We start from the raw sequence: 107444 nt of genomic DNA on the forward strand, positions 1-107444 counted from the left end.
GCTTCTCCTTCTGGCCTTTCTGCTCCCGGCCGTGCCCTTGGCGGCGCAGACGAGCCAGGCGGCGCCGAGCCTGGCCTGCCGCCGGCAATGCGAGGCGCAGACGCCGGATCGGGCGACCAATCCGCGCGCGCTGCAGGTCTGCCTGCTGCGCTGCAGCGCCGGGGAAGCGCATCTGGCGCGGCAGCGCCGCGCCGGCACGCCGGAAGCCACCGGCCAGGGCAGCGCGCCCCGGGGCCAGGGCGCCGCCGCCGGGCGTCGCGGGCGGGCGGTGGTGGCCTATGCTGGTGCGTTGCCGCATCCGGGGCTCGCCGTCTCCCGCTACGTGGAACGCCAGGCGGCGCACCGGGCGGCGGAGACGGAATGCTTCCGCCGCAACGGCAACCGCCCCTGCCGCCTGCTGGTGGAGACGGAGGAGCGCTGCGTGGCGGTGGCGCGCGCGATCCGGCCGCTCGGGCTGGTGCTCACCCAGGATCCGGCCAGCTACAGCGTCGTCTACTATGCGGTCGGCACCGGCAGCAGCGCCACGGCGGCGCAGCAGGCGGCGATGCGGGACTGCAACGGCCGCATCGCGCCGGGCCTGCACTGCCGGATGGCGACCAGCCGCTGCGGCTGAGCGACTTCACGGGATTTCGGGTGGAAAGACGTGCTGCCCATCCGCGCCCAGCGGCAGCGGAATCGCCGCCAGGATGGCGGCCAGCGGTAGCGTTGCATACAGATGCGGGAACAGCCCCGGGCGGCGCCCGCCGGCCGCCGGTTCCCAGCGCAGCGACTCGCCCAGCCGCGCCGCATCCACCGCCAGCAGCCAGAGGTCGGTGACGGCGGCGCGGTGCTTTGCCGCGCTGGCCCGCAGCTGGGCCGCGGTGGAGAAGTGCAGGAAGCCGTCGCGCGCATCATCGGCGCTGCCGGCGTAGTGGCCGGCGGCCTCCGCGGCCCGCCAATCGGCTTCCCGCACCATGGTGTAGATGCGGCCTTCCATGCGGCGCCCCTTCCCCTGCACGCCGCAGATCAGCCGAGCAGCCGGTAGAACACAACCCCGCCGAGTTCCACCGTCGGCACCCGGCCCAAGGCCCAGCGCGGCAGGATCTCCGCCGGGTGATAGTGGGTGGCGCCCCGGGTCGGATCCGGCAGCGCGCCGGCCAGGGCGCGGGCGGCGATGCGGCGGCAGATGGCCAGCGCCGGGTCATCGGCCCGCATCGCCTCGCGCAGGGCCGCGCGGCGGGCCGGCAGCCAGCAGGGGAACTGGAAGGGCGCGCGGCACACCGCCGCCACGCCCTGCCCCAGATGCTGCGGCCCGCCTGGCGCGGCGGCCAGGCGCACCCGGTTCATCACCACCGCGGCGATGCCCTCGGTCGCCCGCACCGGCCGCCCGGCGGCCTCACCCCACAGCGTCAGCTCCAGCACGCTGGCGGCCAGGGGTCGGGCCAGGGGACGGTCCTGGGCGGCGCTCATCGCCCGGCCTCGGCATCGGCACGGGGGGAGAAGCCCATGGTGCGGTTGGCCACCGGATGGCCGGCAATGGCACTGGCGGTGGTGGCGGCGCGGCTGACCTCGTCCAGCTTCTCCTCGATCCGCAGCAATTGCAGGGAGAGCCGGGAATCGAGGTCGCGGATCAGCGACAGCGGCACATAGGTGCGTGCCACCTCCAGCTTGAAATCCACCAGCTCGTCGCGCGCCGGGCGCGTCGGCGCGGGTGCAGGCGCGGCGGGCGGGGCCTCGGGCCGGGCCTCCGGCCGCGCCTGCAACTCGCGCCGCAGCATGTGCATCATCCACAGCATGAGCGCGGCGAGCGGCGCATCCGCCAGGGCGGCCATCAACTGTGGCGGGATCTCGGGGATCATCGCGTGGGGACTCCTTGAAGGGGCAAGGCGGCGGGGCCACCCTGGGGACGCCGCGGAGGAAGCTGCCGTGGCGCCGAGGAGCGACGCCGCCGGACGATGTGGAATCAGCCCTATCTCGAGACCTGCTGCCGTTCGGCGCTGCACCGGCTGACGCTGGTGGGCCAGGCCGGGCGCCCCGACGGGCTGAAGGACGGGCCCTGCCTGCGCCGGCTGCAGGGCATGGGGCTGGCGCGGCAGCGCCCGGATGGGCGCTTCGAGGCCACGGCGGAGGGCTGGGACCGGCACGCGACGGAAATCGCGCCCAAGCGCGAGCGGGCCTGACGGCCGACCAGGCGGGGCCAGCCCCCCTCAGCCGCCGCGCCAGGGCAGCGTGGTGCGCCGGGCGGGCGGCGCGCCGGGCAGGCGCACCGGCTCGGCCAGCAGGCAGCCGGCCACCGCATCCAGCGCGTCATCGTGCTGGCCCGGCGCATCGGGGCGCCATTCCGCCATTTCCTGCGCGAAGCGGGTGCGGAAGACGCCCTCATGCGCCAGCAGCCTGCGCCCGGCCAGCACCGGGTCCAGCGCCGCCAGGATGCGCTCGGCCTTGGCGCGGCGGCTGGTGGCTTCCACCACCGCGCAGGGCGAGCCAAGCCGCTGCATCTCCCGCCGCAGCAGCCCGGGCAGGAAGCGGCCGATGCCATTGGTCTCCACCCGCAGCACCGGCAGCAGCAATTCATGCGCGATGGCCGCCACCGCGCGGCATTGCTGCGTCGCCGGATCCTCCGTCGCCTCCGGGTCGTGCAGCAGATAGGCCAGGCGGTGCAGGTAGTGCCGGCCTTCGGCATCGGCATAGGTCGCCGCCAGCACGCTGGCATCGCCGATGCCGGGCCGCCCATAGGCCGGGTCCCACCAGCCGCCACCCGAGACCATGGGGCGGCCCATCAGCGTCAGCAGGCCGCGGCCATTCGCCTCCCGGTAGTCGGTGTCCTCCGCATAGCGGGTGATCAGCGCGGGATCGAGCCGCGCCGCCTCCTCCGCCACCGGTTCCAGCAGCATCTGCCGGCGGAAGGCCAGCGGCCCGACGCGGCTGCGCAGCGCGGCGACGGAGGCCTCCGTGAACCGCTCGGGCCAGGCGCTGCGGCCCGCGGCATCCAGCAGCGGCAGCACCAGGCGCCGATAGCCGGCCAGGAAGGCCTGCGGCCTCTCGGCATAGAGGCTGTCCGCGCAATGCGGCGTGCCGACGAAGATCATGCGCCCGCCGGGCACCAGCACGAACTCGGTCTCCGTCAGCCGCTCCCGCAGTTCGGCCCGCTGAAGCGGCGAGCCGCAATTGCCCGCCACCTCCACATCGTCGCAGATGATGAGGTCGGCACGGGCGCCGGTGATGTTGCCGCCGATGCCGGCCGCCAGCATGGAGGCATCGCGCAGCACCGCCTGGCGCGCCACGGTGAAGCGGTCGGACGCCCAGGACCCTTCGCCATGGTCCGGCAGCAGCGCCCCGCACAGCGGGTGCCGGCCGAGGATGCGCCGCACGGTCGCCACCATGCGGGTGGCCAGCGCATGATCGGCGGCCACCACCAGGATGCGCGTCTCCGGCGCGCGATACAGCTGCCAGGCGCAGTAAAGCCCCACCAGCGTGGATTTGCCGCAACCACGGAAGGCCATCAGCAGCAGCCGCAAATCGCCCGCCGCGCCACGATCCGCCAGCCAGCGCAGCATCCGCCGATGCACGGCCGGCGTGCCCATGCCGGAGAGGCGATTCCAGATCCAGGCGAACTCCAGCAACTCGGCCGGCGCCGCCGTCATGCCTCCTCCTCCCGCGCCATCTGGGCGCGCGCCATGGCCAGAAGCTGCGCGTCGTCCGGCGCCGCCTCCTCCGGCTGGCCGGCGAAGTGGCCGGTCATGGCGGCAAGCTCCGCCATATGCGCGAGCGCCGCGCGCGCCGCCGCCTGGTGCGCGGCAAAGGCCTTCGGATCCGGCGGCACCTCGCCCCGCGGCCAGGAGGCGACGAATTCCGCATAATCGCCGGCCACGCGCTGCATCGCCGCCGCCAGCGTCTCCCGCGGCAGGGGGGAGGCCGGGGGCGCCTTCTCCCGGCGCGGTCGCTTCATGCCTTCACCACGCGCACGCGCACCGTGCCGGGGTTGAGGTCCACCGCCGCGCCGCTGCGGTTCCAGGCGGTGACGGTGACCAGATCCTGCGCACCGATCTGTGCGAGGAACACGACGCCAGAGGTGGCCAGCGAATAGGCGGCCTGCGCGAAATCCCCCGGCCTGGCGCCGGGCACCGGGACATTCGCCTGCACGCTGGCCCCGGCGGCGATGGAGGCCGGGTCCCAGGCCTGTTCCGCCTGGAAGCTGCGCACGCCGATCGGCAGGTCCGGCAGCCCGTACATCACCGCCGGCGCGTGCCGGGGGTCGCAGTTCAGCCGCAGGGCGCGCAGTTCGTAGTCCGCGGAGATCCGCGCCACGCCGATCACCGCCGTGGCGATGGCGGGCGAGAGATGCACCGCCTGCAGCCGCGACAGGCCTGCATCCGTCATGTCCGCCGCCCCCTGCCACCAGCGCGCGGTCGCGTTCCACACCATGGACTGGCCGGAGGCGAGGACCAGCTGGCCGAGGCTGTCGGTCAGCAGGTTGTTCTCGCCATCGAAGGCCATCACGATCAGCCGCGGCGCGTCGGCATCGACGCTGAGCGCGAAGTCCCGGCAGCCCCGCGCATCCACCACGAAGCCCAGCGCGCGGCCGCCGGTCAGCATCACGCCGCGATTGGTCAGGGTGAACTGGTCGAGCGCCGGGAAGACGTAGTCCTGCAGCGTGGCCGGGCTGCCCGACACGTTGGAGGACAGGCAGGCCAGCGTCTCGAACCCCGTCTCGGTCGCGTTCCAGCGGATGGCGGCGGCGCGCAGGCTCGGCACGCTCGCCAGTTCGCGCGTCGCTTCCCGGTGCGGCGCCGCCTGGTGCAGCGTGCGCACCAGCCCGCCCATGCGGGTGGCGCCGGGCACATGCTCGATTTCCACCGCATAGCCCTGGCTGGCCCAGGCCACCTCATAGACATGGTCCTGCGCGCCGCCCGTGTGGCGTGCCACGAAGGGGCTGCACCCTTCCATGCGCAGGCCACGGGCGATGATGGCGCGACTGCTCACCTCGCACAGGAAAGGGATGCCGGCGATCGGCCGGTCCTCCGCGTTCAGCTCGAAATTCGGGCCGTCGAACAGATGGCGGTTATGCGCGACATAGGCGCCGGGCGCTGCGGACAGGCGGATGCCGAAGCGGTCCTTGTCCGTGTTGACCGTGGAGCCGACGGCGAAGTGTCCGCCATGGTAGCGGATGGAGGTGTTCCAGGCTTCCGCCGTTGCGGTGTGCACATCGAGGCCGATGCGGTTGTTGACGATGCGGCCGAGCACCATCGTGCAATCCTCGAAGCCGCGCCCATCGCCCAGCGTGCGGATACCGATGGTGAAGCCCTCCACCCGCCGCACCTCGATCAGCGAGGCGTCGTGGTTGCGCAGCAGGATGCCGATCTCCGCCTCATCCGCCCAGTCGCCGACGCTGGCGCGCACCACGGAAAGCCCGGCGTGGCGCTTCGACGCATTGCGCGCCGCGCCGCCATCGCCGATGGTCAGGGCCGGCTGCGCCGGGCTGCCGGCATAGACGATGGTGCCGCGCATGGTCAGCCCCGCGGCCGCCCCCGGCAGCGTCAGCGGCTGCGTGGTGCGGAAGCTGCCCTCGCCGATCAGCAGCGCCTTGCCGGAAGCGCCGGCCGCGTTCATCGCCGCCTGCAGCGCGGGCCCGTCATCCGTCGCGCCATCGCCGGTGGCGCCGAAGTCGCGCGCGCTGAGCTGCTCGGCCAGCTTGTCCTCCACCGTATGCGGCACGGCGCCCGGGAAGGGCGCGCTGATCAGCCCGGAATCGCGCGGCAGCACCACCAGGTCCCCGCTGCCGTCGAAGCCCAGCATGCGGTTCGCCCGCGCGCCGCGCAGCGGCAGCACGAAGCTGCCACCGACCTCCGCCGGGTCCTGCCGCAGGGCGGAGGACAATTCCTCCCGCTGTTCCTGCAGCGCGGCGATGATCCGGTCCAGCTCGTCATTCAGGGTGCGGGCGCGCAGGATGCCGTTGTCCTGAAAATCGGTGTTGCGCTCCACGCGGATGCGCCGGCGCAGCGTCACCGTCGCGCCCGTGGCGGGCGCGGTGGCCAGGGTGACGCTGCCGCCCTCGCTGGCGCCGGCGCCGGAGACGCTGAAGCCACCGGCCAGCGTCACACCGTCCAGGCGCACCTCCATCTCCTCCGCCTGGAAGATCGGGAAGGGGTAGGTGAAGGCAACGCGGCTGCCGTCGCCCAGATACTGGACGCGCGGCGCGACGTCGCCGATGCGGATATGCTCGGCCATCATGGGCTCCGATGCTGTGGGATGCGGGGCGTCAATCGAGCAGGTTGCGCAGCGAAGTGCCGAAGCTGCTGCCGGCCCGCAGCCAGCTGGTCAGCGATCCGTCGCCGTTCAGCAGGCTGCGCCGGCCGGCGGACAGGCGCGCGGCGACGATCTGGTCGCTCTCCGCCTGCGCCGCCGCGGCATCGCGCTCCAGCCCCGCGGTCAGGGCCGCGGCGGAGCCCTGGTCCGGGGAGACGCCGCCAGCGGCGAGCCGCGCGCGGGTGGAAGCCAGGGTGCCGGCCAGGCGCTGTTCCCGCTGCCGGGCATCGGCGGCCTGCTGCAGGCGCGCCTGCTCGATCCGCGCCGCCTCCTGCTGCCGCGCCGCCTCGGCCTGCGCCTTGGCCGTGGCGGATTGCCGCTGCGCCTGCTGCACGGTGCCGAGGATGGACGCGCCGGCGCCGATGGCGGTCGCGATGGGGGCGAGTTGGGCCATCAGCTCGTGATCCTCATGTCGGTGGTGACGGAAAGCAGCGTCAGCGGCAGCGGAGTCTCGCCCTCGATGCGCCACAGCGGCGCCATCGCGTCGCGCCGCCAGCCCAGCGCGCGCAGCGCGACATCGCCGGTGAAGGGCGCGGGCGCCGTATCCAGCAGCGGCGTGTCCAGGCGGCGGAACGGCACCGGCTGCACGCCGCGGCCGAGATCCACCTCCAGCGCCGGCGTCGCCAGCAGGCGGAAGGTGGCGGAGACCAGGCGCAGCGGCGCGGCGGCGGACCCGCTGGCATGGCCCAGCGCCTGCGGCAGCGGCTCGATCACATGCCGGAAGGGCAGGCCCGCCAGCACCGTGGTGGCGGGCGGGTCCAGCAGGATGCGTCCCTCCGCCACCACCAGCGCGGCGCGCGGCGCGCCATCGGCCAGCACGCCCACCGCCTGGCCTTCCAGATGCCCGAGCCCGCTCCATGCATCCTGCGGCGCCGCGGCGCTGCCGGGCAGCGCCGCATCCAGCCCCGCCGCCGCGTCGAAGCGTTCCAGCCGCTGCGTGCCGAAGCGTTCCACCACGGCGTAGACGCGGCCCTCGGTTTCCGCAACGGCGCGGAAGGCGCCCGCGGTTTCCTGCCGCGTCCAGGCAGTGACCTGCTCGGCGCGGTACAGCGTGAGGGTGGCGATGCTGCCATCCTCCATCACCACATGCAGCAGCCGCGCGGTCTGGTCATAGGCCATGGAGACCGGCCCCTGCACCAGGTGCCGCGCCACCAGCGCCAGGTCGTTCGCCTGGTAGGCGGCGGCGACGTCGGTGTAGGCGAATTCATGCACCCCGCGGCCGGACCGCGCGACAAACAGCGTCGCGCCATCCACATCCACCGGCGGCACCTGGCGGTCCACCGCCGTGCCGATGCGCGTCTGCCGGTTGAGCTGGATGGAGGAGGGCGTCAGCGGGTCGCCCGTCACCATCCATTCGGCGCCGGAGGTGAACACCTGCAGGTGCCGGCCGGAAAACACGCCGCGGATCGCGTTCACCTGGTCGGAGACCAGCGCGAAGGCGATCGCCTCGTCATCCAGCCCGGTGCCGGTATCGAAATCGCCGAGATCGCCGGTGCGCGACAGCCACAGCTGGTTCGGCGCATCGCGCGATCCGCCCAGCACCAGGCGGTCCTGGTGGAAACAGGCGCAGACCGGCCAGCCGCGCACGCCGGTGAAGGCCGTCTCCTGCCAGTCCTGCGTCGCCAGCGTGTCCTCCAGCGGGTCCTCCACCTGCGCCGTCGCATTCTGCGGCCCCTCGACGGACAGGATCACCACGCGCCTTCCCTTCAGCCGGAAGCGCGTGGTGATGTGGCCAGGGTGGAAGACGGGGGCGGAACACGTCAGCGCCACGATGCCGGTGGTGGCGGATCCCGCCATCGCCACGTCGCGGGTGAAGCCGTGGAAGGCTTCGCGCGTGAAGACGAAGGGCGTGATGGTCCAGGCCACATGGCTGCTGCGCGTCAGCCGCTGCGGCGGCATCTCCGGATGGAACAGCAGCAGCGTGTCGGCGCTCTGCGTGAAGGCCAGCTGCGGCAACATGGCGGTGGACCAGGGCGCCGGCAGGCTCGCCACCTCCGCCTCCGCCAGGAACACCTGCAGCCGGCCCTCGGTCAGCACCAGCAGGTAGGTCTGCTCCGTGTTGAACTCGAAGGGGATCAGCCGCGCCGGGCCGGGCAGCACCGCCACATGCACCAGGCCCGGGCGCCGCGCGACGCCGCCCGTGGGCTGGATGACGACATTGCGCAGCCGCCGCGCGCCATTCTCGAAGGCGCGCAGATCGGCGCGGCCGAACAGCTCCGGCGCCAATTCGCCGGCGGTGAAGGAGGATTTGACGCGGCGCGTCGCGATCGTCATGCGCGTGGCCCCCTCAGCCGCGGATCGAAACGAGCGGAAAATCCTCGATGCCGCGCGGCGTGTCCTGCTGGCTGTCGATCAGCCTGGCCTGGCGCAGCTCCGTCTCCGCCAGGCGGAACAGCATCTCGGCGCGGCTCGCGCTTTCGGTCAGCGGCAGGCAGAACTCCGCCGCCAGCCGCGCCACCAGGGCCTGGGCAAAGAAGGGCGGGAAGCTGCCTTCCTCCGGGCGGAAGATGTAGGTCAGCGTGACGGACAGCGCGTCCGCCTCCAGCCGGTCCTCGTGCAGCCGATAGGGCAGGCCGCGGCTGCGCCCGGCGGTGCCGGCGGAGATCGCGCGCAGGAAGCCGGTGGGCAGCTGGAAGGCGTGCGACAGATCGGCCACCGGCACCGCCGCCAGCCGCGGCAGGCTGGCCTGGCCGGTGGCGAAGGACCAGGGATGCGCCGACAGCAGCGTGTCGCGCACCGGGGCATAGAGGTTCGCCGCCACCTCCGCCTCCGCGGTGCCTTCATCGAGCGAGGCGACGGGCTGCGCGCCAAGGCGCAGCAGGGCGCGTGAGCACAGCGCGAGCGCAGTCAGGGCCATGGGGGCGTCCGATCTGGTTGGGGGGCAGGAGAAAATGGGGGGTAGCGGGCCCCCCTCACCCAACCCTCTCCCCTCAAAGGGGGAGAGGGCTTTTCGAGTCCGCTATTCCGCCGCGCGCATCCGCGACTATTCCGCCGCGCGCATCCGCGACTATTCCGCCGCGCGCATCCGCACGACCCCGAAATCATCCACCAGCACGGCGCCCTGGCTCATCATGTTGGCGACGAAATGCGCGGCGCGGTCGCCATGCCAGGTGATGTCGGTCTCCACCTCGGCGGCAGCCGCATGGCCGATGGCGGTGCGGTGGTAGAAGTAGCAGTAGCGCAGCCCACCCGAGAGCGTCAGGCCGGAATGCGGCACCCACATCGCGCCCAGCCAGCGCTTCGCCTGGCTGCCCTTCCACGGCAGCGCCTCCTCGCCGACATATTCCGAGGAGGCGAACTCCTCGATCTCCAGCAGCTGCGACCACTGCTTCCAGCCGACCACGGCATAGCGGCCGCCATCATCCGGCACTTCCGCCGCGCCCATCATCTCGAAGGCCAGCAGCACCTTCGCCTTGGTCAGCCCGTCGGCATCCGTGGTGCCGGCCGCCGTGCCCACGGCTTCCTGCGTCGCGGAATCCAGCGCGGCGATGATCAGCTCGTCGGTCTTGCGGCCCAGCGCATAGGCGCCGGCATTGGCGACCACGGTGCGCTCATCGATGTTGGTCTTCAGCTCGTCCAGCCGGTCGATCCAGTCGCCGGCATAATAGTCCTGCAGCACGCATTCGACCTGCGCATGCTCCAGGTTCATCACCGGCACGGAGCCGTGGCGCGTCTTCGCCGCGGCGATGCCCTTGCCGACCTTCGGGAAGAAGGTGGAGCTGCCGGTCACGCCGGATTTGGAGCGGATGGTGGGGCGCAGCTTGCTGCCCTGGCGCTGATAGGCCTCATGCACCTCGGCCTGGAACTGCCGCGTGAAGACGGCGTCGATCTGGGTGGAGACGGACATCGTGGGTCCTTTGCAGGAATGGGTTCGGGGAAGGCGCCGCGCCCGGTTCTCCCTTGCGGGCCGGGGTGTGGCGCGGGCGCGCGGGCCCTGCGGGCAGGGTTGGTCCGCGCGGCATGCAGGCGGGGCGGAGGGGACAGGCCCGCAGCATCCGACCCGCGGTTCAGCGGGGGCGCGCGCTCAGCCGCCGACCAGCCGCCGGAAGCCCTCCGTCACGCGCTTGACGAATTCCGGCTCCCGCGCCCGCCAGTAGCGCGGGTCGCGCATCATCCGGCGCAGCTCGGCCTCATCCGGCGCGCTCTCGGTCGTGGCCTCGCGGGCGAGAGTGGGCTCGCGCCCCTCCATCATCCGGTGCAGCGCCAGCACGCCCTCGGCGGTGGAGGACAGCGCGGCGAACACCGCCTCCGGCAGATGCGCCCGGCCCCAGGCGGAGAGCTGGGCCGCGATGCGGCGGAAGCGCTCCTCGCCGCCGAAATGCGCGCGCAGCTTCTCCACCTGCCGCCCGGCCTCGAATTCCGCCGCCGCCTCGGCGATCAGCGGCAGCAGGCGCTCGGCCGCCAGGTCATACACCAGCTGCACCTGGCGGGGGTTGAAGCCGGCCTCGTGCAGCCGCTGGTTCACCGCCGCATCCGGCGTCAGCAGCTCGTTCGGCGGCGTCACCTGGTAGCCATCGGGGCTGTCGGGGATGCCCAGCGCCCGGCGCCAGCGCAGCCGTTCCTCCTCCGGCGCGTCATCCGCCGGCGGGCCGATGCGCTGCGAGAGGCGGCGCTCCAGCTCCAGGTAGGATTTCAGCAGGGCGTCGACGCGCAGCGCGCCCTTCGCCTCGTCCCAGAATTTCGCCGGGACCTCGGGCGGTCGCGTGGTGCCGAAGGCGGCTCCCGCCGCCGGGCCTGCGGTTTCGGTCGCGGCGTCGAGCAGGTTCTCGGACATGCCGGAGCTCACTCCTTGTTCGGGTTGGTGGTGTCCGCCGGGCGGATGATCTCGGCCGGCGCGCCCAGCGTGCGGGCCAGCCAGCGGGCGGCGGCCGGCGCGTCCAGCACCGCCTTGGCCTCCGCCCCCAGCCCGGCGGCGGCCTGCAGGAACAGCAGCGTGTCGGCGGCGTCCGCCCGCGCCTGCACCCGCGCCAGTGGCGAGGCGTAGACCAGCCGCGCCTCCTCGCCGCCCGCCAGCAGCGCGGGCACTTCGCCGCGCCGGCGCAGGATGGCCAGGCAGCGCGCCACCAGCGGCCCCAGCAGCTCCGCCTGAAGCCGGCCATAGATGGCGCCCAGCAGGCGGACGGAGATGGCGCTGCGCGCCGTCACCTCGGTGGCCGTCATCCCCACCTTGTCGGAAGCGGCGATGCGGTCGGCCAGCAGCGCGCCGCGGATGCGCGCCCGCAGATCCTGCAGCACGATCTGCGAGACATCGAAATTGCCCGGCGCGGCCAGCGGCGTCAGCCCCGCGGAGCCCTGCGCCTTCGGGATGATCGCGCCCGGCACCAGGCGCACCGTCGCCGGGTTCAGCACGCCGTCATCCTCCGCCTGCCAGATGCCGGTGGCGGCGATGGAGGCGTTCTTCAGGATCAGCTCCACCACCTTGTTGGCGGTGCGGATGTCCGGCAGCGCCTTGGCCACCGGGCCGCGGCCATAGGTCTCGCCGGGCACCTTCAGCCAGCGGAAGGCGATGAAGGGGTTCTCCGCGAAGCGCCCTTCCGCCAGCAGCGCCGGCGGGGCCTCCCCGCTGTCCAGCACCACGGCGTGGCGGTGGCCGGCGCGGGCATCCGGCCACACCGCCTCCACCACCCGCAGCGGCGCCGAGGTTTCCTCCGGCCGCGGCGGCGCCAGCGGCGCGGCGGGCCAGCGCGCCAGGATCTCGGCCGGCGTCAGCCGCAGCACGCGGTACACCGTGTCCAGCCGGCCGGAGGCACCTTCCTCCAGCACCGCCTCGCGCAGCGGCACGGCGGCGAAGCGCAGCGCGCTGGCCTCCCCCGGGGGCGCTTCCTCGGCCAGCAGCACGGCGGTGCCGGTGACCACCAGCTCGAGGAAGGCCTGGTGCAGTTCCAGCGCGAAGTTGGACCGGTCCAGATGGCCCTGCAGCGTCTCCGCCGCCGCCTCCAGCAGCCTGGCCGCCGCCTGGGCATCGGCGCCATCGGCCACGCGCCGCGCCGGCGCCAGGCCGAACCAGCGCGACCAGGGCGGCGCAAGCTCGGCCAGCAGCGAGGCGGCAAGCTGTTCCGCCGCATCCGCCGCGGTGGCGTCGAACAGCGGCGCGGCATGGGGTGCCGGCAGGGCGTGGTCGTAGCAATCCTGCCAGATGCCCTCCAGCGGGCGGCGGCGGGCGCTGGCGCGGGCCTGGCCGGCCAGGATCTGTTCCGGTGTCATCATCGCCCTCACTCGCCCAGCAGGGTCTTGCGCGCGGCGAAGGCTGGCGCCGGGTCCAGCACGCCGCGGGCGGAGGTGGCGATGGTGCCGGCCAGGCCGCGGCGGGCGCGCTCCAGCGCCCGCTGCCGTGCCTGGCGGGCGGCGTCCTCCGCGCTGGCCGCGCTGGCCGCTTCTTGCTCGGCCACCGCCTGGTTGGCCGCTTCGGTGGCGGCGGCGGTGTCCTGGACGGACACGACCGGCTTCGGCGCCTGGAACAGGCCACCCATGCGCGCTTCCTTCGCCTGGAAAGGGGGAACCCGCCGCCGCCACGAAAAAGACCCGCCCGGCGGGGGCCGGACGGGTCGAGTTTTCAGGGGAACGGGAGAGGAGGTTGCCGCCGGGCGCAGATCGCCCCGTGGCAAGGGCTTGATAGACGGCCGCGGCAAGGCCGTCAATATTTATTCCTATTTTTACTGATTATTTTCCTCGATCTGGCCGCCCAGCGCCTGAAACAGCTGCCACGGCGTCCAGGCGGCCGGCGCGGCGGTGCCCAGCAGCGCCCGGCACAGCCCGACGCAGGTCAGCGGCACCAACACCGGCCAGCGCCGCGGCGCGGGCCCCATGGCAGGTCCCTCGGGCCGGAACGGCCCGAGTACCCGCAGCCCGGCCCGGCGATAGAAATCCGGCAGGTCGAAGCCCGCCTCCACCGGCAGCCGCGCCACCAGCAGCCGGCCCGACAGCGGCTCCACCACCGTCCAGCCGGCCTCGTCCGACAGTGCCGCGAAGCAGTGGCGGAAGCCGGGACGCAGCAGGTGCAGCCAAGGCTGGTCGGCGACGCCGCCGAAGGCGATCCACAGCGCCTGGCCCTGTTCCTCCGCCACGCGCCGCTGCGACAGCCGGCGGATGGACAGCGAGTCGATGGCGCCGGTCATGCCGCGCGCCCCCGGAACGCCACCACCTCGCCCAGCGACAGGCCGCGCGGCGGCCCGGCGACGATGCCCTTGCTGCGCAGCGGGAAGTCCAGCCGCTCCATCGCCTCCCGCCACAGCCGCCAGTCGCCGGCTTCCTGCGGCACGCGCGGGCTCGGCTGGTCCTGCCGCTCGCCCCAGATGCGCAGGATGCGGGCATGCGCCAGGTCGATCCGGCGCTGGCGGTACAGCCGGTCGAGGCACTTCACCACGTCATCCGGCTCGCAGGGGCGGGCGACGAGGCCGCGCCCGGCGCCGAGGCGCGCGCCATCGCGCCGCGCCACCAGCGCGGCCATGGTCCAGAGCCAGGCATCCTCGGCGCAGGCGAAGGGTTGCGCGCGATCCAGGCTGGCCAGGACGGGCGCGCGGCAGGGGGCAAGGGACATCAGCGGGGGGTCCTTCCACTCGGTTCCTGAACAAAACAGGAACAAAACCCTCTTACGCTGTTCCACTCACGGTTTCAAGGATATCGTTCCTATTGCATCGCGACTCGAAACCTAGGATGTCCCACCCAGGCCGCGCCACCCTCCCCGCGCCGCGCGCCCCGAGACGAGGAATCCCTTGGCCATGCGGCACGAGGACATCTGGCGGGCGATCGACGCGCTCGCCGCCGAGCACGGGCTCTCCGCCTCCGGCCTCGCCCGCCGGGCCGGGCTGGACGCCACCGCCTTCAACCCGTCCAAGCGCACGGGCGTGGATGGCCGCGCCCGCTGGCCCTCCACCGAGAGCGTCGCCAAGGTGCTGTCGGCCACCGGCACGGGGTTCGAGGCCTTCGCCTCCCTCGTCACCGGCGCCCCCGCGCTCTCCCGCGGCCGCAACGCCATCGCCCGGCGCATCCCGCTGATCGGCCTGGCCCAGGCCGGCGGCGAGGGGTTCTTCGACGATGGCGGCTACCCGGTCGGCGGCGGCTGGGACGAGATCTCGGTGCCGGACGTGCCGGACCCGAACGCCTATGCGCTGGAGATCAGCGGCGACAGCATGGAGCCGGTGTTCCGCGACGGCGACGTCGTCATCGTCTCGCCCGGCGCCCCGGTCCGCCGCGGCGACCGCGTGGTGGTGCGCACCCGCCAGGGCGAGGTGATGGCCAAGGAATTGCTGCGCCAATCCGCCCGAAGGGTGGAGTTGGCCAGCCTGAACCCGGAACACCCGAACTACAGCTTCGACCTGGCCGAGCTCGCCTGGATGCACCGCATCATCTGGGCCACGCAGTAGCCAAACAGTAGCCGCGCGCCCAGGCCGGGTCAGTATTCCGCGTAGATCTCCAGGATGTTGTCCTCCGGGTCGCGGAAGAACAGCGTGCGGTGGCGCCAGGACGGAAGGTCCGTCGGTGCGCGCAGGATCGGCACGCCCCTGGCCACCAGCGCCGCATGGCAGGTCTCGATCAGCGGCGGCGCCACCCGGAAGGCAAGCTGCACGGCGGCCGCGCCCGGCACCGCCGCGCCGTCGTCGCAGACGCTCCAGACGCCCCGCGGGCGCAGCGACAACAGTCCGGCGCCGATGCGGAAGCTGACCCAGCCGGGGCGGTCCTCCTCGACGGCAAAGCCCATCACGTCCCGATAGAAGGCCCGCGTCTCCGCCATCCGGCGGCACAGCAGCACGGTGTGGTCGAGGTTGCGGATGCCGCCGAGGCTCACGCCCTCATCGCCCCGGCAGCAGGGGTGCCAGCGTCGCCAAATCCTTCTCCGCCCGGCAGGCCAGGAAGCGCAGCCCGTCGCCCGGCGCCGGCGCGCCGATCGGAAAGGCGGTCAGCCCGATATCGCCATACACCCGCAGCAGCTCCGGCCCGACGCGCCAGAAGGCCGGATCCACCCCGGCCCGCTCGCAGATGTCGCGGAAGCGCCAGATGGCGGAGATGCGGTCCCGCTCCTCTCCGGCCGGGTCGCCCAGCGCCATCCAGATGCCGTTGCGCCGCACGAAGGCGAAGCCGGCCCGCCCGCCATCGCCGAAGATGGCGCCATCCGCCAGTTCCGGCGCCTCCGCCCCCAGCGCCTTCAGCCGCGCCCGCACCTCCGGCCCCCATTCCTCCGGCCGCAGCCGCGCCGGGCGCAGCAGCCGCGCCATGGCGACCAGCAGCAGCACCCCGGCCAGGCCGACCGAAAACCGCAGGCTGTCCGGCGCCAGGGAGGAGGCAACCACGCCCCACCAGCTGTCCCCCGCCACCTTCCCGCCATAGGAGACCAGCGCCAGCATCAGCGCGCAAAGCCCGACGACGACCAGCGGCAGCAGCGTGGTGCCGGCCAGCGGCTCCGTCATCAGCCGCGCGGTGCGGTAGAAGGCCCGGCGCATGGCCGCCAGCAGCCCCGCCACCAGCAGGAAGGCGCCCCACAGCCACCAGCCATCGGCCCGCAGCCAGCAGATCAGCGCCCCGGTCAGCAGCAGCGCCAGCGCCATCGCCCAGGCCAGCGTCAGCCGCCGCAGCAGCCCGTAGCCCATCACCAGCAGCAGCGACCCGATGATCGAGGCCGCGAAATGGGACGCCACCGCCGCCTCATACCCCGCCCAGGCGGCCACCGCCGTGTCGCGCGCCGGCAAGGCGCCGACGAAGATCAGCAGCGCCCCGCCGAGACCCACCAGGCCGGCGATCGCCGGCACTTCCAGCGCATCCGCCACCCGCTGTTCGGCCGCGAAGCGCACCAGCGCCTGCCGGCGCTGCGCCACCTCGAAGCCGGCGAACAGGATGCCCGCCAGGAACAGCGGCACGATGTAGTAGTACAGGCGGAACAGCAGCAGCGCCCCCACCACCTGCGCCGGCGTCAGCCAGGGCTGCAGCCCGATCAGGATGGCGCTGTCGAACACGCCGATGCCGCCCGGCAGGCTGGCGGCGATCCCGGCGGTATAGGCGGCGACATAGATGCCCAGGAAGCGCAGGAAGGTCAGGCCCTCGGCTTCCGGCAGCAGGGCGTAGAAGATCATCGCCGTCACCGCCACGTCCACGCTGGCCAGCGCCGTCTGCGCCAGCGCCATGCGGAAGCCGGGCAAATCGATCCGGTAGCCGAAGAGGGTCACATGCGACCGCAGCCGGGACATGGTGACATAGGCGATCACCGCCGCCCACATCAGCAGGCCGATCCCGTTCATCACCCAGTGCGGCACATGATGGCCGAGGCCCGGCACCACCTCCGGCTCGATCACCAGCACCAGCCCGCCAAGGGCGAAGCCGCCCAGGCCGAAGGTCAGGCTGGTGAAGGCCACCACCTTGGCGATGGCCAGCGGCGGCAGCCCCCAGGCGGCATAGAAGCGGTAGCGCACCGCGGCGCCGGACACCGCGGCGAAGCCCAGATTATGCGCCAGCGTATAGGCGCAGAAGGAGGCCAGCGAGGTCCGCGTGTAGCTGACCGGGTAGCCGGCATAGACGCTGCCCAGCCGGTCGTAGATGGTCAGCACCGCGTAGGCCAGCAGGGTCCAGCCCACCGCGATCCACAGCGTCAGCGGCGGAATCGCTGCCAGGGATTCGCGGATATCCGCCACCGAGAGGCTGCGGAATTCCTTCTGCACCACCCAGATGGCAGTCGCCAGCAGCAGCAGGCCGAACACCGGCATGCCATGCCGTCGGACCAGGCCCAGCAGCCGCTTCATCGGCCGGCGCTCACGCCGCCGCGGCGCCGGGCTCCGGGCGCTCCAGCGCCGTCTCGATCAGCCCGATGGTGCCGGCGATGCCGTACAGCGCGACGAAGCCGCCGAAGCGTGGGCCTTCCGGCTGGCCCAGCAGCACCTGATACAGCGCGTTGAACCAGGCGCGGGAGACGCCGGGCCGGCCGTCCTTCGTCATCTCGATGAAGGGCTCGCGCCGCCCGGCATCATAGACCAGGTCCTGGATCGCCCGGGCCTGCTCGTCCGGCGGCAGCGCCTCCAGCTCCGGCTGCGCGGCGCGGAGCGCGGCGGCCAGGGCTTCGAAGGCCGGGCGCTCGGCCGCCGTCGCGGCGCGGTGCTGCTTGGTCGGCGCCACGCGGTCCCGGTAATAGGCCACGGCGTGTTCCACCAGGCGGGCCAACAGCGGGTGGGTCTCGCCGCTGGCCTCCGGGGCATAGCGGCGGAGAAAACCCCACAGCATCTCCGGCGCATCGGCGTTGATCACGCTGGCCAGGTTCATCAGCATGGTGAAGGAAACCGGCGTGCCGGGATCATTCGTCGGCCCGCCCAGGATGTGCCAGGCCGGGTTGTCCGGCCCCGGCGCCGCGCGCAGCCGGTCCAGGTTCTGGCCGTATTCATCGACGGCGCGCGGAATCACGTCGAAATGCAGCCGCTTGGCCCGCCCCGGCTGGTTGTACATGAACTGCGCCAGCGATTCCGGCGGGGCATAGTGCAGCCATTCGTCGATGGTCAGCCCGTTGCCCTTGGACTTGCTGATCTTGCCGCCATCCTCGTCCAGGAACAGCTCATAGGTGAAGCCGATCGGCGGCTGCCCGCCCAGCACCTTGCAGATGGCGCCCGAGAGCTTGACGCTGTCGATCAAGTCCTTGCCGGACATCTCGTAATCCACGCCGAGGGCAAACCAGCGCAGCGCCCAGTCGGCCTTCCACTGCGCCTTGCAATGCCCGCCGGTGATGCGGGTGCCGTGGCGTTCCCCGGTCTCGGGATCGACCCAGACCAGCAGGTCCTCCGCCGGCCGCACCTCTTCCATCGGCACCTGCATCACCACGCCGGTCTTCGGGTGGATCGGCAGGAAGGGGGAATAGGTGGCGCGGCGTTCCGGGCCGAGCGTCGGCAGGATCACCGCCCGCACCTCCTCATGCCGTTCCGCCATGCGCAGCAGCGCCGCATCGAATCGCCCCGAACGATAGTAGTCGGAGGATGAGGCGAATTCGTAGTCGAAGCCGAAACGGTCCAGGAAGGCGCGCAGCCGGGCGTTGTTGTGGTGCCCGAAGCTCTCATGCGTGCCGAAGGGGTCCGGGATGGCGGTGACCGGCCGGCCCAGATGCTGCGCCAGCATCGCCCTGTTCGGCACATTGTCCGGCACCTTGCGCAGCCCGTCCATGTCGTCGCTGAAGGCCACCAGGCGGGTGTCCAGCCCGGTCAGCTTCTCGAAGGCGCGGCGCACCCAGGTGGTGCGCGCCACCTCCCCGAAGGTGCCGATATGCGGCAGGCCGGAGGGGCCGTAGCCGGTCTCGAACAGCGCCTGGGTCTTGCCCGCGGCTTTCACCCGCGCCTCGACCTTGCGCGCTTCCTCGAAGGGCCAGGCCTTGGCGGCGGCGAAATCGGCGGACATGGCGGATCGGCACCTCATGCAGGTCGCGGTCGGGCCTTATAGGTGGGCCACGCGATCCAGGCGAGGCCGCAGCTTGCGCCGGCACCCTTCTGCGGCGCCAGCCTGCCGCGGCGATGGTTATTGTTTCGCTAACCAATGCCCGGCATACCGGACCGATCACGAACCGGGGAACACCCATGCCCGTCTGCGCCTGCTGCCCGCCTACCCGGCCCGCCGGCCGCCGCGCGCTGCTTGCCGGCCTGGCCTGCATCGGCCTCACCGCCGCCCTGCCCCCAGGCGCGCGCGCGGCCAGCGGCCTGCCGCCGACCACGCTGAACCCGGACCAGGCGCTGGCCCGGCTGATGGAGGGCAATCGCCGCTTCCTGGCCGCCGCCCCGCCGACCGGCCCGGGCAATCTGGAACGCCGCGCCGTCCTCGCCACCGGCCAGGCGCCCTTCGCCGCCGTGCTCGGCTGCGCCGACAGCCGCGCCGCGCCGGAGACGTTGTTCCAGGCCGGTCTCGGCGACCTCTTCGTCGCCCGCAACGCCGGCAATCTGGCGGATGTCGGGGCCATCGGCAGCCTCGAATACGCCGTGGCCAATCTCGGCGTGCCGCTGATCATGGTGCTGGGGCATGAGCATTGCGGCGCCGCCGGGGCCGCGGTCGCCATGGCGCAGCAGAACCTGGCGCTGCCGGCGCATCTGCGCGACATGCTGTTGCCCATGCTGCCCGCCGCCCTCGCCGCCCTGCGCGGCGGCGGCGATGCGGTGGAGGGCACGGTGCGCACCAATGTGGCGCTGAACGTCGCCCGGCTGCTGACCGAGAGCCCGGTGCTGGCCGGCGCCGCCTCGGCCGGGCGGCTGAAGGTGGTCGGCGCCTATTATGACCTGGACACGCAGCAGGTCGCCCTCATCCCGTGATTGGCGGCCCGCCCGCCTTGCGCTAAGCCACCCGCCTGGATTTCCTGGACAGGAGCAGCGTGCGATGCGTGTGGGTGTGATCGGCGCCACCGGGGCGGTGGGGCGGGAGCTGGTGGAGGTCCTCGGGCGGCGTCGCTTCCCGGTGACGAAACTCCGCCTCTTCGCCTCCGGCCGCAGTGCCGGCACGCGGGTCGAAACGCCCTTCGGCCCGGTGGTGATCGAGGAATTCAGCCAGGACCGCGCCCGCGACCTGGACCTCGCCTTGCTCGCCGTCTCCGGCGACTTCGCCAAGGCGCATGCGCCGGGCCTGGTCGCCGCCGGCGTCACCGTGGTGGACAATTCCTCCGCCTTCCGGCTGGAAGACGCCGTGCCGCTGGTGGTGCCGGAGGTGAATGCCGCCGCGCTGGGCGAGGCGAAGCTGATCGCCAACCCGAACTGCACCACGGCCATCCTGGTGGTGGCGCTGGCGCCGCTGCACGCCGCCTTCGGCCTGAAGCGCGTCATCGTCTCCACCTACCAGGCGGCGTCGGGCGCCGGCGCCGAGGGCATGACGGAGCTGGAGCGGGAGACGCGGCGCGTGCTGGTGGAAGGCGAGCCCGCCCGCAACGAGGTCTTCGCCCATCCGCTGGCCTTCAACGTCATCCCGCACATCGATACCTTCCAGCCCAACGCCTACACGCGGGAGGAGATGAAGGTGACATGGGAGACCCGGAAGATCATGGGCCTGCCCGATCTCCCCATCTCCTGCACCGCGGTGCGCATCCCGACCATGCGCGTGCATGCGGAAAGCGTGACGATCGAGACGCTGCGCCCGGTGACGGCGGAAGCCGCCCGCGCCGTGCTGCGGGCGGCGGCGGGCGTCCGGGTGGTGGATGAGCCGGCACGGAACCTCTACCCCATGCCGCTGACCGCGACCGGCCAGGACGATGTCGAGGCCGGGCGCATCCGCGCCAACCCGGTCTTCGGCGACCACGGGCTCGACCTGTTCCTCTGCGGCGACCAGTTGCTCAAGGGCGCCGCGCTGAACGCCGTGCAGATCGCGGAACGCCTGCCGGCCCTGCAAGTCCCGGCCTGATCCAGGCGCAGCCTTTCGCCCGACGGGGGGAGAGGTGGGGGGCGCGGCCAGGCCGCCGCACCCCTCCCCCCGCCGGCCTCGGCGCCCCCACCGGACGGTAATTCGCATCTCCCAGCCCTTTTCCCTCTTTGTTCCCTGGCCGGCGCCCGCCACATTGGCGGCATGAGCCTGCCGCGCCCCGAACTCCGGCAGCCCCGCCTGCTGCTGCCGGACAGCCCCGCGCTGGTCGCCGGCTTCGGCCGCGGCACGCTGCTGACCCCGGAGGGGGAGCTGTTCTCCGGCCCTGCCATCGAGATCGGCCGCCGCCTGCGCGACCTGCCGCCGCCGATGCTGGTGCATGGCCCGGCCAGCGCGAAGCGGCTCGGCCTGGCTCCCTTTCCGGCCTGCGACCTGCTGGAGCTGTTTGCCTTCTGCCTGCCCGCCCGCCCCGCCGCGCCCACCCCGCGCGGCCTCGCCATGGCGCTGGAGCGCGACCCGCCGGCCGAGGAGGAAGCCCTGGCGGCCCTGCTGCCGGAGCTGGCGACGGATCTGCTGCGCCACCTGGCCGCCGGCCGCAACACGCCGCTGAACCGGGACGCCGCCGCCCTGGCCGCGAGGCTCGGCGCGGAGACCGGCTGGCCATGGGCGGACAGCGTGCTCGCCGCCCTCGGCCAGCCCCAGGCCCGGCCCTCGCTGGACCCGCTGAAGGTGTGGCGCCGCCTGCCGGATTGGGAGGAAGCCGCGCCACCGCCGCCGCCCACCAGCCACGCCGTCTCGCCCACCGAATCGCGCCAGGCGCTGGCCCGCATCCTGGGCGAGGGCGCGGAGCAGCGGCCGCAGCAATCGGACTACGCCTCCGCCGCCGCCGGCGCTTTCCAGCCGCGGGAGACCCCGGGCGCGCCCAACCTGGTGCTGGCGGAAGCGGGCACCGGCACCGGCAAGACGCTGGGCTATGTCGCGCCCGCCAGCCTCTGGGCCACGCGCAACGGCGCGCCGGTGTGGATCTCCACCTTCACCCGCAACCTGCAGCGCCAGATCGACCAGGAGACTGCGCGGCTCTACCCGGACCCGGCCGACCGCCGCCGCCATGTCGTGGTCCGCAAGGGGCGGGAGAACTACCTGTGCCTGCTGAACATGGAGGAAGCGGTGGGTGCCGCCGCCATGGCCGGCCAGGCCCTGCCCCTGGCGCTGATCGCCCGCTGGGCGCTGGCAACGCGGGACGGCGACCTGCAGGGCGGCGACTTCCCCGGCTGGCTGGCGGAGCTGTTCGGCCCGCACAGCATCTGGCCGCTGGCCGACCGCCGCGGCGAATGCATCCACTCCGCTTGCGGCCACTACAAGCAGTGCTTCGTCGAACATTCCATCCGCCGCGCCCGGACCGCGACGCTGGTGGTCGCGAACCATGCGCTGGTGATGATCCAGGCGGCACTCGGCGGCGGCGAAGATGGCCGCCCCCTGCGCCTGGTCTTCGACGAGGGCCACCACCTGTTCGACGCGGCGGATGCCGCCTTCTCCGCCGACCTCACCGGGGCGGAGACGGCGGAGCTGCGCCGCTGGCTGCTGGGCGCGGAAGGCGGCCGGTCCCGCGCCCGCGGCCTGGCCCGGCGGCTGGAGGAGCTGATCGGCGACCGCCCGGACCTGCTGCTGCCGCTGGAGGAGGCGCTGCAGGCCGCCCGCGCCCTGCCCGGCCCCGGCTGGCCCAGCCGCCTGGCGGAAGACCGCGGGGAGGAAGCGCGCGGCACCGCTGAGGCCTTCCTGCAGGCCATCCGCCGCCAGGTCCTGGCCCGGGCGCGGGACGAGGAATCCGGCTACGGCCTGGAATGCGACCTCCATCCGCTGGCCGAACCGGTGCATCAGGCGGCGGAGGCCCTCGCCACCGGCCTCACCCGCCTGCGCACGCCGCTCCAGGCCCTGCACGACCGGCTGGCGGCACGGCTGGAGGATGAGGCGGAGGAGCTGGAACTCGGCGACCGCATCCGCATCGAGGCCGCCTGCCGCGGCCTGGAACGCCGGGCCCTGATGCCGCTGGCGGCCTGGGTCGCCATGCTTGGCAGCCTCGCCGCCCCGCCCCGCGCCCCCGGCACCCGGCCGGACTATGTGGACTGGTTCGCGCTGGACCGGCGGGAGGGGCGGGAGGTCGATTGCGGCATGCACCGCCACCACCTGGACCCGACCCAGCCCTTCGCCATGGCGGTCGCCGCCCCGGCGCATGGCCTGCTCATCACCTCCGCCACGCTGCGCGACCACACCACCCACATGGCGGAGGAAGACCCGGAAGCCGCCTGGCGCGCCGCGGAAGCCCGCACCGGCGCCGCCCACCTGCCCACCCCGGCCATCCGCGCCGCCGTCGCCTCCCCCTTCGACTACGCCACCCGCACCCGCGCTTTGGTGGTGGAGGATGTGAACAAGGCCGATCCCGGCCAGGTGGCCAGCGCCTACCGCGCCCTGTTCGCCGCTTCCGGCGGCGGCGCGCTCGGCCTGTTCACCGCGGTGCGCCGGCTGCGCGACGTGCAGGCCCGCATCGCCCAGCCGCTGGCCGAACGCGGCATCCCGCTCTACGCCCAGCATGTGGACGCGATGGACAATGCCACGCTGGTGGACGTGTTCCGGGCCGAGGAAGCCGCCTGCCTGCTCGGCACCGATGCGATGCGGGACGGCGTGGACGTGCCCGGCCGGTCGCTGCGCCTGCTGGTCTTCGACCGCGTGCCCTGGCCCCGCCCCTCCATCCTGCACCGCGAACGCCGCACGCATCTCTCGGAAGGTCAGCCGAAATCCTATGACGACGCCATCGCCCGCCACCGGCTGCGCCAGGCCTTCGGCCGGCTGATCCGGCGCGGCGACGACAAGGGCGTCTTCGTGCTGCTCGACCGCTCCTGCCCCACACGGCTGCTGGCCGGGCTGCCGCCAGGGGTGGTGGTGCAGCGGATGGGGCTGCGCGACGCGGTGGCCGAAACCCGCGACTTCCTGGCGGAGGACTAAGCAGATGGACATGCGCCCGACCCTCGATGCGCCGGATGACGATCCCTATCTGTGGCTGGAAGCGGTGGAGGACCCGCGCGCCCTGGAATGGGTCGCGGCGCAGAATGCCCGCACCCGCGGCCGCCACGCCGATGCGCGCTACGAGGCCGATCGCGACGCGCTGCGCCAGGCGCTGGACCGCCCCGGCCGCCTGCCGCACGTCACCCGCCGCGGCCCGCACCTGTTCAACTACTGGCAGGACGCCGCCAACCCCCGCGGCCTGTGGCGCCGCACCACGATGGAAAGCTTCCGCCGGGACGAGCCGGCGTGGGAGATCCTGCTGGACCTGGACGCGCTGGCCGCCAGGGAATCCGCGGACTGGGTCTGGAAGGGCGCCACCACCCTGCCCGGCACCCATGACCGCGCCCTGCTGCGCCTGTCGCGCGGCGGCGGGGATGCCGTGGTGCTGCGGGAATTCGACCTCGCCACCCTCGCCTTCCCGGCGGACGGCTTCCACCTGCCGGAAGCCAAGTCCAGCGCCGCCTGGCTGGACCGCGACACGCTGCTGCTGTCCTCCGCCCTGCTTGGTGCCACCTCCTCCGGCTATGCCAGCACGGTGCGGGTCTGGCGGCGCGGTACGGATCCGCAGGCTGCCCCGGTGATCTTCCAGGTGCCGGAGGCCAGCATGGCCGCCGGCGCCGGGGTGGACCGCGAAGGCGGCAAGGAGGTCGTGGTGTTCCACGACCAGATCGGCTTCTACGATGCGCGGCTGCACCTGGGCGACCGCACCGGGCCGCAGCAGGAAATCCCGCTGCCCACCGATGCCCTCTATGCCTGGCAGCGCGGCCATATCGCGGTGAAGCCGCGCACGCCCTGGACCACGTCCGGCACCACCCATGCCCCGGACACGCTGCTCGGCCTGTCCTTCGATTCGGTGCTGCGGCGCGACCCGCGGCCGGCGGTGCTGTTCACCCCCGCCCCGCGCCGCGCCCTGCAGGGCTTCACCTGGTGCAACGGCACGCTGGTGCTGAGCATCCTCGACAATCTCGAACCGCAGTTTTCCCTGATGACCCCGGGCAAGCCCCTGGGCGCACCCTGGCAGCGCCAGGAGGTGCCGGGCCTGCCGCGCATCGGCGTGGTGGACCTCTGGCCGCTGGATGCCGAGGCCGAGGAATCCGACGGCACGCTGCTGGTGATGGCGCAGGACCCGGTGACGCCGCCGCGGCTGCTGCTGACCGCCACCACCCCCGCCACGCCGGCCTTGCTGAAGGCGTCCTCCCCCAGCTTCGACGCCACCGGCCTGGTGGTGACGCGGCATGAGGCCGTGTCCAGCGATGGGGAACGCATCCCCTATGTCCAGGTTGGCCCGAAGGACGAAACCGGCCGCGCGCCGGTGCACCTGTCCGCCTATGGCGGCTTCCAGGTCTCCCGCCTGCCGAACTATGCCGCGACCGCCGGTCTGCTCTGGCTGGCCAAGGGTGGCACCACCGTGCTCGGCCAGATCCGCGGCGGCGGGGAATTCGGCACCGCCTGGCACGAGGCCGGGCGCCTGGCCAATAAGGTGAAGAGCCACGACGATTTTGCCGCCATCGCCGCCGACCTCGTCGCGCGCGGCGTCACGGTGCCGGGCCGCATCGCGGCGGAGGGGGGATCGAATGGCGGGCTGCTGATCGCCAACATGCTGACGCGCTACCCGGAACGCTTCGGCGCGCTGTTCTGCACCATCCCGCTGATCGACATGCGCCGCTACACGAAGCTGCTGGCCGGCGCCTCCTGGATGGCCGAGTACGGCGACCCCGACAAGGCCGAGGACTGGGCCTTCATCCGCCATTTCTCCGCCTATCACGCGGCCGAGCCCGGCCGGCCCTACCCGCCGATCCTGCTGGCCACCACCCGGCGCGACGACCGGGTGCATCCCGGCCACGCCCGCAAGATGGCGGCGAAGCTGCAGGCGCTGGGCTATGATGCGCTGCTGCTGGAACCGGAGGCCGGCGGCCATGGCTACGGCAAGGACAATGCCGAGGTCGCAAGCTTCGCCGCCCTCGGTGCCGCCTTCCTGCGGCGGGCCATCGGCTGGGATGTGTAGCGTGCCGCACTTGACCCGCCCGCCCTCAGGCGCGACCAGTGCACCGAAGATCGGAGAGCCGTCATGCCCACCCGCGCCGCCGAACCCCCTGCCGCGACCTTCACCGCCCAGGAAGCCCTGGTCTGCGCCATGGTTCTGATGTCGGTGGCCGATGGCCCGATGTCCGATTCCGAACTCGCCATGATGTCCCGCATGGTGCAGGACCTGCCGGTCTTCGCCGATTTCCACAGCCAGGATATCGAGACGGTGACGGACACCGTGGCCACCCTGCTCGGCCGGACGGATGGCCTGGACCGCGCCATGATCATGCTGCGGGACACGCTGCCGATGCGACTGCGGGAGACCGCCTACCTGCTGGCCTGCGAGGTCTGCGCCGCCGATGGCGACGCGACGCAGGAGGAATTGCGCTTCCTGCAGGATCTGCGCATCGGCCTTGACATCGACCGCCTGATCGCCGGCGCCATCGAGCGCGCGGCCAAGGCGCGCTTCCAGGTCATCTGACCCGCCGGCGCCATGGCTGCGGCGCGTCCGGCCGCGGGCGCTCAGCCGAGCAGCGCGCCGTCCCGCGCCACCACTCTGCCATGGCTCACCACCAGCCGCCGCGGCGGCTGGGCCACCACCGCCTCCGCCACCGTCTCCGCCGCCACCAGCACCAGATCGGCGCGATCGCCCACCGCCAGCCCGTGTCCGCTGAAGCCGCAGGCCGCCGCCGCCCAGCCGGTGACGCAATCCAGCGCCCAGGCGATCTCGTCATCGCGCCGGAATTCGTTCTTCAGCCCGATCAGCATGGCGCGCTGCAGCATGTCTGGCGTGTTGTAGGGCGTCCAGGTATCGCGGATCCCGTCATTGCCGCCGAAGATCCGCCCGCCCGCCGCCCGCATCGCCCGCACCGATGGCACGGGGCGCGACGGCGGGGCGGTGGTGGCCACCGCGATCCCCGCCTCGGCCAGCGCCGCATACAGCGCCGGCGCGCGCGCCACCTCGCCCAGGCAGAAGCCGTGGCTGACCACGACGCGCCCCTGCATCCCCAGCGCCTTCGTCCGCTCCACCGTCAACTCCAGCGCGAAGGCGCCAAGCTCCCCCGGCTCGTGCAGGTGGATGTCGAGCGGCTTGCCGTGCTTCTCCGAAAGCCCGAACACCGCGTCCAGATGCCCCTTCGGGTCACGGTCGATGCCGGAGGGGTCCAGCCCGCCGACGATATCCGCGCCGTTGCGCAGCGCCTGTTCCAGCAGCGCCAGCGTGCCCGGCCGCACCAGCAGGCCGGATTGCGGGAAGGCCACCACCTGGATGTCCAGGGTGCCGCGCAGCGTCTCCCGCAGCGCCACCAGGGCATCCGCATGGGCGGTGCCGATTTCCGTATCCACATCGGCGAAGCTGCGGATGCGCGTGGTGCCGCGGGCCAGGAAATCCCGCGCCAGGCGGGCGGATTGCCCGGCCGCGTCGAAGCCGCCGCGGCGGCTGGCGCGCTCGCCCTCGATGCGGTCGATCAGAAGCGGCCCGACCTCGCTCCGCCACCAACCCATCCCCCACAGGGTCTTGTCCAGATGGGTGTGGCCCTCCACCAGCCCGGGCAGCAGCAGCAGCCCGGCCGCATCCTCCTCCCCCGCCCCCGGTGGCGCTTCCAGCCCCGGGCCGATGGCGGCGATGCGCGTCGCCGCCATCAGGATGTCGGTGGCGGCACCGCCCAGGGGGCGGCAGTTGCGCAGCAGCAGCGGGGCGGCCATGGCGGTGTATCCCTCGGGGTTCCCCGCCATTCCGGCCGATCACACGGCCGCCGGCAAGCCCCGGCGCATCAAGCCAGCACCCAGTCCTGGAACAGATCCAGGTCGATATTGCCGCCGCAGAGGATGGTGGCCACCCGCCTCCCGGCCATCCGGTCTCTCTCCCGCAGCAGGGCCGCCAGCGGCGCCGCGCCGGCGCCTTCCGCCAGGTTGTGCGTATCCTGCCAATAGGCGCGGATCGCGGCGGCGACCTCCTCATCCGTCACGGTGACGATGCGCGCCGCCCCCTTGGCGATGATCGCCAGCGCCGCCGGGTCGGGCACCCGCGTCGCCATGCCATCCGCCTTCGTCTCCGCCCGCGCCGTCTCCACCACCCGGCCCGCGGCCAGGCTGCGGGCGTAGGAATCGGCCCCCGTGCTCTGCACGCCGATGATCTCGGTCCGCAGCCCCAGCAGGTCCCGCGCCATGATGCAGCCGCAGATGCCGGAACCCAGGCCGATCGGCACATACAGCGCATCCAGCAGCGGTGCGCCGCGGAACAGTTCCAGCGCATAGGTGCCGACGCCGCGCACCAGGTCGGGCGCGAAGGAAGGCGCGAATTCCAGCCCCTCCGCCGCCGCCCGCGCCATGGCGTGCGCCCGCGCCGCGTCGAAATCCGCGCCATGCTCCACCAGCCGCGCGCCCTGGGCGCGCATGGCGGCGTTCTTCTCCCGCGAATTGCCCTCCGGCACCACGATCGTCACCCTCACGCCCAGGCGCTGCCCGGCGAAGGCCAGCGACTGGCCATGGTTGCCGCGGGTGGCGGAGATGATGCCCGGCACCTGCGGCCGTTCGCGCTTCAGCCGCTCCATGAACACCAGCCCGCCGCGCACCTTGAAGGCGCCGGTCGGCGTGTGGTTCTCGTGCTTCACCCAGACTTCCGCCCCGGTGCGCTGCGCCAGCAGTGGCCAGGCCAGTTGCGGGGTGGGCGGAAAGACGGCGTGGACCAGCCTCGCGGCCGCCTCCAACGCGGGCAGATCGAACACTTCGGGCATCTCCTCGTCAGGCCAGGGCGGGAAACCTCGGCCGCCGGCAGCGTTCCGTATCGGTCGAGCGAACACAATGGAGGATCCCGCCATGGCCATCACCGTCGATAGCGGCCAGTGGACCGGCGAAAGCGATGCGGGCAGCGCGGTGCCCGTGGTCTGGGGCGAATTCGCCGACGAGGCCGCGCGTGACCGGGCGCGGGAGGAACTGGGTGCGAAGCTGCAGGCGGAAACCTCGCCCGCGCCGACCGACCGGGACCGCCCGCTGGACCAGCCCGACGAGGACCCGGAAGGCGCCGACATCCGCAACCAGCGCCAGTTGCATGTCGGCATCGCCATGGCGGCGACGGCGATGGGCGCGGCGGGGCTGGTGATCGCCAGCGGTGGCACCGTGCTGCCGGCCATCGCCGCCGCGACCGCGGCCGGCGCCGGCACCGGGCTGGCGGGGGAAGCGGTGGCCGCCGGGGTCACGCCGGATGCGGCGCAAGCCCGCACACCGCCCTCGGACGGACCGCTGATCGGCCTGCGGGCGCCGGATGCCGCCATGCGGCAGCGGGCGGAACGGGTGCTGCGCGAACTGGGCGCGCAGCGCATCCTGGTGCAGGAGGGCTGACGGGACCCGTCGGGCGGTGTCCCATCGAAGGATGTGAGGAAGGCGGTCCGGCCGATGCCGGCCGCCCATCAGGCCGTCACATCGGCCGCAGATTGGTCGCGGCCGCCTTGCCGCGCTCCATCGCCACCTCGTAGGACACCTTCTGGCCCTCGTTGAGGCCCTGCAGCCCGGCCTTCTGCACGGCAGTGATGTGCACGAACACATCCTTGCCGCCATCCTGCGGAACGATGAAGCCGAAGCCCTTCGTCGCGTTGAACCACTTCACGGTACCCGTCGCCATGCGAACCAGGCTCCTTCCAGTCGAAGCGCGCCCGGACGCCGATCGCCCGGGCGGGGCGCCATGCGGCGGCGGAACCTGGTGGCTGGCCCGGGGCGTGGTCCGGGAGGCACGGCAAGCCGAGACGCAATGACACGGTCATCCTGCGCGGCGCCGTCTTGCAGTGTCAAAGGAAGCAGGACACTGGTCACGGCGTTGTCAGATTTGTGTCTTGGTGCAAAAAAAAGAGGCGGACCCGCGGGCCCGCCTCTTCCTTCGGCGATTGCCTGATCCGTGGGATGGCCGGTCTCCCGGCCACCCCGAGCGGGATCAGAAATCCATGTCGCCGCCCATGCCGCCCATGCCGCCGCCGCCGCCGCCGCCGGCCGGGGCCGACTTCGCCGGGCGCTCGGCCACCATGGCTTCGGTGGTGATCAGCAGGGAGGCGACGGACGCCGCATCCTGCAGCGCCGTGCGCACGACCTTGGTCGGGTCGATGATGCCGGCGTCCACCAGGTCCTTGTACTCGTCCTTCTGGGCGTCGTAGCCGTAGGTGTAGGTGTCGGTGCGCAGCACCTCGCCGGCCACCACAGCGCCGTCCTTGCCGGCGTTCTCGGCGATCTGCTTCAGCGGCGCCTGGATCGCGCGGCGCACGATCTCGATGCCGACCTGCTCGTCGCTGTTCGCGCCCTTCAGGGTGTGCAGGTTGGTGGAAGCGCGCAGCAGCGCGGTGCCACCGCCGGGGACGATGCCTTCCTGGACGGCGGCGCGGGTCGCATGCAGCGCGTCGTCGACGCGGTCCTTGCGCTCCTTCACCTCGACCTCGGTCGAGCCGCCGACGCGGATGACGGCGACGCCACCGGCCAGCTTCGCCAGGCGCTCCTGCAGCTTCTCGCGGTCGTAGTCCGAGGTGGTCTCCTCGATCTGCGCCTTGATCTGCTCGCAGCGGCCCTGGATCTCCGACTTCTCGCCGGCGCCGTCGACGATCGTGGTGTTCTCCTTCTCGATCTTCACCAGCTTGGCGCGGCCCAGCATCTGCAGGGTCACGTTCTCCAGCTTGATGCCGAGATCCTCGGAGATCACCTGGCCACCGGTCAGGATCGCGATGTCTTCCAGCATCGCCTTGCGGCGATCACCGAAGCCCGGCGCCTTGACGGCGGCGATCTTCAGGCCACCACGCAGCTTGTTCACCACCAGGGTGGCCAGCGCCTCGCCCTCGACGTCCTCGGCCACGATCACCAGCGGGCGGCCGGACTGCACGACGGCTTCGAGCAGCGGCAGCATCGGCTGCAGCTGGGACAGCTTCTTCTCGAAGATGAGGAGGTAGGGGTTCTCCATCTCCGCGATCATCTTCTCCGCATTCGTGATGAAGTACGGGGAGACGTAGCCGCGGTCGAACTGCATGCCCTCGACGACATCGAGCTCGGTCTGGATGGACTTGGCTTCCTCGACGGTGATGACACCCTCGTTGCCGACCTTCTCCATCGCCTTGGCGATCATCTCGCCGATCTCGGACTCGCCGTTGGCAGACAGCGTGCCGACCTGCGCCACTTCGGCGGAGGTGGTGATCTTCTTCGTCTTCGCTTCCAGCTCGGCGACGATCTGCGTCACGGCCTTGTCGATGCCGCGCTTCAGGTCCATCGGGTTCATGCCGGCGGCAACCGCCTTGGCACCCTCGCGGACGATCGCCTGCGCCAGAACGGTCGCGGTCGTCGTGCCGTCACCGGCGGTGTCGTTGGTCTTCGAGGCCACTTCGCGCACCATCTGCGCGCCCATGTTCTCGAACTTGTCGGCCAGCTCGATCTCCTTGGCGACGGTCACGCCGTCCTTGGTGATCCGCGGCGCGCCGAAGCTCTTGTCGATGACGACGTTGCGGCCCTTCGGGCCCAGCGTCACCTTCACGGCGTCGGCCAGAATGTCCACGCCACGAATCATCTTCTCGCGCGCAGAGGCGCCGAACTTCACGTCCTTGGCAGCCATGTGTCTAAATCCCTATCGATCCGTTGAGGAAACCAGGCGAAGCAGCGGCCGACCGGCCGGCAGGTGGGGCCGGGCGCCGGAGGCGCCCAGGCCCGCCGCCGTGATCAGGCCGCCTTCGCCACGGAAGGGGCGTCGAGGATGCCCATGATGTCGGACTCCTTCATGATGAGGAGCTCCTCGCCATCGAGCTTCACTTCGGTGCCCGACCACTTGCCGAACAGGATGCGGTCGCCGGCCTTGACGTCGAGCGCGCGGAGCTCGCCCTTGTCGTTCAGGGTGCCGGAGCCGACGGCGATCACTTCGCCTTCCTGCGGCTTTTCCTTGGCGGTGTCGGGGATGATGATGCCGCCCTTGCTCTTTTCCTCAGCCGTGACACGGCGGACGAGAACGCGGTCATGCAGCGGTCGAAAGCTCATTGAGCCTCTCCTGTCGCTTCCAGTGAATGGCAAGCTCTTCCGGAGATCTTCCGGCCAACGAACCCGAGCCTGGCGCCCGTTGGCACTCCCCCCAGAGGAGTGCCAACGATGTAGTCCAGCCGATCGCCCGCGTCAAGTATCGGCAGCACTCTCGGAGTGCGAGTGCTAACACCTTGATCGCATTCATTTTTTTCTTGCAGGCCATGGCTCACCCCATGGCATGCTCGTCGACCCGGGCCAAACCGGCCCGGGTTGCGCGACACGGCCCGACGGCGTTCCGACCGCCGGGCCTGAAAGGAGCACGATGGAACTCACCGGCCTCGAACGCTTCGCCCGCCCCGGCCTCGCCGGCGCCGCCACCCCGCCGGACTGGCGCCTGACCACCGCCGAGATCCTCTACCACATGCCGGACCATCCGGGCCTGTTGCAGACCTTCATCTGGCAGAAGCACGACCTGGCCCCCTCCTTCCCCGCGCTCAGCCGCTTCCTGGCCTTCTGGCAGCGCGAGATCGAGGGGCCGCTGCATTCCGTCCGTGTCGCCTCCGCCGCGCTGATCCGCCCGGCGGAGCTGCGCTATGCGGGGGGCCAGTTCGTCCTGCACTGAAAGGCCGGGCCGGGGCCGCGACCGCCGGCAGGGACTTGGCCAGGTCCGCTTCCGACCTGCCGGCCAGGCCCTCGCCGAGCACCGCCCCTGCTGCAGCGCCGTCGTCAAACAGCCATCAGGCCCGCCGCCCCGCCGGCCGCAGCCCGTGGTCGGTGGCCGAAAGGGCGGCCACCATCGCCCGGCGCACCGGCGCCAGCGCCGCCCCGGCGCCGATCAGCGCCGCCCGCGCCAGCCGCGCCGGCGCCCGGTCGTCCGAATACAGCCGCGCCACGGCGTTGGTGGCCAGGAACAGCGGCAGCGTCGCCGCCCGATGCGCCGCGGCATACCGGAACAGCGCCGTCGCATCCCCCGGCTCCTGCCCCTCCCGGATCGCGCCGGCCAGCCTGGCGGCGCCGGACAGGCCGAAGTTGAAGCCATGCGCCGTCACCGGGTGCATGCCCACCGCCGCATCCCCCAGCAGCGCGAAGCCCCGCCCGACGAAGCGATGCGCATAGGCCGCCACCAGCGGATAGGCGTGCCGCGAGCCGGCCAGCGCCATGGCGCCGAGCCGCCCGGCATAGCGCCGCGTCACCTCGGCGCCGAAGGCCGTCGCCCCCAGCGCCATGGCCGCCGCCGCCTCCCCCGGCCTCAACGTCAGCACGACGGAGGACATCCTGCCGTTCAGCGGCAGCATGGCGATGGTCTGGCCATGGCCGAACCACTCTGTTGCCACGCCTTCATGGGGTGCCTCATGCGTCACCCGGGCGACGATCATGGTGCGCTCGAAATCCAGCATTGCGGCGCCGATCCCGGCCAGGCGCCGCGCCGCGGAGAACCGCGAATCCGCCGCCACCACCAGCCGCGCCGCCAGGCGCTCGCCGCCCTCCAGCGTCAGCGTCGCGCCGCGCGCCGCCAGCGCCAGTCCCTCAACCGCCCGCCCGGCCAGCAGCCGCGCCGGGGTCGCCGCCGCGGCCTCGAACAGCGCGCGGCGGATCGCCTGGTTGGGCACCAGCCGGGCCAGTGGCTCGCCGCCCTGCGCCGGCGCCAGATCCAGCGCCAAGGGCGTGGTGCCATTGATGACCCGCGCCGCGCGCAGCGGCGCCGTCTCCGCCACGGGAATCCGCGCCCAGGCGCCGAGTGCCGCCAGGATCGCCTGCGAGCGGCGGGTCAGCGCGATCTCCCGCCCATCGAAGGCCGGCGCGGCGAGCGCGGCTTCCGGCGCGCGTTCCAGCAGGGTGACGCGCAGCCCGCCGTCGGCGAGCGCGCAGGCCAGCGCCAGGCCCGCCGGCCCGGCCCCGATGATGGCGACATCCGTGTCCATGGCCCGCATCCCTCCAGCCGTCCTTGTCCGGCGATGCCGCGTCCCGGTCCTTGATCCGCCGCAACCGAGAAGGTGGTTGCGCGCTCCGGCCGCGTCACCCCTCGCCGCCCAGCGCCCGCCCGGCGCGGTGCCGGCGCAGCAGCAGCAGCCCGATCAGGATGGAGAGCCCGAACAGCCCGATGCCCAGCGCCAACTGCCAGGCGCCCTCCACCCTGATGCCCTTGCCCAGCAGGGCGAAGACCACGGTCTGCGGCAGGTAGCCCAGCGCGGAGGCGGCCAGGAAAGGCCCCGCCGCCAGCCCGGCCATGCCGCCCAGCAGGTTCAGCGCCAGGTTGTTGCCCACCGGCAGCAGCCGCAGCGCAAGCGTGGCGGCGAAGGGGTCGGCGCGCAGCACGTCGCGCAGCGGCCGCAGCCGGTGGCCGAAGCGGCCCTGCATCCGGCGCTCCGCCCAAGGCCGCCCCAGCAGCCGCGCCCAGAAGAAGCTGGTGGCGCAGCCCAGAAGCTGCGCGACCAGGCCCAGCGCACTGCCCAGCACGGTGCCGAAGGCATAGCCGCCGAGAAAGGCAACGCTCTGCCGTGGCACGCCGGCGGCGGTCAGCGCCGCGCCCATCAGCACGAAGACCAGCTCGCCCCAAAGCCCCTCGTCGCGGATGCTGCGGTCCACCCAGCCGGTGCCGGGCACGCCGCCCATCTGCCGCAGCAGGGCGCCGGCCGCCAGCAGGCCGGCGGCCAGCAGCAGCAGCTTCGCCAGGGACCGCCAGCGTTCCGGCAGGCGCTGCATCAGGGGTGCGGCACCGGGCCATCCGCCGGCACCGGCACGCGCTCCGCCACCGGCCGCTTCCAGCGGCGCTGCAGCCAGATCACGCCCAGCAGGTCGGCGATGCTGACCGCGAGACGGTCCAGCGTGCCGTAGTTGGACTGCCCGCGCAGCCGCGGCCGGTGGTTCACCGGCTCGCTCACCACCCGCCCGCCGGCGCGCAGCACCAGCGCCGGCAGGTAGCGGTGCATGTGGTCGAAGCGCGGCAGGTCCAGGAACAGGGCGCGCGGGAACACCTTCAGCCCGCAGCCGGTATCGGGCGTTGCATCGCCCAGCAGCCGGGCGCGCACCGCATTGGCCATCCGGCTGGTCACCCGCTTCACGCCGCTGTCGCGCCGCTTCGTCCGGTGGCCCGCCACCAGGATATCGCCGGAAGCCTCCGCCCGGGCCCGCGCCCAGAGAGTCGGAATATCCGCCGGGTCGTTCTGCCCGTCCCCGTCCAGGGTCGCGATCCAGGCCGCCCGCGCCGCCATCACGCCGCTGACCACGCCGGCCGACTGGCCGCAGGAAACCCGGTGCCGCAGCACCACGACGGGATGCCGCGCGGCCGCCTCCACCAGGCGCTGCGCCGTGTCGTCGGTGGATCCGTCATCGACGCAGACCACCTCATGCGCCGTGCCGGCCATCGCCGCGGCGATCTCGGCGATCAGCGGCAGGACGTTCGGCCCCTCGTTCCGCATCGGGATGACGATGGAGATCAGCGGCGCGGCGGCGGGATCGGCGCCATCGGGCCGGTCCGGCCTCGGGGACAGGTCGGGGGCCATGGCCGGGCGGGGTAGCAGGGGGCGCAGCGGGCGGCAAGCAGCCCGCCGGGCATCCCCGCCATGGAGCGGCGGATGCTGCGCAATCGCGCAGGCGCCCCTATGGTAGTGTCATGCCCTTCGACCCGCCCGCCCCGCTCCCCGCCGCAACCCGCCACGCCCAGGCGCGGGCCGTCGCCACCTGGCTGCTCTTCGTTGCCGGCCTGGTCTGGATCATGGTGGCGATCGGCGGCGCCACACGGCTGACCGGCTCCGGCCTGTCCATCATGGAATGGGCGCCGCTCTCCGGAACCCTGCCGCCGCTGAGCGAGGCGGAATGGCAGCGCCTGTACGACCTGTACCGGACCATCCCGCAATACGCGCTGGTCAACCAGGGCTTCGGGCTGGAGGGTTTCAAGGAGATCTTCTGGCTGGAGTGGATCCACCGCTTCTGGGGCCGGCTGATCGGGCTGGCCTATGCCGCCGGCCTCGCCTGGTTCTGGCTGCGCGGCCGCATCCCGCCGGGCAGCAAGCCGCGCCTTCTGGGGCTGCTGGCGCTGGGCGGGCTGCAGGGCGCGATCGGCTGGTACATGGTGGCCTCCGGATTCGAGGCGGACCGCACTGCCGTCTCTCCCTACCGGCTGGTGATCCATCTGGGTCTGGCGCTGGCGATCTTCGCCGCCCTGGTCTGGACCGCGCTCGGCCTGCTGCGGCCGGCAGGCACGGCGCCGGCGGCGGCGCGGCCGGTGCGGCGGATGCTGCTTGTCGCCGCCTGGGCGCTGGTGGGCGCCCTGCTGGCCGGCGGCTTCGTCGCCGGCATCCGCGCCGGCCTCTCCTTCAACACCTTCCCGCTGATGGATGGCCAGCTGGTGCCGGATGGCTACTGGCTGCTGTCGCCGGCCTGGACCAATCTGACCAGCAACGTCGCCGCGGTGCAGTTCAACCACCGCCTGCTGGCGACGCTGACGCTGCTGTGTGCCGCCGGGGCGGTCTGGGCGGCGCTGCGCCGCCTGCCGGCGGGCGGCGCGCGGGGTGCCGTGCTGGGCTTCGGCGCCGCGGTTGCCCTGCAATACACGCTGGGCGTGGTGACGCTGCTGCATGTGGTGCCGGTCTCGCTCGGCACGCTGCACCAGGCGGTGGCGGTGCTGGTGCTGGGCACCGCGCTGGTGGCGCTGCACGCGCTGCGCCCCGCCGCGCCCCCGTCCCCGTGAGCGCGGACGCCGAGCTTCCGCCGCCGCCCTCGCTGGCGGCCATCTGCGCCGCCCTTCCGGTGGCGGTCGCGGTCTACAATTCGGCCCACCGCCTGGTGCTGGCCAATGACGGTGCCCTTGCCTGGCATGGCCTGGACCCTGCCCGCGCCCAGCCCGGCATGGCCTTCGGGGAAATCGTCCGGCTGCTGGCCTGGGCCGGCGCCTATGGGCGGGGAGAGCCGGAGAACCTCGTGCGCAGCGTGCTGGCGATCGACCGCAGCCGCCCGCACAGCCGCTTGGTCCGCAGCAGCGACGACCGCATCTTCGCCGTCGAGAGCCGGCCTCTGCCGGCGGGCGGCTTCCTGACCTGCACCGCCGATGTCAGCGCCATGGCCAGGGCCGAGGCCGATTCGGCCGCCCGCGCGCGGCTTCTGGAAGCGGTGCTCAGCCGGCTCCAGGCCGGGGTCGCGCTGTTCGACGCGGACCTTCTGCTGAGCCTTTCCAACCCCTCCTATGAGGGGCTGATCGGCCTGCCGGCCGGCACCATCCGCCCCGGCATGGCGCATGGCGAGATCCTGGCCCTGCTGGAGCAGCGCGGCGAGATGGACGCCGCGGAGCGCGCCGAAACCGCGGAACGCGTGCAGGAGGGCCGCTTCCAGCCCGGCACCCGCCAGCGCCTGCGCCCCACCGGGGAAGTGCTGCGCGTCGGCAGCCAGCGCCTGCCGCAGGGCGGCTTCATGATCGAGGTGGACGACGTCACCCCGCTGAAACGGGCGGAGGACGAGGCCCGCCGCCGCGCCGCCCTGCTTGACGGGGTGCTGGACGCGCTGCCGCATGGCGTCTGCGTCTACGGGCCGGACCGCCGCGTGGTGCGCTTCAACAGCGCCTATGGCCGCATCATGGCGGGCTCCCCCATCGTGGTGGGGGACCTGCTGGACGACATGGTGGCACGGCGCGAAGCGGAAGGGGAATTCACCGCCGCCGAGGCCGCGCTGGTCCGCCGCCGCCCGGCGGAACCCCCGGGCCAGGGCCTGTTGCGCCATGTCCGCCCGAACGGCACGGCGGTGGAAAGCCGCGTCGCGCCGCTGCCCGATGGCGGCCATATCAGCGTGCTGACCGACGTCACCGCCCTGCACCGCGCCGAATCGGAGGCCAGCCGCCGCGCCGCCATGCTGGAGGCGATGCAGAGCTCGATCCGCCAGGGCATCGTCATGTACGGCCCGGACCGCCGGCTGATCACCACCAACAGCCGCACCGCGCCGATGATCGGCCTGCCGGCGGATTTCCTGCAGCCCGGCCGGCTGGTGGATGAGGTGCTGGACGAACAGGTGCGCCGCGGCGAGATCTCGGCCGAGGCCGGGGCCCGCGCCAAGGCGAACGACCGCAGCCGCTCCTACCGCTACCACCGCAGCACGCGCGATGGCCGGGTGATCGAGGCCGCCTCCGACCCCACCGCCGATGGCGGCTTTGTCATGACCTTCAGCGACGTGACGGAGGACTACCGCATCCGCGCCGAGCTGGAACGTGCCCGCATCGCGGCGGAAGCCGCCTCCGAGGCCAAGTCCCGCTTCCTGGCGACGATGAGCCACGAGCTGCGCACGCCGCTGAACGCGGTGATCGGCTTCAGCGACGCGCTGGCGCAGGAGCGCGACCGCAAGCGGCTGGAGGATTTCGCCCGATCGATCAACGAGGCCGGGCGCCACCTGCTGCTGCTGATCGACGACATCCTGGACGTCGCCCGCAGCCAGACCGGGGCGCTCGAGATCGCCGAGCACCCGGTGGGCGTTGGGCCGCTGCTGGAGGAGGCCGGCGCCGCCATCGCGCAGGATGCCGGCAAGGCCGGCCTTACCCTGGTGCTGGACGTGCCGGACGGCCTGCCGGCGCTCCGCGGCGATGCCAGGCGTCTGCACCAGCTGCTGCTGAGCCTGCTGTCCAACGCCGTGAAGTTCACCCCGCCCGGCGGCTGCATCACCCTCTCCGCCGGCGTGACCGACACCGGGCTCGCGATCCGCGTCGCCGATACCGGCATCGGCATCGCCCCGGAGGACCGGGAAAGGGTGTTCGAGCCCTTCACCCAGGTGGACAATTCCCTGGCCCGCCGCTTTCACGGCTCCGGCCTCGGCCTCTACATGGCCCGCACCCTGGCCGAGGCGCTGGGCGGGTCGGTGGCGCTGGAGGCACCGCCCGGCCCCGGCACCCTCGCCGTGCTCCGCTTCCCTCCCGCCCGCCTGCTCACCGCCCCATATGCCGGGGCGGAACACCATGTGAAGGACCCACCGTGACCGATGCCCTGGCTGCCACCGACGCGCTGTTCTTCGCCCGGCTGGACCGCGACGCCGCCGAACGGCTGACGCGCGCGGCGACCGCGGGGGCGGAGGATGGCGAGCTGTTCCTGGAACACCGGGAAAGCGAGGCGATCAGCCTGGAGGATGGCCGCATCCGCTCCGCCAGCTTCGACGTCACCAGCGGCTTCGGCCTGCGCAGCGTGGCCGGGGAGGCCGCCGGCTACGCCCATGCCGCGGAGCTGTCGGAAGCCGCCCTGGCGCGGGCGGCAGAGACGGTGAAGGCGGTGGCCGCCGGCCATTCCGGCACGCTGGATGTCGGCCCGCGCGCCACCAACACCCGGCTCTATTCCGACCTCAACCCGCTCTCCGCCATGGAGTTCGCGGCCAAGACCGCGATGCTGGCGGAGATCGACGCCTATGCCCGCGCCCGGGACCCGCGGGTGCGCCAGGTGATGGCCTCCATCTTCGGGGAATGGCAGGCGGTGCAGATCCTGCGCCCGGATGGGTCACGGGTTGCCGATCTGCGCCCGCTGGTGCGGCTGAACGTCGCCGTGGTGGTGGAAAGCGACGGGCGGAAGGAGACCGGCAGCACCGGCACCGGCGGCCGCTTCGCCTATGAGCGGGTGCTGAACCAGGCCACCTGGAAATCGGCGGTGGAGGAAGCCCTGCGCCAGGCGCTGCTGAACCTCGACAGCGTCCCGGCCCCGGCCGGGGAGATGGAGGTGGTGCTGGGCCCGGGATGGCCCGGCATCCTGCTGCACGAAGCGATCGGCCATGGGTTGGAAGGCGATTTCAACCGCAAGAAGACCAGCGCCTTCGCGGGCCTGCTCGGCCAGCGCATCGCCTCCCCCGGCGTCACCGTGGTGGATGACGGCACGATGCCGGACCGCCGCGGGTCGCTGAGCGTGGATGACGAGGGCACGCCCTCGGGCCGCACCACGCTGATCGAGGACGGGATCCTGGTGGGCTTTCTCCAGGACCGGCAGAATGCGCGGCTGATGGGCGTGGCGCCGACCGGCAATGGGCGGCGGCAGTCCCACGCCCATATCCCGATGCCGCGCATGACCAATACGGTGATGCTGGGCGGCGACCGCGACCCGGGCGAGATCCTGGCCAGCGTGAAGCGCGGCATCTACGCGGTGAATTTCGGCGGCGGCCAGGTGGACATCACCTCCGGCAAATTCGTCTTCTCCGCCAGCGAGGCGTATCTGATCGAGGATGGCAAGATCGGCGCGCCGGTGAAGGGCGCGACGCTGATCGGCAACGGGCCGGATGCGCTGACCAAGGTGGCGATGGTGGGCAATGACATGGCGCTGGATGCCGGCATCGGCACCTGCGGCAAGCAGGGCCAGGGCGTGCCGGTGGGCGTCGGCCAGCCGACGCTGAAGATGACCGGGCTGACCATCGGCGGCACCGCCGTGGGGTAACGGCGGCGACGCTCAGCCGGCCGGGCGTCGCGCCAGGGCCAGGCCGAGGCCAAGCGCGACCATGGCACCGCCCGAGCCCAGCCGCAGGCGCCGGATCAGCCCCGGGCGCGCCGCCGCGCCATCCCGGATGCGGCTGGCCGCGAAGGCCACCACGATATCGGCCAGCGTGTTCAGCGCAACCGAGATGAAGCCAAGGGCGACGAACGGCCAGGCGACAGGGCCCGCGGCCGGATCCAGGAACTGCGGCACGAAGGCCAGGAAGAAGGCCGCCGTCTTCGGGTTCAGCGCCTCCACCAGCACGCCCTCCCGGAACGCCCGCCCGGACCCGATCGGTGGCTGTGCCAGGCCCGCGCCGAGGTCCGGCGCCCGATCCCGGCGTGCCGCCTGGAGGGTGCGGAAGCCCAGCCAGACCAGATAGGCGGCCCCGGCCAGCTTGAGGATGGTGAACAGCTCCGCGCTCGCCAGCAGGACGGCCGAAACGCCCAGGCTGCCCGCCAGCACATGCACCATGCCGCCCAGGCCGGTTCCAAAGCTGGAAGCCACGCCTTCCGCCCGCCCACCGGCCAAGCTGCGCGCCGCCACGTAGAAGAGGCCGGGGCCGGGTGTGACCGCGAGCAGCAGGGCGGCAGCGAAATACAAGGCGAGCTGGGTCAGGTCGGGCATGGCTCAGGCTCTACGGCATGGCGCCGGACGCGCCCAGCCCCACCACGGCGCCGTCAGTCCAGCTCGATCCCGAAGGCCCGGCGCAGCCCCGCCTCCCCCGCCCGCGTCACCAGCACGGCGCGCGATTGCGGCACCCGCTTCACCCAGCCGAGTTCGAAGCAGCGCGCACACAGCGCCGCCCCCAGCCCGCCGGCCAGGTGATGGCGCCGCTCGCTCCAGTCCAGGCAGGGCCGGCAGAAGGCGCGGCGTGACCCAACCGCTTGCGACGTGATGCCGAGCCCGGCCAGGAAATCCTCCCCCGCCGGCGTCACCGCGCCGCCATCCGTCGCCAGTTCCACCTGCCCCCGCGCCGCCATGGCGTCGGCGATCGCCACGCCAAGCTGGCCGGCCAGGTGGTCGTAGCAGGTGCGCGCGCGTCGCATTGCTGCATCTGCCGGGCCGGTGCGGCGCGGCCGCGCCGGCGGTGGCGCGGCGCCGGCCACCATCATGATCGCCTCCAGCATCCGCGCCACCGCGGGGCTGGCCAGCCGGTGGTAGCGGTGGCGCCCCTGGCGCTCCATCGCCAGCAGCCCGGCAGCCGCCAGCCGGGCCAGATGCCCGCTGGCGGTCTGCGCGGTGATGCCGGCCGCGCCCGCCAACTCCCCCGCTGTCAGCGCGCGGCCATCCATCAGGGCGTTCAGCATGCAGGCGCGGGCGGGGTCGCCCACCAGGGCGGCGGTCTCGGCCATGGCGGCGTTGCTGGACATGGCAGGGCTCCCGATCACGGCGGCAGATCATGGGCCGGTGCTGCGCGCCATGCTTCGGCCCGGACCGAAGCATGGCCGCCCGCGGCCACCGCCGCCAGCACGTCCTGGCGGCTCCGGTGCCGTTCGAAGCAGCCGGCAGGCCAGGCCGGCGGCGGCGAGAGGCCGCGCCCGGATCGGGGCGAGGGCGGGCAGGTGCGGCGGTTCCGGCCGGGTCCCCGCCAGGCTGAAGCCGCGGCCGCGCCGCATGCTTCGGCCGGCGCCGCACCATGCCCCTGGCCCGCCACCGCAGGCTGGGGGCAGCCGGAGAATGTCCCATGTCGCTGCCCCTGACCGCCCCGCCGCCTGCCGCCCCGCCAGCCTCGCCCTTCCGCGGCTGGCGCGTTGCCTGGGCGGCCTTCGCGGTGGCCGTGCTGGGCTGGGGCATCGGCTTCTACGGCCCGCCGGTCTTCCTGCTGGCGGTGCAGCGGGCGCGCGGCTGGCCGGTGCCGCTCATCGCCACCGCCATCACCTGCCATTTCCTGGCCAGCGCCGCCGTGGTCGCCTGGCTGCCGGCGCTGCACCGGCGCCTTGGCCTCGCCGGCGCCACGCGGCTTGGCGGGGTGCTGGCGGGGCTCGGCGTGGTCGCCTGGGCACTGGCCGGCGAGCCCTGGCAGCTTCATGCGGCCACCATGATCAGCGGCGCCGGCTGGGCGATGACCGGCGGGGCGGCGATCAATGCCATGGTCGCGCCCTGGTTCATCCGCCGCCGGCCCGCGGCCCTGAGCCTGGCCTATAACGGCGCCTCGGTTGGCGGGGCCCTGTTCTCGCCGCTCTGGGTGGCGCTGATCGAAGGCCTCGGCTTCGCCCAGGCGGCGCTGCTGCTGGGCGCGGCGATGGCCTGCCTGCTCTGGTGGCTGTCCGGCCGGTATCTCGCGGGCGGCCCCGAAGCCTGGGGGCAAAGTCCGGATGGTCTCGCCGCGCCGCCGCCCGGCCCTGCGCCGAGGCCCGCGCCCACCCTGCCCGGCAGCCGTCTCTGGCGCGACCGCGGCTTCGTGACCCTTGCGCTCGCCACGGCGCTGTCGCTGTTCGCGCAGATCGGGCTGATCGTGCACCTGTTCTCGCTGATCGCCGGGCCGCTCGGCGCGCAGGGGGCCGGCTTCGCCGCCGGGCTGGCGACGGCCTGCGCCATCCTCGGCCGCAGCCTGGTGGGCGCCCTGCTGCCGGAGGCGGCGGATCGCCGCCGGGTCGCCGCCGCCAACTTTGCCCTCCAGGCCGCCGGGTCGCTGCTGCTGCTCGCCTCCGGCGGGGTGCAGGTGCCGCTGCTGCTGGCCGGGCTGGTGCTGTTCGGGCTGGGACTTGGCAATGTCACCTCCCTGCCGCCGATGATCGTGCAGCGGGATTTCGCGGCCGGCGACACGGCCCGCGCCGTGGCGCTGGTCACCGCCTGCGGCCAGGCCGCCTATGCCTTCGCGCCGGCCGGCTTCGCCCTGCTGCGCGACGATGCCGGCTCGGCCTCCCTGTTCCTCGCCGCGGCGGCGTTGCAGGTTGCGGCCGCGCTGGCCGTGCTGGCGGGGCGCCGGCGGTGATCAGGCCGCCACCTGCCGTTCCAGCACCGCCCGCCACTGCGCCGCATCGCCATCATGGTCGCTGGCATCCGGCTCCAGGATCGCCAGCGGAAAGCCGGCCAGGCGCGCATCCGGCGTGAGGCGGTCGGCATAGGCGACGAACAGCAGGCTGTTGCCGTCCGGCCCGAACACCGATGCCACCGCCGCCGCCACGTCCCGCATCCGCTGGGCGGTCAGGCGGAAATCCAGGGTTTGCGGCGCGCCGTCGCGCACCCGGTCCAGGTTGTTCTGGGTGTTGGAGAGGATGAACACCCGCCGCTCCAGCGCCCGCAGCGCCAGCATCCGCGCCCAGCGCCGCTGCAGGCGGCCGGCCAGCGCCGTGAAATCCGCCGCCTCCTCCACCGGGTCGTGCCACAGCCAAACGCCCTGCCGCGCCCAGAAGGGCCGCTTCGCCGGCACCAGCTCCGCCAGCGTCGGCGGCACCCGCACCGGGCCGCGCAGCCAGCGCGCCACCGCCCCCGGCGGGGCCAGGCACCAGTCGAAGGGCAGCGTCCGCAACTGCATGGTCGGGTCCAGCCGCGCCCGCAGCAGCGTCACGTTCAGGCTGACATGCCGCGCCGTCTGGCAGGAGGTACCGAGGCTGACCACCGCCGCCCGTTCGCCGATCAGGGACATGCCGCTCCATCCGCCACCAAGGCTTTTCTTTTCCGCCGAACGGCGGGACAAGGGAAGCGGGGGCAAGACCCCTGGGGAGACAAGGCAGATGACACCGCGCGGCCGCCACTTCTTCGCCAATCCGGGTCCCACCAACATCCCGGACAGCATCCTGCAGGCGGTCAGCCACCACACGGTGGATTTCAACGCCCCCGATTTCCTCGCCGTCTACGATGCCTGCCTGGAAGGGCTGAAGCGCGTGCTGCGCACCAACCAGCACCTGTTCATGTACACCGGCACCGGCCATGCGGCGTGGGAGGCCACGCTGGTCAACCTGCTCTCGCCCGGCGACCGCATCCTGGTGATCGAGACCGGCCATTTCTCCGAGCATTGGGGCAAGATGGCCGCCGACCTCGGCATCGAGGTCCAGACCCTGGCCGCCGATTGGCGCCGCGGCGTGGATTATCCCGATCTCGCCGCGGCGCTGGCAGCCGATAGGGGGCACGCCATCAAGGCGGTGTGTGCCGTGCACAACGAAACCTCCACCGGCATGACGCTGGACCTGCCGCGCCTCCGCGCCACGCTGGACGAAGCCAAGCATCCGGCGCTGCTGCTGGCCGACATCATCTCCTCGCTCGGCTCCATCGAATTCTGCTTCGACGATTGGGGCATCGATGCCGCGGTGGGCGGCAGCCAGAAGGGGCTGATGCTGCCGGTCGGCTTCGCCTTCACCGGCGTCTCGGAGAAGGCGATGGCAGCCCACAAGGCCTCCACCTTCCCCAAGCACTATTTCAACTGGACCACGATGCTGACACGGCGCCACCGCAGCTTCATCGGCACCGTGCCCATCGCCCTGTTCTACGGCCTGCGGGAAGCGCTGCGCCTGATCGAGCAGGAGGAGGGGCTGGACAATGTGCTGGCCCGCCATACCCGCCTGGCGGAAGCCACCCGCCGCTGCGTGCGCCACTGGGCCGGCAACAACGGCCCGCAGCTGTTCTGCCTTTCGCCCGAGCGCGTCTCCGATTCCGTCACCTCGGTCCTGATGCCGGAAGGCCATGATGCGGAGGCGCTGCGCCGACGCGTCGGCAGCATGAACGTGGCGCTCGGCACCGGCCTGTCCCGCCTCAACGGCAAGGTCTTCCGCATCGGCCATCTGGGCGACCTGAACGAGCCGATGCTGCTGGGCACCCTGGCGGCGACCGAGATCGGGCTGCGCCTGCAAGGGGTGCCGCACAGCCCCGGCGGGGTGGATGCGGCCATGGCGCATCTGGCGGAGACGGCGGCCTGATCCGCCCCGCCACGCGCGGGGAGGCACCAGCGCTGGCCGCGCTGGTGGTGCGCGCCTATGCGCCCTGGAAGGCGCTGACCGGCGCGCCGCCCCTGCCGATGCAGGACGACTACGCCGCCCGCTGCGCCGCCGGCCAGGCTTTCGTGCTGATCGCGGACCGCGCCTTGGCCGGCCTCATCGTGCTGGAGGATTTCCCTGACCACCTCTGGATCGACAATGTCGCGGTCGATCCGGCGCGCGCGGGCAAGGGCCTGGGCCGCACCCTGATGGGCTTTGCCGAGGCCGAGGCGCGCCGTCGCTTCCTGCCGGAACTCCGCCTGCTGACCAACGCGCTGATGGCCCGCAACATCGCCCTCTACGCCCGGCTCGGCTTCACCGAGACGGCGCGGCGGGTCGAGAAGGGCCGTGCCCGGGTCTATATGGCGAGGGCGCTCTCCGGCTGAATCGCCACCCCCAGGCTTTCCAGGTCGCGCCAGTAATCCGGGTAGGTCTTGGCGACGCAGCCCGGCTCCAGGATGGTCACGCCCGGCACCACCAGCCCGGCGAGCGCCATGCTCATCGCGATGCGGTGGTCGCCATAGGTCTCGATCCGCGCCGGCCGGAAGGACTCGCGCGGTTGCGGCGTCACCACCAGGTCGTCGCCCTCCTCCCGCGCCAGGCCGGGGGCCAGGCGCGCCAGTTCGGTGGCCATCGCCGCCACCCGGTCGCATTCCTTCACGCGAAGGTTGGCGATGCCGGTGAAGCGCACCGGCGTGGCGTTGAAGGCCGCCAGCGCCGCCAGCGTCGGCACCGCATCCTGCATCTGCGACCCCTCGATCACGGCCGGCAGGTGCGGGAACAGCCGGATCAGCGCCTGGGCCTGCGCATCCGGCTGGGTGAAGTCCTGCGTGCCGAGGTCGATCGCCCCGCCCGTCAGCACCTCTGCCGCCCAGAGATAGGTCGCGGCGGAGGCATCGGGCTCCACATGCAGGTCGGCGGCGCGGTAGCCGCCCGGCTGCACCACCCAGGCAGCGCTGCCCTCCTGCGCCACCGTCGCACCAAACCGACGCATGGCGGCGACCGTCAGGTCGATATAGCCGCGCGCGCCGATCGCATCGCCGGCGAGCGAAACCCGCACCGGCTTCGCGCCGCAAGCCGCCAGCATCAGCAGGGCGGAGACGTACTGGCTGGACAGGCCGGCATCCACCGTCACCGCCTCCCCCGCAAAGCCGCCGCTTCCCTGCACCGTCACCGGCGGGCAGCCCGTGGGGGCGGAGGCCTCGACGCCGAGCGCCCCCAGCGCGGTGACCAGCGGCGCGATCGGGCGCTTCTGCATATGCGCATCGCCGGTCAGCACCACCGGGCCATCGGCCAGCGCCGCCGCGGCGGTCAGGAAGCGCGTCGCGGTGCCGGCATTGCCGAGGAACAGTGGCCCTGGTGGCGCCCGCAGCGCCCCGGTGCCGGTGACCACGAAGCCGGTCGCATCCGGCTCCGCCACCGTCACGCCCATCGCCCGCAGGGCGTCCGCCATGTGCCGCGTGTCGTCGCTTTTCAGCGCCCCGGTGATGCGGCTTTCGCCGCGCGCGAGCGCCGCCAGCAGCAGCGCCCGGTTGGTGATGGATTTGGAGCCCGGTGGCGCCACCCGCCCCACCAGCCGCCGCCCCGGCGGCGTGATGGTCAGCGCCATCATGCCTCCGCCTCGGCGAAGATGCGGCGCACATCGCCCGCCCAGCTGGTCTCGTAGCGCTGCAGCCAGCGTTCCGCCTGGGTCAGGCCGCTTTCCGCGATCTCCTCCAGCGGCGCCAGATAGACCTCCTCCCCTAGCCCGCGGGCGCGCAGGCCCTGGCGCGATATGGCGATGGCGTCGCGGGCGATGTCCTGCAGCCGGCGGCCCTCGATGGTGGCGGCCAGCGCCTGCGCCGGCACCGCGTTGCGCAGCGCCCGCATCGACTCCACCGACCAGCCGCGGATCAGCGCCGCGGCCGCCTTCTGCGCCGCGTCGTCATACAGCAGCCCGGTCCAGAAGGCCGGCTTGGCCATCAGCATGGCCGGGCTGCCGGCATCCGCGCCGCGCATCTCCAGGAAGCGCTTCAGCCGCACATCGGTGAAGACGGTGGTCACGTGGTCCGCCCAGTCGCCCATCGTCGCCTCATGGCCCGCCAGCTTCGCCGCCCGCCCTTCGACGAAGGCGCGGAAGGGCACGCCGGCAGCGTCGATGTACCGGCCTTCGCGCATGATGAAGTACATCGGCACGTCCAGCACGAACTCGGCGAAGCGGGCAAAGCCGAAGCCTTCCTCGAAGGCCACGGGCGGGATGCCGGTGCGGTCCGGGTCGGTGTCCGTCCAGACCCGCCCGCGGAGCGTCAGGAAGCCGGAGGGCTTGCCCTCCCGGAACGGGGAATTGGCGAACAGCGCGGTGGCCAGCGGCTGCAGCGCCAGGCTGACGCGCAGCTTTTCCACCATGTCGGCCTCGTCGCCGAAATCGAGGTTCACCTGCACGGTGCAGGTGCGCAGCATCATGTCCAGCCCCATGCCGCCGACCTGCGGCATGTAGCGCCGCATGATGGCGTAGCGCCCCTTCGGCATCCAGGGCATGTCCTCCCGCGTCGCCATCGGGTGGAAGCCCAGCGGCGCGAAGCCCAGGCCGAGCGGCCCGCCCACCGCATGCACCCGGCGCAAATGCTCGGCCAGTTCCACCCGGGTCTCGTGCAGGTCGGCCATCGGCGCCCCGGACAGTTCGAACTGCCCGCCCGGCTCCAGGCTGACCGACCCGCCATCCCGCTTCAGGCCGATGACATGGCCGGAGTCGAGGATCGGCGCCCAGCCCTCGGCCTGCAGCCCTTTCAGCATCGCCCGGATGCCGCCCGGCTCATAGGGCGGCGGGGCGAAGCCCGCCCGCGCAAAGCCGAACTTCTCGTGCTCCGTGCCGATCCGCCAGGCGGCCTTCGGCTTGCTGCCGGCGGCGAACCATTCGGAAAGCTGGCGCGTGGAGGTGATCGGCGTCAGATCGGCCTCGCCCGGATTCGACATAGGTCAGCGTTCTCTTCCTGGCGTTCGGCCGGGGCGGCTGCCCAGGCTGATCAGGCCCAATCGCCCACGAGCGCCTGCAGCGCCGCAAGCCCGGCCACGGCCGCGGTCTCGGCCCGGAGGATCCGGGGCCCGAGGGCAGCCGGCACTACAAAGGGCCGCCGGCGCAGGTCGTCAAGCTCCGCCGCCGTGAAGCCGCCTTCCGGCCCCACCAGCAGGGCGATCGGCGCGCCCGGCCTCAGGGCCGCGGCGCGGGGCGGCTCCGCCACCGTGCGCTCCATCGCCACCACCAGCGGCGTCGCGTCCCAGGCCGCCAGCACCCGGTGCAGGGGCAGCGCCTCCGCCACCGCGGGCGCGCCAAGCCGCTCGCATTGCTCGGCCGCGCCGCGGGCGATGGCGGCCAGCCGCGCCGCATTGGCGCGGTCCGCGACGCTGCGCTGGGTCAGCACCGGCTGGATCAGGGTGGCGCCCAGCTCCGTCGCCTTCTCGGCCACCCAGTCCATCGCGTCCCGCTTCAGCGCCGCGACCAGCAGCCGGCAATCGGGCTCCGCCGCCGCAGGGCGGACCTGCCCGCCCACCGCGAATCGGGCGCGATCCTTGCGGATCGAATCGATGGTCGCCGACCATTCCCCGTCGCGCGGGTTGAACAGCCGGACGGTATCGCCCGGGCCGCGGCGCAGCACGGTGCCCAGATGATGCGCCTGGCCGGGCGCGGCCTCCACCAGGGTGCCTTCGGCCAGGGCTGCGTCGTGGTAGAGCCGAGGGATGGACATGCACATTCTCCGCGGACAGGTATAGGCGCATGAACGGCTGGACCGATATCCGCGCCTCCGGCTGGGTGGCCCGCCTGCCACCCTTCTGGCGCCCCTATGCGCTGCTCGGCCGGTTCGATCGGCCGATCGGCGCCTGGCTGCTGCTGCTGCCGGGCTTCTGGGCCTTTGCGCTGGCCGCGCCGCAGGGGGCGGAGGGGCTGCGGCTGGCGCTGCTGTTCACCCTCGGCGCCTTCGCCATGCGGGCGGCCGGCTGCGTGGTGAACGACCTCTGGGACCGCGACCTGGACCGGCAGGTGGAACGCACCCGGGGCCGGCCGCTGGCCGCCGGCACCGTCACGCCCCTGCAGGCGCTGGTCTTCCTGGCGGCGCTGTGCGTGGCGGGGCTGCTGGTGCTGGTGCAACTGCCGCCCACGGCGATCCTGGTCGGGCTCGGCTCCCTGCTGCTGATCGCGCTGTATCCGCTGGCCAAGCGGGTGACGGACTGGCCGCAGGCGGTGCTTGGCCTGGTGTTCTCCTGGGCCGCGCCCACCGGCTACGCGGCGGCGACCGGCGGGCTCGGCTGGCCGGCGCTGGCGCTGTGGGCCGCCGGCTTCTTCTGGATCTTCGGCTATGACACGATCTACGCGCACCAGGACCGCAAGGATGATGCGCAGGTCGGCATCCGCAGCACGGCGCTGCGGCTTGGCGCGGGCACGGCGCGCTTCCTGGCCTTCTGCTACGGGGTCATGATGGCGCTGCTGGTCGCCGCCGGATGGATGGCCGGCCTTTCCTGGCTCTACCTGCCGGCATTGCTGCCGGCGGCCGCCCTGCTGGCCCGCCAGGTGCTGACCCTGGACATCGACGACCCGGCGCGCTGCGAGATGCTGTTCCGCTCGAACCGCGAGGTCGGCTTCGCCATCGCGCTCGCCTTCCTGGCCGGCCGGCTGTGAGCGACGCCGAGGCCTTCATCCGCGCCCACACCGCCATCGCCCGCCCCGCCCTGGTGCCCGAGATCGCGCTGCACCTGGCCACGGAAATCACCCCGATCTGGCAGGCCACCGAGGCCTGGCTGGCGCAGGAAGGCATCGAGCCGCCCTTCTGGGCCTTCGCCTGGCCCGGCGGCCAGGCCCTGGCGCGGACGGTGCTGGACACGCCGGCGCTGGCGGCAGGAAAGCGCGTGCTGGATTTCGCGGCCGGCTGCGGCATCGGCGCCATCGCCGCCGCCCTGGCCGGGGCCGCGGCGGTGGAGGCGGCGGAAATCGACGACATGGCGCTCGCCGCCACCCGGCTCAACGCGGCGCTGAACGGCGTGGCGGTGGCAACCCCGCCCGGCGACGTGGTCGGCAGCGCCTGCCGCTGGGACCTGATCCTGGCCGGCGACGTCTGCTACGAGGCGCCGATGACCGCGCATATCCTGCCCTGGCTGCGCGCCATGGCCGGCGCCGGCGCCGAGGTGTGGATCGCCGATCCCGGCCGCGCCTACCTGCCGGTGGCCGGCATGACCCTGCTCTCCCGCCACCGCGTGCCGACGACGCGGGAGCTGGAGGACCGCGAGGAACGCCAGGTGACCATCCACCGCCTGCTGCCCTGAGGCAGACCGCGCGCTTCGCGCGCCAAAACCCCCGCGCGCTTCGCGCTCAAGCCTCCGCGCGCATCGCGCTCAAGCCTCCGCGCGCTTCGCGCTCAAGCCTCCGCGCGCTTCGCGCTCAAGCCTCCGCGCGCTTCGCGCTCAAGCCTCCGCGCGCTTCGCGCTCAAGCCTCCGCGCGCTTCGCGCGACGCCGCTTCGGCGTCTCCTCCAGCGAAGACCCCGCCTCCGCCACCGCCTCATGCCCCTCCAGCGCCGAGAGGAAGCGGCGGCACCAGGCGGCGGCGGTGTTGGCGCGCACCGTCGCCCACATGCGGCTCCAGCGGTCCAGCCGCTCATCCGCCGGCATGTCCATGGCGACGTCCAGCGCCTCCGCGATGTCGTCGGGGTCGAGCGGGTTGACCACCAGCGCACCATCCAGCTCCACCGCCGCGCCGGCGAAGCGCGACAGCACCAGCACGCCGGGGTCCACCGGGTCCTGCGCCGCGACGAATTCCTTGGCCACCAGGTTCATGCCGTCGCGCAGCGGGGTCACCAGCCCGATCCGCGCCACCCGCATGAAGCCCGCGATGGTCGGGCGGGCGACGGCACGGGTGATGTAGCGGATCGGCGCCCAGTCGGGCTCCGCCATCTGGCCATTGATCCGGCCCACCCCCTCATCCAGTTCGCGCCGGAGGGTGCGATACTGCGCCACGTCGCCGCGGCTGACCGGGGCGACCTGCAGGAAGGTGATCTTGCCGCGGTGCCGTGGAAAGCGCTCCAGCATGGCGCCGAACCCGGCGATGCGCTGCGGCAGCCCTTTGGTGTAGTCCAGCCGGTCCACGCCGATGGCCAGCGACCGCCCGGCCAGCGAATCACGCAGCCGGACCACATCCTTGCTGCCGACGCGACGCGCCGCCAGGCTGGCGAAGCCGGCGGCGTCGATGCCGATGGCGAAGGCGCCGACGCGCATCGCCGCCTCCCCCATCCCGCCGGCGATCAGCGCGCCGCGCAGGTTTTCGGCATCGTCCTCCGTCTGCACCCCGATGGCATCCATCGAGGCCAGGCCCTCCAGCAGCTGGGCCGCGTGCGGCAGGCCGTTGAAGACGGAGCGCGGCGGGAAGGGCACGTGCAGGAAGAAGCCGATGCGCTGCCGGCAGCCCAGCCGCCGCAGCTCCGCCGCCATCAGGAACAGGTGGAAGTCGTGGATCCAGATCGTGTCGTCCGGCCGCAGCAGCGGCGCCAGCGCCGCGGCGAAGGCGGCGTTGGTGCGGGTGTAGCCGCCATAGTCGCGCCGGTCGAAGCGGGCGATGCCCAGGCGGTAGTGCAGCACCGGCCACAGCGCGGCGTTGGAGAAGCCCTGGTAGTAGTGGCGGTAATCGTCATGGCCCAGGTCGATGGTGGCATAGGTGGTGCTGCCGTGGCGGACCTGCGCGGCTTCCGTGCCGGTCTCTTCCGCGGTCTTGCCGGACCAGCCGAACCACAGCGAATCGCGCTTCGCCAGCGCATCCTTCATGGCAACCGCCAGGCCGCCGGCCGTGGCCCCGCCCTCGCGCGGGTCCGGCACGCGGTTGGCGACGACGACAAGCCGGCTCATGCCGCGCGCCCCTGCGCGTAGCGCGCCTCCAGCGCCGCCAGCCAGGCGCGGAAATCGCCCGGCGTGCCGAAGGCATCCTGCAGCCGCAGGCCGATGCCCCCGGCCTCGCGCGCCGCCTGCATCCCGGCCTCGTCCGTCACATCGTCGCCGACGAAGACCGGCACGCGGCCGGCGAAGGGCGGGTGGGCCATCAGGCTGGTGACGGCGGTGGCCTTGGAAACGCCACGCGGCGTCACCTCCCACGCCATGCGGGCGGGCAGCAGCGCGAAATGCTCCGGTGCTTCCGCGACGAGGGATTCCAGGAGGTCACGGAACACCGCCCCGGCTTCCGGTGCCTGGCGGTAGTGCAGCACGAAGCCATGCGCCTTGTCCTCAATGAAGGCGGAGGGGAAGGCCTCGGTCAGCGCCTGGGTGCGGGCCCGCCAGGCCGCGGGCGGCGAGGCCAGGGCCGGGCTTTCCACCGCGCCATCCGGCCGGCGGCGCAGCGCCGCGCCATGGTTGCCGGCCTTGGCCACCGGCCCGGGCAGGAAATGGTCCAGCTCCGCCAGCGGGCGGCCGGAGACGATGGCCAGCGCCCCGTCCAGGTGGCGGGACAGCCGCTCCAGCAGCGGCGGAAGGTCGGGGGGCACGCGGACGGCGTCGGGTCGTTCCGCGATCTCGACGAGCGTGCCGTCGAAGTCGAGAAAAAGCGCCGCGTTGTCCGGCGCGGTGGGAAAATCCTGCATGACCCAGCCTAACACGATGCAAGCGTATCGGTTGCCCCTTGGTCACGCGATCGTGAGCCGTCGGGCGGGATCACCCGGAAGCCGTGCTGCACCGGCGGCCGTGCTAGGTCTGCATCCCCATGCCGGAGGAAACACGCCATGCCCGACCAGAACCAGCCGCCCCGCACCACGGTCAGCCGCGCCGCGGAGGCGACCTATGAAACCGGGCTGCGCGCCTTCTTCGCCTATCGTGACCTGGGCGTGCGCGCGGCCACCGGCGGGGCCTTCGGCGCGCATGTGATCCGCGCCGTGCCCGGCACCGGGGCGGCGCCGCAATGGCACACGCATGACCTCGGCTTCCAGCTGGTCTACGTCCTGCGCGGCTGGGTGACCTTCACCTATGAGGACATCGGCGAGGTCACCTTCCGGCCCGGCGATTCGGTGCTGCAGCCGCCCGGCATCCGCCATGTGGAGGTGGCGCATGCCGAGGATCTGGAACTGCTGGAGATCACCAGCCCGGCGGACTTCGCCACCCGCACCGTCCCCGCGCCGGACGGTTCCCCCTGAGGCGGACTTCCGCTATCATCGGCCCCGCGCGGGCGTGGTGGAACTGGTAGACGCGCCGGACTCAAAATCCGGTTCCGAGAGGAGTGTCGGTTCGATTCCGACCGCCCGCACCAAGCCCCCTGCGTCCCCGCCAGCGATTGAGGCACGGGTTCAGGTCCTACCTACCCCGTTCGTCCATGGTCTCCGAGGGGGCCAGGCGCGCCCGCCCTCAGCCCTGGACGATGATCTCGGCGCGGAGGGCGCCGCTCGGGTCCCGGTGCCGCGACCGGAAGGCCTCGACGACGCGGCCGCCGCGCTGACGGTGGGCCCGCCGCCCTTCGAAACGCCCGGCTTCGAGGTTTCCACGAGGTGGAACCGTCGCGACGATCGGGCCTCCCCGAATCCCTGGCTGCGCAGGCGCCAGCGCCTTCGCAAGCCTTGCAGCGTCGCAGGGCCGCTCGGGCCCTGCGTTGGAGGGGGGCGGGCAGCGGCCCATGGCTCGACAGGTCCCGGCGCCTCGCCCTACCCTCGCCCCGGCCTGATCTCCGGAACGCCGCTCGTGACCGAAACGCCGCAAGCCGGCCCCGCCACCCCGCCACCGCGCGAAGCCATCCTGCCCGGCGTCCGTCTGTGCTACCGCGACAGCGGCGGCACCGGCGCGCCGATCGTCCTGCTGCACGCCAATACCGGCACCAGCGCCAGCTGGGACCCCCAATTCGCCGCCTTCGCCGCCGCCGGCCACCGCGTGCTGGCCTTCGACCGGCGCGGCTGGGGCGCCAGCCTGGCGGACCCCGCCACCGGCCCGCAGCCCGCCAGCGTGGCGCAGGATCTGGACGCGCTGGCCGGCCATCTCGACCTGCCGCGCTTTCACCTGCTGGGCGTTGCCGGCGGCGGCTTCTGCGCGCTGGACTACGCCGCCTGGCGCCAGGACCGCCTGCTGAGCCTGACCATCGCCGCCAGCAACGGATCCTTCGCGGAGCCGGAGATGCAGCAGCTCAGCGCCAACATCCAGTTCGAGGGCTTCCGCGCCCTGCCGGAAAGCTTCCGCGAGATCGGCCCCTCCTTCCGCGCCCTGTATCCGGACCGGGTGCGGGCATGGGAGCATGCGCAGGAACAGGCGCGGCAGAAGGACACGCCGAACCAGCCGCCGCTGCGCACGCCCAACACCTTCGCCAAGGTCGCCGCCATCCGCCTGCCCGTGCTGGCCATCACCGCCAGCGCCGACCTCTATGCGCCGCCGGTGCTGATGGCCCGCTGGCTGCGCCACCTGCCGCAGGCGCAACTCGTGGCGATCGCCGATGCCGGGCATTCCGTGCCGATGGAACAGCCGGAAGCCTTCAACGACGCGGTGCTGGGCTTCATCGGGCGGCTCTGAGGCCGCTTCGGCGCAGGAGATCCGGCGGCCCGACGCCCCCCCCGGCCGGCACCGCGCGGGCTCGGCACCCATGGCGGGCCTTGCTGCGATGGGCGCCAGCGTCGCCGAGCGGACCTCCTCCTTCGCAAGGCGGGCCAGCGCCACGCCGCGCGGCAGGCCGGGCGCTCACCGGCCGCCGGGCGGGGGCGCCCCCGTCACGGCGGCAGCGGGCACGGCCGGCGTGCCGGCCTCGGCCGCGAGGCCGCCGCCGGGCCGGAGGCCAGAGTAATAGGCGGCGACGGCGTCGATTTCCCGTTCCGTCATGCCGGCGGCGATGCGCGCCATCACATCCAGCGGGTCGCCGCCGCGCGCGCCCTGCTTCCACAGCCGCAATTGCAGCGCCAGATAGGGCGCATACTGCCCGGCCAGCGCCGGGATGCTCGGCGCCTGGCCCTCGCCCACGGCGCCGTGGCAGTTGGTGCAGGCGGAGACGCCCCGCGCCGGCACGCCCACCGCCGCGAGGCTGCCGCCGATCTGCCGCATGGTGACCCCCGCCTCCACCGGTGCCGCCGCCGACACCAGGGGCCGGGAGGCGTACCAGGCGGCCACGTCCTGCATCTGCCGGTCGGTCAGCGCGCGGGCGATCGGCGTCATCGCCGCATTGGGCCGGCGGCCGGCGGAATAATCCTGCAGCGTCTTGTAGAGATACCAGGCTGGCTGCCCAGCCAGGTTCGGAAAGGCGCCGCTGCCGCCGCCATGCCCGTCCAGCCCATGGCAGGTGACGCAGGCGCGGGCGTGCAGCGCATCATTGCCCTGCGCCACGTCGAGCCCGGCCAGGGGATCGCCGGCCGGCGTCGCCGCCTGCCGCGGCGCGGGCCAGAGCGGGCTCATGCCGTAGAAGGCGCCGCCCTGGTTCGCCCCCTGGTTCGTCCCTTGGGCCAGCACGCCGCCGGCCAGCAGCAGCGCGCCGAGCAATGGCCAGCGCATCCTCATGGCAGCACCCCCCTTGCGCGCTGCACCGGCCCGGCGGGCACGGCCGCGAAGTAGCGCGCCACCGCCGCGATGTCCTGCTCCGTCAGCCGCCGGGCGATGATCGCCATGGTCATCCGCGGCGCCGTCGAGGGCCGCTCGCCGGTCTTCCAGGCGCGCAGCGTGGCGGCCAGATAGGCTTCCGGCTGGCCGGCCAGGCGCGGATAGGTCGGCGGCACGCCGATGCCGCCCGGCCCGTGGCAGTTCTGGCAGGCCTGGATGCCGCGCTCCGCCGAGCCGATGGCCGACAGCACGCCGCCGAGTTGCAGCAGCGCCGCGTCGCCCTGCGGCCGCGCCCGGCCGCCCGGCAGCGGCTGCGCGGCGTAGTAGACCGCCACGTCCCGCCGCTGCTCCGGCGTCATCGCCGCGGCGATCGGCTGCATGATCGGGTTGGCCCGCGCGCCGGAGGCATAGGCTTCCAGCTGCGCCAGCAGGTATTCCGCGCTCTGCCCCGCCAGGGCGGGGAAGGCGGCGGCGTGCTCGGCGGCGCCGTCGAAGCCGTGGCAGCGGAAGCAGGCGCCCTGCTGCCCCTGCCCGCCCGCCCCGGCGGCCACGGCGCGCCCGGATTCGACCTGCCGCCGGTCGGGATCCACCCCCAGAAGCTGCGCCGCCGCGACGGCGGAAGTGACGCACAGCGCCAGGGCGAAGGCCAGGAACCGCCTCATGCCTGCACCAGCGGCCGCGGGTCGGCCAGGTAGTCCTCCCGGATCGCGCGCGCCGCCCACAGCGCCAGCGCGCCCACGGTGCCGGTCGGGTTGAAGCCCGGATTGTGCGGGTAGACGCAGGCACCCATCACGAACAGGTTGTGCGCGTCCCAATGCTGCAGGTAGCGGTTCACCACGCTCTCCCGCGGGTTCGCGCCCATGATGGCGCCGCCGGTGTTGTGCGTGGTCTGGTAGGGGACGATGGAGTAATGGCCGGTGCGGCGGCTGGCCTCGACCCGCCCGCCCATGGCGCGGCCGATCTCCAGCGCCCGGTCGGTCAGGTAGTCCGCCATCAGCCGGTCATTGGCCGGGAAGTCGAAGGTCATGCGCAGCAGCGGCTGGCCCAGCCCGTCGCGATAGGTCGGGTCCAGGTCCAGGTAGTTGTAGCGGTGCGGCATGGAGGAGCCATGCACCGAGATGCCGAGGGTGCTGTTGTAGTGCTGCCGCACCGCCTGCTTCCAGGCCCCGCCCCAGCGCGGCGTGTCCGACGGCACCGGGTGATACTCGATCGGCCGCCCGCCGGTCTGCAGCCCGCCGAGATAGGCGCCGCCGATGAAGCCCAGGCCCGAATGGTCGAAGACATCGCCCTGCCAGTCATTCACCGCCATGCCGAGCGCGCCCGCGCCCATATAGGGGTTGATGTTCTTCTGCCCGTCGAGGAACACGCTGACGCCGGCCATGGTCTGGTAGGTGTAGTTCTTCCCCACCACCCCCTCGCCGCTCGCCGGGTCGTAGGGCTGGCCGATGCCGGACAGCAGCAGCAGCCGCACATTGTGGTAGGAGAAGGCGCACAGCGCGACGATGCCCGCCGGCTGCTCCACCTCCTGCCCCATGGCGTCGATATAGGTCACGCCGGTGGCCCGCTTCGCGGTGCTGTCGTAGTTCACCCGCGTCACCGTGCTGCGCGTGCGCAGCTCGAAATTCTCGCGCCCCATCAGCACCGGCAGCACGCAGACCTGCGGGCTGGACTTGGCGAAGTGCTCGCAGCCGAAGCGCTCGCAGAAGCCGCAGGCGTTGCAGGGCTGCAGGTGGCAGCCATAGCTGTTGGTGTAGGGGCGGGAGAGATTGGCCGAGGGCAGCGGGAAGGGATGCGCGCCCACCTGCTCCGCCGCCTGCGCGAACAACGTCGGGCCGAGCGGCATGGGCATGGGCGGCAGCGGGTATTCACTGGACCGGGGCGCCTCGAAGGGATCGCCGCCGGGCTGGATCACGCCGCGCAGGTTGCCGGCCTTGCCGCCGATGCCGCAGATCTTCTCGAAGCGGTCGTAGTAGGGCTCCAGCTCGTCGTAGCTGAGGCCCCAATCCTGGATCGTCAGCCCCTCCTGGATGATGTCGCGGCCATAGCGTTGTTCGGTGTGCGTGCGCAGGTTGAAGTCGCTGGCGTGGAAGCGCCAGGTCTGGCCGTTCCAGTGCACGCCCGCGCCGCCCAGCCCGGCGCCGGGCAGGAAGGACCCCAGCTGGCGGATCGGCAGCGCCGTCTGCCCGGTGAAGTTGCGGAAGGTCAGCGTCTCCGTCGCCGGGTCCAGCATCAGCCCGTGCCGCACCGCGTAGCGCAGCTCGTCATGCATGGTCGGCGTCTGGAAGTCCGGCACCGTCTGCCGCGGCACGCCGCGTTCCAGCCCGACCACGCGGAGCCCCGCATCGGTCAGTTCCTTGGCCAGCAGCGCGCCGGTCCAGCCCATGCCGACCAGCACCACATCCACCTCGGGAAGGCGTCTTGCCATGGCCTGGTTCCTCAGCGCTGCGGGGTGGGCGCGCGGTGGTGCGCGGCGTGTTCCTGCATCGCCTCGGCGATGCCGCGCGGCGCGCGGGTGAAGCGCAGGTCGTGGCGCTCCAGCAGGTCGACATAGCCGGCATAGGGGCCGGGGAAGCCCACCATGCGCCAGCCGACGAAATCGCGGTTGCCGCCATACATCGGGTCGGAGAGGAAGCCCTCCACCGTATTGGCCAGCAGCGTCTCGAAGAAGACGGCGGACGACACCTGCTCGAAGCCGGCCTCGCCGGTCTCCGCCCTGGAAAGCGCCTCGTCCTGCAGCGCGCCGGGCAGCGCCTCGAAGCCGCTGCCATAGCCCTGGCGGACCCAGGCGGCGAAGGCCGGCAACGCCAGGCGGTACAGCTCCGCCGGCGTGAAGGGCAGCTGGTAGCCCTGCTCCGGCGTGCCCTGCTGGAACGGCCCCAGGCGGTACAGGCGGTTGCCATGTCCCCAGGCGCCGGCAAGCTGGCCGTCGAGGTATTCCGGCACGCCGGCACCGGCCGCGCCGGTGAACTCGGCATCGGCCGGGATCAGACGGTCCACCATGGCGGTCACCAGCCGGGCCTCGGCCTCGTTGAAGAAGCGCCAGACGCGCGGCGGCGCCTGGGCCGCCTGGCCCTGCGCGTGGCCGGGCATCCCCTGGCCATGGGCGGCCAGCGGCAGGCTGGCTGCGGCGGTGCCACCGGCGGCCAGCAGGTCACGGCGGGTCAGGTCGGCGGTCATGGCTGGGCTTCCTCCGGCATACCGCTTTTCAGGCGACACTCGCGGACCAGGGCCGGGTCCACGGCGTTGCAGACGGGCGCCAGCACGCGGACGCGCCAGCTCGCCCCTTCCGGCACCTGCGTCCCCCCTTCGGTCGGCGGACCGCTGCTGCCGGTGGTCACGGAACTCGTCGTCAGCACGCCGACCGGCGCGGCCCGGTCCACCGCGTTGCTGGCGGCGGAGGTGGCGGTGGTGGCGTCGTTGCCCTGGCCCAGCGCGAGCGCCGGCAGCAGGAACGCCAGGCCGATCGCCCCGATCCATCCATGCCGCATCACCGCCGCCTCCTTCCCGCCCTCATCAGCCGAGACTAGGCACCGGCGGCGGCAGGCCGCAGGCCCGGGGTGCTACCTAGGGAACCGATGCGAAGGCGCTGCTTCCGGCATTCTCTCGCAGCACCCGGCCGGGCCGAAGCGCAACCGCCGGTGCAACCGGCGCGGCTTCGCGCGGTTCTTCCCCGGCGGATGTGATCGCGCGGGGTGGACGGCATGGCGGGTCGGGACAGGGCGGCAGGACCGAATGCTGCACCGGGCCGGCCCATCGCCTGGCATCTCGGCCTGCTCTGCGGCGCCCTGCTGCTGCCGATGCTGGCGCTGGAGGCCTATCTGCTGCTCCGCATCGCCGGGGCGGAGCGTGCCGGCCGCCAGGACGCCGCCCGCGACGCCGCCCGCCACCTTGCCACCTCGCTGGATCACGGCCTGACCACCCTGCAGGCGGTGGCGGAGGTGCTGGCCAGCTCCGACCACCTGCTGTCCGGCGATCTGGCGGCGTTCCGCGAGCGGCTGCGCCGCCTGCCGGGCGTCGCCGGCGCCGTGCTGCTGCTGCGCCAGGGTGCCGCCGCCCAGGCCCTGGCCGGCACCCTGCCCCCTGGCGCGGCACGTGATCCGCAGGCCGAGGCCACCGCCCGCGCCACCGGCCGCCCGCAGGTGACCGGGCTGCTGGAGACGCCAGGCGGGGCGCCCGCCTTCGCCATCCTGGCGCCGGTGCCGGGCCGGCCGGACCAGCTGCTCAGCCTGCGCCTGGGCCTGGCCGACCTGGCCGGGCTGCTGCAGGACGAGGCGCTGCCGGCGGGCATGGTCGCCACCCTCACCGACCGCAGCGGCCGCATCCTGGCCCGCAGCCGCGACGCCGCGCGCTTTGTCGGCCTGCTGCGCCCGAACGCCGCGGAAGGCCCGCCGCCCGGCCTCGGCTGGCGCCGCAGCCTGGATGGCGACGGGGTGGAGGTGCTGGTCGCCCACGCCGAGGCCGCGGTGTCCGGCTGGACCGCCTGGGTGTTCCTGCCGCGCGCCGCCTTCGCCGCGCCGCTGCGCCAGCGCCTGTGGATGGCGGCGGGCATCGCCGTGCTGCTCGCCGGCCTCGCCGCCGCCCTGGCACTGGCCTTCGCCCGGCGCATCGTCCGCCCGATGCATGCCCTGGCCGCCGCCGCCAGCCTGCCGGGGCAGGACATGCCCCCGCTCGCCAGCCAGGTGCGGGAGGTGGCGGCGGTGGCCGACGCCCTGGCCACGGCCCGGCGCGACGCCGCCGCCCGGCTGCGGGAAAGCGAGGAGATGCTGGCCGCGCTGGACCTGGCGCAGGTGCAGGTGGTGACGCCGGAGGGGCGGATCCTGCTCTGGACCACCGGCATGCAGCATCTGTTCGGCTGGACCCCGGCGCAGGCCACCGGCCGCCTGACGCAGGCGCTTCTGGACAGCGCGTTTCCCGAGCCGATGCCACAGATCCAGGCCCGGCTGCTGGCCACCGGCGGCTGGCAGGGCGAGATCCGCCAGCGGCACCGGGATGGCCGGCAGCTGCTGGTGGCCAGCCACTGGTCGCTGCGGCTCGGCCCCGGCGGCGTGCCGGTCGCGGTGGTCCAGGCCAGCACCGACATCACCGCCCTGCGCGAGGCGGAAAACCGCCTGCGCGACACCCAGGCGGAGCTGCGCCATGTCGCCCGCCTGGCCGATATGAGCGCCCTTGCCACCACGCTGACGCATGAGATCAGCCAGCCGCTGACTGCCAGCGTCAGCTTCACCGAAGCCGCGCTGCGCCTGCTGGCGGCCGAGACGCCGGCGGCCGGCGACCTGGCCGCGGCCCGCGCGGCGATGCGCGAGGCCGCCGACCAGGGCGTGCATGCCGGCGCCATCCTCCGCCGCCTGCGCGACTTCATCGGCGGCAGCGAGGGCGAACGCGAGGCCGCCGACCTGAACGCCCTGGTCGGGGACGCGGCCAGCCTGGCCCTGGGCGGGGCCCGGCAGCACGGCATCACGCTGCGGCTGGAACCCGCGCCGCGGGCGCTGCCGGCGCTGGTGGACCCGGTGCAGATCCGCCAGGTGGTGGTGAACCTGGTCCGCAATGCCATCGAGGCGACGGAGCACCAGCCGCAGCGGGAGGTCGTGCTGCGCCTGCACGGCGCCGCGGACCAGCCGGGCCCGCATCTGGTGGAGGTGGCGGACAGCGGCCCCGGCCTGGCGCCGGAGATCGGCACCCGGCTGTTCCAGCCCTTCGTCACCACCAAGCGCGACGGCATGGGCGTCGGCCTCGCGATTTCCCGCGCCATCGTGGAGGAACATGGCGGCCGTCTCGGCTGCCGACCGAACCCGGGCGGCGGAACGGTGTTCCACTTCACGATCCCGGCGCTGCAGGCGCCACCGCATGCAGGGGAGGAGACACGCGATGCCGCCTGATGGCGCCTTCGGCTACGTGGTGGACGACGAGGCGGCGGTGCGCCGCTCCCTCGCGCTGCTGCTCGGCGCCGCCGGCTACGCGGTCGAGACCTTCGCCGGTGGCGAGGATTTCCTGCGCCGGGCGACGCCCGACCTGCCCTTCGGGTGTGTCGTTCTGGATGTGCGGATGCCCAATACCGACGGCATCGCGGTGCTGCGGGAGATGTCCTCCCGCGGCCTGCGCCACCCGATCGTCGTCATCACCGCGCATGGCGACGTGCCCCTGGCCGTGCGCATGATGAAGGCCGGCGCCTGCGACATGCTGCAGAAGCCCTTCGCCGGCGAAGCGCTGCTGGATGCCGCCGCCGCCGCGCTGGCCCGGCGCGACGAGGCCGAGGCGGCGCAGGCCGCGCAGCGCCGCCTGGCGCGGCTGTCACCGCGGGAGACGGAGGTGCTGCAGGGCATGGTGGCCGGGCATCAGAACAAGGTGATCGCGCAGCGCCTGGGCATCAGCCCCCGCACGGTGGAGATCCACCGCGCCAACCTGATGACGAAGCTGGAGGCGCGCAGCCTGTCGGAGGCGGTGCGCATGGCGATGACCGTGGGCGGCGCCACGCTGCACAGGCTGGGCAGCGCGCCGCCTCCCCCGCCCGCCGGCGCGCCGATCCATCCGATCCGCCGCCCGGGCTGAACCTCCCGGGCCCACCCCCTGGCCGAACCCCGTCACAGGCTGCCGAAGCGGCCCGCCTGGTAGTCGCGGATGGCCGCCAGGATCTCCTCCCGCGTGTTCATCACGAAGGGGCCATGCGACACCACCGGCTCGCCGAACGGCATGGCGTGGCCGAACAGCGCCAGCCCGCCTTCGGGCGCCGCCAGCGACACCGCATCGCCATCGCCCAGCCGCGCCAGGTGCCATTCCGGCAGCGCCTGCCCGCCAACCTGCAGCGCACCACGCACGGCGTAGAGGAAGACATTGGCGCCCGGCGGCACCGGCAGGCGCAGCGCCCCGCCCGGCGCGAAGCGCAGCACCGCCATGAAGATGCCGCTGGGCGAGGCCACCGGCCCCGCCTGCCCGTCCAGTTCGCCGGCCACCAGCTCCACCCTCACCCGCCCCTCATCGCGGTTCAGGGTCGGCAGATCCGCCTGCTGCAGCCCGGTGTAGCGCGGCGGCGTCATCTTCAGCCGGGCCGGCAGGTTCACCCAGAGTTGCAGGATCTCCAGCGCGCCGCCCTGGCGCTTGAACGCCTCGGGCGAGACCTCGGCATGCACCAGGCCGGCGCCGGCGGTCATCCACTGCACGCCGCCGGCGCGGATGATGCTTTCATGCCCGCCACTGTCCAGATGCGCCAATTCGCCTTCCAGGATGAAGGTCACCGTCTCGAACCCCCGGTGCGGATGCGGGCCGAAGGGCAGGCCATGGTTGCCGGGCGGGTAGCTCTGCGGGCCGTGATGGTTGAGGAACAGGAAGGGGTCCACCTGGTCCAGCCCCGGGCCGGGCAGCGGCCGGCGCGTGGTCAGGTCGCCGATATCGTCGCGCAGCGCCTGGTGCAGCGACAGGATGGCGCGGTCGGTCATGCAGGCATCTCCCAGCGGCAGGGCGCCGATATGGCGCGGATGGGCGCCGGCTTGAAGCCCGGGCCGGGTGGCGCAAAAGGTCATAAGTCTGGCTGAAGAGGGATGGCGCCACCCCCCGCCCCGCCTGTAGCCTGCGCCCGCCAGACGCAGGACGCCCCGCACCGATGGACCAGGACACCGCTTTCGCCTTCGTGGATGGCGCGACGCTCGACACCGCCACCGCCTACCGGCTGCTGGTCGGCTGCGTGGTGCCGCGGCCGATCGCCTGGATCACCAGCATCGATGCCGCGGGCCGGGTCAACGCCGCGCCCTTCAGCAGCTACAACTACGTTGCCACCAGCCCGCCGATGCTGGCCATCAACATCGCCACCCGCGCCGGCACCGACGGCCAGGTGAAGGACACCGCGCGCAACATCCGCGACAGCGGCGAATTCGTGGTCAATGTCGCCACCGAGGCGACGATGGAGGCGATGCACCAATCGGCCCAGGACTTCCCGCCGGAGGTGAGCGAGGCGGAGGCGCTGGGCCTCGCCCTGCTGCCCAGCCGCCTGGTGCGCCCGCCGCGCATCGCCGCCGCGCCGGTGCAGATGGAATGCCGGCTGGACCGGATCGTGCCGCTCGGCCGCGGCATCAACACGCTCTACATCGGGGAGGTGGTGGCCTTTCACCTGCGCGGCGATGTGTATGACGGCACCCGCGTGGACAGCGCCGCCCTGCGCCCCGTGGCGCGCCTCGGCGGCCCCTTCTACGCCACGCTGGGCGAGATCATCGAGCGCCCGATGCTGCAGCGGCCGCCGGGCGGTGAGGGCTGGGTGAAGCCGGGCGGCTGAAGCCCGCGGGCTGAGGCCGCGCCTCAGCGCGCTTCCTGCAGCGCGGCTTCCATCGCCGCGAAGTTGGGCATGAGGCCGGAGGGCATGGTCTTGCGCCCCACCTCCACCGCCACCTGCGGTGCGTTGCCGTGCAGATGCGCCACCAGCACGGCGCGGATCACTTCCAGGAAGCGCGCCTCCTCCTCCACCACGCCCTTCAGCCGCACCGCCAGCGGCCCCACCATGCCATAGGCCAGCAGCACGCCGAGGAAGGTGCCGACCAGGGCGCTGCCGATCATCGCGCCCAGCACGGTGGGCGGCTTGTCGATCGATCCCATGGTCTTGATGACGCCGAGCACGGCGGCGACGATGCCCAGCGCCGGCAGCGCATCCGCCACGTTCTGCAGCGCATGCGCCGCGTGCAGCTCCTCGTTCCGCACCTTCTTCAGCTCGGCGGCCATGATGTCCTCGATCTGGTGCGGATCGTCGGCATTCATGCCGACCATGCGCAGGTAGTCGCAGATCAGGTGCACCGCGTGGTGGTCCTTCGCGATGCGCGGATAGGCGGCGAAGATCGGGCTTTCCTCCGGCTTCTCGATATGCGGCTCCAGCCCCGCCGCGCCCTTCTGCTGCGCCACGCGCAGCAGCCGGTGCAGCAGCGCGCCGAGGTCGAGATAGTCCTGCGTCTTGTAGCGTCCGCCCTTGATCGCCTTGCCGATGGCCGCCAGCGTGTGCTTCACGTCCGACATCGAGTTCGACATCAGGAAGGTGCCGACCGCGGCGCCGCCGATGATCAGCATCTCGAAGGGCAGGGCATGCAGGATCGGCCCCATATGGCCGCCTGCCACCATGTAGCCGCCGAAGACGCAGGCCAGCATGAAGACGAAGCCGCCGATGACGGTCATGGCGCGGAGCCTCCAGGCACGGGGATCAGCATCAGCACGGCAACCCGCCGGTTGCCGGCATCCAGCGGATTGCCCGGCACCAGCAGGTCGCGGTCGGCGCGGCCGGAGACGCCGACCATCCGCCGCTCCGCCACCCCGCCTTCCACCAGCAGCCGTCGCGTCGCATTGGCGCGTTCCGCCGAGAGGTCCCAGTTGGACCGGTCGCCGCCACCGCGGAAGGGCGAGGCATCGGTGTGGCCGGTGATCTCGACGGGATGCGGCAGGCCGGCGAGCACGCCGGCGACGCGCGCCAGCAGCGCCCGGCCGCGCTCGTTCGGCGCCGCCTGGCCGGTCTGGAACACCGGCCGGCCCTCGGCATCCACCAGCTGGATGCGCAGGCCCTCCGGCACCTCCTCCACCATCAGCTGCCGGCCGAGTTCCGCCAGCGCGGCGTCGCTGCGGATCGCCTGGCGGATCTGCTCCGCCGCCTGGGCCAGTTCCTGGCGGCGCGCCGCCTCCGCCTGCTGCTGGGCCTCATCCACCTCGCCGGGCGGGGATGGCGGCGCGCGGCGGAAGCGCGGGCGGGCAGGCTCCGCCGGCGCCTGCTCCTCCTGCTCCTCATCCGCATCCGGCCCCGGCGGCGCCTGGCGCAGCTGCGGCACCATCGGCTGGTCGGCGACGAGCTGCCCGGCACTGTTCAGGCTGCTGCCGCCGAAGGGCTGGCCGGAGCCACTGGGCCCGCGGGCCAGGATGTTGGGCTGTGCGAAATAGTCGGCGATGCCGCTGCGCTGGGTCTCCGTGGTCGCATTCACCAGCCACATCAGCAGGAAGAAGGCCATCATCGCGGTGACGAAGTCGGCATAGGCGATCTTCCAGGCCCCGCCGTGATGGCCGTGCTCCTCCTCCGCCATCACCTTCTTGACGATGATCGGCGCGTTGGCGCCGGCCTTGCCCTTGCTGGCCATTGTCCGGACGTTCCGCGCCGCGGCTCAGGCGCCGGCCAGGTCGAGGCCGGCATCGCCCGGGCCATGCGAGGCGGCATGGCGGGCGCGCGCGGCAAAGACCGCCGCCGGCCCCGGATCCTCCGCCATATAGCCCAGGCCCCATACGGTGCGGACGATCTCCGCCGCGCCGGCGGCGGCCAGCTTGCGGCGCAGCTTGCAGATGAAGACGTCGATGATGCGCTGGTCCGGCCCCTCCGCCTCGCCGTAGAGGCGGTTCATGAAGCGCTCCTTGCTCAGCAGCGCGCTGCGCCGTGACAGCAGCGCCTCCAGCACCTCGAACTCCCGCGTCGTCACCGCCACCGGGCGACCATCGACGGCGACCGATTGCCGGGCGCGGTCCAGCGCCACATTGCCGCAGACCAGCGGCGCGCCGGCATGGCCGGCGATTCGCCGCACCATGGCATGCAGCCGCGCCAGGATCACCGCCGGGATGGCCGGCGCGGCCACCACCTCGTCGGCGCCCTGCTCGAAGGCCTCGTCGGCATCCTGGCGCGGCGCCAGCAGCAGCACGGGCACGCCGAGACCCTGGCGGCGGATGTCGCGCAGCGCCGCCATCGCCCCATCCGGCGCCGCGCCGCCGGCCAGGACGATGGCATCGAAGGGCCCGCGCCGCAGGGCGGCGGGCGCCACCTGTTCCAGCCAGCCGTGGCTCTCCACCAGCCGCGATTCGCCCGCGAGCTGCCCCGCCAGCACGGCGCGCTCGGCGCCCTCGGCGCCGAGCAGGATGCGCAGCGGCCGCGCGACGCCATCCGGCGCGGCGGTGGCGCCTGCCTGGCCGGGTTCCGGCAGGATGCGTGCCATGCGCGTCACGCCGCGCCGCGCGCTTCGCGCTTGGCGAGTTCCACGCGCAGGCGGAGCGCGATGGGGGCGCAGAACCGCGCGCCTTCGCCGCCGTCGCGCGCCTCAAGCTCCGCCTCCGCCGCCAGATCCGCCATGCGCTCCAGCGGAATCGCGGCAAGGCCCAGCAGGCCGCGCTGCAGGTCGCGCAGCATCTCCAGCCCCTGCGCGGCCACGTCGCGTGGCGGGCGGCGGCGGCGCGGCGGCGGGTCCTGCCCGGCCTGGCCCTGGATGGCGAGCAACGCGCCGCTGCCGATCACGCCGCCGGCGGCGGCGGCGCCACGCGCCTCGGCGCCGTCCGACAGCAGCGCGGCGAAGTCGCCACGCGCCGGGCCCCGCGCGGCAAGGCCATGCAGCGGGACGGTGCGGGTGGGGGCGGCGATGCGCAGCATGTCAGGGGCACCTCGCTGTGTGTCACGGGCAGCGTTTTCCGAGGCGAGGGTTGCCGCGCTGTGAACGGCGGGCGCGGCGCTCGCACCAGGCGTCGCGGCCGATGGCACGGCGCTTGCGAAGCACGCGGCATGTGCACGATCATCCGACTGGCCCTGCTTTTCCTGCTGCTGCCGATCGCATCCCTGCAGGCGCAGACAGCCTTGTGTCGCGCCGCGATCGCGGCGGCGGAGGCCGCGCAGGGCATCCCCGACCGCCTTCTGCTCGGCATCGGGCGGGTCGAAAGCGGAAGGCGCGACCCGGAAACCGGCGGCTTCGATCCTTGGCCCTGGACAATTAATGCCGAGGGGCGGGGCAGTTATTACCCATCCCGTGAGGCCGCCATCGCCGCGGTGCAGGCGCTGCGCGACGCTGGCGTGCAGTCGATAGATGTGGGCTGCATGCAGGTCAACCTGCGCCATCACCCGGACGCCTTCGCCAATCTGGAGGAGGCCTTCGATCCGATGGCCAATGCCCGCTACGCCGCGCGCTTCCTGCGCGCCCTGCAGGCCCGCGCCGGGGATTGGATGACCGCCGCCGGCCACTATCATTCGCAGACGCCGGCACGGGCGGAAGCCTATCGTGCGCGGCTGGCCCAGGTGCTGGAACGCGAGCGCCGCGCGCCGACGGCGGCGCCGCCGCTGTCATCGCCGCAGGCCGCCGCGCTGCTGTTCGCCGCGCCTGCCACGGCCGGCGCCCTCGCCGCCTATCGCCAGGCGCCGATCCCGCTGGTGGGCCGCACGACCCGCCCCGCAACACGGGCCGAGCTGGCTCAAGCGGCGCGGGGCTTGGCGATGCCCGCGGCGCGGGCGGGGGCGCCGACGGCAGCGCGCCTCGTCACGGCGCGCGCCCCGCATGTGCCCGACAGCGTCGGCCCCGCCGGGATCGGCAACCGGCGGCTGTTCTGAAGCGGCGGCGGCGCCCCGCCGCCTGGCCTCAGCGCGCAAGAAGGTTTCGAGACCGCGCCTTGATGCCGGTTGATGGCGTTCGGGCTTCGTCCGCGCCGGTGGCGCTTCCGGGCATCAATGCACGAGCGCTCAGCGCAGGAACTTGGTCAGCGAAAGGTCGCCCAGCATGGCCAGCACGCGGTAGCTGGCCTCCAGCTGCGCCTGCGTGCCCTGCAGCCGCGTGATCGTCTCGGCCAGGTCCACATCCTCCAGGCCGGAGACCTGCTGCTCGATCTGCTGCCCCACCTCCTCGTGGTGCCGTCGCGATTCAGCCAGGCGCTTCTCCGTCGTGCCCAGCGCGCCGGCTTCCTCCGTCACCCCGGCGAGGCCGGCGCGCAGCGCGCCGATGGCGCCCTGCACCACCTGTGTGAAGTCGTCGCGATTCGCCGCCTGCTCCGGCCCCAGATTGGCGAGCACGGACAGGCCATACAGCAGGTCGCGCGACCACGACCCGGTGCTGTCCGGATCGGTCGAGGCATAGGCGGCCGCGTTGCGGTTGGCATAGAGGCCGATCTCGACGGTCACGCCGGCCTCCACCGGAACGGACCGTCGCGGGTCGTCCACCGTCCCCGCCGCCGCCGCGGTGGCATAGTCCGAAAACGGGGTGACGCCCGGCTCGTTGCTCGCGCCGATCTGCTTCACCGATTCGCGCACCGCGGCGCCGTCGCCTTCGCCCATGCCGGCCAGCGCCGCGCGGATCTGCTCGAACATGCCGCTTTCGGTGATGTCGCCGGGCAGCGGCGCATTCGTCAGGTCGGCGCCGCCGAACAGCGCCTCGCCCCCGAAGCGGTCGTTCAGCAGGCCGGCCACTTCCTGCAGCGCGGTGCGCGCGGATTGCGCCAGCAGCGTCGCATCCGCCGCGTTCACACCGAGCAGCCCGTTGGCGCTGCCGGAGAAGTCGGTGGCGATCGTCGTCAGGCGCTTCAGCGTCACCTGCGTCGCCGCGGCACGCGACTCGCCGGTCTCGATGGTGCGCGCCATCACGTCGCGGCGTGCGAGTTCCGCACGCAGGTCGACGGCGCGCCGCGCGGCGGCGCCAAGCCCGGCATAGCTGTCGGCGCGCTGGCCGCCGGCGGCCTGGCGCATCTGCTCGTTCAGCTTCGCGCGCAGCGTGCCCGACATGCTGGCGGCGCGGTCCATGGCCGGAAACCCGCTTACGTCCATCGCAGGCTACTCCTCACCGCACCGCCGCCAGCAGGGCATCCCACATGCTCTGCACCACCGACATGATGCGTGCATTCGCCGCATAGGCGTTCTGCAGCGTCACCATCCCGGCCATCTCCTGGTCCACATCGACGCCCTGCCGCGCCTGCACCAGGCTGGCGAGCTGCGTCGCATTGCCGGCGGAGGCCGTCGCCGCCGTCGCTGCCGCCCCGGCTTCCGCGGCGTGGGAGGCGGTGACCGCCGCGGCGTAATCGGCCAGCCGCCGCGGCGGCGCGAAGTCGGAGCTGAGATCGCCGCCGGGGCCAAGCCCGCTGCCGGGGATGGCCGCATGCGCCGTGCCGGCGGCGCGCTCGTCGCCGAAGGCGAAGTTCAGCACGCGGTCCAGCAGCGCGGTGTAGCCGCTCTGCCCGTCCGGGTTGGGCGGGAAGGCCGGCGTGCCCGGCGTGCCGTCGCGCAGCGTCGCCGGCTCCGACTGCACCTGGGGGGAGACGGTGATGCGCAGCGCGAAGCCGGGTGCGGCGGCGCTGCCGGTGGCCGGCGGTGCGCCGCCGCCCGGCTCGGTGAACAGCGTCAGGCCCTGTTCACTGAGGCGGCCGGCCAGGGTGGTGGCCAGCGTGTCCAGCTCCGCGCCCATGCCGGCCAGGATCTCGTCGCGCAGCACCATCCCCTCGCCGATGCGCCCGCCGCGCGGCACGTCGCTCAGCGCCACGCCGTTCAGCGTCAGCCCGGGCAGCGTGCCGGCGGGGGCGCCGTGATAGGCGCCGGGCGCGGTCAGCGCATCTTCCAGGCCCAGCGGGCTGCCCTCCGGGTCCAGCGGCAGGATGGCGCCGCCGCGCAGCACCAGCGTCAGCCCGCCATCGCCATTCTGCACCGGCGTGATGTCCAGCAGTTCCGAAAGCCGGCCCAGCGCGGCGTCGCGCTGGTCCAGCGTATCGGCGCCGTTGCGCCCGGCGGCACGTTCCGCCTTCACCCGCGCATCCAGCCGGGCGATGTCGCGCAGCAGGCCGTTGGCGGCGTCCACATCCGTGCGCAGCCCGTCCTGCACCGTCTGCCGGCTGCGCGCCACGGCGCCGGCGACCTCGCCCAGACGGTCCACCAGCGTGCCGGCACTGCGCAGCGTCTCGGCCTGCGCCGCGCTGTCGTCCGGGCCCGCGCGCAGCTGGGTGAACTCGTCGCGCAGCGCACCCACCAGCCCGCCCAGGCTGCTGCCGTCGGAAGGGTTGCCCTGCAGCTGCGCCAGCGGTGCCAGCGTGTCGCTGCGCAGCTGTGCCGCCGCCGCCTCCCCGCGCGCCGCACGCGCCTCCGCCTGCAGGCCGAGATCGACATCGCGCTGGATCTCCAGCGTGCGCACGCCGGCCGCCGCGGATTGCTGTCCCGCCGCGGTCTTGCGCGTGTAGCCCTCCACCCCCGCATTGGCGACGTTCTGCGACGTCACCTCGATCTGCCGCGTGGTGTGGCGCAGCCCGCTCGTCGCGCGCGCCAGGGCCGCGTCCAGGCTCATGCGGCCTCGCGCCGCCGCACCATGGCCGGAAAACCCCGCCGGCCGGCCGGCAGGGCCAGCCCGCCGGCCGCCTCGATCGTGGCGTCGGGCGCGCGCAGATCGGCCCGGGGGCTAGAGCGAAAAGGCGAAGGCGTCATAAGGCACCCCCCTTTCGCGCATCATCTGCGCGAACAGCCGGCTGCCGGCCTCGAGCCCGGCGCGGTGATCGGCATGGCGCCGTTCCTCCTCCACCAGGCGGCGGTAGACCGGCTCGATCCGCGCCACCTGCGCCGCATCCGGCTTGCGTCGGTTGGAGTGGTAGCCCACCAGACGCCCGGCGCCGTCACGGCTCAGCGTCACATGCGCGAAGACCCAGTAGTGGTCGCCATTGCTCGCCAGGTTGCAGACATAGCCGAAGAACTCGCCGTCCCTGCCGATGGTCTCCCACATCAGGCGGAAGACGCTGCGCGGCATGGCGGGGTGGCGGATCAGGCTGTGCGGCTCGCCCAGCGCCTCGCGCAGGCTGAGATGCGAGACGCGCAGGAACACCTCGTTCGCATAGGTGATGCGGCCGGTCGGATCGGTCTTGGTGACGATGAACTCGTCGTCGCGCAGCGGGCTTTCGCGGCCGGTCGGATCGGGTCTCTTGCTCGTCGCCACGCGGGGGTCCTCCGGCGCCCGGCCGGCGGCGCCATGCCAGGCCGGGCAACAAGACCGCGAGGCTGTGACCAGGAGATTAACCGCGCGGCACGCCGTCAAGCATTCCTGCAGCGGTGGCCGGACGGAAGCGCAGGGTGAAGACCGCGCCCTCCGGCCCGTTCGCCGCGGCGATCCCGCCGCCGAAGCTGCGCATCGTCGCATGGCACAGCGAAAGCCCGAGCCCGGTGCCGCGATCCGGCGGCTTGGTGGTGAAGAAGGGCTCGAACAGCCTCTCGAGATGCGGCTCCGGGATGCCGCCGCCGGTGTCGGACACCGTCATCACCACCGCCTCCTCCTGCATCCGGGCGGCGATGGTGATGCGGCCGGTGGCGCCCTCGGCCGGGGCCGTCTCACGGATGGCGTCGCGCGCATTCACCAGCAGGTTGACGATCGCCTGTTCCAGCGGCACCAGCCGCGCCATCACCGGCGGCAGGCGGGGGACGAGTTCCACCAGCAGCACGATGCCGGCCGAAGCCAGCGCGCCATGCGCCAGCACCGTCGCCCCCTCGATCGCCGCGGCCAGGTCCACCGGCTCCGGCTCGCCCTCATCCGGCCGCCCGAACAGCCGCAGGTGGTCGACGATCTCCCGCGCCCGCTTGGCCTGGCTGCCGATGCGCGCCAGCCGCTCGCTGACGCTCGGCAGCGCCTCCGCGCCGCGGCCGCGCAGCGCGCGCATGGCATTGTCGGCAGCCAGCGACATCACCGCCAGCGGCTGGTTCAGCTCATGCGCCAGGCCGGTCGCCATCTCGCCCAGCGTGGTCAGGCGGCCGGCGGATTGCAGCCGCGCCTGCATCTGCCGTTGCTCCGTGATGTCGGCCATGTAGCCGATGATCTCCACCCCGCCATCCGGCAGGCGGTCGACCACGCGCATCGAATCGCGCACCCAGATCCAGCCGCCATCGGCGCGGCGCAGGCGGAACTCGCGATTCGCTTCGCCGGAAGCGGCCACGCTGCGGAAGAAGGCGGGCTGGCCGGCATGCTCCTCCGCCTCCAGCAGCGCGGCGCGGTCCGGCATGCCGAGCAGCGTCTCCGCCGGCCAGCCGATCACGCGCATCGCGCTGTCGCTGGCGTGGCGCAGCAGGAAGCGGCCGGCGGCGTCGATCTCACCGCCGTAGATCAGCGCCGGCAGGCCGGCGATGCGCCGCGCATAGGCCGCCTTGGCGGCCTCCGCCAGGCCGCGCTCGGCTTCCGCCCGCGCCGCGGCACGTCGCGTGGCCTCCTGCGTGCGCAGCTGCGCGCCGGCGTTGTTGATTGCCTCCGCCGCCTGCTGGAAGGCGCCCTGCAGGCCGCGCAGCAGCACGGTGCGGTGGAAGCGCCCATCGGCCGCGGCGGCGGAGGCCCCGCCCGCTTCGCGCACGAAGGCGTCCGTCACGTCCAGCAGCGCGTTCACCGCGCGGTGCAGGTCGCCCACCGCGCCCGGTTCCGGCAGGTGGACGATGCGGCGTTCGAGGTCGCCGGAGGCCGCTGCGCGCGCCACCGCGGCCATGCCGCGCAGGGCCCGCTTGCCGGCCCGCAGGCCGCTGGCGGCCAGCAGCAGGGCGGCGAGGCAGGCCGCCAGCAACAGGCCGGGGAGGACCGGCGCGAGGCCCGGCTGCAGCAGCGCCACCAGGGCCAGCAGCGCCGCACCGGAGCCCAGGGCCAGCAGCGGGCCGACATCGGCCAGCGAGGGTCCGTCCCTGCGGCAGGGCAGGCCGGCCGGCGCCGGCAGGGCCCGCTGAAGCAGGCCCCACGACCAGACCCGAGGTCGGCCCTGCGGCCTGTCCCGCTTCCGGAGGGACGGGCGGCGCGGCACTTCGGGCACCTCCCCTGCGTCGCGGGCCAGAGGCCGTCGCCCGGCGGCGGCGAGGGCCATGCCCCCGGGCGGGCCGGAGGGGGGCTGGCCCGTCATCGCCGCGCGGTGCCGCGCATCATGCCGGGGAATGTCCGCACCCGGCGTTTGCTCCAGCCGCGCCTGCCATCCTCAGCTTCCCTTCGCCAGCACCGCCCGGATCCGCCCGCCGCGGCCGAGGGGCTGCATGGCGCGACTTTGTCGCTCGCCACTGAACGGGGCGGCCCGGCGCGACCTCGCCCTCATGCGCCGCAGGCAGGCGCGTGCGGCGGGGCACCGGGCATTTCCGCCCGCGCCATGCGGGCCAGCATCACCAGCGCCGCCGCGTAATAATCCGGCGCCTGCTGCAGCGCCGGCCATGCCGACGCGGCGCCGCCGGTCGCCGCCTGGCTCAGCGCGGCGATCGCGCGCACCCCGGCATGGCCGGCATAGGGCGAGAGCGCGCCGCTGCGCAGATCGGCCCAGGCCGGCAGGCTCTCCGGCCGCGCCTGCGCCCAGAACCGCGCCGCCGCCACCAGGCCCGGCGCCTCGTTCTGCCCGGCCCAGGCCAGGAACAGCGGCACGCGGATCGCGTCCCAGGAGAAGCGCGCCGGCCAGCCGGTGGCGGGGCTCAGCCGGCCGGTCGCGGCATCCACCATCAGCCAGTCCGGCGGCAGGCCCCAGCGGCCGAAGCGCGCCTGCGCCAGCAGGGCGCGGCCATCCGCCTCGACCGCCGCCAATGCGCCGGCGCCGGCCAGCGGCGCCAGGGCGCGCAGCGCCGGCAGGTTGTAGTAGGAGAGGTTAACCACGCAGCCCTGCGCCCGGGTGAACCCTGCCGCGCCCGGCAGCAGCAGGATGCGGTCCGCCACGGTGCGGGTGCACAGCGCCAGGATGTCCGCGACGATGCCGGAAGCCAGGCGGCGCCAGGCCGGCACCTCCCACCGCGCCGCCGCGCGCTGCAACGCCCAGGCGATGGCCAGGTCGCCATCGGTGGCGTTGTTGAGGTCGGAAACCGGGTTGCTGTCATAGGGCGCCCAGCGCCAGGCGGCGAGCCGGTCCGAAGGCCGCGCCAGGGCGGAGATCGTCCAATGCAGCATGCGCTCGAAGCTGTCGCGGTCCCCGGCCCATTCGGCCAGCAGCATTCCGAAGCCCTGGCCCTCGGAATGCGAGACATTGGCATTGCCGGTATCCACCACCCGCCCATCCGCCGCCAGGAAGCGCTGGCGGAACACCGCCCATTCCGCCCGGTCCGCCGCACTGCCCGAGGAAGCCCGGGGCGCCAGGGCCGGCAGCGCCGGCATCGGCGTGGCCTGCGGCGCCTGCGCCAGGCGCGGGCCGAGCATCGTGCCGGCGACCCCAAGGCCCAGCAGCGCCGCCAGCACGCCACGACGGCCTTGCGGGTAGGGTGATTGGAGCGGAATGGGCAGACCGGCGGGACGCAGCACCTGGAACCTCGATACGATCGGCGGCCCGCCGCAACAGGGCGGGCACGGGGCCGATCATCGGCCAGGCGGCAGGGCAAAGCCTGTCGGGTTAGGTCAGGAAGGATCGTCCAGCGCCGACATCGCCTGACCTTTGCCGGCACCGCCGGCAGGGCGTGCCGGCGCGCGGCCGTGGGGCATCCCAGCCTGGCGGGATCGCTGCGCGGCGGCGCCGGCCGGGCTTCGCCGGCGCCGGCCTGCGCGCCAGGCGCTCAGGCGGCTTCGGCCCAGACCTTGGCCGGCACCGTCAGGCGGCTGGGGCGGCGCAGCTTGCCGTCGGCGAAGCGGGCGCGTGCCGCCTCGATCGCCGCCGGCGGCGGCTCCTCCGCCATGTAGCCGCGGCCCCAGGCCGTGCGGATGAATTCCGCCGCGCCGGCGGCGGCCAGCTTACGGCGCACCTTGCAGATGAAGACATCGAGCGTCCGGCTGTCCGGCCCCTCCTCCGTGCCATACAGGCGCGACAGGAAATCCGCCTTCGTCACCAGGTTGCCGCGACGCAGGAACAGCATCTCCATCACGTCGTATTCGCGGCGGGTGATCCGCAACTCGCGCCCATCGACCGTGATCACCATCCGGGCCTGGTTCAGGGTGACGTTGCCGATGCTGATCCAGGCGCTCAGATGCCCCAGCATCCGGCGCTGCAGGGACCGCAGCCGCACCACCAGGGACATCATGGGCATCGGCGCCAGCAGCACGTCGTCGGCGCCGGCATCCAGGCCCTCGGCCTCCTGCTCCGGCGTCGCGGCGCCCACCAGCATGACCAGCGGGATGCCAAGGCGCTGCCGCGCCAGGTTGCGCAGCGCGCACAGCACATGCGGCGCCAGGCTGGCGGATTCGATCAGCACGGCATCGAAGGGGCCGGATTGGCGAGCGGTTTCGCAGGGGTCCTCGTCCAGGCCGACCAGATCCGCCATCAGGCCTTCATGCGCCAGGGAGCTGCGGAGCCGCTGGCCGGAAAGGGGGTTGGAGGCCACGACCAGAATGCGCATCGGTAGGTTCCTTGCGATTTTCGCTGGGCAACGGACGGAGGGGGGAGGTTTTGTCCGTGGCACTGTCTCTGCATTCACATCTTCGTTAAGAAGGTGCGGCGGCTCCAGTCAGCAATCGTAAGGGTTGATCCGACTTTGTCGCGCCACAACCATGACGAAAGTCCAGATTTCGCGACTTGGTCCGCAGGTTGTGCGCCGCACGAGGATTCACCCGCTTCGGTGGGCGCTCAGGCCGCCTCGACGGCGCTTTCGGCCATGTCAAGTGCGGCCGTGGCCTGACGAAAGGTCAGGGTGAAGACGGCGCCCTCCGGATCATTCGCGGCGCTGATGCCGCCACCGAAGGACTTCATCGTCGCATGGCACAGCGACAGGCCGAGCCCGGTGCCCTGGCCCGGCGGCTTGGTGGTGAAGAAGGGCTCGAACAGCCGTTCCATGACCTCGGGCGAGATCCCGCCGCCGGTGTCGGAGACGGCGACCCTGACCATGCCCGGACAGGCCGGACCCGCCGCCGCCCGGATGACGACGAGGGAGGGCGCCGCGCCCTCGGCATGATGGCTGCGGATGGCGTCGCGCGCGTTCAGCAGCAGGTTCACCAGCGCCTGCTCCAGCGGGATCAGCCGGGCGATCACCGGCGGCAGGTCCTCCGGCAGGTCCACCCGCAGCGCCACGCCGGCTTCGCGCAGCGCGCCCGCCGCCAGCACCCGCGCCCCCTCCACCGCGCTGGCGAGGGAGACAGCCTCCGCCTCGCCCTCGTCCTGCCGACCGAAGACCCGCAGGTGGTCGACGATCGCCCGCGCCCGCTGCGCCTGAACGCCGATCCGCGCCAGCCTTTCCTCCACCGCCGGCAGCGCCGCCGCGCCGTTGCGGCGCAGCGCCCGGGTGGCGTTGTCGGCGGCCAGCGACATCACCGCCAGCGGCTGGTTCAACTCGTGCGCCAGGCCGGTCGCCATCTCGCCCAGCGTGGTCAGCCGGCCGGTGGATTGCAGGCCGGCGCGGATCCGCCGTTCCTCGGTGATGTCGGCCATGTAGCCGATCACCTCCGCCGTCCCGTCCGGGGCCCGATCCACCACGCGCAGCGAATCGCGCACCCAGATCCAGCTTCCATCCTGGCGCCGCAGGCGCTGTTCGCTGAGCGCCTGGCCGGAGCGGGCGACCTCGGCGTAGAGGTCCCGGCGCGTCGGCCCTCCATCCGGGTCGAACAGCAGCTGGCGGTCGGCCATGGTGAGCACCTGCCCGGCCCTCCAGCCGATCACCCGCTCGGCGCTGTCGCTCACATGGGTCAGGTCCAGATGCCCGTCGGGGCCGATGCGGCCGCCATAGATCATCGCCGGCAGGCCATCGATGCGCCGCACATAGGCGGCCTGCGCGGCGGCGGACAGGCGGCGCTCCGTCTCCGCCCGCTCCGCATCGCGCCTCGCCTCGCCGCGCGCGCGGCTGGCGTGCCCCAGCGCCACCAGCAGCACGGCGATCAGCCCGGCGCCGCCGGCCGCCAGCCGCACCAGCAGGGCGAGGCGCGCGAAGGCCGCCTCCGCCGCGCTCTGGTCCAGCACATAGGTGACCAGGAAGGGCGTGTCCGCGCTGCGCCGCCAGCCGATCACGGCCGGCGCCCGGCCAGGACCGGCCGGGCGGAAGAAGGTGCCGCGGCCGGGCCCGTCCGGCAGCGCCAGGCGCGGATCCTCCGGCGCCAGGCGCGTGCCGATGCCGCTCCCGGCCTCGTCGCTGCTGGCCACCCCCACCGCGCCCCGCAGCACCTGCACCTGGTCCTCGGCGCGGAAGCGGATCTCGTTCAGTTCCTCCGAGAGGTTCAGCAGGTCCATCGAGACGACGACGACGCCATCGAAGGCCGGCCCGCTCTTCAACGGCCGGGTGAACTGCACGGTCCAGCGGTTGCTGGCCCGGCCCAGTACCGGGACACTGGCGAACAGCGCGTCCAGCCCCTCGGCATGGACGCGGAAATGCTCGCGATCCGCCAGCAGCAGGCGCCTGGAGAAGCCGGGAACGCTGGACCAGGTCAGCCAGCCCGCGCGGTCGATCACCGCGACCTGGATGAAGCCGAACTGCCCTTCATTGGCGGTGCGCGCCAGCTCCGCCTCGATCGCCTGCTGGCCGAGATGATCGGCCTGGGCCATCAGGTCGTGCCGGGTCTGGGTCAGCCGGTGCAGCACGTCCACCGCTTCCAGCCGCCGCAGCACGATCTGATGGGCGATCGTCGCCGCGGCATCGGCCTCGCCGGCCGCGCGCCCGGCACGGTCCGCCGCCAGCCGGGCGAGCAGCGTCTCGCTGCCCAGCAGTGCCGCGGCGGCCAGCAACAGCGCGGCGAGCCAGGCGAACCAGCCGCGCGTCGCCAGCCGCAGCCGCGCCTGGGCCCGTGCCCGCGGCGCCGCGCCGCCGGGCTCGCGCAACCCGGCCCCAGGCGCCCCGTCCTGGCAGGCAAGCGGCAGCATCTCGGATCTGGAAGGCAAGGCCGGCTCCGTGGGGGTGGTCGCCGGCCCGCCGGATTGGCTGCGGTCGACCTGGCTTCAGGCTATCAGGCCAACGGCCGCGGAAAGTCTGTATTTTTGTCAGGCATTGTCGGGCATCGCCGGTGCGGCGCGGCGTGGCGTTCCGCCGCCGGGGCATGTCAGCCGCGCGGAAATCCGGCGAAGCTGTAGCCCTGGCCGCGGACCGCCAGCACGACCCGGTCGCCGCCCGGCCCCATCTTGCGGCGCAGCTGCAGCACCAGATTGTCCAGCGCCCGGTCCTCGGCCCGCCAGGGCCGACGCAGCACGCGCTGGGTCAGCGTCTCCCGGTCCACCGGCACGCCGGGGGTCTCCGCCAGAAGCGCCAGCAGGTCGAATTCCGCCCCCGTCAGTGGCACCGGGCTACCATCGGCGCGCCGCAGCGCACGCTCCATCGGCAGCAGGCGCCAGCCCGCCGCGCCGGGCAGGGCATCGCCCTGCGGCAGCGCCTGGGCTGCCGTCTGCGCCGGGGCCGGGGCCGGGGCCGGGGCTGCGGCGGCCGGCCGTGCCGCCTGGCCGCGGCGCAGATGCGCCCGGATCCGCGCCACCAGTTCCCGCCCCGAAATCGGCTTCAGGAGGAAATCATCGGCGCCGATCTCCAGCGCCACGATGCGGTCGGTCTCCGCCCGGTTGCCGGTCAGCACCAGGACGGTGGCGCTGGTCAGGGCGCGCAGCGCGCCGATCCGCGGCAGCGTGTCGACATGCCCCAGCCGCTGGTCGAGCACGACGAGATCGGGCGGCGCCGCCTCCACCGCCGCCACCGCCGCCTCCCAGCTCGCCGCGATGCCGGGCCGCATGCCGTAGTCGGACAGGGTTTGCGCCATCTCCTCCGCCAGCGCGGCGTCATCCTCGACGATCAGGATACGCGGTGGCAGCGCTGAGGCCCCTGCCATGATGTCTGCATCGCCCGGACTCGCCACGATCCGCTCCCGCCCCGGCCAGAATCGGGCCGCCAGCGTGGCTTGATCCCGCAGCGGCGCGGACACCGCAACCGCCCGGAAGAAAATCAGACATTTCTGGACAGTGTCTGGCTGCCGCGCGGCGCCATAGTCCCGCCGGCGTCGTCTGCCCCCCGGCAGCGCGGCGCAGCGGCACGGTGCCATCCGGCCAGGACGGCCGCTGGGTGCCGCGCGCGGCGACGGATACCCTGCCCGATGGACACCCCCCGCCCCGTTCCCGTCATCATCGTCGACGACGAACCCGACCTCGCCCTCGAGATCGCCGAGGGGCTGGAGGCGGAGGGCTTCGCCACGACGATCGCCGAGTCGGCGCAGGATGCGATCCGTCGGCTCCTGGCGGCGCCGCAGGGCGGCGTGGTGGTGACGGATCTGCGCATGCCCGGGATGGGCGGGCTGCAACTGATCCGGCTGCTGCGCCAACCCCCCTTCACCGAGGCCCTGGTGCAGATCGTGGCGATGAGCGGCCATGCCGGCCCGGCCGACCAGCAGGCGGCGCGGGATGCCGGCGCCGGTGCCGTGCTGCTGAAGCCCTTCGCCTGGGAGGATCTCGTCGCCGCCACAACGCGGGCCCGGGACGCCCTCCTCGCCGGCCGCGGCTGACGCGCCGGCCGATCGGCGGCGTGATTAAGACCGTAGCATCGATTCTGACGAGGATGCGGGCTGCCCGCCGTACTCAGGACCTGGCGCGCGCGGAAGGATTCGGTGGTGATGGGCGTGGACGAGGCGCGGACTCTGGCCGAGGCGACCCGGGACGGGGACCTTGCCGTGCTGGTGGTGGATGACGAGGTCTGGATCGCCGAGGAACTGGCGCTGGGGCTGGAGGATGCCGGCCTGGCGGTGACCATCGCCACCTCCACCGCCGCCGCCCAGGCGGCGCTGGAAACGGCACCGGAGATCGGCGTGGTGGTCACCGATATCCGCATGCCGGGCGAGGATGGCCTGTCCCTGGTGCGGCGCCTGGTGATGAACCGGCCGGAGGCGCAGGCGATCGAGACGGTGGTGATGACCGGCCATGCGACCATCGAGGATGCCGTGGCCGCCGTGCGCGCCGGCGCCTTCGACTTCGTCCGCAAGCCCTTCACCCTGGATGAGATGGTCGCCGTGGCGCGTGCTGCCCGCAGCCGCGCCGCCGCCAAGCGGCAGGCGGCGCGCGACCGCGCGGCGAAGGCCGTGCGCCTGGCGGCGGCCGAGGCGGCGCGGGAGGATGCGCAGGCGCGCGACCCGCTGACCGGCCTGCCGAACCGCGCCGGCTTCGCTGCCCACCTGGCGGCGGTCGCCGCGGAAGCCGGGCCCGGGGCGGATGATTTCGCCGTCATCGCCGTCGACCTGGACCGCTTCTCGGCCCTGAACGAGGCAGCCGGCAGCAGCGTCGGCGACGCGGTGCTGCGGGCGATGGCGGAGCGCCTGCGCAGCGCGGTGGCGCCGGGCTGGACCCTGGGGCGCATCGGCAGCGACGAATTCGCCGCCGCGGGCCCCGGCTGCCCGGACGAAGCCGCCGCGCTTGCCGTGGCCGAGCGGATGCGCGCCGCGGTGGAACAGCCCGTCGCGCACCCCGCCGGCCCGCTGCGGCTGACCGCCAGCCTGGGCGTCGCCCAGGGCGCAGGTGCCGCGGCGCCGGCGCTGGATGTCGCGGCGCGGATCGCCGGCAATGTCGCCCGCCACGATGGCGGCGGCCGCTGCATCCTGTTCACCCCGGCAATGCAGCACGCCGCGGAGCGCCGGCTGACCATTCTGCGCGACCTGCGCCATGCCCTGGGCCGTGGCGAGATCTCGCTGGTCTACCAGCCGATCTTCCGCATCGCCGACCGCCGCCTGCAGGGCTTCGAGGCGCTGATGCGCTGGAGTCACCCGACGCTCGGCCGGATCCCGCCCGCGGAGTTCATCGCCGTGGCGGAGGACGGCCCGGCGATCCTGGATCTCGGTGCCTGGGCGCTGCGCGAGGCCGCGCGCCAGGCAGCGGCCTGGCGGCGCGGCGGCACGGGGCGCCCGCCCTACATCGCGGTGAACCTCTCCGGCCGCCAGCTGGAAGGCCAGGACATCCCCGCGCTGTTCCGCGACACGCTGCAGCAAGAGGATCTGCCGCCCGAGGCGCTGGTGGCGGAGCTGACGGAAACCGTCGCCTTCGGCCGCGGCGCGGCGGCCATGGTGGGCGCGCTGCGTGCGCTCGGGGTGCGCGTGGCGCTGGATGATTTCGGCGCCGGCTTCTCCTCCCTGGGCATTCTCGGCAGCCTGCAGGTGGATACGGTGAAGCTGGACCGCGCCCTGCTGGCGCATGTGGCGACGGATGCGCGGGAGCGCCGGCTGCTGACCGGCCTGGCCGGCACCATCCACGCGCTCGGCCTGCACATCGTGGCGGAGGGGCTGGAGACGGAAGCGCAATTCGCGGTGGCGCGGGACGCCGGCTGCGACGCGGCGCAGGGCTGGCTGCTGGGCCGCGCCCTGCCCGCCGACGCCGCAACCGCCCTGGTTGTAGGCCGCGGCTGACCTTCCCGCAGAAATCCCGACGAAGGCTGACACGCAACCGTGTGCCGTTCGCGCTAAATTTACCTCTGCACAAGGGCCGTGCGGCCCATCCGTCAGGGGAACAGGCAAGATGCTGCAGCTTCTGGTCATCGCCGACTACACCGCGGCGCAGAACGACGTCGTGGCGCGGCTCGGCGCGGCGGGCGTCGCCACGCGCATGGTGGTGGCGGCGCAATCGGCCGAGGCGATGGCGGACGAACCCGGCCATGCCCTCGCCGTCGAGGCGATCGCCGCCGGCGCGGAGGAGATGGACGGCATCGTGCTGGACTGCGCCAACCTGGCCGGCACCGCCTTCCCCGTGCTGCGCGGCCTGCGCGAGGCGGGGCTGAAGCAGCCGGTGGTGCTGCTGGCCTCGGCGGCCCCGGGGCAGGAGGCGGAGGCCTTCAACCTGGGCGCCGATGCCGTGCTGGCGCGCAAGGCACCGGTTGCCACCCTGCTGGCCCGCGTCGCCGCCATCCAGCGCCGCGCCCCGGCGCGCAAGGCCGCGACCCTGCGCTGCGGCAATGTGGCGCTGGACCGTGCCTCCTCCACCCTCGCCGTCGATGGCCGGCCGGTGGAGGTCACGCCCTATGAGCTGAACGTTCTGGACATGCTGATGTCTGCCCGTGGCGGCGTGCTGAGCAAGGACCGGATCAGCGAGGCGCTGCACGATGGCGACCCGGAGGCCGCGGCCGGCGTGCTGCGCGTCTTCATCTGCCGGCTGCGTCGCAAGCTGGCGGAGCGCCAGGCGGACGACATCATCCAGACGGTCTGGGGCGTGGGCTACCGGGTGGAGCCGCCGGCGCGTCCGGCCGGCCGCGCCCCGGCGGCCCATGCCTGAGGCACCGATGGCCGATCCGGCCCGGGTGGCCGCCATCGCACCGCCCCGCCGGGCCACAGCGCGGGCCGCGGGCAGTGCCGATGCCCGGCTGGGCGAGCGCCTGCGCACCCTTCGGCGGCAGCGCCGCCTGTCGCAATCGGACCTCGCCCAGGTGCTCGGCGTCACCTACCAGCAGGTGCAGAAATACGAGACCGGCAAGACCCGCCTGCCCGCCCGCATGCTGCCCGCCCTGGCGGACCTGCTGGAGGTGGACAGCAGGCTGCTGCTGAACGGGCTGCAGGAGGAAGGCCCGCCCACCGCCCCGACCGTGCCGAGCGCCGCCGAGGCACGCGACTGGAACGAACTGGCTGCGGCCTTCGCCGCCCTGCGCCAGCCGCGCACCCGCCGGCTGCTGCTGGCGATCATCCGCGCCATGGCGGCCGAGGCCCGGCTGGAGCCGGAGGGCTGAGAGTCCGCCGCATCCGCTCGGCAACATCAGCGGGCCGGCCCGGCGGCGCCTCGCAGGGTCGCGGCAACGCCTGCCGACCCTCAGCCGCCGGCCTTCTGGAGCGCTCCCTGAAGGTCCGGCCGCCGCCGTGGCGGATCAGGTCGCCTTGATGTTGGCACGGCGCACCACGCCGCCCCAGCGCTCGATCTCCGACCGCTGGAAGGTGGCGAAGGCGTCGGGCGAGCTGCCGACCAGGTCCAGCCCCAGCCCGGCCGCGCGCTGCGCCACTTCCGGCACCTTCAGCGCCGCCGCGACCTCCGCATGCAGGCGCTGCACCAGCGGGGCCGGCGTGCCGGCGCGGACGCTCATGCCGTACCAGTTCACCACCTCGAATCCCGGCAGCGTCTCCTTCGCCAGTGGCACGTCCGGCAGCGAGGCCAGCCGGTTCGGCCCGGTGCTGGCCAGGGCGCGGACCCGGCCGGCGGCGATGTGCGGCTGGGCGATGGCCAGCGCGTCGAACATGAACTGGGTCTGCCCGGCGATCACATCGGTGAAGGCGGGCGCGCTGCCGCGATAGGGCACGTGCACCGTCTCGATCCCCGCCGCGGCGTTCAGCAATTCCCCGGACAGATGCGGCAGGCCGCCATTGCCGGAGGACGCGAAGTTCAGCTTGCCGGGCTGGGACTTCGCCAGCGCGATGAACTCCGCCAGGCTGCGCGCCGGCACCTGCGGGTTCACCACCATCACGAAGGCCAGGCTGGCGACATGCGACAGCGGCGCGAAGTCGCGCAGCACGTCCACCGCCATGGCCGGATACAGCACCGGGTTCACTGCCAGGTTGCCGGTGGTGCCGAAGAAGATGGCGTGGCCATCCGCATCGGCCTGCGCCACCGCCTGCGTCGCCACCAGGCCGTTCGCCCCCGGGCGGTTTTCCACCACCACGGGCTGGCCCAGCTTTGCACCCATGTGCGGCGCCATCAGCCGTGCCAGGATGTCGATGCCGCCGCCCGGCGGGAAGCCGATGACGATGCGCACCGGGCGGTTCGGGAAGCCGGATTGCGCCAGGGCCGGCGCCGCCAGCGGCAGCGCCGCGGCCCCCAGCACCAGGCCGCGCCGCGTCAGGCCGGTGATTCGGTTGGTCATTTCGTTCCTCCCTGGGCCACTGCGGGCACCTTGACATTTCTTCTCGTATGGTGGGATTGATTCGCCCCAACGGTCAAGGCCTTTGGCCAGGGGAGGAATTCGGGTGGCGGACATCCAACTCTATGCCGGCACCGCCGGGCATTCGGCCTGGTTCAGCGACGACCTCGGCGCCAGCTGGGTGCATCCGAACAGCCATTCCGGCCTCTATCTCGAAGCCCGCGTCTGGGGCTTCGCCAGCCATCCCGCCACCCCCGGCCGGCTGTTCGCCGCCACCGACATGGGTGCCTATCGCTGGGACGAGGCGACGGCGCGCTGGACCCACCTGCCCTCCGCCATGGAGGATGTCTGGGCGATCGCCATCGACCCGAAGGACCCGGATGTGCTGATCGCCGGCACCCGCCCGGCCGGTTTCTGGCGCTCCACCGATGCCGGGCAGAGCTGGGTGGCCTTGCCGGCCCCGGGCCTCGCCCCCTTCTCGCAACAGAACATGGGGCCGACCCGGGTCACGCAGATCCTGTTCGACCCGGTGGATGACGGCACGGTCTGGGCCTCGGTCGAGATCGGCAGCATCTTCGTCAGCCGCGACCGCGGCCTGACCTGGGCGGAACGCGGCCATGGCCTGGTCTCGGGCGATGTGCACGGGCTGGCGGTGGTGAAGCTGCCCGGCGGCGGCAAGGCGATGCTCGCCACCACCAACCGCGGCCTGCACCGCAGCGAGGATGACGGTGCCAAATGGGTGCTGCAGGACCTGCCGGCGCCCTGGCCCTATACCCGCGGCGTGCAGCCCCGCGCGGACGACAAGGGCGTGGTGTTCCTGGCCAATGGCAACGGCCCGCCGGGCAATGACGGCTTCCTGCTGATCTCCCGCGACCACGGCCTGACCTGGGCGGATGCCGGGCTGCCGGGGCCGATGAACAGCACGGTCTGGAGCATCGCCACCGATGCCGCCGACCCGATGCTGGTGCTGGTCTGCACCAATCTCGGCCAGGTCTTCCGCAGCCGGGATGGCGGCGAGACCTGGGTGCGCCTGCCGCATGAATTCGGCGAGCTGCGCGCCCTGCACTGGCGCGCCCTGCCGCCCGGCACCCGCCAGGCGACGCATTCCGTCACCCGCCCGATCCTGACGGCGGCGCAGATGAACCACCCGATGGCGAGGCAGCCCGCATGACCGACCGTTTCCCCGCCATCCCGCCGGAGCAGATGACGCCGGCGCAGCAGGAGGTGGCGGCCGCCATCGCCGGCGGCCCGCGCGGCTCCGTCCGCGGCCCCTTCCTGGCCCTGCTGCACAACCCGCCGCTGGCCATGCGCATCCAGGCGCTGGGCGAGCATCTCCGCTTCGGCACCGGCCTGCCACAAGCGCTGGTGGAATTGCCGATCCTGGTGACGGCGCGGCGCTGGAACTGCCAGTACGAATTCTTCGCCCATGCCCGCATCGCCCGCAATGCGGGCCTGGCGGAGCCGATCATCGCCGCCATCGCCGAAGGCCGCCGGCCGGAGGCGATGGATGCCGACCAGACCATGGTGCACGACTTCGCGGTGGCGACGCATCGCGACGGCAAGCCGACCGATGCGCTCTGCACCGCGGTGGAAGCGCGATTCGGCAAGGCCGGCGTGCTCGATCTGCTGGCGCTGGCAGGCTACTATTCGATGCTGGCGATGGTGCTGAACACCGCCGACCCGGCCCTGCCGGACGGCGCCACCCCGCCGCTGCAACCCCTGTGAGGGAGACGCCCATGGCGCGCGCGATCCGGGTCGGGCTGATGGTGCCGGCCACCAACACGACGATGGAGCGGGAGATGCTGGGCTTCCTGCCCGAAGGCTCCACCGTCACCCGCATCGGCATCCCCCGCACCACCGGCCTGCTGACGCGGGAGACGATGCCGGCCTATCGCGATGCCGCGGTGCAGCTGGCCGCCGAGCATTTCTCCCCCGCCACGCATGACGTGCTGGCCTATGGCTGCACCGCCGCCGGCTTCATCGCCGGCCCCGCGGGCGATGCCGAGCTGGCGGCGGAGCTGCACCGCGTCACCGGCCTGCCGGTGGTCACCACCGCGCGCGCCATGGTGCAGGGGCTGCAGGCGATCGGTGCGAAGGAGATCGCCGTCGTCACCCCCTATTCGGACGCGGTGAACGAGCAGCTGGCCGCCTTCCTGGCCGATGGCGGCATTGCCGTGAAGCGCATGGACACGCTGCGCGCCGCCGACCTCGCCGCGCTCTGCGCCATCCAGCCGCCGGAGGTGGAGGCGCTGGCGCGGCAGACCATGGCGCCGGATTGCGACGCCCTGTTCATCGGCTGCTCCCAGCTGCCGACGCAGCCTTTCCTGGCGGCGCTGGCGCAGGATGTCGGCCGGCCGGTGCTGTCTTCCATCAGCGCCACGGTGGACCAGGCGCTGCGCGTCCCGGTCGCCGCCTGAAAAAGGGGGGCAACCGCCCCCCGCCCGGTGCTACTCGGAGCGACCCGAGAAGTACTGGTAGCTGCCGGCCACCAGCGATTCCATGCCGGAGAAGCGGATGGTCTCGCCGCCGATGGTGATGGTGCCGCTCACGCCGGTCAGGTTGATCGAGTGCGGGCCCAGCACCGGGCGGGCCGAGCCCTGGTCCAGCGTGATGGCGCTGAACAGCTGCTGCAGGCTCATCCCGGTATCCTCCAGCACCAGCTGGTCGGTGCCGCCGCCGCCATTGATGGTGTCGTTGCCCTCGCCGGGGTGCCAGCGGATCACGTCGTTGCCCTGCGTGCCATAGGCCTGGTCGCCGTTGATGATGTCGGCGCCGGTGCCGCCGATCAGCACATCGTCGCCGGCGCCGCCGGTGATGGTGTCGTTGCCGCTGTTGCCCATCACCAGGTCGTTGCCCGCGCCGCCATCCAGCATGTCGCCGGCGGCGCCGCCGGCCACGCTGTCATTGCCGCCCTGGGCATTGATGTAGTCGCTGCCGCTGCCGCCGCGCACGCTGTCATTGCCGCCGCCGACGGCGCCGCCGGTCACGGCGTCCAGCGCCTCGGGGGACAGGGCTTGGGGCTGGCCGCTGGTCTGGGTCATGGGTCTCGCTCCTGGCTTGATGCCTGCCCCCTTTAGAACGCGGATGGGCCGAACCGGCCAGCCAGGAATTGCCTTTCGCCCCGATAGGCCGGGCCGCGATCAGCGCAGCGGCGAATGCGGCGCCGGGCGCATCAGGCAGGTTTCCACCTCCTGGATCCGGTCGGCATGGCGGGCCAGGGCGCCGTCCGGGCCGTGCAGGCCGCGCGCCAGCCGCGCCGGCAGGTCCCCATGCGCCAGCAACTGCACCACCTCGTTGATCGGGCCGGCGAAGCTGGTCCAGACGGCGATCTGGCCCGGCTCCGCCGCCCGCACCAGGGCCTCCGCCAGGGCGCCGGCCTCGCCCGGCCGGGCCTGGAACAGGCGCTGCTCGTACCAGTGCGGCCCGGGCGTCGCGGGGGCGGCCAGCGGCAGCACGGGGTCGAGGAAGCGCACCACCTGGCGCAGCATCAGCGGGCGCACGCCGGGCAGGTACTGCTCCCGCCAGGCGGGCAGCGCCTCCAATTCCCGGCGCAGCGCCTTGCGGGTTTCCAGCGTCGCGTGCCGCCAGAGATTCACCACGGCATTCGCCGCGCCCACCTCGTTCGACCAGAAGCCGAGCAGGGTGCCGTAGCGGTCGCCGCGCACCGGCGCCGCCACCCGCGCTGCCAGGTCCAGGTAGCGCGCCATGGCGCCGGGGCGCAGCGTGTAGAGGCGCAGTTCATCGACCATGGCGCTTCCCCCTTGATTTTCTCCCGCATGGTGGGACAGCCTGCCGAACCCGGCAAGACGACCGGGACGGAGGAAACCGATGCCGATGAGACTTCTGGGCGCGCTCTGCGCCCTGTTGCTGGCGAGCGCCCCGGCGCTGGCCTTCCCGGACCGGCCCATCCGGCTGGTGGTGCCCTATGGCCCCGGCGGCATCACCGACATCGCCGCGCGCATCCTGGCGCCCAGGCTGGGCGAGGCGCTGGGCCAGCAGGTGGTGGTGGACAACCGCCCGGGCGGCGCCGCGCAGATCGGCTTCGGCCTGACGGCGCGGGCGGAGCCGGATGGCCACACGCTGGTGCTGGCGACCACGGCGCTGGCCGCCAACCCCGTGCTGTTCCGCGTGATCCCCTATGATGCGCGGCGCGACTTCACGCCGGTGTCGCTGGTGGGGCTGGTGCCGATGGTGCTGGTGGTCCACCCCTCCTCCCCCGCCCATACGGTGCGGGACTTCATCGCCCTGGTGCGGTCCCGCGGCGGCGAGATGACCTATGGCTCGGCCGGCAATGGCAGCGGCAACCACCTGTCCACCGCGATGTTCAACCACGCCGCCGGCGGGCTGCAGGCGCTGCACGTGCCCTATCGCGGCGGCGGGCAGGTGATGACGGATCTGGTCGGCGGGCGGCTGGGCTATGTCTTCGCCGTGCTGCCGACGGCGCGGCCCTTCATCGTCGGCGGCCAGTTGCGCGCCATCGCCGTCACCGGCGCGGCGCGGAGCAGCGCGCTGCCGGAGGTGCCGACGGTGGCGGAAGCCGCGCTGCCCGGCTTCGCGCTGAACGAATGGCTCGGCCTGCTGGGCCCGGCCGGCCTGCCGGCGCCGGTGGTGGCGAAGCTGCATGAATCCGTCGTCGCCGCGCTGCGCAACCCGGACGCCGCCGCGCGCTTCCGCGAGATCGGCGTGGAAGTTGCGGGCAGCGACCCGGAGGGCCTGCGCCGGCATCTGGACCGGGAGCTGACCCGCTGGGCCGACCTCGCCACCCATGTCCGCTTCGAGGTCGCGGAATGACGCCCGCAAAGGACGCCGTGCTGCGCGAGCTGGCGGAGGTGCTCTGGGTTGAAAGCCCGGGGCACCATGGCGGGGCGCTGTCCAAGATCCTGGTCGAGGCCGGCGAGGGCGGCTCGCGCGTCATCGACTACCGCATCTCCTCCTACGCGCCGGCGGCGCATGTGGCGCTGCACGACCATGCGGCGAAGGAGCAGATCTACCATGTGCTGTCCGGCGAGGGCCTGCTGACGATCGGCACGCGCAAGGTGGTGATGCGCAGGGACAGCTACGTCTTCATCCCGCCCGGCGTGCCGCATGAGCTGCACAACACTGGGCTGGCCAACCTGGTGTTCCTGGTGATCACGGCGCCGGTGGCGGTCTGATACCCGACGCCCGAAGGGCCGCAGCGGCCGCAGGGGCGCCGCGGCAAGTGCCGCGAAGCCAAGCCGCACGGAGGCGCGGCGCCCGGCGCCTGAGGTGCACGAAGGTGAAACCTTCGCGCAGCCGGTACGAGGGCGAATGCCCCCCGCCCCGACCAGCCTCCGGCGTGCCCGCAAGGGCGGGGGCAGGCCTTGGCGGACGCCCCTTGTCAGATCGGGCAGACCCCTGACGCACACTGCAGATGCGCCCCGTCCACCGCCTCATGCAGCGCCGGGTCGTTGATGCCGGCCACCAGTTCGAGAAAGCGCTCCGGCGTCACCTCCTCCTCCGGCAGGTATTCGTAGCCGAGCTCGCTGTCCGGCCGGCTCGGCAGGATGGCGCAGCAGCGGATCCGGGGCTGGTGGGTCAGCACCATGTCGCGGAAGGCGTCGATGTCGTGCCGGTCGGTGTAGATCTTCAGCGTGTAGGAGACCTGGTTGCCGCGCTCGGCGCCGATCCAGTGGCGCTCCAGCAGCGACAGCCAGCGATACTGCGCCTCGGGCGAGGCCTCCGGCGCCGTTACCAGCTTTTCCGCCAGGCCCAGCCGCTCGATCAGCGACAGCGTGGGGAAGCCGACGATCGACATGCCGGGGAAGGAGGAGAGGCTGCGGATCGGGTAGCCGCGCGCCTCGTAATCGGCCAGCAGCCTGTCGCTGTCCGGCGTCCAGCCACCATCCTCGGCGCGCACGCCCTTGAACTGCACCCAGCGCAGATAGTGCCGCCGCGCCGGCAGGTGGGCGCCTTCGGTCAGGCCGAACAGCTTGCTGGTGGTGCCGGCCGGCTTCACCGTGGTGACGGTGTGCGGCGATTCCAGGCCCAGCGCGGCCGCGTAGGATTCGGCCTCGTCCTTCGCCGCGGCGGAAAGCCGATCCAGCATCGCCCAGAAGGCGGCGGAGCGGTCCTGGTCCAGCAACTCGGAAAAGCCCAGGCCGTAGCGCATCCAGGCCCATTCATGCAGGCCGGTCGGGCCGATGCCCATGCGGTTGGTGCGCGCCACCTCCGCGCCATACAGCGCGTCCATCAGATTGGCGCGCATCAGGAACCGCACGCCGAGGCGCACGCTGTCCTCCACCCGCGCATCCCAATCTTCCGCCACATCGGCCGGCATCACGCCGGGCGTCAGCGCCGCATGGTCCACGGGGCAGGCCAGCAGCGGCGCGAAATCGGCGATGACGCAATAGCCGCCGGTGACGTGCAGGGTGATCTCGCCGCAGGGATTCGTCGTGGCCGGAAAGCGGGCGGTGCCGGCGCGCCGGGCGATTTCCGCCAGCAGACCCACGGCGTGGTCCGCCTGGTAGCGGGCGCTGCGCACGTCACGGCCATCCTCATGCACCGGCTTGTCCCAGGCGGTGCCGGTGCGGTGGTCTTCCAGCTTGTCGCCGTTGATGAAGCCGGGCTCGCCATTGATGTAGCCGCAGCGCGTCGCTTCCTCGAACACCGCGAAGGCGTGCTGGTGCAGGGTCTCCGGGCTGCCGGCGCGGGCGGCGCGCACGCCGTCCCAGAATTCCGCGTCGACCATGACGGAGTTGTTCGCCGTCCACAGCCCGCCTTCGGACTTCACGCGGATGAAGCGCAGGATGCCCGGGTCGCGCCAGGATTTGGTGGCCATCCGGGCGGCCCGGCGGGCGCCGCCCACCTGCACCTCGACGGACAAATGATGGTCCACCAGCATCGCCTGTTCCCAGGTGGCAAGCCCGCCGGCCCGCGCCGGCTCGATCACCTGTCGGCGCAGGTTCACGAAGGCGCGCATCAGCGACAGCGGGCCGGAGGCCGGGCGCCCCTGCATGCCGCCGATCGGCGCGCCGCAGGGCCGGATGGCGGAGAAATCCAGCAGCAGCGTCCGGCCGGCCGCGCCCTGGAAGGCCAGGCTTTCCAGCAACTCCACCGCCTTGCCCCAGCCCTCGCGGCTGTCATCGATGACGTGGCGGATCGCATCGGCCGGCGCCTCGGCCGGATCGGCCAGGAATTCGCGGCCGATCCAGGCCCGCAGCTCCGCCTCCTGCGCCGGCGTCATCGAGTCCAGGCTGGTGCCCCATGGCAACAGGGAAAAGTCCAGGCCGAAGCGGTGCAGCGTGGCACGCGTCGCCGGGAAATCCGCGTGGCCGGTGCCGAGATGCAGCAGCACATGCGGCGCCCGCGCCCAATCCACTGCCATCAGCGCATCATCATAGGCCCGGCCCACACCGCTGCCGTTCAGCAACAGATAGAACAGGCTGAAGGAGGCCGCGGCCGTGGCGCAGTTGGTGAACACCTCCATGTTCCGGCCAGGCTGGTCGGCGTCGCCATGCTGCAGGTGGCGGCCGGAGGTGATCAGCGCGCCGGTGGCGATGGCGTTGCGCAGCCGGCCCTGTTCCAGCCGGTCCGCGCGGTCTCCCAGCAGTGCCATGTTGCCGGCCGCCACCCGGTCCGCCACCCGGCCGAAATCCTCGGCATCCGAGGGGCGGAAGACGGTGCGCCGCGCCACCGCCAGGCCCATCCCCGCATCCAGCGCGCGCGCTTTCGCAGGCGGCCCGCCGAAGCGGGCCCCCGGGGTGCGGCGGTGGCCGAGAAACGTGGTGCCGGGCAGTGAACCATCCATGTCGAGCATCCCAGGCCGCGCGCACCGATGCGCGCGGTCCACACAGTATATGGTGGTCCACCCGGCGCGTCACCACCATATCTCGTCGCGAGGCCGTGAGGTGGCAGACCCGCTACCCCACCGCGCGGGCCGGCAGGGCGGCCAGCTGCTCCTGGTCCGCGATGCGGTCGCAGGCCTCCTTCGCCGCCTGCATCACCTGCCGCGCCAGCCCCGCCCGCGCCGCCGGCGGCACACCTTCCGCCACCGCCGCCAGCCCCAGGCTGCCCAGCACCCCGCCTTCCGCGTTGAACAGCGGCGCGGCGATGCCGACCACGCCAGGCTGGAATTCGGATTGCGTCACGCAATGCCCGGCTTCGCGGATCTGCCGCAGCGCATGCCGGAAGCTCTCCCAATCCGCGCCCAGCCCGGCGGCGGCGATGGTGCCGCGGTGGCGGGCATGGATGGCGCGCAGCTGGTGCGGCGGCAGATGCGCCAGGATGACCTTGGAGGCCGCGCCGGTGAACAGCGGCCGGCGCTGGCCGCGGGCGAAGATGCCTTCCGGCGCGCCCTGCGCCGGGGCATCGCCCACGCACATCACGGTGCCGGAAAACAGCAGGCACAGAAGCCCGCTGTGCCCCGTCTCCGCCGCCAGGCGCCGCATCGGCGGGGTGCCGCCGGCCGTCACCGGGTCGCACAGCCGCATGGTGCGGTCCAGCTCGATGATCCGCGGCCCCAGCATCCAGGCCCCGCCGGCCACCGGCGTGACCAGCCCCGCCGCCTGCAAGGCCTTGATGTAGCGATAGCAGGTGGAGCGCGAGGTGCCGGAGACGCGGATCAGCTCCTCGGTGGACCAGGCCGGCGCCCGGGTGGTGAACAGGTCCAGCAGCCCGAGCATCTTCTCCAGGCTGCTGGCCCCGCGCGCCGCGGCGGCCTCGGAAGAAAATCCCGTCATTCTGGACAATCCGAATGCCCGGCTTTAGCGTCGCGGGCCTGTGGGGGGAGCTGGGTCATGGAAGCGTCCGGTATAGCGGCGAATGGCGCGCGGCGCATTCTGGCCGATGGCGGGCTGGTGCTGTGCATGGGGCTGCGCCAGGCGCGCACCGTGGATATCGGCCAGATGGTCGCCGCCTGCGGCTTCGAATCGCTGTACATCGACATGGAACACAGCCCGGTCGGGCTGGAGACGGTTTCCGCCATCTGCACCGCGGCCGCCGCCTTCGGCGTCACGCCGCTGGTGCGGCCGCCGGGGCATGGGGCGGACTGGATCGGCCGGATCCTGGATGGCGGCGCGCAGGGCATCGTGGTGCCGCATGTGAACACGGCGGCCCAGGCCCGCGCCATCGTCGATGCGGCCCGCTTCCCGCCCACCGGTCACCGCTCCGTCATGGGGCCCGGCCCTGCCGTCGGCTACCGGGCGCTGCCCCTGGGCCAGATCAACGCCACGCTGAACGCCGCCACCCTGGTGGTCTGCATGATCGAGACGCCGGAAGGCGTCGCCAATGCCGATGCCATCGCGGCGGTGGAAGGCGTCGATGTGCTGCTGATCGGCTCCAACGACCTCTGCACCGAGATGGGCATCCCCGGCGAGCTGCGGAACCCCAGGCTGCGGGAGGCCTATGTGACGGTGGCCGAGGCCTGCCGGGCGCAGGGCAAGGTGCTCGGCGTCGGCGGTATCCGCGGCGATGCGGAGCTGCAGAAGGACCTCATCGGCCTCGGCGCGCGCTTCCTCATCGCCGGCAACGATGTCGGCTACCTGATGGCCGCCGCCCGGGCGGATGCGGCGCTGCTGCACAAGCTGCTGCCGTGACCACCGGCCGCCTCGTCCTGCTCTCGGCCGCCGAGCGCCCCTATTGCGAGGCGCTGCTGCGCGGCTTCGCGCGGCGGCATCCCGGCATCGACGTGGATTTCGTCTTCGGCATCAGCACCGCGCTCCACAACCGCTACCTGGCGGAACACGCGTCCGGCGGGGCGACGGCGGATCTGGTGTGGTCCAGCGCCATGGACCAGGTGATGGGCCTGGTGCTGGACGGCCATGCCCAGCCGCATGGCGTGGCCCACGCCCTGCCGCCGGATGCCGCCTGGCAGGACCTGGCGCTCGCCACGACGCGGGAGCCGGTGTTCAACCTGGTGCGCGGCGCCGGCCGGGCGGGCAGCTTCGGGGAGGTCGCGGCCTTCCTCGCCGGCCATCCCGGCGCCGTGGCGGTGCCGGACATCGCCGCCAATGGGCTCGGCTTCCTCGCCCTGCTGCGCGCCAGCCTGGAGGACCCGGATTTCGAGGCCGGCATGGCGGCGCTGGCGGCGCGCCGCCCGGCCCGCTGCGGATCGGCCCCCGCGCTGGTCGCCGCCATGACCGGCGGCGGCGTCTTCGCGCTGCAGGTGCTGGGCGCCTATGCGCTGCGCGCGGTGGCCGCCGACACGGCGTTGCGGATCGCGGAATCGGACCGGCCGGCGCCGGCGGTGGCGCGGCTCGCCTTCATCCCGCGTCGCGCCGCCAACCCGGACGCCGCCCGCGCCTTCCTGGCGCACATGGTCTCGGAGGAGGGGCAGGCGGCGCTGGCGGAGGGGGATTTCTGGCCGGTTCTGGCCACCCCGCCGCGCCCGATCGCGCCCATCCCGCTGGATTCCGGCTTCGCCCGGCTGCTGGAGCCGGCGCGGCGCGCCGCGCTGCTGCACCGATGGCAGGCCCGATTCGCCACCTGACACGACCTGGGAGGAACCAAGCATCATGAACCGTCGCCATCTTCTGCCGCTGCTCGCGGCCCCCTTCATCCTCAGCCGCGGCAGCGCCGCGCAGGGCTGGCCGCCGGGCAGCCTGCGCATCATCGTCCCCTTCGCCCCCGGCTCCTTCACCGACATCTCCGCCCGCCTGCTGGCGCAGGAACTGACCGGGCAGCTCGGCCAGTCCGTGGTGGTGGAAAACCGCGGCGGCGCCGGCGGCACGGTGGGCGCCACCGCCGCCGTCCGCGCCGTACCGGATGGGCTGACGCTGCTGCTGACCGACAATTCCCTGGCGATCTCGCCCAGCCTCTATCCCGCCCTGCCCTACAACCCGCTGACCGATCTGGTGCAGGTCAGCCGCATCGCCGACAGCCCCTCCATCCTGCTGGTCCGCCCGGGGCTTGGCGCGCGGGACGTGGCGGCGCTGGTGGCGATGGCCAAGGCGCGGCCGGGCGCGCTGAGCTTCGGCTCCGGCGGCCAGGGCTCCTCCGCCCATCTGGCGATGGAACTGCTGCTGAACGTCACCGGCACCCGGATGCTGCACGTGCCCTTCCGCGGCGTGGCGGCGGCGATCAACGAGGTGATCGCGGGGCGTGTGGACATGGCCATTGCCAGCCTTGCCTCCGGCGTCGCGCATGTGCGCGCCGGCACGCTGCACGGCCTGGGCGTGACCGGCGCCAGCCGCGCCGCCGCCCTGCCGCAGGTGCCGACCTTCATCGAGGCCGGGGTGCCGCGCTACGACATGATGTACTGGTGGGGCGTCGCCGCGCCGAAGGGCACGCCGGAGGCGGTGGTCACGCGGCTGAACACCGAGATCGGCACCGCGCTGCGCAGCCCGAAGCTGGTGGAGGCCTTCGCCGCCGCCGGCGCCTCCGCCACGCATTCCACCCCCGCCGCGATGGCCGCGCATGTCGCGCGGGAAGTGGCGCTGTGGCGGGAGGTGGTGCAGCGCGCCGGGGTGAAGCTGGAATAGGATCTTTTCACGATGCTCGACCATAGGGCCGAGGGCCCGCCGGCCTTCCGCGCGCCGCCGCTGTCCTGCGACGCGCATTTCCACGTCTTCGGCGACCCGGCACGCTACCCCTACGCCTCGCCGGAGCCGCTGCGCTACGCGCCGCCGGTGGCGCCGCTGCCGGACTACCTGGAGCTGGCCGCGCATCTGGGGCTGGAACGCTTCGTCTTCGTCCAGCCCAGCGCCTATGGGGAGGACAATGCCTGCATGCTGGATGCGATGCGGGCGGTGGGCATCGCCCGCTGCCGCGGCATCGTCGACGTGCAGGAGGATGTGCCCGATGCGCTGCTGGCGGAGATGGACGCGCTCGGCGTGCGCGGCGTGCGCATCAACTACTCCCCGGTCAAGCCGCGCATCGATGGCTTCTCCCGCCAGATGCTGCCGCGCATCCGGCGGCTGGAGGCAAGGTGCCGGGAGCTGGGCTGGCACCTGGACTTCCTCGGCCCGGGCTGGCTGACGGCGGAGCTGCTGCCGGTGCTGGCCAGCCTGACGGTGCCCTTCAGCGTGGCGCATATGGGCATGTTCCTGGCCAAGGACGGCCCGCAGCAGCCCGGCTTCCAGGCCTTCATCGAGGTGCTGAAGCGCGACGAGGTGCAGGGCTACGCCAAGTTCACCGGCACCTACCGCATGGCGACCGCGCCCGATTTCGCCGATGCCGCGCCGATGGCGCGCGCCCTGGTGGAGGCGGTGCCGGACCGCATCATCTGGGGCAGCGACTACCCGCATCTGTCCTTCGCCCACGGCGTCGGTTCCGTGCAGCTGTTCAACCTGCTGGGCGACTGGGCGGATGAGGCGGCCCGCCACCGGATCCTGGTGGACAACCCGGCGCGGCTGTTCGGCTTCTGAGGCGGCGGCAGCCGCCGGGCAGGCTTCCGGGGCGGCGGGTCAGGCGATCCGGCCTGGCCCCGGGGCACGTCAATGGCGCGTGACGCCGCCGCCGGCGCCACGCACGGAGGCGATGACCGCGTCGCGCAGGTGCTGCACGGCCTGTTCCAGCACCCCGGCATTGCCGCGAACCGCTTCCGCCTGCCGGTCGGTCTCGCCCACCGCGTCGCGCACCGCATGGGCGCGGTGCGACATCTGCCGGGCGGCGCCGGCGGTCTCGGCGATGGTATGGGCGATTTCCGCCGTCGCCGCGCCCTGCTGCTGCACGGCGTCGGAGACGGTGGCGACGACGCTGTCGATCTCGCCGATCATCGCCGCCATCTGCGCCACCTGCGCCACTGCCTGGTCCGTCGCCTGGCGGATGGCGGCGATCTGCCGGCCGATATCCTCGGTGGATCGTGCGGTCTGCGTCGCCAGTTGCTTCACCTCGCTGGCCACCACGGCGAAGCCCTTCCCGGCATCGCCGGCGCGCGCCGCCTCGATGGTCGCGTTCAGCGCCAGCAGGTTGGTCTTGGCGGCGATGTCGGCGATGACGCCGGCGACATCGCCGATCTGCCCGGCCTGCTGCGACAGCGCGGCGATGCTGTCGCGCGCGTCGCGGCCGGCGCCGACCGCACGCTGCGCCGCGGCGCCGGAAAGGCCAACCTAGCGGGTGATCTCGCCGATCGAGGCGGTCAGCTCCTCCGCCGCCGCCGCCACCGTCTGCGCGGTGCCCAGCGTCTGCTCCGCCACCGCCGCCGCCGCGCCGGCCTCCTGGCCCGTGCGGGACGCGGTTTCCGACATCGCCCGCGCCGTGCCCGCCATCGCCGCGGTCAGGACACCGACCTTGGCCACCGCCGCGCCGGCCTCGCGCTCCACCGCCTCGGCCATGCTGGCCAGGGCCAGGTCCCGGCTGCGGGCCTCGGCGGCCGCATAGGTTTCCAGCAGTGCCTCCAGGTCCAGCCAGGCGATGCGGCCCAGCGCGTCGCGCAGCGCCGCCGCCTGCCGCCGCCGCGCGCCGTCGAACCACCCGCCCGGCGCCTCCGGCACCACTTCCCGCAGCACGGCGGCGGCGACGCTGTGGTGGCAGACGGCCACCGCGAAGCTCGGCACGCCATGGTCATAGAAGGCGGAGGCCAGCGCCTGGGCCGAGGCCTCGAAATCCGGCCCCAGCTCGCCGGCGATGGCGCGCTGCCAGTGGGCGACGCGCACGTGATGCACCGCGGGGATCATCAGCGCCGCCTGCATCGCCGGCCAGCCGTCGAAGGCCCCGTGCAGGGAGCCGAGCAGCGCGGGCAGGCGCTGCTGCGTGAAGGGCCGAAGGGTCTGCAGGCTGGCGATGTGCGAAGGCGTGATGCCGAAGGCGGCCAGGCGCTTCGCCTGGGCAGAGGCGTTGGTAGGCGACGCTCGGGTCATGCTGCCGGGCCGGGATGTTCAGACGTCGACGTTTCGCAGCCAAGGCTTGTGAAAGCATGAAGCTGGCGACGCAGCCACGGGTGAATCGACGGGCGCGGCCTGACCGACTACCAGTCCGGAAAGCCAGCATCCGGAAACCTCCATGCCCGACCCTGCCCGCCACCACCCCGAGCGCCTGATCGCCTTCGCCGAGGCGCTCTGCCGCGCCGCCGGCCTGGATGCGCCGAAAGCCGCCGCGGTGGCGAAGACGCTGGTCGAATCCGATCTGCTCGGCCACGTCACCCACGGCCTGGCCCTGCTGCCGCGCTACCTGGACGATGCGCTGTCCGGCGGCATGACGCGGGAGGGGGAGCCGGAAGTGGTGCGCGACCGCGGCGCCTGCCTCACCTGGAACGGCCGCCGCCTGCCCGGGCCGTGGCTGGTGCACAAGGCGCTCGACATCGCGCTGGAGCGCGTGGCCACCTACGGCACCTGCAGCGTGGCGATCGGCGACAGCCACCATATCGGCTGCCTGGCCGCCTACCTGACGCGCGCCACGGATCGCGGCTGCATGGCGGTGCTCTCCTCCTCCGCCTCCGCGGCCGCGGCGGTGGCGCCGTTTGGCGCCATCAGCGGCGTGCTGGCGCCGGACCCGGTGGCGGCCGGCATCCCGACCGAGGGCGACCCCATCCTGATGGATGTCAGCGCCTCCATCACCACCATCAACATGGCGGGGCAGTTGCAGAAGGCCGGCGCGCGCTATGCCCATCCCTGGGTGCAGGACGCGCAGGGCAACCCCAGCACGGACCCGGCGGTGCTGACGCAGGGCGGCACGCTGCTGCCGGCGGGCGGGCTGGACCATGGCCAGAAGGGCTATGCCTGGGCCCTGCTGAACGAGGCGCAGACCCAGGGTCTTTCCGGCTATGGCCGGGCGGACCGCCCCACCGGCTGGACCGCCAGCGTGCTGCTGCAGGTCTATGACCCGGAAGCCTTCGCCGGGCTGGACGCCTTCCGCCGCCAGACCACCCACACCGCGGAAGCCTGCCGCGCCGCGACGCCGCGGCCGGGGGTGGCACGGGTGCGGCTGCCGGGCGAATCCGGCCTGGCCCATCGCCGCGCCGCCTTCCGCGATGGCCTGGCGCTGTCCCCCGCCATCCTGGGCGGGCTGCAGGGCGCCGCGGCGAAGCTGGGCGTGGCACTGCCAGAGGCGATGTCCCCGCCGGGCTGACGGCGCCTCTGGTCGCACGCCCTCAGGCGCCGGGCGGCCCCTCCGCGGCCTTGGCGCGCGGCACTGGCCGCGGCGGGCGCAGGCGGCTTCGCGGCGCCGCGTCTCAGCGCCGCGGCATGCCGGGGATGCCCTGGAGCATCCCGGGCGGCATGCCCTGGGGCATCTGCAGGGCCTGGTAGCCCTGCGGCCGCTGGAAGCGGGCGGGGTCCTGCGCCGCATAGGTCACGCGCGTCGCCTCCATGCTGCCGGATTCGCCGCCGCTGGTGCCCTGGGCGCGCAGCGTCACGCCATCCGCCGTGACGCAGGCGGTGCCGCGATCGGCGCCGTCCTGGAAGTTCCAGACCGTGCAGGGCAGGCCGGCGACGCGGTCCTGGCCGGTGCGGCGGAAGCTGGCGCGCGTCGGCAGGGCCAGCGCCTGTTCCATCGGCACGTCCATCACCATGCGCATCTGCTCCATCACCATGAAGCCGCGCTGCGCCCGGTGGTCCGCCACCAGCCAGCCCATGCCCCCCATGTCCATGCGCATGGCCTGCCGCGCGGCCAGCCAGGACAGCGTCATCTGCGGCATGCCGCCCTGCGCGCGGGCACCGGTGACACGGTAGGTGACGCTGACATCGCGCGTGGGCAGCAGTTGCGGGCGTTCCTGCGCCAGGGCCGGCGGGGCGACGGCAAGGGTCAGGACGATGAGGCAGGCGGGGGCGACAAGGCGTACGGCGCGGGCGGACATGGCAGGTCTCCCTCCAAGGAGGCTGGACGCTCCCCCACCCCCCGCGCCGGCGTCAAGCATGGCGACCGGCCGGCGAAACCGACCGAAACCCGATTACCGATCCGTCATTCAACCGCGCGTTCACAATCCGTTGAAGGCGACGTCGCAATCATCCGCCACCACCCGAGGAGCCCCCTGCTGATGCTTGCGCGCATGTCGATCCGCGAACGCCTCATTGCCGCCTTTGCCTTCCTGCTGCTGGCCCTGGCCGGGATCGGCGGCTTCGCGATCGACCGCATGCGGGCGGTGGACAACGCGACGGCTGAGATCGTGGACAACTGGCTGCCCAGCAACCAGGCGCTCGGCCACCTGCGCGCCAGCCTCTCGGAAATCCGCATCTCGGTGCTGAACCACGTGAACTCCGACGACGCCGCGCGGATGCGGACGCTGGAGGAGAGCATCGAGCGATGGACCCGCGAACTGGGCGGATCGAAGCGCGAATACGAAGCGCTGATCAGCAGCCCGCGTGAGCGGCAGATCTACACGGCGGCCGCGGAAGCCATCACCGTGTATCTGCGCGAGGTGCCGCCGATCCTGGAACTGTCCCGCACCAACCGTCGGGCCGAGGCCGGGGCGGCCCTCACCCGCAACCTGGTTCCCGCCGGTAACATCGTGACGCGGACGCTGACGGAACTCGAGGAGCTGAACGCCGCCGGGGCCGCCGCCGCCAGCGCCCTCGCCGACGCCACCTACGAAAGCGCCCGCAGCCTGATCCTGGCCGGAATCGGCACGACCCTGCTGCTCGGTGTCGCCGTGGCGCTGCTCATCCTGCGCGCCATCAATGGCGGCATCGCCGCCGTCATCGCGCCGATGCAGCGCCTGTCGCAGGGCGACCTGACGGCGCAGGTGCCGGACATCGCGGCGCGCACCGAAATGGGCCGCATCGCCGCGGCGCTGCGCGTCTTCAAGACCGCGCTGGAGGAAAAGCAGCGCGCCGATGCCGCGATCCGGCAGGAGGCGGAGGCCAAGGCGCAGCGCGCCGAAGCCGTCGCCCGCCTGGTCGCCACCTTCGAAGCGGACGCCGAGGCCGCGCTGGCCGGCGTCGCCACCGCCACGCAGCAGCTGGACGCCATGGCCGGCAGCATGACCACCACGGCGCGGGAGGGCGAGAGCCGCGCCGCCTCGGTCGCCGCCGCCGCCGAACAGGCCTCTGCCAGCGTGCAGAACGTGGCCGCGGCGGCCGAGCAGCTCGGCGCCTCCATCGCCGAGATCGCCCGCCGCGTGACGGACAGCGCGACCGCCGCCCGCAACGCCGCGGATGGCGCGCGCGCCAGCGACGCCGCCATCACCGGCCTGTCGGAATCCGCCCAGCGGATCGGCGACGTGGTGCGGCTGATCGCCGACATTGCCGGCCAGACCAACCTGCTGGCGCTGAACGCCACCATCGAGGCGGCGCGCGCCGGCGAGCACGGCAAGGGCTTCGCCGTGGTCGCCAGCGAGGTGAAGGCGCTGGCGGCGCAGACCGCCAAGGCGACGGAGCAGATCGGCGCGCAGATCGCCACCATGCAGGCGGAAACCCGCGGCGCGGTGGACGCCATCCGCGGCATCACCGCCACTATCGACCAGGTGGACCAGATCACCGTCCAGGTGGCCGCCGCGGCCGAGGAACAGGCCAGCGCAACGCAGGAAATCGTCCGCGCCGTGGCCGAAGCCGCCTCCGGCACGCGAGAGGTTTCCCGCTACACCGGGGAGCTGTCGCAGGGCGCGGTCGCGACCGGCCAGGCGGCGACGCAGGTGGGGCAGTCCTCCGCCGAACTCACCCAGCGCTCACAGCGGCTGCGCACCCAGGTGGGCGGCTTCCTCTCCGGCATCCGCGCCGCCTGACGCTACCCGCCCGCGGCGATCCCGTGCCAGGATCGCCGCATGGCTGCCTCCCCCACCGCCCGGCTGCGCCGGATCTGCCTGGCGCTGCCGGAAGCGGCGGAGGTGGAGACCTGGGAACAGCCGACCTTCCGCGTGCGCGGGCGCATCTTCGCCATGCTGCACGCGGCGCCGGACGGCCTGGCCGTCTGGTTCAAGGCGCCGCCCGGCAGTCAGGAATTGCTGCTGGAGGCCGCACCGGACCGCTTCTTCCGCCCGCCCTATCTGGGCCACAAGGGCTGGGTCGCGCTGCGCCTGGGCGGAAGCGTGGACTGGGCGGAGGCCGCGGCGCAGATCCGCCGCAGCTATTCCCTGATCGCCCCGAAGCGGCTGGCGGCCCGGATCGAGGGCGATGACGCCGGCTGAGCCGGCGCCCGCCCGCCCTGCCGCGCCGCCTCAATCGGCCCGGATCCGCCCCTCCCGCACCACCCGCGCCCAGCGGGCCAACTCTGCCTGCACATTGGCCGCGAAATCGGCCTGGCTGCCGCCCGCCGGCACCAGCCCGCGCGCCTGGATGGCCTGCCGCGTCGCCGGCTGCGCCAGCCAGGCGTTCAGCCCCGCATTGATATGCGCCACCATCGGGGCCGGCAGCCCGGCCGGGCCATACAGCCCGTAGCTGATGGTCATGGTGGCGTCCGGATAGCCGGCTTCCGCCATCGTCGGCACCTCCGGCAGGTCCGGCCAGCGGGTTTCCGCCGTCACCGCCAGCAGGCGAAGCTGGTTGTCGCGGGCCAGCGGGATGGCGACGGACACCGGCAGCACCATCGCCGCGATCCGCTCGCCCAGCAGGTCCTGCAGCGCCGGGGAGGTGCCGCGATAGGGGATGTGGTTCAGCTCGATCCCGGCGGCCAGCGCGAACAGCACCATGCCCATATGCGGCGCCGTGCCGTTGCCGGGCGAGCCGAAGTCCAGGTCGCCCGGCCGCGCCTTGGCCAGCGCCACGAATTCGGCCACATCCCGCGCCGCCAGCCCCTTGCGCACCGCCAGTACCGAATTGCCGTCGGCGATGCGGATGATCGGCACGAAGGCGCGCTGCGGGTCGTAGGGCAAATTGGCGATCAGCGGCGGGCTCATCACGAAATTGGCGCCCTGCATCAGCAGCATGCGGCCATCCGGCACGGCGCGGGCGACGATGCCGGTGCCGATCACGCCGCTGGCGCCGGAGCGGTTCTCCACCACCACCGGCTGGCCGAGGATCTCGGACAGGGCCGGGGCGAAGGAACGCGCGATGAGGTCCTGCGCCGTGCTCGGCGTGACCGGGACGACAAGCGAAACAGGCCCGTCCGGCCGCACCGCCGGGGTCTGCGCCTGGGCGGGCGCGGCGAGAAGCCCGGTCGCCAGGGCGGGCAGGCTGCGTCGGGTGATGGTCATTTCTTGGTTTCCTCCCTTGTCACGTCAGTCGGGTGCCGTTCAGTCGAGGCCGAGCGCCCGGGCGGGCGCGAAGACCTCCTCCACCGCCAGCCGGCGCGGCAGCAGGCCCTGGGCGTGGCAGGCCGCCAGCACCTGCGTCAGCGCCGGGGCCATGGCCTCCGCGCCGCTCGGCAGCAGGTCGGGCTGCGCCACCGGCCGGGCCGCACGCAGCGCCGCCAGCAGGGCGGCGACGCGGCCCGGATGCGCCTCCGCGAAGGGACGCGCGGCCACCAGCACATGGTTCACCGGCGCCACGCCATGCCGGGCGAACCAGGCCCGCGCCGCCGCCTCCGGTGCCGGGAAGACCGGCGCGAAATCCGGGTCGCCCGGCAGGTCGTTGCCCAGGATGGCGGCGTCGATCGCGCCCTCCCGCAGCAGGTCGGGCAGCTTCAGCCCCTCCGCCACCCGGGTGACGAAGGGCGGGTCGGCATATTCCGCCACATGCGCGCCTTCCTGAGTCACCCATTGCACCGCCTCGGCCGGCAGCGCGGCCTCCTCCGCCAGGATGGCGCGGACCCACATGCCGGTGGTCTGGGTATAGGCGCGCACGCCGATACGCCGGCCGCGCAGCGCCTGTGGCGTCAGCGCCGGCCGCGATGCCAGGCGGATGATGCAGCGGTGCTGGAAGCGCGCCGCCAGGGTCAGCGGCAGCAGGATGATGGGCTTGCCATAGGCCAGCGCCTGCAGCGCGGTGACGATGGCCATCTCCGCCATGTCGTAGCGCTGCGTGCGCGCCATGGGCGCGAAGGCGCGGTGGATCGGCTCCACCGCCGCGAAATCGATCCTTGTTCCATCCGGCAACGCGCCCGCCGCGCGCAGCCCGGCCGCCATCGGCGTGCGCCCGATGGCCAGGCTGAAGCCGGGCTCAGACATCGGCGGGTGCCAGCGCGGGGTAGAGCCGGCGCGCCGTGCCGCCCAGGATCGCCGCGCGATCGGCTTCGGACAGCGCCTGCAACGGCGCCAGGCTGCGCGCCAGCAGCGCCGCCAGCGTGCCCTCCGCCGCCGGGAAGTTGGAGCCCCAGAGGATGCGCCCCGCCCCGAACCGCGCCAGCAGCGCCTGCAGCAGCGCCGCGGGCGTGGAAGCCCCGGCGGCGGCCATGTCCAGCGCCCGGGTGGTCAGCTTGAGGAAGACCTGCGGATGCTCGGCCAGGGCGAACAGCTCGGCGGACCGGGCGAAGGGCGGGCCGTCGGTCAGGTCGGGGCGCGCCAGATGGTCCAGCAGCACCGGCACGGTGGGAAAGCGCGCCAGCAGCGTGCGCAGCGCCGGGATGCCCTTCGCCGTCATCTGCAGGCAGACCGGCAGGCCGAGTTCCGCCGCCACCGCCCAGCCCGGGAAGCCGCGCGGGTCATCCAGCCAGCCGGCCTGGCCGGGCATGGTGGTGCCGGTGGTGAACAGCCGGAAGCCGGAAAGCCCGGCGGCATGCCAGTGGCGGATCCGCGCCGGCGCATCCTCGGCCAGGATGTCCACGGAAAACACGCCGACGAAGCGGTCGCGATGCGCGGCGACGGATTCCACGAGGTAGCTGTTGTCATGGCCATAGGCGGTGGAAGCCTGCACCACCACGGCGCGGGCGATGCCGGCTTCATCCATCGCGGCGATCAGCGCCTCGGGCGGCGTCGGCCGTTCCGCCGACCAGTCGGATTGCTTGCCGCCGAGCGGCGCCAGCGGGTAGCGCGCCGTGTCCGGCGAGATGACATGGGTGTGGGTGTCGATGATCTCGATTGGCATGGCGTCTCTCCCGGGGCGCAAGCATGCGCGCCGGGCCGCCGGGCGGCTACGCGGATTGCGCGGCCTGGGTCATAAGGCTGGGGCAATGCCCGAAGCCGCCCGCCTGCCACGCCTGCGCGACCTCGCCGCCTTCGCCGCCGCCGCGCGCGCGACGAGCCTGGGCGCCGCCGCCCGGCAGGCCGGCCTGTCCCAGCCCGCGCTGTCGCAGGCCATTGCCCGGCTGGAGGCCCGCAGCGGCCAGGCCCTGCTGGCCCGCGGGCCGCGCGGCAGCTTCCCCAGCGCCGCCGGCGCGCTGCTGCTGGAACGCTGCGCGCGGATGGACGCTCAGCTTGCCGCGGGCCTCGCCGCCTGCGGCAGCGCCACGCCGCCGCGCCTGCTGACGGACACGGCGCTGGACACGCATCTGGCCATCACCCTTGCCGGCAGCTTCGCCGCCGCGGCGCGGGCGCGCGGCATCGCCCTGCCCTCCCTGTCCCGCACCGCGCGGGGGCTGGAGGCGACGCTGGGCGTGCCGCTGTATCGCCGCACCGCGGCCGGCTTCGTCACCGCGCCGGGCGGCGCCGAGCTGGCGCGGCGCATCGCGCTGGCGCGGATCGAGATCGAGCAGGGGCTGGCGGAGCTGGCAGCCGACCCTGGGCGCTTCCGCCTGGGCACGCTGCCGCTGCTGCCGCGCCGGCCGATCGCCCTGGCGCTGGCGGCGGCCGGGGCGGGGCTGGCGGTCTCGGCGCAGGATGGCAGCCATGCGGCGCTGGTGGCGCTGCTGCGACAGGGCGGGATCGACGCCATGCTGGGCGCCCTGCGCGGCGCCCCACCGCACCCCGACCTGGTGGAGGAACCGCTGCGGGACGACCCTTTCGTGGTGGCCTGCGGCGCCGCGCATCCCGGCGATGCCACGCCGGCAGGGCTGGCCGCCGCCGCCTGGGTGGTTGCCGCGCCGCCCCTGCCGCGGCGCGCGGTGGCGGAGGCGCTGTTCGCCACCCTGCCCGCCCGCCCGCGCATCCTGCTGGAGACGAACGCCGCCGAGACCACCATCGCGGTGCTGCGCCAGGGCGGCGCGATGGCCCTGCTCTCCGCCCAGCAGGTGGCGGCAACGCCGGGGCTGCGGCGCCTGGAGGTGACCCTGCCACCCGCCCCGCCGCGCCAGATCGGCCTGACCCTGCGCCGCGACTGGCGGCCGACCGCAGCCCAGGCCGCGTTCCTGGAGGCGCTGCGCGAGGCCTGCCGCAGCGCCGGGTAAGGCCCGCGGCGGCCCGCGCTCAGTCCCTCGGCCCGGGCGCCAGCACCTCGCGCTTGCCGACATGATTGGCCGCGCCCACCACGCCGTTCTTTTCCATCTGCTCGATCAGCTTGGCGGCGCGGTTGTAGCCGATGTTCAGGTGGCGCTGGACGAAGCTGGTGCTGGCCTTGCCTTCCCGCGTCACCAGCTCCACCGCCTGGTCGTACAGGGACGCCTCGCCGTCGGTGTTGCCGCCGAGCAGGCCGGGCGCGCCGTCCTCGCCTTCGGCGTCCACCTCCGTCACCTCCTCGATATAGGCGGGCTCGCCCTGTTCGCGCAGGAAGGCGACGATCGCCTCCACCTCCTCGTCGGAGACGAAGGGGCCGTGCACGCGGCTGATGCGGCCGCCGCCGGCCATGTGCAGCATGTCGCCCTGGCCCAGCAGCTGCTCGGCGCCCATCTCGCCCAGGATGGTGCGACTGTCGATCTTCGAGGTGACCTGGAAGCTGATGCGGGTCGGGAAGTTGGCCTTGATGGTGCCGGTGATGACGTCCACCGAAGGTCGCTGCGTCGCCATGATCACATGGATGCCGGCGGCGCGCGCCATCTGCGCCAGGCGCTGCACCGCGGCCTCGATCTCCTTGCCGGCGACGATCATCAGGTCGGCCATCTCGTCGATGACGACGACGATCATCGGCAGCGGCTCCAGCGCCAAAGGCTGGTCCTCGAACAGCGGCTTGTTGGTTTCCGGGTCGAAGCCCACCTGAACGCGGCGCGTCAGCACCTCGCCCCGCGCGCGGGCCGCCTGGGCGCGCTCGTTGTAGCCGCCGATATTGCGGACGCCGAGCTGGGACATGGCGCGGTAGCGCTTTTCCATCTCCCGCACCGTCCACTTCAAGGCGCCGATCGCCTTGGCCGGCTCCGTCACCACGGGGGCAAGCAGATGCGGGATGCGGTCATAGACCGAGAGTTCCAGCATCTTCGGGTCGATCATGATGAAGCGGCACTCATCCGGCGTGAACCGGTACAGCAGCGACAGGATCATGGTGTTGATGCCGACCGACTTGCCCGAGCCGGTGGTGCCGGCGATCAGCAGGTGCGGCATGCGGGCGAGGTCGGCGATCACCGGCGCGCCGCCGATATCCTTGCCGAGTGCGAGCGGCAGCTTCGCCTGGTGGCGGTGCCAGTCCTCCGCCATCATCATCTCGGAGAAATAGACCATTTCCCGCTTGCTGTTCGGCATCTCGATGCCGATCACGTTGCGGCCGGGCACGGTCGCGATGCGCACGGCGGTGACGGACATGGAGCGCGCGATGTCATCCGCCAGGCCGATGACGCGGGCGGATTTGGTGCCGGGCGCGGGTTCCAGCTCATACAGCGTGACCACCGGGCCGGGGCGGATTTCCGCAATGCGGCCGCGCACGCCGTAATCCTCCAGCACCGTCTCCAGCATCCGCGCATTGCCCTGCAGCGCCTCCTCCGAGGGGCCGGCGGCGCGGCGGGCGGGCGGCGGCGTGAGCAGCGACAGCGGCGGGTAGCGCCAATTGCCGTCGGGCAGGTCCAGATGCCCCTGGCGCGCTTCCGCGATCGCCTTGGGCGGCGCGGCACGATCCGCCACGCGCGGCGCCGCCTTGGCGCGACCCGGGCCGGCAGGCGTGGCGGCCGGCGTGGCGGCAGGGGTGGCGGCCGGGGTGGCCGCGCGCGGTTC

At 73.2% G+C, this 107444-nt stretch carries 103 protein-coding genes, 1 tRNA gene and 2 pseudogenes (1 of these 106 cut by a window edge); 42 read left to right on the top strand and 64 right to left on the bottom strand.

Translation table 11 applies throughout. From position 1 onward, the window contains the following. Nucleotides 1–613, top strand: partial view of a DUF4189 domain-containing protein gene (locus HEQ75_RS00980; protein WP_168027037.1) — the 3' portion only. The gene continues 56 nt to the left of window position 1, outside the view; only the last 613 of its 669 coding nucleotides appear in the window; its start codon lies off the left edge, out of view; its stop codon occupies nt 611–613. Nucleotides 614–619: 6 nt separating this feature from the next. Here HEQ75_RS00980 and HEQ75_RS00985 read toward each other — a convergent pair whose 3' ends face one another. The 3 genes from HEQ75_RS00985 to HEQ75_RS00995 are packed head-to-tail and all read right to left on the bottom strand — an operon-like array spanning nt 620 to nt 1838. After that, nucleotides 620–976, bottom strand: a complete 357-nt coding sequence (locus tag HEQ75_RS00985; RefSeq protein WP_168027038.1) for a DUF952 domain-containing protein — start codon at nt 974–976, stop codon at nt 620–622. A 29-nt stretch (nt 977–1005) separates the two neighbouring features. Further along, on the bottom strand, nt 1006–1449 hold the full coding sequence (locus tag HEQ75_RS00990) for a cell wall hydrolase (RefSeq protein WP_168027039.1): 444 nt from the start codon (nt 1447–1449) through the stop codon (nt 1006–1008). Beyond that, nucleotides 1446–1838, bottom strand: coding sequence for a hypothetical protein (locus tag HEQ75_RS00995; RefSeq protein ID WP_168027040.1), 393 nt, complete (start codon nt 1836–1838; stop codon nt 1446–1448). The genes HEQ75_RS00990 and HEQ75_RS00995 overlap by 4 nt, the downstream gene beginning before the upstream one ends. Nucleotides 1839–1934: 96 nt before the next feature. Between HEQ75_RS00995 and HEQ75_RS01000 the strand changes: the two genes are divergently transcribed. Next, nucleotides 1935–2159, top strand: coding sequence for a hypothetical protein (locus HEQ75_RS01000; protein ID WP_168027041.1), 225 nt, complete (start codon nt 1935–1937; stop codon nt 2157–2159). A gap of 27 nt (nt 2160–2186) precedes the next feature. Here the strand turns inward: HEQ75_RS01000 and terL are convergent, their stop codons facing one another. The 12 genes from terL to HEQ75_RS01060 form a co-directional block, all read right to left on the bottom strand. Then, the gene (gene terL, locus HEQ75_RS01005) at nt 2187–3623 is read right to left on the bottom strand and encodes a phage terminase large subunit (protein WP_168027042.1); all 1437 of its coding nucleotides are present in this window, start codon (nt 3621–3623) and stop codon (nt 2187–2189) included. After that, nucleotides 3620–3928: a hypothetical protein gene (locus tag HEQ75_RS01010; protein ID WP_168027043.1), complete on the bottom strand. Its 309-nt coding sequence runs from the start codon at nt 3926–3928 to the stop codon at nt 3620–3622. The genes terL and HEQ75_RS01010 overlap by 4 nt, the downstream gene beginning before the upstream one ends. After that, on the bottom strand, nt 3925–6207 hold the full coding sequence (locus tag HEQ75_RS01015; RefSeq protein ID WP_168027044.1) for a phage tail fiber domain-containing protein: 2283 nt from the start codon (nt 6205–6207) through the stop codon (nt 3925–3927). The genes HEQ75_RS01010 and HEQ75_RS01015 overlap by 4 nt, the downstream gene beginning before the upstream one ends. 31 nt (nt 6208–6238) lie before the next feature. Further along, a complete protein-coding gene (locus HEQ75_RS01020) occupies nt 6239–6679 on the bottom strand; it encodes a hypothetical protein (protein ID WP_168027045.1) in 441 nt (146 codons plus the stop codon). After that, nucleotides 6679–8559 carry a hypothetical protein gene (locus HEQ75_RS01025; protein ID WP_168027046.1) on the bottom strand — a complete coding sequence of 627 codons (1881 nt, stop codon included), beginning with the start codon at nt 8557–8559 and terminating at the stop codon, nt 6679–6681. Before HEQ75_RS01025 ends, HEQ75_RS01020 begins: the two co-directional genes overlap by 1 nt. 13 nt (nt 8560–8572) lie before the next feature. Then, nucleotides 8573–9142, bottom strand: coding sequence for a hypothetical protein (locus HEQ75_RS01030; RefSeq protein WP_168027047.1), 570 nt, complete (start codon nt 9140–9142; stop codon nt 8573–8575). Between the two features lie 150 nt (nt 9143–9292). Further along, a complete protein-coding gene (locus HEQ75_RS01035; RefSeq protein WP_168027048.1) occupies nt 9293–10132 on the bottom strand; it encodes a phage capsid protein in 840 nt (279 codons plus the stop codon). A 177-nt stretch (nt 10133–10309) separates the two neighbouring features. Beyond that, complete coding sequence (locus tag HEQ75_RS01040) at nt 10310–11059, bottom strand: capsid assembly protein (protein WP_168027049.1); 750 nt, start codon at nt 11057–11059, stop codon at nt 10310–10312. A gap of 8 nt (nt 11060–11067) precedes the next feature. After that, on the bottom strand, nt 11068–12489 hold the full coding sequence (locus HEQ75_RS01045) for a portal protein (protein WP_168027050.1): 1422 nt from the start codon (nt 12487–12489) through the stop codon (nt 11068–11070). An 8-nt stretch (nt 12490–12497) separates the two neighbouring features. Next, nucleotides 12498–12755, bottom strand: a complete 258-nt coding sequence (locus HEQ75_RS01050; protein WP_168027051.1) for a hypothetical protein — start codon at nt 12753–12755, stop codon at nt 12498–12500. A gap of 183 nt (nt 12756–12938) precedes the next feature. Then, nucleotides 12939–13400, bottom strand: a complete 462-nt coding sequence (locus HEQ75_RS01055) for a hypothetical protein (protein WP_168027052.1) — start codon at nt 13398–13400, stop codon at nt 12939–12941. Next, the gene (locus HEQ75_RS01060; protein WP_168027053.1) at nt 13397–13822 is read right to left on the bottom strand and encodes a hypothetical protein; all 426 of its coding nucleotides are present in this window, start codon (nt 13820–13822) and stop codon (nt 13397–13399) included. The genes HEQ75_RS01055 and HEQ75_RS01060 overlap by 4 nt, the downstream gene beginning before the upstream one ends. A gap of 181 nt (nt 13823–14003) precedes the next feature. On the opposite strand from HEQ75_RS01060, the gene HEQ75_RS01065 reads away from it, so the two are divergent. Continuing rightward, nucleotides 14004–14648, top strand: coding sequence for a S24 family peptidase (locus HEQ75_RS01065; protein WP_168027054.1), 645 nt, complete (start codon nt 14004–14006; stop codon nt 14646–14648). A 29-nt stretch (nt 14649–14677) separates the two neighbouring features. On the opposite strand, the gene HEQ75_RS01070 is transcribed toward HEQ75_RS01065, so the two are convergent. Genes HEQ75_RS01070 through HEQ75_RS01080 form a run of 3 tightly spaced genes read right to left on the bottom strand, consistent with a single transcriptional unit; the run spans nt 14678 to nt 18642 of the window. Then, nucleotides 14678–15070 (bottom strand): VOC family protein, encoded by a 393-nt coding sequence (locus HEQ75_RS01070; RefSeq protein ID WP_209318280.1) that lies wholly within the window; start codon nt 15068–15070, stop codon nt 14678–14680. 4 nt (nt 15071–15074) lie between these two features. Continuing rightward, nucleotides 15075–17012: a lysylphosphatidylglycerol synthase domain-containing protein gene (locus HEQ75_RS01075; protein WP_168027055.1), complete on the bottom strand. Its 1938-nt coding sequence runs from the start codon at nt 17010–17012 to the stop codon at nt 15075–15077. 10 nt (nt 17013–17022) lie between these two features. Then, nucleotides 17023–18642: a lysine--tRNA ligase gene (locus tag HEQ75_RS01080; protein ID WP_168027056.1), complete on the bottom strand. Its 1620-nt coding sequence runs from the start codon at nt 18640–18642 to the stop codon at nt 17023–17025. A 176-nt stretch (nt 18643–18818) separates the two neighbouring features. On the opposite strand from HEQ75_RS01080, the gene HEQ75_RS01085 reads away from it, so the two are divergent. The 5 genes from HEQ75_RS01085 to HEQ75_RS01105 all read left to right on the top strand — a co-directional run bounded on the left by HEQ75_RS01085 (nt 18819) and on the right by HEQ75_RS01105 (nt 26140). After that, entirely contained in the window at nt 18819–19541 is a 723-nt protein-coding gene (locus tag HEQ75_RS01085; RefSeq protein WP_168027057.1) for a carbonic anhydrase, read from the top strand. Between the two features lie 64 nt (nt 19542–19605). After that, the gene (locus HEQ75_RS01090; protein ID WP_168027058.1) at nt 19606–20616 is read left to right on the top strand and encodes an aspartate-semialdehyde dehydrogenase; all 1011 of its coding nucleotides are present in this window, start codon (nt 19606–19608) and stop codon (nt 20614–20616) included. A 162-nt stretch (nt 20617–20778) separates the two neighbouring features. Further along, on the top strand, nt 20779–23574 hold the full coding sequence (locus tag HEQ75_RS01095) for an ATP-dependent DNA helicase (RefSeq protein ID WP_168027059.1): 2796 nt from the start codon (nt 20779–20781) through the stop codon (nt 23572–23574). A gap of 4 nt (nt 23575–23578) precedes the next feature. After that, a complete protein-coding gene (locus HEQ75_RS01100; protein WP_168027060.1) occupies nt 23579–25639 on the top strand; it encodes a prolyl oligopeptidase family serine peptidase in 2061 nt (686 codons plus the stop codon). A gap of 63 nt (nt 25640–25702) precedes the next feature. Further along, nucleotides 25703–26140: a tellurite resistance TerB family protein gene (locus HEQ75_RS01105; protein ID WP_168027061.1), complete on the top strand. Its 438-nt coding sequence runs from the start codon at nt 25703–25705 to the stop codon at nt 26138–26140. A gap of 41 nt (nt 26141–26181) precedes the next feature. Here the strand turns inward: HEQ75_RS01105 and HEQ75_RS01110 are convergent, their stop codons facing one another. Both HEQ75_RS01110 and HEQ75_RS01115 read right to left on the bottom strand, forming a co-directional pair. Continuing rightward, nucleotides 26182–27363, bottom strand: coding sequence for an amidohydrolase family protein (locus tag HEQ75_RS01110; protein WP_168027062.1), 1182 nt, complete (start codon nt 27361–27363; stop codon nt 26182–26184). Between the two features lie 68 nt (nt 27364–27431). Further along, nucleotides 27432–28394 (bottom strand): threonine dehydratase, encoded by a 963-nt coding sequence (locus HEQ75_RS01115; protein WP_168027063.1) that lies wholly within the window; start codon nt 28392–28394, stop codon nt 27432–27434. Between the two features lie 82 nt (nt 28395–28476). Between HEQ75_RS01115 and HEQ75_RS01120 the strand changes: the two genes are divergently transcribed. Next, nucleotides 28477–28998 carry a hypothetical protein gene (locus tag HEQ75_RS01120; protein WP_168027064.1) on the top strand — a complete coding sequence of 174 codons (522 nt, stop codon included), beginning with the start codon at nt 28477–28479 and terminating at the stop codon, nt 28996–28998. 76 nt (nt 28999–29074) lie between these two features. Here the strand turns inward: HEQ75_RS01120 and HEQ75_RS01125 are convergent, their stop codons facing one another. The 3 genes from HEQ75_RS01125 to groES all read right to left on the bottom strand — a co-directional run bounded on the left by HEQ75_RS01125 (nt 29075) and on the right by groES (nt 31650). Further along, nucleotides 29075–29278, bottom strand: a complete 204-nt coding sequence (locus HEQ75_RS01125) for a cold-shock protein (RefSeq protein WP_168027065.1) — start codon at nt 29276–29278, stop codon at nt 29075–29077. A gap of 306 nt (nt 29279–29584) precedes the next feature. Further along, a complete protein-coding gene (groL, locus tag HEQ75_RS01130; protein ID WP_168027066.1) occupies nt 29585–31234 on the bottom strand; it encodes a chaperonin GroEL in 1650 nt (549 codons plus the stop codon). A gap of 104 nt (nt 31235–31338) precedes the next feature. Beyond that, complete coding sequence (groES, locus tag HEQ75_RS01135; protein WP_168027067.1) at nt 31339–31650, bottom strand: co-chaperone GroES; 312 nt, start codon at nt 31648–31650, stop codon at nt 31339–31341. Nucleotides 31651–31954: 304 nt separating this feature from the next. Here groES and HEQ75_RS01140 point away from each other — a divergent pair, with 304 nt between their 5' ends. Next, entirely contained in the window at nt 31955–32254 is a 300-nt protein-coding gene (locus HEQ75_RS01140) for an usg protein (RefSeq protein ID WP_168027068.1), read from the top strand. A gap of 115 nt (nt 32255–32369) precedes the next feature. Here the strand turns inward: HEQ75_RS01140 and ubiM are convergent. From ubiM to HEQ75_RS01155, 3 genes and pseudogenes are all read right to left on the bottom strand, one after another. Next, a pseudogene (gene ubiM, locus HEQ75_RS01145) lies at nt 32370–33635 on the bottom strand (5-demethoxyubiquinol-8 5-hydroxylase UbiM); the annotation flags it as partial. Nucleotides 33636–33648: 13 nt separating this feature from the next. After that, nucleotides 33649–34335 (bottom strand): TVP38/TMEM64 family protein, encoded by a 687-nt coding sequence (locus tag HEQ75_RS01150; RefSeq protein ID WP_168027070.1) that lies wholly within the window; start codon nt 34333–34335, stop codon nt 33649–33651. After that, complete coding sequence (locus HEQ75_RS01155) at nt 34335–35135, bottom strand: glycosyltransferase (RefSeq protein WP_168027071.1); 801 nt, start codon at nt 35133–35135, stop codon at nt 34335–34337. Before HEQ75_RS01155 ends, HEQ75_RS01150 begins: the two co-directional genes overlap by 1 nt. 110 nt (nt 35136–35245) lie before the next feature. Between HEQ75_RS01155 and HEQ75_RS01160 the strand changes: the two genes are divergently transcribed. Genes HEQ75_RS01160 through tldD form a run of 3 tightly spaced genes read left to right on the top strand, consistent with a single transcriptional unit; the run spans nt 35246 to nt 40013 of the window. Then, the gene (locus HEQ75_RS01160; protein ID WP_168027072.1) at nt 35246–36322 is read left to right on the top strand and encodes a COX15/CtaA family protein; all 1077 of its coding nucleotides are present in this window, start codon (nt 35246–35248) and stop codon (nt 36320–36322) included. Next, nucleotides 36319–38583 carry a sensor histidine kinase gene (locus HEQ75_RS01165; protein WP_168027073.1) on the top strand — a complete coding sequence of 755 codons (2265 nt, stop codon included), beginning with the start codon at nt 36319–36321 and terminating at the stop codon, nt 38581–38583. Before HEQ75_RS01160 ends, HEQ75_RS01165 begins: the two co-directional genes overlap by 4 nt. Further along, the gene (gene tldD / locus HEQ75_RS01170; RefSeq protein WP_168027074.1) at nt 38580–40013 is read left to right on the top strand and encodes a metalloprotease TldD; all 1434 of its coding nucleotides are present in this window, start codon (nt 38580–38582) and stop codon (nt 40011–40013) included. The genes HEQ75_RS01165 and tldD overlap by 4 nt, the downstream gene beginning before the upstream one ends. A 12-nt stretch (nt 40014–40025) precedes the next feature. Here tldD and HEQ75_RS01175 read toward each other — a convergent pair whose 3' ends face one another. Together HEQ75_RS01175 and HEQ75_RS01180 are read right to left on the bottom strand one after the other, a co-directional pair. Beyond that, on the bottom strand, nt 40026–40676 hold the full coding sequence (locus tag HEQ75_RS01175; protein WP_168027075.1) for a LysE family translocator: 651 nt from the start codon (nt 40674–40676) through the stop codon (nt 40026–40028). Between the two features lie 53 nt (nt 40677–40729). Further along, a complete protein-coding gene (locus HEQ75_RS01180; RefSeq protein ID WP_168027076.1) occupies nt 40730–41422 on the bottom strand; it encodes an ArsR/SmtB family transcription factor in 693 nt (230 codons plus the stop codon). Between the two features lie 314 nt (nt 41423–41736). Here HEQ75_RS01180 and HEQ75_RS01185 point away from each other — a divergent pair, with 314 nt between their 5' ends. Then, on the top strand, nt 41737–42987 hold the full coding sequence (locus HEQ75_RS01185) for an MFS transporter (protein ID WP_168027077.1): 1251 nt from the start codon (nt 41737–41739) through the stop codon (nt 42985–42987). Here HEQ75_RS01185 and HEQ75_RS01190 read toward each other — a convergent pair whose 3' ends face one another. Then, entirely contained in the window at nt 42988–43641 is a 654-nt protein-coding gene (locus HEQ75_RS01190; protein WP_168027078.1) for a hypothetical protein, read from the bottom strand. 88 nt (nt 43642–43729) lie between these two features. Between HEQ75_RS01190 and HEQ75_RS01195 the strand changes: the two genes are divergently transcribed. Together HEQ75_RS01195 and HEQ75_RS01200 are read left to right on the top strand one after the other, a co-directional pair. Continuing rightward, nucleotides 43730–44908 carry a pyridoxal-phosphate-dependent aminotransferase family protein gene (locus HEQ75_RS01195; protein ID WP_168027079.1) on the top strand — a complete coding sequence of 393 codons (1179 nt, stop codon included), beginning with the start codon at nt 43730–43732 and terminating at the stop codon, nt 44906–44908. A 44-nt stretch (nt 44909–44952) separates the two neighbouring features. Next, on the top strand, nt 44953–45351 hold the full coding sequence (locus HEQ75_RS01200; protein WP_328733200.1) for a GNAT family N-acetyltransferase: 399 nt from the start codon (nt 44953–44955) through the stop codon (nt 45349–45351). Here HEQ75_RS01200 and aroA read toward each other — a convergent pair. Genes aroA through HEQ75_RS01215 form a run of 3 tightly spaced genes read right to left on the bottom strand, consistent with a single transcriptional unit; the run spans nt 45324 to nt 48687 of the window. Then, a complete protein-coding gene (gene aroA / locus HEQ75_RS01205; RefSeq protein ID WP_235961158.1) occupies nt 45324–46574 on the bottom strand; it encodes a 3-phosphoshikimate 1-carboxyvinyltransferase in 1251 nt (416 codons plus the stop codon). The genes HEQ75_RS01200 and aroA overlap by 28 nt on opposite strands. Next, nucleotides 46574–47917, bottom strand: a complete 1344-nt coding sequence (locus HEQ75_RS01210) for a glutamate--cysteine ligase (RefSeq protein ID WP_168027081.1) — start codon at nt 47915–47917, stop codon at nt 46574–46576. Before HEQ75_RS01210 ends, aroA begins: the two co-directional genes overlap by 1 nt. A 50-nt stretch (nt 47918–47967) precedes the next feature. Further along, the gene (locus tag HEQ75_RS01215; RefSeq protein WP_168027082.1) at nt 47968–48687 is read right to left on the bottom strand and encodes a 16S rRNA (uracil(1498)-N(3))-methyltransferase; all 720 of its coding nucleotides are present in this window, start codon (nt 48685–48687) and stop codon (nt 47968–47970) included. A gap of 29 nt (nt 48688–48716) precedes the next feature. Between HEQ75_RS01215 and ubiA the strand changes: the two genes are divergently transcribed. Together ubiA and HEQ75_RS01225 are read left to right on the top strand one after the other, a co-directional pair. Beyond that, nucleotides 48717–49616: a 4-hydroxybenzoate octaprenyltransferase gene (gene ubiA, locus HEQ75_RS01220; protein ID WP_168027083.1), complete on the top strand. Its 900-nt coding sequence runs from the start codon at nt 48717–48719 to the stop codon at nt 49614–49616. Further along, the gene (locus tag HEQ75_RS01225) at nt 49613–50257 is read left to right on the top strand and encodes a class I SAM-dependent methyltransferase (protein ID WP_168027084.1); all 645 of its coding nucleotides are present in this window, start codon (nt 49613–49615) and stop codon (nt 50255–50257) included. The genes ubiA and HEQ75_RS01225 overlap by 4 nt, the downstream gene beginning before the upstream one ends. Nucleotides 50258–50418: 161 nt before the next feature. On the opposite strand, the gene HEQ75_RS01230 is transcribed toward HEQ75_RS01225, so the two are convergent. Both HEQ75_RS01230 and otsB read right to left on the bottom strand, forming a co-directional pair. Beyond that, on the bottom strand, nt 50419–51828 hold the full coding sequence (locus tag HEQ75_RS01230; RefSeq protein WP_168027085.1) for an alpha,alpha-trehalose-phosphate synthase (UDP-forming): 1410 nt from the start codon (nt 51826–51828) through the stop codon (nt 50419–50421). Next, nucleotides 51825–52553, bottom strand: coding sequence for a trehalose-phosphatase (gene otsB, locus HEQ75_RS01235; protein WP_168027086.1), 729 nt, complete (start codon nt 52551–52553; stop codon nt 51825–51827). Before otsB ends, HEQ75_RS01230 begins: the two co-directional genes overlap by 4 nt. 138 nt (nt 52554–52691) lie before the next feature. Between otsB and HEQ75_RS01240 the strand changes: the two genes are divergently transcribed. The 3 genes from HEQ75_RS01240 (at nt 52692) to HEQ75_RS01250 (ending at nt 54453) form a co-directional block, all read left to right on the top strand. Continuing rightward, nucleotides 52692–53099: a cupin domain-containing protein gene (locus tag HEQ75_RS01240; protein WP_168027087.1), complete on the top strand. Its 408-nt coding sequence runs from the start codon at nt 52692–52694 to the stop codon at nt 53097–53099. 28 nt (nt 53100–53127) lie between these two features. Continuing rightward, nucleotides 53128–53212, top strand: a tRNA-Leu gene (locus HEQ75_RS01245). A 425-nt stretch (nt 53213–53637) separates the two neighbouring features. Further along, nucleotides 53638–54453 (top strand): alpha/beta fold hydrolase, encoded by an 816-nt coding sequence (locus HEQ75_RS01250; RefSeq protein WP_168027088.1) that lies wholly within the window; start codon nt 53638–53640, stop codon nt 54451–54453. A 165-nt stretch (nt 54454–54618) separates the two neighbouring features. Here HEQ75_RS01250 and HEQ75_RS01255 read toward each other — a convergent pair whose 3' ends face one another. The 5 genes from HEQ75_RS01255 to HEQ75_RS01275 are packed head-to-tail and all read right to left on the bottom strand — an operon-like array spanning nt 54619 to nt 58952. Beyond that, complete coding sequence (locus HEQ75_RS01255; protein ID WP_168027089.1) at nt 54619–55425, bottom strand: c-type cytochrome; 807 nt, start codon at nt 55423–55425, stop codon at nt 54619–54621. Next, the gene (locus HEQ75_RS01260; RefSeq protein WP_168027090.1) at nt 55422–56126 is read right to left on the bottom strand and encodes a c-type cytochrome; all 705 of its coding nucleotides are present in this window, start codon (nt 56124–56126) and stop codon (nt 55422–55424) included. Before HEQ75_RS01260 ends, HEQ75_RS01255 begins: the two co-directional genes overlap by 4 nt. Next, nucleotides 56123–57889: a GMC family oxidoreductase gene (locus HEQ75_RS01265; protein ID WP_168027091.1), complete on the bottom strand. Its 1767-nt coding sequence runs from the start codon at nt 57887–57889 to the stop codon at nt 56123–56125. The genes HEQ75_RS01260 and HEQ75_RS01265 overlap by 4 nt, the downstream gene beginning before the upstream one ends. An 11-nt stretch (nt 57890–57900) precedes the next feature. Beyond that, nucleotides 57901–58641 carry a gluconate 2-dehydrogenase subunit 3 family protein gene (locus HEQ75_RS01270; RefSeq protein ID WP_168027092.1) on the bottom strand — a complete coding sequence of 247 codons (741 nt, stop codon included), beginning with the start codon at nt 58639–58641 and terminating at the stop codon, nt 57901–57903. Beyond that, entirely contained in the window at nt 58638–58952 is a 315-nt protein-coding gene (locus HEQ75_RS01275; RefSeq protein WP_168027093.1) for a hypothetical protein, read from the bottom strand. The genes HEQ75_RS01270 and HEQ75_RS01275 overlap by 4 nt, the downstream gene beginning before the upstream one ends. Nucleotides 58953–59165: 213 nt before the next feature. Between HEQ75_RS01275 and HEQ75_RS01280 the strand changes: the two genes are divergently transcribed. Both HEQ75_RS01280 and HEQ75_RS01285 read left to right on the top strand, forming a co-directional pair. Continuing rightward, nucleotides 59166–61340 carry an ATP-binding protein gene (locus HEQ75_RS01280; RefSeq protein WP_168027094.1) on the top strand — a complete coding sequence of 725 codons (2175 nt, stop codon included), beginning with the start codon at nt 59166–59168 and terminating at the stop codon, nt 61338–61340. Then, nucleotides 61330–62010 carry a response regulator transcription factor gene (locus HEQ75_RS01285; RefSeq protein WP_168027095.1) on the top strand — a complete coding sequence of 227 codons (681 nt, stop codon included), beginning with the start codon at nt 61330–61332 and terminating at the stop codon, nt 62008–62010. Before HEQ75_RS01280 ends, HEQ75_RS01285 begins: the two co-directional genes overlap by 11 nt. 32 nt (nt 62011–62042) lie before the next feature. On the opposite strand, the gene HEQ75_RS28660 is transcribed toward HEQ75_RS01285, so the two are convergent. Next, nucleotides 62043–62894, bottom strand: coding sequence for a pirin family protein (locus tag HEQ75_RS28660; protein WP_168027096.1), 852 nt, complete (start codon nt 62892–62894; stop codon nt 62043–62045). 164 nt (nt 62895–63058) lie between these two features. Here HEQ75_RS28660 and HEQ75_RS01295 point away from each other — a divergent pair, with 164 nt between their 5' ends. Next, nucleotides 63059–63724, top strand: coding sequence for a flavin reductase family protein (locus HEQ75_RS01295; RefSeq protein WP_168027097.1), 666 nt, complete (start codon nt 63059–63061; stop codon nt 63722–63724). 23 nt (nt 63725–63747) lie between these two features. Here the strand turns inward: HEQ75_RS01295 and motA are convergent, their stop codons facing one another. The 4 genes from motA to HEQ75_RS01315 form a co-directional block, all read right to left on the bottom strand. Further along, complete coding sequence (motA, locus tag HEQ75_RS01300; protein WP_168027098.1) at nt 63748–64608, bottom strand: flagellar motor stator protein MotA; 861 nt, start codon at nt 64606–64608, stop codon at nt 63748–63750. Continuing rightward, nucleotides 64605–65498, bottom strand: coding sequence for a flagellar motor protein MotB (locus tag HEQ75_RS01305; RefSeq protein WP_456237373.1), 894 nt, complete (start codon nt 65496–65498; stop codon nt 64605–64607). The genes motA and HEQ75_RS01305 overlap by 4 nt, the downstream gene beginning before the upstream one ends. Nucleotides 65499–65576: 78 nt before the next feature. Continuing rightward, nucleotides 65577–66392, bottom strand: a complete 816-nt coding sequence (locus tag HEQ75_RS01310; RefSeq protein ID WP_168027100.1) for a response regulator transcription factor — start codon at nt 66390–66392, stop codon at nt 65577–65579. A 5-nt stretch (nt 66393–66397) separates the two neighbouring features. Continuing rightward, the gene (locus HEQ75_RS01315) at nt 66398–66820 is read right to left on the bottom strand and encodes a flagellar assembly protein FliX (protein ID WP_168027101.1); all 423 of its coding nucleotides are present in this window, start codon (nt 66818–66820) and stop codon (nt 66398–66400) included. 129 nt (nt 66821–66949) lie between these two features. Here HEQ75_RS01315 and HEQ75_RS01320 point away from each other — a divergent pair, with 129 nt between their 5' ends. Next, entirely contained in the window at nt 66950–67765 is an 816-nt protein-coding gene (locus HEQ75_RS01320; protein ID WP_168027102.1) for a lytic transglycosylase domain-containing protein, read from the top strand. Nucleotides 67766–67894: 129 nt separating this feature from the next. Here the strand turns inward: HEQ75_RS01320 and HEQ75_RS01325 are convergent, their stop codons facing one another. The 8 genes from HEQ75_RS01325 to HEQ75_RS01360 form a co-directional block, all read right to left on the bottom strand. Continuing rightward, on the bottom strand, nt 67895–68968 hold the full coding sequence (locus HEQ75_RS01325; protein ID WP_168027103.1) for a flagellin: 1074 nt from the start codon (nt 68966–68968) through the stop codon (nt 67895–67897). Between the two features lie 13 nt (nt 68969–68981). Further along, complete coding sequence (locus HEQ75_RS01330) at nt 68982–70469, bottom strand: flagellar hook-associated protein FlgK (protein WP_168027104.1); 1488 nt, start codon at nt 70467–70469, stop codon at nt 68982–68984. Between the two features lie 111 nt (nt 70470–70580). Further along, nucleotides 70581–71108, bottom strand: coding sequence for a PAS domain-containing protein (locus tag HEQ75_RS01335; RefSeq protein ID WP_168026860.1), 528 nt, complete (start codon nt 71106–71108; stop codon nt 70581–70583). Between the two features lie 76 nt (nt 71109–71184). Further along, a complete protein-coding gene (locus tag HEQ75_RS28665; protein ID WP_168027105.1) occupies nt 71185–72999 on the bottom strand; it encodes a sensor histidine kinase in 1815 nt (604 codons plus the stop codon). Nucleotides 73000–73217: 218 nt separating this feature from the next. Then, on the bottom strand, nt 73218–74399 hold the full coding sequence (locus HEQ75_RS01345) for a glycosyl hydrolase family 8 (RefSeq protein ID WP_168027106.1): 1182 nt from the start codon (nt 74397–74399) through the stop codon (nt 73218–73220). Nucleotides 74400–74647: 248 nt separating this feature from the next. Further along, nucleotides 74648–75424: a winged helix-turn-helix domain-containing protein gene (locus HEQ75_RS01350; protein WP_168027107.1), complete on the bottom strand. Its 777-nt coding sequence runs from the start codon at nt 75422–75424 to the stop codon at nt 74648–74650. Nucleotides 75425–75651: 227 nt separating this feature from the next. Further along, nucleotides 75652–77868 (bottom strand): ATP-binding protein, encoded by a 2217-nt coding sequence (locus HEQ75_RS28670; protein ID WP_168027108.1) that lies wholly within the window; start codon nt 77866–77868, stop codon nt 75652–75654. A 176-nt stretch (nt 77869–78044) separates the two neighbouring features. After that, nucleotides 78045–78815: a response regulator transcription factor gene (locus tag HEQ75_RS01360; RefSeq protein WP_168027109.1), complete on the bottom strand. Its 771-nt coding sequence runs from the start codon at nt 78813–78815 to the stop codon at nt 78045–78047. A gap of 261 nt (nt 78816–79076) precedes the next feature. On the opposite strand from HEQ75_RS01360, the gene HEQ75_RS01365 reads away from it, so the two are divergent. The 4 genes from HEQ75_RS01365 (at nt 79077) to HEQ75_RS01380 (ending at nt 82672) form a co-directional block, all read left to right on the top strand. Next, entirely contained in the window at nt 79077–79481 is a 405-nt protein-coding gene (locus tag HEQ75_RS01365) for a response regulator (RefSeq protein ID WP_168027110.1), read from the top strand. A gap of 108 nt (nt 79482–79589) precedes the next feature. Next, nucleotides 79590–81365 (top strand): putative bifunctional diguanylate cyclase/phosphodiesterase, encoded by a 1776-nt coding sequence (locus HEQ75_RS01370; protein ID WP_168027111.1) that lies wholly within the window; start codon nt 79590–79592, stop codon nt 81363–81365. A gap of 109 nt (nt 81366–81474) precedes the next feature. Next, nucleotides 81475–82224, top strand: a complete 750-nt coding sequence (locus tag HEQ75_RS01375; protein WP_168027112.1) for a winged helix-turn-helix transcriptional regulator — start codon at nt 81475–81477, stop codon at nt 82222–82224. Further along, nucleotides 82217–82672: a helix-turn-helix domain-containing protein gene (locus HEQ75_RS01380; RefSeq protein WP_168027113.1), complete on the top strand. Its 456-nt coding sequence runs from the start codon at nt 82217–82219 to the stop codon at nt 82670–82672. The genes HEQ75_RS01375 and HEQ75_RS01380 overlap by 8 nt, the downstream gene beginning before the upstream one ends. Before the next feature lie 135 nt (nt 82673–82807). Here the strand turns inward: HEQ75_RS01380 and HEQ75_RS01385 are convergent, their stop codons facing one another. Beyond that, nucleotides 82808–83794: a Bug family tripartite tricarboxylate transporter substrate binding protein gene (locus HEQ75_RS01385; RefSeq protein ID WP_168027114.1), complete on the bottom strand. Its 987-nt coding sequence runs from the start codon at nt 83792–83794 to the stop codon at nt 82808–82810. 103 nt (nt 83795–83897) lie between these two features. Here HEQ75_RS01385 and HEQ75_RS01390 point away from each other — a divergent pair, with 103 nt between their 5' ends. From HEQ75_RS01390 to HEQ75_RS01400, 3 genes are read left to right on the top strand one after another with little or no spacing between them, the layout of a single operon-like run. Next, nucleotides 83898–84962 (top strand): WD40/YVTN/BNR-like repeat-containing protein, encoded by a 1065-nt coding sequence (locus HEQ75_RS01390; protein WP_168027115.1) that lies wholly within the window; start codon nt 83898–83900, stop codon nt 84960–84962. Then, nucleotides 84959–85516, top strand: a complete 558-nt coding sequence (locus HEQ75_RS01395; protein ID WP_168027116.1) for a carboxymuconolactone decarboxylase family protein — start codon at nt 84959–84961, stop codon at nt 85514–85516. Before HEQ75_RS01390 ends, HEQ75_RS01395 begins: the two co-directional genes overlap by 4 nt. Before the next feature lie 11 nt (nt 85517–85527). Then, nucleotides 85528–86208 (top strand): maleate cis-trans isomerase family protein, encoded by a 681-nt coding sequence (locus tag HEQ75_RS01400; protein WP_168027117.1) that lies wholly within the window; start codon nt 85528–85530, stop codon nt 86206–86208. Nucleotides 86209–86238: 30 nt separating this feature from the next. Here HEQ75_RS01400 and HEQ75_RS01405 read toward each other — a convergent pair whose 3' ends face one another. After that, entirely contained in the window at nt 86239–86832 is a 594-nt protein-coding gene (locus tag HEQ75_RS01405; protein WP_168027118.1) for a calcium-binding protein, read from the bottom strand. A 99-nt stretch (nt 86833–86931) separates the two neighbouring features. Beyond that, the gene (locus tag HEQ75_RS01410; protein WP_168027119.1) at nt 86932–87540 is read right to left on the bottom strand and encodes an NIPSNAP family protein; all 609 of its coding nucleotides are present in this window, start codon (nt 87538–87540) and stop codon (nt 86932–86934) included. Between the two features lie 79 nt (nt 87541–87619). Between HEQ75_RS01410 and HEQ75_RS01415 the strand changes: the two genes are divergently transcribed. Next, nucleotides 87620–88582: a tripartite tricarboxylate transporter substrate binding protein gene (locus HEQ75_RS01415; RefSeq protein WP_168027120.1), complete on the top strand. Its 963-nt coding sequence runs from the start codon at nt 87620–87622 to the stop codon at nt 88580–88582. Then, entirely contained in the window at nt 88579–88944 is a 366-nt protein-coding gene (locus HEQ75_RS01420) for a cupin domain-containing protein (RefSeq protein WP_168027121.1), read from the top strand. The genes HEQ75_RS01415 and HEQ75_RS01420 overlap by 4 nt, the downstream gene beginning before the upstream one ends. Nucleotides 88945–89150: 206 nt before the next feature. Here the strand turns inward: HEQ75_RS01420 and HEQ75_RS01425 are convergent, their stop codons facing one another. Both HEQ75_RS01425 and HEQ75_RS01430 read right to left on the bottom strand, forming a co-directional pair. After that, nucleotides 89151–91559 (bottom strand): recombinase, encoded by a 2409-nt coding sequence (locus HEQ75_RS01425; protein ID WP_235961160.1) that lies wholly within the window; start codon nt 91557–91559, stop codon nt 89151–89153. A 112-nt stretch (nt 91560–91671) separates the two neighbouring features. Further along, nucleotides 91672–92490 carry an IclR family transcriptional regulator gene (locus HEQ75_RS01430; RefSeq protein WP_168027122.1) on the bottom strand — a complete coding sequence of 273 codons (819 nt, stop codon included), beginning with the start codon at nt 92488–92490 and terminating at the stop codon, nt 91672–91674. 57 nt (nt 92491–92547) lie between these two features. Here HEQ75_RS01430 and HEQ75_RS01435 point away from each other — a divergent pair, with 57 nt between their 5' ends. The 4 genes from HEQ75_RS01435 to HEQ75_RS01450 are packed head-to-tail and all read left to right on the top strand — an operon-like array spanning nt 92548 to nt 96114. Beyond that, nucleotides 92548–93345 carry an HpcH/HpaI aldolase family protein gene (locus HEQ75_RS01435; protein WP_168027123.1) on the top strand — a complete coding sequence of 266 codons (798 nt, stop codon included), beginning with the start codon at nt 92548–92550 and terminating at the stop codon, nt 93343–93345. Next, nucleotides 93342–94238, top strand: a complete 897-nt coding sequence (locus HEQ75_RS01440; protein WP_168027124.1) for an ABC transporter substrate-binding protein — start codon at nt 93342–93344, stop codon at nt 94236–94238. Before HEQ75_RS01435 ends, HEQ75_RS01440 begins: the two co-directional genes overlap by 4 nt. A 25-nt stretch (nt 94239–94263) precedes the next feature. Beyond that, nucleotides 94264–95229: a tripartite tricarboxylate transporter substrate-binding protein gene (locus HEQ75_RS01445; RefSeq protein WP_168027125.1), complete on the top strand. Its 966-nt coding sequence runs from the start codon at nt 94264–94266 to the stop codon at nt 95227–95229. A 12-nt stretch (nt 95230–95241) separates the two neighbouring features. Next, nucleotides 95242–96114, top strand: a complete 873-nt coding sequence (locus HEQ75_RS01450; RefSeq protein ID WP_168027126.1) for an amidohydrolase family protein — start codon at nt 95242–95244, stop codon at nt 96112–96114. 69 nt (nt 96115–96183) lie between these two features. Here the strand turns inward: HEQ75_RS01450 and HEQ75_RS01455 are convergent. Both HEQ75_RS01455 and HEQ75_RS01460 read right to left on the bottom strand, forming a co-directional pair. Continuing rightward, nucleotides 96184–96738: pseudogene (locus tag HEQ75_RS01455) on the bottom strand (methyl-accepting chemotaxis protein); the annotation flags it as partial. A 60-nt stretch (nt 96739–96798) separates the two neighbouring features. Further along, the gene (locus tag HEQ75_RS01460; RefSeq protein ID WP_168027127.1) at nt 96799–97548 is read right to left on the bottom strand and encodes a protoglobin domain-containing protein; all 750 of its coding nucleotides are present in this window, start codon (nt 97546–97548) and stop codon (nt 96799–96801) included. Nucleotides 97549–97690: 142 nt separating this feature from the next. Here HEQ75_RS01460 and HEQ75_RS01465 point away from each other — a divergent pair, with 142 nt between their 5' ends. Beyond that, a complete protein-coding gene (locus HEQ75_RS01465; RefSeq protein WP_168027128.1) occupies nt 97691–98755 on the top strand; it encodes an Ldh family oxidoreductase in 1065 nt (354 codons plus the stop codon). Between the two features lie 103 nt (nt 98756–98858). On the opposite strand, the gene HEQ75_RS01470 is transcribed toward HEQ75_RS01465, so the two are convergent. Next, complete coding sequence (locus HEQ75_RS01470) at nt 98859–99482, bottom strand: hypothetical protein (protein WP_168027129.1); 624 nt, start codon at nt 99480–99482, stop codon at nt 98859–98861. 192 nt (nt 99483–99674) lie between these two features. On the opposite strand from HEQ75_RS01470, the gene HEQ75_RS01475 reads away from it, so the two are divergent. After that, nucleotides 99675–101345 carry a methyl-accepting chemotaxis protein gene (locus tag HEQ75_RS01475; protein WP_168027130.1) on the top strand — a complete coding sequence of 557 codons (1671 nt, stop codon included), beginning with the start codon at nt 99675–99677 and terminating at the stop codon, nt 101343–101345. A gap of 39 nt (nt 101346–101384) precedes the next feature. Further along, nucleotides 101385–101747 carry an MmcQ/YjbR family DNA-binding protein gene (locus HEQ75_RS01480; protein WP_168027131.1) on the top strand — a complete coding sequence of 121 codons (363 nt, stop codon included), beginning with the start codon at nt 101385–101387 and terminating at the stop codon, nt 101745–101747. Nucleotides 101748–101777: 30 nt separating this feature from the next. On the opposite strand, the gene HEQ75_RS01485 is transcribed toward HEQ75_RS01480, so the two are convergent. The 3 genes from HEQ75_RS01485 to HEQ75_RS01495 are packed head-to-tail and all read right to left on the bottom strand — an operon-like array spanning nt 101778 to nt 104520. Continuing rightward, a complete protein-coding gene (locus tag HEQ75_RS01485) occupies nt 101778–102752 on the bottom strand; it encodes a Bug family tripartite tricarboxylate transporter substrate binding protein (RefSeq protein ID WP_168027132.1) in 975 nt (324 codons plus the stop codon). A 39-nt stretch (nt 102753–102791) separates the two neighbouring features. Next, nucleotides 102792–103664 (bottom strand): hypothetical protein, encoded by an 873-nt coding sequence (locus HEQ75_RS01490; protein WP_168027133.1) that lies wholly within the window; start codon nt 103662–103664, stop codon nt 102792–102794. Next, complete coding sequence (locus HEQ75_RS01495) at nt 103657–104520, bottom strand: amidohydrolase family protein (RefSeq protein WP_168027134.1); 864 nt, start codon at nt 104518–104520, stop codon at nt 103657–103659. Before HEQ75_RS01495 ends, HEQ75_RS01490 begins: the two co-directional genes overlap by 8 nt. A gap of 85 nt (nt 104521–104605) precedes the next feature. Here HEQ75_RS01495 and HEQ75_RS01500 point away from each other — a divergent pair, with 85 nt between their 5' ends. Then, entirely contained in the window at nt 104606–105757 is a 1152-nt protein-coding gene (locus tag HEQ75_RS01500) for a LysR family transcriptional regulator (RefSeq protein WP_168027135.1), read from the top strand. Between the two features lie 19 nt (nt 105758–105776). Here HEQ75_RS01500 and HEQ75_RS01505 read toward each other — a convergent pair. Further along, on the bottom strand, nt 105777–107444 hold a 1668-nt coding region (locus tag HEQ75_RS01505; RefSeq protein ID WP_268887688.1), incomplete at its 5' end, for a DNA translocase FtsK.

Source organism: Falsiroseomonas selenitidurans, from assembly GCF_012103215.1.
GTDB classification, from domain to species: Bacteria; Pseudomonadota; Alphaproteobacteria; order Acetobacterales; family Acetobacteraceae; genus Falsiroseomonas; species Falsiroseomonas selenitidurans.

Excerpts from the sequence above, each read along its gene's own strand:
- HEQ75_RS00985 (WP_168027038.1), bottom strand. The coding sequence starts at position 976 with ATGGAAGGCCGCATCTACACCATGGTGCGGGAAGCCGATTGGCGGGCC.
- HEQ75_RS00990 (WP_168027039.1), bottom strand. The coding sequence starts at position 1,449 with ATGAGCGCCGCCCAGGACCGTCCCCTGGCCCGACCCCTGGCCGCCAGC.
- HEQ75_RS00995 (WP_168027040.1), bottom strand. The coding sequence starts at position 1,838 with ATGATCCCCGAGATCCCGCCACAGTTGATGGCCGCCCTGGCGGATGCG.
- HEQ75_RS01000 (WP_168027041.1), top strand. The coding sequence starts at position 1,935 with ATGTGGAATCAGCCCTATCTCGAGACCTGCTGCCGTTCGGCGCTGCAC.
- terL (WP_168027042.1), bottom strand. The coding sequence starts at position 3,623 with ATGACGGCGGCGCCGGCCGAGTTGCTGGAGTTCGCCTGGATCTGGAAT.
- HEQ75_RS01010 (WP_168027043.1), bottom strand. The coding sequence starts at position 3,928 with ATGAAGCGACCGCGCCGGGAGAAGGCGCCCCCGGCCTCCCCCCTGCCG.
- HEQ75_RS01015 (WP_168027044.1), bottom strand. The coding sequence starts at position 6,207 with ATGGCCGAGCATATCCGCATCGGCGACGTCGCGCCGCGCGTCCAGTAT.
- HEQ75_RS01020 (WP_168027045.1), bottom strand. The coding sequence starts at position 6,679 with ATGGCCCAACTCGCCCCCATCGCGACCGCCATCGGCGCCGGCGCGTCC.
- HEQ75_RS01025 (WP_168027046.1), bottom strand. The coding sequence starts at position 8,559 with ATGACGATCGCGACGCGCCGCGTCAAATCCTCCTTCACCGCCGGCGAA.
- HEQ75_RS01030 (WP_168027047.1), bottom strand. The coding sequence starts at position 9,142 with ATGGCCCTGACTGCGCTCGCGCTGTGCTCACGCGCCCTGCTGCGCCTT.
- HEQ75_RS01035 (WP_168027048.1), bottom strand. The coding sequence starts at position 10,132 with ATGTCCGTCTCCACCCAGATCGACGCCGTCTTCACGCGGCAGTTCCAG.
- HEQ75_RS01040 (WP_168027049.1), bottom strand. The coding sequence starts at position 11,059 with ATGTCCGAGAACCTGCTCGACGCCGCGACCGAAACCGCAGGCCCGGCG.
- HEQ75_RS01045 (WP_168027050.1), bottom strand. The coding sequence starts at position 12,489 with ATGACACCGGAACAGATCCTGGCCGGCCAGGCCCGCGCCAGCGCCCGC.
- HEQ75_RS01050 (WP_168027051.1), bottom strand. The coding sequence starts at position 12,755 with ATGGGTGGCCTGTTCCAGGCGCCGAAGCCGGTCGTGTCCGTCCAGGAC.
- HEQ75_RS01055 (WP_168027052.1), bottom strand. The coding sequence starts at position 13,400 with ATGACCGGCGCCATCGACTCGCTGTCCATCCGCCGGCTGTCGCAGCGG.
- HEQ75_RS01060 (WP_168027053.1), bottom strand. The coding sequence starts at position 13,822 with ATGTCCCTTGCCCCCTGCCGCGCGCCCGTCCTGGCCAGCCTGGATCGC.
- HEQ75_RS01065 (WP_168027054.1), top strand. The coding sequence starts at position 14,004 with ATGCGGCACGAGGACATCTGGCGGGCGATCGACGCGCTCGCCGCCGAG.
- HEQ75_RS01075 (WP_168027055.1), bottom strand. The coding sequence starts at position 17,012 with ATGAAGCGGCTGCTGGGCCTGGTCCGACGGCATGGCATGCCGGTGTTC.
- HEQ75_RS01080 (WP_168027056.1), bottom strand. The coding sequence starts at position 18,642 with ATGTCCGCCGATTTCGCCGCCGCCAAGGCCTGGCCCTTCGAGGAAGCG.
- HEQ75_RS01085 (WP_168027057.1), top strand. The coding sequence starts at position 18,819 with ATGCCCGTCTGCGCCTGCTGCCCGCCTACCCGGCCCGCCGGCCGCCGC.
- HEQ75_RS01090 (WP_168027058.1), top strand. The coding sequence starts at position 19,606 with ATGCGTGTGGGTGTGATCGGCGCCACCGGGGCGGTGGGGCGGGAGCTG.
- HEQ75_RS01095 (WP_168027059.1), top strand. The coding sequence starts at position 20,779 with ATGAGCCTGCCGCGCCCCGAACTCCGGCAGCCCCGCCTGCTGCTGCCG.
- HEQ75_RS01100 (WP_168027060.1), top strand. The coding sequence starts at position 23,579 with ATGGACATGCGCCCGACCCTCGATGCGCCGGATGACGATCCCTATCTG.
- HEQ75_RS01105 (WP_168027061.1), top strand. The coding sequence starts at position 25,703 with ATGCCCACCCGCGCCGCCGAACCCCCTGCCGCGACCTTCACCGCCCAG.
- HEQ75_RS01110 (WP_168027062.1), bottom strand. The coding sequence starts at position 27,363 with ATGGCCGCCCCGCTGCTGCTGCGCAACTGCCGCCCCCTGGGCGGTGCC.
- HEQ75_RS01115 (WP_168027063.1), bottom strand. The coding sequence starts at position 28,394 with ATGCCCGAAGTGTTCGATCTGCCCGCGTTGGAGGCGGCCGCGAGGCTG.
- HEQ75_RS01120 (WP_168027064.1), top strand. The coding sequence starts at position 28,477 with ATGGCCATCACCGTCGATAGCGGCCAGTGGACCGGCGAAAGCGATGCG.
- HEQ75_RS01125 (WP_168027065.1), bottom strand. The coding sequence starts at position 29,278 with ATGGCGACGGGTACCGTGAAGTGGTTCAACGCGACGAAGGGCTTCGGC.
- groL (WP_168027066.1), bottom strand. The coding sequence starts at position 31,234 with ATGGCTGCCAAGGACGTGAAGTTCGGCGCCTCTGCGCGCGAGAAGATG.
- groES (WP_168027067.1), bottom strand. The coding sequence starts at position 31,650 with ATGAGCTTTCGACCGCTGCATGACCGCGTTCTCGTCCGCCGTGTCACG.
- HEQ75_RS01140 (WP_168027068.1), top strand. The coding sequence starts at position 31,955 with ATGGAACTCACCGGCCTCGAACGCTTCGCCCGCCCCGGCCTCGCCGGC.
- HEQ75_RS01150 (WP_168027070.1), bottom strand. The coding sequence starts at position 34,335 with ATGCAGCGCCTGCCGGAACGCTGGCGGTCCCTGGCGAAGCTGCTGCTG.
- HEQ75_RS01155 (WP_168027071.1), bottom strand. The coding sequence starts at position 35,135 with ATGGCCCCCGACCTGTCCCCGAGGCCGGACCGGCCCGATGGCGCCGAT.
- HEQ75_RS01160 (WP_168027072.1), top strand. The coding sequence starts at position 35,246 with ATGCCCTTCGACCCGCCCGCCCCGCTCCCCGCCGCAACCCGCCACGCC.
- HEQ75_RS01175 (WP_168027075.1), bottom strand. The coding sequence starts at position 40,676 with ATGCCCGACCTGACCCAGCTCGCCTTGTATTTCGCTGCCGCCCTGCTG.
- HEQ75_RS01180 (WP_168027076.1), bottom strand. The coding sequence starts at position 41,422 with ATGTCCAGCAACGCCGCCATGGCCGAGACCGCCGCCCTGGTGGGCGAC.
- HEQ75_RS01185 (WP_168027077.1), top strand. The coding sequence starts at position 41,737 with ATGTCGCTGCCCCTGACCGCCCCGCCGCCTGCCGCCCCGCCAGCCTCG.
- HEQ75_RS01190 (WP_168027078.1), bottom strand. The coding sequence starts at position 43,641 with ATGTCCCTGATCGGCGAACGGGCGGCGGTGGTCAGCCTCGGTACCTCC.
- HEQ75_RS01195 (WP_168027079.1), top strand. The coding sequence starts at position 43,730 with ATGACACCGCGCGGCCGCCACTTCTTCGCCAATCCGGGTCCCACCAAC.
- aroA (WP_235961158.1), bottom strand. The coding sequence starts at position 46,574 with ATGGCGCTGACCATCACGCCGCCGGGGCGGCGGCTGGTGGGGCGGGTG.
- HEQ75_RS01210 (WP_168027081.1), bottom strand. The coding sequence starts at position 47,917 with ATGTCGAATCCGGGCGAGGCCGATCTGACGCCGATCACCTCCACGCGC.
- HEQ75_RS01215 (WP_168027082.1), bottom strand. The coding sequence starts at position 48,687 with ATGTCCATCCCTCGGCTCTACCACGACGCAGCCCTGGCCGAAGGCACC.
- ubiA (WP_168027083.1), top strand. The coding sequence starts at position 48,717 with ATGAACGGCTGGACCGATATCCGCGCCTCCGGCTGGGTGGCCCGCCTG.
- HEQ75_RS01230 (WP_168027085.1), bottom strand. The coding sequence starts at position 51,828 with ATGAGCCGGCTTGTCGTCGTCGCCAACCGCGTGCCGGACCCGCGCGAG.
- otsB (WP_168027086.1), bottom strand. The coding sequence starts at position 52,553 with ATGCAGGATTTTCCCACCGCGCCGGACAACGCGGCGCTTTTTCTCGAC.
- HEQ75_RS01240 (WP_168027087.1), top strand. The coding sequence starts at position 52,692 with ATGCCCGACCAGAACCAGCCGCCCCGCACCACGGTCAGCCGCGCCGCG.
- HEQ75_RS01255 (WP_168027089.1), bottom strand. The coding sequence starts at position 55,425 with ATGAGGATGCGCTGGCCATTGCTCGGCGCGCTGCTGCTGGCCGGCGGC.
- HEQ75_RS01260 (WP_168027090.1), bottom strand. The coding sequence starts at position 56,126 with ATGAGGCGGTTCCTGGCCTTCGCCCTGGCGCTGTGCGTCACTTCCGCC.
- HEQ75_RS01265 (WP_168027091.1), bottom strand. The coding sequence starts at position 57,889 with ATGGCAAGACGCCTTCCCGAGGTGGATGTGGTGCTGGTCGGCATGGGC.
- HEQ75_RS01270 (WP_168027092.1), bottom strand. The coding sequence starts at position 58,641 with ATGACCGCCGACCTGACCCGCCGTGACCTGCTGGCCGCCGGTGGCACC.
- HEQ75_RS01275 (WP_168027093.1), bottom strand. The coding sequence starts at position 58,952 with ATGCGGCATGGATGGATCGGGGCGATCGGCCTGGCGTTCCTGCTGCCG.
- HEQ75_RS01280 (WP_168027094.1), top strand. The coding sequence starts at position 59,166 with ATGGCGGGTCGGGACAGGGCGGCAGGACCGAATGCTGCACCGGGCCGG.
- HEQ75_RS01285 (WP_168027095.1), top strand. The coding sequence starts at position 61,330 with ATGCCGCCTGATGGCGCCTTCGGCTACGTGGTGGACGACGAGGCGGCG.
- HEQ75_RS28660 (WP_168027096.1), bottom strand. The coding sequence starts at position 62,894 with ATGACCGACCGCGCCATCCTGTCGCTGCACCAGGCGCTGCGCGACGAT.
- HEQ75_RS01295 (WP_168027097.1), top strand. The coding sequence starts at position 63,059 with ATGGACCAGGACACCGCTTTCGCCTTCGTGGATGGCGCGACGCTCGAC.
- motA (WP_168027098.1), bottom strand. The coding sequence starts at position 64,608 with ATGACCGTCATCGGCGGCTTCGTCTTCATGCTGGCCTGCGTCTTCGGC.
- HEQ75_RS01305 (WP_456237373.1), bottom strand. The coding sequence starts at position 65,498 with ATGGCGGAGGAGGAGCACGGCCATCACGGCGGGGCCTGGAAGATCGCC.
- HEQ75_RS01310 (WP_168027100.1), bottom strand. The coding sequence starts at position 66,392 with ATGGCACGCATCCTGCCGGAACCCGGCCAGGCAGGCGCCACCGCCGCG.
- HEQ75_RS01315 (WP_168027101.1), bottom strand. The coding sequence starts at position 66,820 with ATGCTGCGCATCGCCGCCCCCACCCGCACCGTCCCGCTGCATGGCCTT.
- HEQ75_RS01320 (WP_168027102.1), top strand. The coding sequence starts at position 66,950 with ATGTGCACGATCATCCGACTGGCCCTGCTTTTCCTGCTGCTGCCGATC.
- HEQ75_RS01325 (WP_168027103.1), bottom strand. The coding sequence starts at position 68,968 with ATGGACGTAAGCGGGTTTCCGGCCATGGACCGCGCCGCCAGCATGTCG.
- HEQ75_RS01330 (WP_168027104.1), bottom strand. The coding sequence starts at position 70,469 with ATGAGCCTGGACGCGGCCCTGGCGCGCGCGACGAGCGGGCTGCGCCAC.
- HEQ75_RS28665 (WP_168027105.1), bottom strand. The coding sequence starts at position 72,999 with ATGGCCCTCGCCGCCGCCGGGCGACGGCCTCTGGCCCGCGACGCAGGG.
- HEQ75_RS01350 (WP_168027107.1), bottom strand. The coding sequence starts at position 75,424 with ATGCGCATTCTGGTCGTGGCCTCCAACCCCCTTTCCGGCCAGCGGCTC.
- HEQ75_RS28670 (WP_168027108.1), bottom strand. The coding sequence starts at position 77,868 with ATGCTGCCGCTTGCCTGCCAGGACGGGGCGCCTGGGGCCGGGTTGCGC.
- HEQ75_RS01360 (WP_168027109.1), bottom strand. The coding sequence starts at position 78,815 with ATGGCAGGGGCCTCAGCGCTGCCACCGCGTATCCTGATCGTCGAGGAT.
- HEQ75_RS01365 (WP_168027110.1), top strand. The coding sequence starts at position 79,077 with ATGGACACCCCCCGCCCCGTTCCCGTCATCATCGTCGACGACGAACCC.
- HEQ75_RS01370 (WP_168027111.1), top strand. The coding sequence starts at position 79,590 with ATGGGCGTGGACGAGGCGCGGACTCTGGCCGAGGCGACCCGGGACGGG.
- HEQ75_RS01375 (WP_168027112.1), top strand. The coding sequence starts at position 81,475 with ATGCTGCAGCTTCTGGTCATCGCCGACTACACCGCGGCGCAGAACGAC.
- HEQ75_RS01380 (WP_168027113.1), top strand. The coding sequence starts at position 82,217 with ATGCCTGAGGCACCGATGGCCGATCCGGCCCGGGTGGCCGCCATCGCA.
- HEQ75_RS01385 (WP_168027114.1), bottom strand. The coding sequence starts at position 83,794 with ATGACCAACCGAATCACCGGCCTGACGCGGCGCGGCCTGGTGCTGGGG.
- HEQ75_RS01395 (WP_168027116.1), top strand. The coding sequence starts at position 84,959 with ATGACCGACCGTTTCCCCGCCATCCCGCCGGAGCAGATGACGCCGGCG.
- HEQ75_RS01400 (WP_168027117.1), top strand. The coding sequence starts at position 85,528 with ATGGCGCGCGCGATCCGGGTCGGGCTGATGGTGCCGGCCACCAACACG.
- HEQ75_RS01405 (WP_168027118.1), bottom strand. The coding sequence starts at position 86,832 with ATGACCCAGACCAGCGGCCAGCCCCAAGCCCTGTCCCCCGAGGCGCTG.
- HEQ75_RS01410 (WP_168027119.1), bottom strand. The coding sequence starts at position 87,540 with ATGGTCGATGAACTGCGCCTCTACACGCTGCGCCCCGGCGCCATGGCG.
- HEQ75_RS01415 (WP_168027120.1), top strand. The coding sequence starts at position 87,620 with ATGCCGATGAGACTTCTGGGCGCGCTCTGCGCCCTGTTGCTGGCGAGC.
- HEQ75_RS01420 (WP_168027121.1), top strand. The coding sequence starts at position 88,579 with ATGACGCCCGCAAAGGACGCCGTGCTGCGCGAGCTGGCGGAGGTGCTC.
- HEQ75_RS01425 (WP_235961160.1), bottom strand. The coding sequence starts at position 91,559 with ATGGATGGTTCACTGCCCGGCACCACGTTTCTCGGCCACCGCCGCACC.
- HEQ75_RS01430 (WP_168027122.1), bottom strand. The coding sequence starts at position 92,490 with ATGACGGGATTTTCTTCCGAGGCCGCCGCGGCGCGCGGGGCCAGCAGC.
- HEQ75_RS01435 (WP_168027123.1), top strand. The coding sequence starts at position 92,548 with ATGGAAGCGTCCGGTATAGCGGCGAATGGCGCGCGGCGCATTCTGGCC.
- HEQ75_RS01445 (WP_168027125.1), top strand. The coding sequence starts at position 94,264 with ATGAACCGTCGCCATCTTCTGCCGCTGCTCGCGGCCCCCTTCATCCTC.
- HEQ75_RS01450 (WP_168027126.1), top strand. The coding sequence starts at position 95,242 with ATGCTCGACCATAGGGCCGAGGGCCCGCCGGCCTTCCGCGCGCCGCCG.
- HEQ75_RS01460 (WP_168027127.1), bottom strand. The coding sequence starts at position 97,548 with ATGACCCGAGCGTCGCCTACCAACGCCTCTGCCCAGGCGAAGCGCCTG.
- HEQ75_RS01465 (WP_168027128.1), top strand. The coding sequence starts at position 97,691 with ATGCCCGACCCTGCCCGCCACCACCCCGAGCGCCTGATCGCCTTCGCC.
- HEQ75_RS01470 (WP_168027129.1), bottom strand. The coding sequence starts at position 99,482 with ATGTCCGCCCGCGCCGTACGCCTTGTCGCCCCCGCCTGCCTCATCGTC.
- HEQ75_RS01475 (WP_168027130.1), top strand. The coding sequence starts at position 99,675 with ATGTCGATCCGCGAACGCCTCATTGCCGCCTTTGCCTTCCTGCTGCTG.
- HEQ75_RS01480 (WP_168027131.1), top strand. The coding sequence starts at position 101,385 with ATGGCTGCCTCCCCCACCGCCCGGCTGCGCCGGATCTGCCTGGCGCTG.
- HEQ75_RS01485 (WP_168027132.1), bottom strand. The coding sequence starts at position 102,752 with ATGACCATCACCCGACGCAGCCTGCCCGCCCTGGCGACCGGGCTTCTC.
- HEQ75_RS01490 (WP_168027133.1), bottom strand. The coding sequence starts at position 103,664 with ATGTCTGAGCCCGGCTTCAGCCTGGCCATCGGGCGCACGCCGATGGCG.
- HEQ75_RS01495 (WP_168027134.1), bottom strand. The coding sequence starts at position 104,520 with ATGCCAATCGAGATCATCGACACCCACACCCATGTCATCTCGCCGGAC.
- HEQ75_RS01500 (WP_168027135.1), top strand. The coding sequence starts at position 104,606 with ATGCCCGAAGCCGCCCGCCTGCCACGCCTGCGCGACCTCGCCGCCTTC.